The sequence below is a fragment of the Streptomyces sp. NPDC002742 genome, from assembly GCF_042888885.1.
Taxonomy (GTDB): domain Bacteria; phylum Actinomycetota; class Actinomycetes; order Streptomycetales; family Streptomycetaceae; genus Streptomyces.
The window spans coordinates 112577-227919 of sequence record NZ_JBIAQF010000015.1; the positions used below are offsets into that span (position 1 = coordinate 112577).

83 protein-coding genes, 1 tRNA gene and 3 pseudogenes (2 of these 87 running past the window's edge) are annotated in these 115343 nt (G+C 70.9%); 44 read left to right on the plus strand and 43 right to left on the minus strand.

Annotated elements, in window-relative coordinates:
* A protein-coding gene (locus tag ACFYW8_RS26690; protein WP_389081042.1) for a class I SAM-dependent methyltransferase crosses the window boundary here: on the plus strand, nucleotides 1-156 show its final stretch. The gene continues 558 nt to the left of window position 1, outside the view; only the last 156 of its 714 coding nucleotides appear in the window; the start codon falls outside the window, past its left edge; its stop codon occupies nucleotides 154-156.
* Between the two features lie 29 nt (nucleotides 157-185).
* On the opposite strand, the gene ACFYW8_RS26695 is transcribed toward ACFYW8_RS26690, so the two are convergent.
* Together ACFYW8_RS26695 and ACFYW8_RS26700 are read right to left on the minus strand one after the other, a co-directional pair.
* Complete coding sequence (locus ACFYW8_RS26695; RefSeq protein ID WP_389081047.1) at nucleotides 186-674, minus strand: hypothetical protein; 489 nt, start codon at nucleotides 672-674, stop codon at nucleotides 186-188.
* Nucleotides 671-1240, minus strand: a complete 570-nt coding sequence (locus tag ACFYW8_RS26700; RefSeq protein ID WP_389081051.1) for a hypothetical protein — start codon at nucleotides 1238-1240, stop codon at nucleotides 671-673. Before ACFYW8_RS26700 ends, ACFYW8_RS26695 begins: the two co-directional genes overlap by 4 nt.
* A 39-nt stretch (nucleotides 1241-1279) precedes the next feature.
* Here ACFYW8_RS26700 and ACFYW8_RS26705 point away from each other — a divergent pair, with 39 nt between their 5' ends.
* Together ACFYW8_RS26705 and ACFYW8_RS26710 are read left to right on the plus strand one after the other, a co-directional pair.
* The gene (locus tag ACFYW8_RS26705) at nucleotides 1280-2224 is read left to right on the plus strand and encodes a helix-turn-helix transcriptional regulator (RefSeq protein ID WP_389081054.1); all 945 of its coding nucleotides are present in this window, start codon (nucleotides 1280-1282) and stop codon (nucleotides 2222-2224) included.
* A gap of 87 nt (nucleotides 2225-2311) precedes the next feature.
* Nucleotides 2312-4183: a rhamnogalacturonan lyase gene (locus ACFYW8_RS26710; protein WP_389081060.1), complete on the plus strand. Its 1872-nt coding sequence runs from the start codon at nucleotides 2312-2314 to the stop codon at nucleotides 4181-4183.
* 131 nt (nucleotides 4184-4314) lie between these two features.
* Here the strand turns inward: ACFYW8_RS26710 and ACFYW8_RS26715 are convergent, their stop codons facing one another.
* From ACFYW8_RS26715 to ACFYW8_RS26730, 4 genes are all read right to left on the minus strand, one after another.
* Nucleotides 4315-4752 (minus strand): hypothetical protein, encoded by a 438-nt coding sequence (locus ACFYW8_RS26715; RefSeq protein ID WP_389081065.1) that lies wholly within the window; start codon nucleotides 4750-4752, stop codon nucleotides 4315-4317.
* Between the two features lie 62 nt (nucleotides 4753-4814).
* A complete protein-coding gene (locus ACFYW8_RS26720; protein WP_389081071.1) occupies nucleotides 4815-5381 on the minus strand; it encodes a hypothetical protein in 567 nt (188 codons plus the stop codon).
* 235 nt (nucleotides 5382-5616) lie between these two features.
* A complete protein-coding gene (locus ACFYW8_RS26725; protein ID WP_389081076.1) occupies nucleotides 5617-8277 on the minus strand; it encodes a cellulose binding domain-containing protein in 2661 nt (886 codons plus the stop codon).
* A gap of 163 nt (nucleotides 8278-8440) precedes the next feature.
* Nucleotides 8441-11365 carry a glycoside hydrolase family 48 protein gene (locus ACFYW8_RS26730; RefSeq protein ID WP_389081081.1) on the minus strand — a complete coding sequence of 975 codons (2925 nt, stop codon included), beginning with the start codon at nucleotides 11363-11365 and terminating at the stop codon, nucleotides 8441-8443.
* 255 nt (nucleotides 11366-11620) lie between these two features.
* Between ACFYW8_RS26730 and ACFYW8_RS26735 the strand changes: the two genes are divergently transcribed.
* Nucleotides 11621-13099, plus strand: a complete 1479-nt coding sequence (locus ACFYW8_RS26735) for a cellulase family glycosylhydrolase (RefSeq protein WP_389081086.1) — start codon at nucleotides 11621-11623, stop codon at nucleotides 13097-13099.
* Nucleotides 13100-13109: 10 nt separating this feature from the next.
* Nucleotides 13110-14828 carry a glycoside hydrolase family 6 protein gene (locus tag ACFYW8_RS26740; protein ID WP_389081089.1) on the plus strand — a complete coding sequence of 573 codons (1719 nt, stop codon included), beginning with the start codon at nucleotides 13110-13112 and terminating at the stop codon, nucleotides 14826-14828.
* 29 nt (nucleotides 14829-14857) lie between these two features.
* Here the strand turns inward: ACFYW8_RS26740 and ACFYW8_RS26745 are convergent, their stop codons facing one another.
* On the minus strand, nucleotides 14858-15628 hold the full coding sequence (locus ACFYW8_RS26745; RefSeq protein ID WP_389081094.1) for a phytanoyl-CoA dioxygenase family protein: 771 nt from the start codon (nucleotides 15626-15628) through the stop codon (nucleotides 14858-14860).
* Nucleotides 15629-15767: 139 nt separating this feature from the next.
* Between ACFYW8_RS26745 and ACFYW8_RS26750 the strand changes: the two genes are divergently transcribed.
* On the plus strand, nucleotides 15768-16727 hold the full coding sequence (locus tag ACFYW8_RS26750) for a methyltransferase domain-containing protein (protein ID WP_389081100.1): 960 nt from the start codon (nucleotides 15768-15770) through the stop codon (nucleotides 16725-16727).
* A gap of 89 nt (nucleotides 16728-16816) precedes the next feature.
* Nucleotides 16817-16945 (plus strand): annotated as a pseudogene (locus ACFYW8_RS26755) (short-chain dehydrogenase); the annotation flags it as partial.
* 66 nt (nucleotides 16946-17011) lie between these two features.
* Here the strand turns inward: ACFYW8_RS26755 and ACFYW8_RS26760 are convergent.
* The 4 genes from ACFYW8_RS26760 to ACFYW8_RS26775 all read right to left on the minus strand — a co-directional run bounded on the left by ACFYW8_RS26760 (nucleotide 17012) and on the right by ACFYW8_RS26775 (nucleotide 21923).
* A complete protein-coding gene (locus tag ACFYW8_RS26760; RefSeq protein WP_365872454.1) occupies nucleotides 17012-17707 on the minus strand; it encodes a glycoside hydrolase family 75 protein in 696 nt (231 codons plus the stop codon).
* A gap of 175 nt (nucleotides 17708-17882) precedes the next feature.
* Nucleotides 17883-18674, minus strand: coding sequence for an aldo/keto reductase (locus ACFYW8_RS26765; protein ID WP_365872615.1), 792 nt, complete (start codon nucleotides 18672-18674; stop codon nucleotides 17883-17885).
* Nucleotides 18675-18893: 219 nt separating this feature from the next.
* A complete protein-coding gene (locus ACFYW8_RS26770; RefSeq protein WP_365872456.1) occupies nucleotides 18894-20720 on the minus strand; it encodes an AMP-dependent synthetase/ligase in 1827 nt (608 codons plus the stop codon).
* A gap of 330 nt (nucleotides 20721-21050) precedes the next feature.
* On the minus strand, nucleotides 21051-21923 hold the full coding sequence (locus ACFYW8_RS26775; protein WP_389081113.1) for a LysR substrate-binding domain-containing protein: 873 nt from the start codon (nucleotides 21921-21923) through the stop codon (nucleotides 21051-21053).
* Between the two features lie 144 nt (nucleotides 21924-22067).
* Here ACFYW8_RS26775 and ACFYW8_RS26780 point away from each other — a divergent pair, with 144 nt between their 5' ends.
* Nucleotides 22068-23219, plus strand: a complete 1152-nt coding sequence (locus tag ACFYW8_RS26780) for a bile acid:sodium symporter family protein (protein WP_389081117.1) — start codon at nucleotides 22068-22070, stop codon at nucleotides 23217-23219.
* Between the two features lie 124 nt (nucleotides 23220-23343).
* On the opposite strand, the gene ACFYW8_RS26785 is transcribed toward ACFYW8_RS26780, so the two are convergent.
* Nucleotides 23344-25395, minus strand: coding sequence for an exo-alpha-sialidase (locus tag ACFYW8_RS26785; protein ID WP_389081123.1), 2052 nt, complete (start codon nucleotides 25393-25395; stop codon nucleotides 23344-23346).
* A 245-nt stretch (nucleotides 25396-25640) separates the two neighbouring features.
* On the opposite strand from ACFYW8_RS26785, the gene ACFYW8_RS26790 reads away from it, so the two are divergent.
* Nucleotides 25641-26183: an isochorismatase family protein gene (locus tag ACFYW8_RS26790; RefSeq protein WP_365872463.1), complete on the plus strand. Its 543-nt coding sequence runs from the start codon at nucleotides 25641-25643 to the stop codon at nucleotides 26181-26183.
* A 318-nt stretch (nucleotides 26184-26501) separates the two neighbouring features.
* Here ACFYW8_RS26790 and fdhD read toward each other — a convergent pair whose 3' ends face one another.
* The gene (gene fdhD / locus ACFYW8_RS26795) at nucleotides 26502-27365 is read right to left on the minus strand and encodes a formate dehydrogenase accessory sulfurtransferase FdhD (RefSeq protein WP_389081131.1); all 864 of its coding nucleotides are present in this window, start codon (nucleotides 27363-27365) and stop codon (nucleotides 26502-26504) included.
* Between the two features lie 168 nt (nucleotides 27366-27533).
* Nucleotides 27534-28505: a 2-dehydropantoate 2-reductase gene (locus ACFYW8_RS26800; RefSeq protein WP_365872467.1), complete on the minus strand. Its 972-nt coding sequence runs from the start codon at nucleotides 28503-28505 to the stop codon at nucleotides 27534-27536.
* Between the two features lie 255 nt (nucleotides 28506-28760).
* On the opposite strand from ACFYW8_RS26800, the gene ACFYW8_RS26805 reads away from it, so the two are divergent.
* The 4 genes from ACFYW8_RS26805 to ACFYW8_RS26820 all read left to right on the plus strand — a co-directional run bounded on the left by ACFYW8_RS26805 (nucleotide 28761) and on the right by ACFYW8_RS26820 (nucleotide 32130).
* Nucleotides 28761-30092 carry an OFA family MFS transporter gene (locus ACFYW8_RS26805; RefSeq protein WP_389081138.1) on the plus strand — a complete coding sequence of 444 codons (1332 nt, stop codon included), beginning with the start codon at nucleotides 28761-28763 and terminating at the stop codon, nucleotides 30090-30092.
* On the plus strand, nucleotides 30061-30195 hold the full coding sequence (locus tag ACFYW8_RS26810) for a hypothetical protein (protein ID WP_261704980.1): 135 nt from the start codon (nucleotides 30061-30063) through the stop codon (nucleotides 30193-30195). Before ACFYW8_RS26805 ends, ACFYW8_RS26810 begins: the two co-directional genes overlap by 32 nt.
* Before the next feature lie 136 nt (nucleotides 30196-30331).
* A complete protein-coding gene (locus ACFYW8_RS26815) occupies nucleotides 30332-31279 on the plus strand; it encodes a beta-ketoacyl-ACP synthase III (protein ID WP_365872473.1) in 948 nt (315 codons plus the stop codon).
* Nucleotides 31280-31455: 176 nt separating this feature from the next.
* Nucleotides 31456-32130, plus strand: a complete 675-nt coding sequence (locus ACFYW8_RS26820; RefSeq protein WP_389081149.1) for a GntR family transcriptional regulator — start codon at nucleotides 31456-31458, stop codon at nucleotides 32128-32130.
* A gap of 147 nt (nucleotides 32131-32277) precedes the next feature.
* Here ACFYW8_RS26820 and ACFYW8_RS26825 read toward each other — a convergent pair whose 3' ends face one another.
* From ACFYW8_RS26825 to frc (ACFYW8_RS26840), 4 genes and pseudogenes are all read right to left on the minus strand, one after another.
* Nucleotides 32278-33684 (minus strand): OFA family MFS transporter, encoded by a 1407-nt coding sequence (locus ACFYW8_RS26825; protein ID WP_389081155.1) that lies wholly within the window; start codon nucleotides 33682-33684, stop codon nucleotides 32278-32280.
* A complete protein-coding gene (locus ACFYW8_RS26830; protein ID WP_389081160.1) occupies nucleotides 33684-35072 on the minus strand; it encodes an OFA family MFS transporter in 1389 nt (462 codons plus the stop codon). The genes ACFYW8_RS26825 and ACFYW8_RS26830 overlap by 1 nt, the downstream gene beginning before the upstream one ends.
* 123 nt (nucleotides 35073-35195) lie before the next feature.
* Nucleotides 35196-35397 (minus strand): annotated as a pseudogene (locus tag ACFYW8_RS26835) (hypothetical protein); the annotation flags it as partial.
* 43 nt (nucleotides 35398-35440) lie between these two features.
* Nucleotides 35441-36673, minus strand: coding sequence for a formyl-CoA transferase (gene frc / locus ACFYW8_RS26840; RefSeq protein ID WP_389081165.1), 1233 nt, complete (start codon nucleotides 36671-36673; stop codon nucleotides 35441-35443).
* A 166-nt stretch (nucleotides 36674-36839) separates the two neighbouring features.
* Between frc (ACFYW8_RS26840) and sucC the strand changes: the two genes are divergently transcribed.
* The 3 genes from sucC to ACFYW8_RS26855 all read left to right on the plus strand — a co-directional run bounded on the left by sucC (nucleotide 36840) and on the right by ACFYW8_RS26855 (nucleotide 40665).
* Entirely contained in the window at nucleotides 36840-37970 is a 1131-nt protein-coding gene (sucC, locus tag ACFYW8_RS26845; protein WP_389081168.1) for an ADP-forming succinate--CoA ligase subunit beta, read from the plus strand.
* A gap of 11 nt (nucleotides 37971-37981) precedes the next feature.
* Complete coding sequence (gene sucD / locus ACFYW8_RS26850) at nucleotides 37982-38923, plus strand: succinate--CoA ligase subunit alpha (RefSeq protein WP_389081174.1); 942 nt, start codon at nucleotides 37982-37984, stop codon at nucleotides 38921-38923.
* 143 nt (nucleotides 38924-39066) lie between these two features.
* The gene (locus ACFYW8_RS26855) at nucleotides 39067-40665 is read left to right on the plus strand and encodes an aldehyde dehydrogenase family protein (RefSeq protein WP_365872488.1); all 1599 of its coding nucleotides are present in this window, start codon (nucleotides 39067-39069) and stop codon (nucleotides 40663-40665) included.
* A 252-nt stretch (nucleotides 40666-40917) separates the two neighbouring features.
* On the opposite strand, the gene ACFYW8_RS26860 is transcribed toward ACFYW8_RS26855, so the two are convergent.
* A complete protein-coding gene (locus ACFYW8_RS26860) occupies nucleotides 40918-42249 on the minus strand; it encodes a DUF2254 domain-containing protein (protein WP_389081183.1) in 1332 nt (443 codons plus the stop codon).
* 142 nt (nucleotides 42250-42391) lie between these two features.
* Here ACFYW8_RS26860 and ACFYW8_RS26865 point away from each other — a divergent pair.
* Together ACFYW8_RS26865 and ACFYW8_RS26870 are read left to right on the plus strand one after the other, a co-directional pair.
* Nucleotides 42392-42476 (plus strand) — tRNA-Leu (locus ACFYW8_RS26865).
* Between the two features lie 272 nt (nucleotides 42477-42748).
* On the plus strand, nucleotides 42749-43378 hold the full coding sequence (locus ACFYW8_RS26870) for an SMI1/KNR4 family protein (RefSeq protein ID WP_389081188.1): 630 nt from the start codon (nucleotides 42749-42751) through the stop codon (nucleotides 43376-43378).
* Nucleotides 43379-43676: 298 nt separating this feature from the next.
* Here ACFYW8_RS26870 and ACFYW8_RS26875 read toward each other — a convergent pair whose 3' ends face one another.
* Both ACFYW8_RS26875 and ACFYW8_RS26880 read right to left on the minus strand, forming a co-directional pair.
* Entirely contained in the window at nucleotides 43677-44897 is a 1221-nt protein-coding gene (locus ACFYW8_RS26875; protein ID WP_389081193.1) for an Ig-like domain-containing protein, read from the minus strand.
* A 387-nt stretch (nucleotides 44898-45284) separates the two neighbouring features.
* On the minus strand, nucleotides 45285-46046 hold the full coding sequence (locus ACFYW8_RS26880; RefSeq protein ID WP_389081198.1) for a 2'-5' RNA ligase family protein: 762 nt from the start codon (nucleotides 46044-46046) through the stop codon (nucleotides 45285-45287).
* Between the two features lie 228 nt (nucleotides 46047-46274).
* Between ACFYW8_RS26880 and ACFYW8_RS26885 the strand changes: the two genes are divergently transcribed.
* Nucleotides 46275-47069 (plus strand): SGNH/GDSL hydrolase family protein, encoded by a 795-nt coding sequence (locus tag ACFYW8_RS26885; RefSeq protein WP_389081203.1) that lies wholly within the window; start codon nucleotides 46275-46277, stop codon nucleotides 47067-47069.
* Between the two features lie 294 nt (nucleotides 47070-47363).
* On the plus strand, nucleotides 47364-50159 hold the full coding sequence (locus ACFYW8_RS26890) for a SpoIIE family protein phosphatase (protein WP_389081208.1): 2796 nt from the start codon (nucleotides 47364-47366) through the stop codon (nucleotides 50157-50159).
* A 52-nt stretch (nucleotides 50160-50211) separates the two neighbouring features.
* Here the strand turns inward: ACFYW8_RS26890 and ACFYW8_RS26895 are convergent, their stop codons facing one another.
* The 8 genes from ACFYW8_RS26895 to ACFYW8_RS26930 form a co-directional block, all read right to left on the minus strand.
* Nucleotides 50212-51087: an ABC transporter substrate-binding protein gene (locus tag ACFYW8_RS26895; RefSeq protein WP_389081213.1), complete on the minus strand. Its 876-nt coding sequence runs from the start codon at nucleotides 51085-51087 to the stop codon at nucleotides 50212-50214.
* Between the two features lie 193 nt (nucleotides 51088-51280).
* A complete protein-coding gene (locus tag ACFYW8_RS26900) occupies nucleotides 51281-52069 on the minus strand; it encodes a thioesterase II family protein (RefSeq protein WP_389081217.1) in 789 nt (262 codons plus the stop codon).
* Nucleotides 52066-55089: a type I polyketide synthase gene (locus ACFYW8_RS26905; protein WP_389081220.1), complete on the minus strand. Its 3024-nt coding sequence runs from the start codon at nucleotides 55087-55089 to the stop codon at nucleotides 52066-52068. Before ACFYW8_RS26905 ends, ACFYW8_RS26900 begins: the two co-directional genes overlap by 4 nt.
* 73 nt (nucleotides 55090-55162) lie before the next feature.
* A complete protein-coding gene (locus tag ACFYW8_RS26910) occupies nucleotides 55163-56512 on the minus strand; it encodes an MFS transporter (protein WP_389081226.1) in 1350 nt (449 codons plus the stop codon).
* A gap of 1 nt (nucleotide 56513) precedes the next feature.
* Nucleotides 56514-65942: an amino acid adenylation domain-containing protein gene (locus ACFYW8_RS26915; protein ID WP_389081232.1), complete on the minus strand. Its 9429-nt coding sequence runs from the start codon at nucleotides 65940-65942 to the stop codon at nucleotides 56514-56516.
* A complete protein-coding gene (locus ACFYW8_RS26920; RefSeq protein ID WP_389081237.1) occupies nucleotides 65939-67732 on the minus strand; it encodes an acyl-CoA dehydrogenase family protein in 1794 nt (597 codons plus the stop codon). The genes ACFYW8_RS26915 and ACFYW8_RS26920 overlap by 4 nt, the downstream gene beginning before the upstream one ends.
* 317 nt (nucleotides 67733-68049) lie before the next feature.
* Nucleotides 68050-69795, minus strand: coding sequence for an asparagine synthetase B family protein (locus tag ACFYW8_RS26925; protein WP_389081242.1), 1746 nt, complete (start codon nucleotides 69793-69795; stop codon nucleotides 68050-68052).
* A gap of 321 nt (nucleotides 69796-70116) precedes the next feature.
* Nucleotides 70117-70329 carry a hypothetical protein gene (locus ACFYW8_RS26930; protein ID WP_389081247.1) on the minus strand — a complete coding sequence of 71 codons (213 nt, stop codon included), beginning with the start codon at nucleotides 70327-70329 and terminating at the stop codon, nucleotides 70117-70119.
* 302 nt (nucleotides 70330-70631) lie between these two features.
* Between ACFYW8_RS26930 and ACFYW8_RS26935 the strand changes: the two genes are divergently transcribed.
* From ACFYW8_RS26935 to ACFYW8_RS26955, 5 genes are all read left to right on the plus strand, one after another.
* Nucleotides 70632-72950 carry a helix-turn-helix domain-containing protein gene (locus ACFYW8_RS26935; protein WP_389081253.1) on the plus strand — a complete coding sequence of 773 codons (2319 nt, stop codon included), beginning with the start codon at nucleotides 70632-70634 and terminating at the stop codon, nucleotides 72948-72950.
* Between the two features lie 366 nt (nucleotides 72951-73316).
* A complete protein-coding gene (locus ACFYW8_RS26940; protein ID WP_389081257.1) occupies nucleotides 73317-74618 on the plus strand; it encodes a DUF3500 domain-containing protein in 1302 nt (433 codons plus the stop codon).
* Entirely contained in the window at nucleotides 74615-76078 is a 1464-nt protein-coding gene (locus ACFYW8_RS26945) for a HupE/UreJ family protein (RefSeq protein ID WP_389081262.1), read from the plus strand. The genes ACFYW8_RS26940 and ACFYW8_RS26945 overlap by 4 nt, the downstream gene beginning before the upstream one ends.
* A gap of 503 nt (nucleotides 76079-76581) precedes the next feature.
* Nucleotides 76582-77133 carry a carbonic anhydrase gene (locus tag ACFYW8_RS26950; RefSeq protein ID WP_365872520.1) on the plus strand — a complete coding sequence of 184 codons (552 nt, stop codon included), beginning with the start codon at nucleotides 76582-76584 and terminating at the stop codon, nucleotides 77131-77133.
* A 247-nt stretch (nucleotides 77134-77380) separates the two neighbouring features.
* Nucleotides 77381-78367 (plus strand): acyl-CoA dehydrogenase family protein, encoded by a 987-nt coding sequence (locus tag ACFYW8_RS26955; RefSeq protein WP_389081269.1) that lies wholly within the window; start codon nucleotides 77381-77383, stop codon nucleotides 78365-78367.
* Between the two features lie 29 nt (nucleotides 78368-78396).
* Here the strand turns inward: ACFYW8_RS26955 and ACFYW8_RS26960 are convergent, their stop codons facing one another.
* The gene (locus ACFYW8_RS26960; protein WP_389081274.1) at nucleotides 78397-79086 is read right to left on the minus strand and encodes a GntR family transcriptional regulator; all 690 of its coding nucleotides are present in this window, start codon (nucleotides 79084-79086) and stop codon (nucleotides 78397-78399) included.
* Nucleotides 79087-79446: 360 nt separating this feature from the next.
* Here ACFYW8_RS26960 and ACFYW8_RS26965 point away from each other — a divergent pair, with 360 nt between their 5' ends.
* From ACFYW8_RS26965 to frc (ACFYW8_RS26995), 7 genes are all read left to right on the plus strand, one after another.
* A complete protein-coding gene (locus ACFYW8_RS26965; RefSeq protein WP_365872526.1) occupies nucleotides 79447-79926 on the plus strand; it encodes an NAD(P)H-dependent oxidoreductase subunit E in 480 nt (159 codons plus the stop codon).
* A complete protein-coding gene (locus tag ACFYW8_RS26970; protein ID WP_389081282.1) occupies nucleotides 79923-81536 on the plus strand; it encodes a formate dehydrogenase beta subunit in 1614 nt (537 codons plus the stop codon). The genes ACFYW8_RS26965 and ACFYW8_RS26970 overlap by 4 nt, the downstream gene beginning before the upstream one ends.
* The gene (gene fdhF / locus ACFYW8_RS26975) at nucleotides 81533-84433 is read left to right on the plus strand and encodes a formate dehydrogenase subunit alpha (protein WP_389081287.1); all 2901 of its coding nucleotides are present in this window, start codon (nucleotides 81533-81535) and stop codon (nucleotides 84431-84433) included. Before ACFYW8_RS26970 ends, fdhF begins: the two co-directional genes overlap by 4 nt.
* Complete coding sequence (locus ACFYW8_RS26980) at nucleotides 84430-84642, plus strand: formate dehydrogenase subunit delta (RefSeq protein WP_365872532.1); 213 nt, start codon at nucleotides 84430-84432, stop codon at nucleotides 84640-84642. The genes fdhF and ACFYW8_RS26980 overlap by 4 nt, the downstream gene beginning before the upstream one ends.
* 172 nt (nucleotides 84643-84814) lie before the next feature.
* Entirely contained in the window at nucleotides 84815-85747 is a 933-nt protein-coding gene (locus tag ACFYW8_RS26985; protein ID WP_365872534.1) for a LysR family transcriptional regulator, read from the plus strand.
* A gap of 374 nt (nucleotides 85748-86121) precedes the next feature.
* Nucleotides 86122-87873: an oxalyl-CoA decarboxylase gene (gene oxc, locus ACFYW8_RS26990; RefSeq protein WP_389081298.1), complete on the plus strand. Its 1752-nt coding sequence runs from the start codon at nucleotides 86122-86124 to the stop codon at nucleotides 87871-87873.
* Between the two features lie 109 nt (nucleotides 87874-87982).
* On the plus strand, nucleotides 87983-89239 hold the full coding sequence (gene frc / locus ACFYW8_RS26995; protein ID WP_389081303.1) for a formyl-CoA transferase: 1257 nt from the start codon (nucleotides 87983-87985) through the stop codon (nucleotides 89237-89239).
* Nucleotides 89240-89336: 97 nt separating this feature from the next.
* On the opposite strand, the gene ACFYW8_RS27000 is transcribed toward frc (ACFYW8_RS26995), so the two are convergent.
* From ACFYW8_RS27000 to ACFYW8_RS27010, 3 genes are all read right to left on the minus strand, one after another.
* Entirely contained in the window at nucleotides 89337-89777 is a 441-nt protein-coding gene (locus ACFYW8_RS27000) for a PAS domain S-box protein (RefSeq protein ID WP_389081308.1), read from the minus strand.
* A 471-nt stretch (nucleotides 89778-90248) separates the two neighbouring features.
* The gene (locus ACFYW8_RS27005) at nucleotides 90249-91859 is read right to left on the minus strand and encodes an aromatic amino acid ammonia-lyase (protein ID WP_389081313.1); all 1611 of its coding nucleotides are present in this window, start codon (nucleotides 91857-91859) and stop codon (nucleotides 90249-90251) included.
* A 100-nt stretch (nucleotides 91860-91959) separates the two neighbouring features.
* Nucleotides 91960-92910, minus strand: a complete 951-nt coding sequence (locus ACFYW8_RS27010; protein ID WP_389081319.1) for an ABC transporter substrate-binding protein — start codon at nucleotides 92908-92910, stop codon at nucleotides 91960-91962.
* A gap of 355 nt (nucleotides 92911-93265) precedes the next feature.
* Here ACFYW8_RS27010 and ACFYW8_RS27015 point away from each other — a divergent pair, with 355 nt between their 5' ends.
* From ACFYW8_RS27015 to ACFYW8_RS27030, 4 genes are read left to right on the plus strand one after another with little or no spacing between them, the layout of a single operon-like run.
* Complete coding sequence (locus tag ACFYW8_RS27015; protein WP_389081324.1) at nucleotides 93266-95854, plus strand: ATP-binding protein; 2589 nt, start codon at nucleotides 93266-93268, stop codon at nucleotides 95852-95854.
* A 2-nt stretch (nucleotides 95855-95856) separates the two neighbouring features.
* Entirely contained in the window at nucleotides 95857-96330 is a 474-nt protein-coding gene (locus tag ACFYW8_RS27020; RefSeq protein WP_389081481.1) for a roadblock/LC7 domain-containing protein, read from the plus strand.
* A 58-nt stretch (nucleotides 96331-96388) separates the two neighbouring features.
* Nucleotides 96389-96820, plus strand: coding sequence for a DUF742 domain-containing protein (locus tag ACFYW8_RS27025; protein WP_365872544.1), 432 nt, complete (start codon nucleotides 96389-96391; stop codon nucleotides 96818-96820).
* Nucleotides 96771-97382, plus strand: coding sequence for an ATP/GTP-binding protein (locus ACFYW8_RS27030; RefSeq protein ID WP_365872546.1), 612 nt, complete (start codon nucleotides 96771-96773; stop codon nucleotides 97380-97382). The genes ACFYW8_RS27025 and ACFYW8_RS27030 overlap by 50 nt, the downstream gene beginning before the upstream one ends.
* A gap of 58 nt (nucleotides 97383-97440) precedes the next feature.
* Here the strand turns inward: ACFYW8_RS27030 and ACFYW8_RS27035 are convergent, their stop codons facing one another.
* The 5 genes from ACFYW8_RS27035 to ACFYW8_RS27055 form a co-directional block, all read right to left on the minus strand.
* Nucleotides 97441-98115 carry an ABC transporter permease gene (locus tag ACFYW8_RS27035; protein ID WP_365872548.1) on the minus strand — a complete coding sequence of 225 codons (675 nt, stop codon included), beginning with the start codon at nucleotides 98113-98115 and terminating at the stop codon, nucleotides 97441-97443.
* A complete protein-coding gene (locus ACFYW8_RS27040) occupies nucleotides 98112-98825 on the minus strand; it encodes an ABC transporter permease (protein WP_389081338.1) in 714 nt (237 codons plus the stop codon). Before ACFYW8_RS27040 ends, ACFYW8_RS27035 begins: the two co-directional genes overlap by 4 nt.
* Entirely contained in the window at nucleotides 98822-99967 is a 1146-nt protein-coding gene (locus ACFYW8_RS27045; RefSeq protein ID WP_389081344.1) for an ABC transporter ATP-binding protein, read from the minus strand. Before ACFYW8_RS27045 ends, ACFYW8_RS27040 begins: the two co-directional genes overlap by 4 nt.
* 159 nt (nucleotides 99968-100126) lie before the next feature.
* Nucleotides 100127-101011 (minus strand): DNA-3-methyladenine glycosylase family protein, encoded by an 885-nt coding sequence (locus ACFYW8_RS27050; protein WP_389081349.1) that lies wholly within the window; start codon nucleotides 101009-101011, stop codon nucleotides 100127-100129.
* Between the two features lie 207 nt (nucleotides 101012-101218).
* A complete protein-coding gene (locus ACFYW8_RS27055) occupies nucleotides 101219-102019 on the minus strand; it encodes a CDP-alcohol phosphatidyltransferase family protein (RefSeq protein WP_389081353.1) in 801 nt (266 codons plus the stop codon).
* 108 nt (nucleotides 102020-102127) lie between these two features.
* Here ACFYW8_RS27055 and ACFYW8_RS27060 point away from each other — a divergent pair, with 108 nt between their 5' ends.
* From ACFYW8_RS27060 to ACFYW8_RS27080, 5 genes and pseudogenes are all read left to right on the plus strand, one after another.
* The gene (locus ACFYW8_RS27060) at nucleotides 102128-103108 is read left to right on the plus strand and encodes a zinc-binding alcohol dehydrogenase (protein ID WP_365872560.1); all 981 of its coding nucleotides are present in this window, start codon (nucleotides 102128-102130) and stop codon (nucleotides 103106-103108) included.
* 137 nt (nucleotides 103109-103245) lie between these two features.
* On the plus strand, nucleotides 103246-103644 hold the full coding sequence (locus tag ACFYW8_RS27065) for a 6-carboxytetrahydropterin synthase (protein WP_365872562.1): 399 nt from the start codon (nucleotides 103246-103248) through the stop codon (nucleotides 103642-103644).
* Nucleotides 103641-104864 (plus strand): glycosyltransferase family 4 protein, encoded by a 1224-nt coding sequence (locus ACFYW8_RS27070; protein WP_365872565.1) that lies wholly within the window; start codon nucleotides 103641-103643, stop codon nucleotides 104862-104864. The genes ACFYW8_RS27065 and ACFYW8_RS27070 overlap by 4 nt, the downstream gene beginning before the upstream one ends.
* A complete protein-coding gene (locus tag ACFYW8_RS27075) occupies nucleotides 104861-105799 on the plus strand; it encodes a class I SAM-dependent methyltransferase (RefSeq protein ID WP_389081364.1) in 939 nt (312 codons plus the stop codon). The genes ACFYW8_RS27070 and ACFYW8_RS27075 overlap by 4 nt, the downstream gene beginning before the upstream one ends.
* Before the next feature lie 299 nt (nucleotides 105800-106098).
* A pseudogene (locus tag ACFYW8_RS27080) lies at nucleotides 106099-106824 on the plus strand (YbhN family protein); the annotation flags it as partial.
* A 137-nt stretch (nucleotides 106825-106961) separates the two neighbouring features.
* Here the strand turns inward: ACFYW8_RS27080 and ACFYW8_RS27085 are convergent.
* Nucleotides 106962-107723, minus strand: a complete 762-nt coding sequence (locus ACFYW8_RS27085; protein ID WP_365872624.1) for a creatininase family protein — start codon at nucleotides 107721-107723, stop codon at nucleotides 106962-106964.
* Nucleotides 107724-107762: 39 nt separating this feature from the next.
* Here ACFYW8_RS27085 and ribA point away from each other — a divergent pair, with 39 nt between their 5' ends.
* Together ribA and ACFYW8_RS27095 are read left to right on the plus strand one after the other, a co-directional pair.
* Nucleotides 107763-108470 (plus strand): GTP cyclohydrolase II, encoded by a 708-nt coding sequence (gene ribA, locus ACFYW8_RS27090; protein WP_365872569.1) that lies wholly within the window; start codon nucleotides 107763-107765, stop codon nucleotides 108468-108470.
* Between the two features lie 134 nt (nucleotides 108471-108604).
* A complete protein-coding gene (locus ACFYW8_RS27095) occupies nucleotides 108605-109057 on the plus strand; it encodes a hypothetical protein (RefSeq protein ID WP_389081371.1) in 453 nt (150 codons plus the stop codon).
* On the opposite strand, the gene ACFYW8_RS27100 is transcribed toward ACFYW8_RS27095, so the two are convergent.
* The 3 genes from ACFYW8_RS27100 to ACFYW8_RS27110 form a co-directional block, all read right to left on the minus strand.
* A complete protein-coding gene (locus ACFYW8_RS27100) occupies nucleotides 109023-110249 on the minus strand; it encodes a serine hydrolase domain-containing protein (protein WP_389081376.1) in 1227 nt (408 codons plus the stop codon). The two genes, ACFYW8_RS27095 and ACFYW8_RS27100, sit on opposite strands and share 35 nt — an antisense overlap.
* Before the next feature lie 31 nt (nucleotides 110250-110280).
* On the minus strand, nucleotides 110281-111672 hold the full coding sequence (locus ACFYW8_RS27105) for an MFS transporter (protein ID WP_389081488.1): 1392 nt from the start codon (nucleotides 111670-111672) through the stop codon (nucleotides 110281-110283).
* A gap of 83 nt (nucleotides 111673-111755) precedes the next feature.
* On the minus strand, nucleotides 111756-112337 hold the full coding sequence (locus ACFYW8_RS27110) for a TetR/AcrR family transcriptional regulator (protein WP_389081381.1): 582 nt from the start codon (nucleotides 112335-112337) through the stop codon (nucleotides 111756-111758).
* A 115-nt stretch (nucleotides 112338-112452) separates the two neighbouring features.
* Here ACFYW8_RS27110 and ACFYW8_RS27115 point away from each other — a divergent pair, with 115 nt between their 5' ends.
* Nucleotides 112453-112902, plus strand: coding sequence for a PPOX class F420-dependent oxidoreductase (locus tag ACFYW8_RS27115; protein WP_365872577.1), 450 nt, complete (start codon nucleotides 112453-112455; stop codon nucleotides 112900-112902).
* 528 nt (nucleotides 112903-113430) lie between these two features.
* Here the strand turns inward: ACFYW8_RS27115 and ACFYW8_RS27120 are convergent.
* Nucleotides 113431-115343, minus strand: partial view of an alpha-L-rhamnosidase C-terminal domain-containing protein gene (locus ACFYW8_RS27120; RefSeq protein ID WP_389081388.1) — the 3' portion only. 787 nt of this gene lie beyond the right edge of the window; the window shows 1913 of its 2700 coding nt (coding positions 788-2700); its start codon lies off the right edge, out of view; its stop codon occupies nucleotides 113431-113433.

Consider the following 115343-nt stretch of genomic DNA (forward strand, 5'->3'; position numbering starts at 1 on the left):
GGCCGGACCCCCCGCCGCGTCGCCCACTTCATCCGGACCGGCGAGCTCTACGCGTCCGGCGGCCTCCAACTCGCGGACCGCATCGAGTCGTTGCCCGACCCGGATGTTCCGCGCCAGGAGCCCGAGTTCACCTTGCGGGCGTACCGCAAGGCCTGAACCCCGGCCCTGCGCCGGGCCGGACGGCGTCAGACGGCCGTCCTCCGGGTGAACTCCATGGTCCAGTTGGTCAGCCAGGTGTTCTCCCCCTCCAGAGAGAACGCCTGCTCCCACCGGGCCGTCGTCTCCGAGGTCCCCGACCACACGAACCGCACCCGCACGTCCTTCCCGTCGTGGGTGTCGTCGCCGTGGAACTCGCCCCGCCCGTCCGGCCCGAACCGCCCGAGCACCGGCGGGAACAGCTTCCCGCTGCGGCTGGAGGACCAGTTCAGCGACCACCGCTCGGTCTCCACGTCGAAGAGCCGCAGTGTCAGCCCGGTCCATCCCTGGCTCGGTACGTCGATCTCGTCGATGTTCGCCGCCCCGCCGAACAGGTTCCAGCAGCGGCTGACGGCCGGGAACTCCTCCCAGTCGCTCTCCGGGTCGAGGAAGTCGGTGCGGCGCCGGTTGAGGACGTCCCAGTCTCCGTGGAGGAAGTCGAAGTCGCGGGGGGCGGCGTTGTCGCGGGCGTCGCTCATGTGCGGTCCCCCGTGGTTCCTTCGGGCAGTGAGTCGGTCACGTAGGCCTCCAGGTCGGGCACTTCGGAGGCGAGCAGATGCCGCACCCAGGCGTCCCGCTCGTGCAGGATCGGCGGCAGCTCCCAGACGCAGCCGATCCACGGGAGGTCCACGGTGACGAAGTGCGCCGGGTCCCGGTCGGGGCAGCCCAGTACCGGCTGGCCCGCGGCGGCGCCCCGGAAGTGCAGGACGTTGTCCCACACCCAGCTGTACGCGTTGAAGTAGGCGCCGTCGTCACCGCCCCGGTGCAGGACGACGAAGGTGGCGGGCGGGGTGCCGTCCGGCTCGGGGAGCAGCCGCGGCAGCATCGCGTACGCCGCCCGCTCGACCTCGGGTTCGATACCGGCCGGGTCCGCGGTGACGTGGTACCGCTTGATCCACCGCCCCGCCACCTCGATGGCTGGCGGCACGGTCAGGAACTTCTCCCTGAAGGGCGCGGGTGGCGGGGAGCCCGGAGAGGCGATGGGCGGCGCGGAGGCCGTGGAAACGGTGGGCGGCGCGGAGGCCGTGGAGGTCCTCGAAGTCATGAGGAGACGCTAGGCCCGCTTCACTGACACCCTGTGTCAGTGAAGTCCAGCCGTCTCATCTCGATCCTGCTGCTGCTCCAGACCCGCGGCAGACTGACCGCCGCCCAGCTCGCCGAGGAACTGGAGGTGTCGGTCCGCACGGTGTACCGGGACGTCGAGGCGCTGAGTTCGGCGGGTGTGCCGCTGTACGGAGACGCGGGGCACGCGGGCGGCTACCGGCTGCTCGACGGCTACCGCACCCGCCTCACCGGCCTCACCACCGGGGAGGCCGAGGCGCTCTTCCTCGCCGGGGTACCCGGACCCGCCGCCGAACTCGGCCTCGGCCCGCTGCTCGCGGCCGCCCAGCTCAAGGTGCGCGCCGCCCTCCCGGCCGAACTGCGCGAGCACGCCGACCGGGTCGGCGGCCGCTTCCACCTGGACGCGCCGGGCTGGTACGCGGACGCCGACGAGACCCCGTACCTCGCCGCCGTCGCCGACGCCGTCTGGAACGGCCGGGGCCTGCGCATCCGCTACCGCCGCTGGCGCGAACCGACCGACGTGGAGCGCCGCCTGGAGCCGTACGGGCTCGTCCTGAAGGCGGGGCGCTGGTACGTCGTCGCCGGCCCGGGGCCGCGCACGTTCCGGGTGGACCAGATCCTCGAACTCGCCTCTTCCGGCGAGGAGTTCGCACGACCCGAAGGATTCGACCTCGCGGCGTACTGGACGGCGTACCAGCGGGACTTCCACGAGCGGCTGCACCGCGCGGAGGCGGTCGTCCGGATCGCGCCGGGAACCCGGCTGGGCGGTCCCGCCGGACTAGCGGTGACGGTCAACGGCCGTACGGAGAAGGACGGCTGGACGCGTGCCACCGTCCCCGTCGAGTCGGAGGACCAGGCCCATGACGACTTCCTGCGGCTCGGGACGGCGATCGAGGTCCTGGAGCCGCCCGGACTGCGCGCCCGCATCTCCGCCACGGTCGCCGAACTGGCCCGCAGATACGCGTAGAGAGCGCTTGCTGCGGAGCGGCAACTCCCGTACGGGCGGCGGCGACTGGGAGGGCAGAAGCAGTCCGTCCTCCCAGGAGGTACCACCGTGCAGCACCCGCAACGGCAGCACCACAGACGCGCGATCGGCTCGGCCCTGGCCGCCGCCGCCCTCATCGCCGCCGGACTCACCGCCCTCGGAGCCGGTCCGGCCCAGGCAGCCACGGCCAGGCAGGTCGAAGCGCTCGACCGGGGTGTCGTCAGTGTCCACACCGACAGCGGTAACCTCGTCAGCTGGCGCTGGCTGGGCACCGACCCGAACGACGTGTCGTTCAACGTCTACCGCGCCGGGACGCTGGTCAACTCCACCCCGATCAGCGGCTCCACGAACTTCTTCCACTCCGGCGCGCCCGCGCAGGCCGACTACACGGTCCGCGCGATCGTGAACGGCGTGGAGCAGGGCGACTCGGTGCACGCCGTCCAGTTCCGTACCGGCTACAAGGACGTTCCCATCACCCCGCCCGCCGGCGGTACCACCCCCGACGGGGTCGCGTACACCTACGAGGCCAACGACGCGTCCGTCGGTGACCTCGACGGCGACGGGCAGCTCGACTTCGTCCTCAAGTGGCAGCCGACGAACGCCAAGGACAACTCCCAGTCCGGCTACACCGGCGACACGATCGTCGACGGCGTCAAGCTCGACGGCACCCGCCTGTGGCGCGTCGACCTGGGCAGGAACATCCGCTCGGGCGCCCACTACACACAGTTCCAGGTGTACGACTACGACGGCGACGGCAAGGCCGAGGTCGCCATGAAGACGGCGGACGGTACGACGGACGGGAAGGGCACGGTGATCGGCAGTTCCTCCGCCGACTACCGGAACTCCAGCGGATACGTCCTGTCCGGGCCCGAGTACCTGACCATGTTCAACGGCCGGACGGGCGCGGCGATGGGCACCGTCGACTACGTCCCGGCGCGCGGCACGGTCTCCTCCTGGGGCGACTCCTACGGCAACCGGGTCGACCGGTTCCTCGCGGGAACGGCCTACTTGGACGGCTCCCGGCCTTCCCTGATCATGGCGCGCGGCTACTACACCCGTACCGTCATCGCGGCCTGGGACTGGCGGGGCGGCGCCTTCACCCGGCGCTGGACCTTCGACACCAACTCCTCGACCAACAGCGGCAGGGGATATGACGGGCAGGGCAACCACCAACTGTCCGTGGCCGATGTCGACGGTGACGGCAAGGACGAGATCGTCTACGGCTCCATGGCCGTGGACGACAACGGCTCCGGGCTGTGGACCACCAAGAACGGTCACGGCGACGCGATGCACGTCGGGGATCTCGACCCGTCCCGCGCGGGACTGGAGGAGTTCAAGGTCGACGAGGACTCCACCAAGCCGTCCTCGTGGATGGCGGACGCGAAGACCGGCGCGATCCTGTGGTCGACGGCCGCCAACGGCGACAACGGCCGGGGCGTGTCCGGCGACGTCTGGGCAGGCAGCGCGGGGGCCGAGTCCTGGTCCTCGCACGCCGACGGCGTCCGCGGTCCGCAGGGCACGGTGGTGGCCACCCGCAAGCCGGGCAGTGTCAACTTCCTGTCCTGGTGGGACGGGGACACCGTCCGCGAACTCCTCGACGACACCCACATCGACAAGTACGGCACGTCCGCCGACACCCGTCTGCTGACCGGCTCGGGCGTCCATTCCGACAACGGCACCAAGGCGACGCCATCCCTGTCCGGCGACATCCTCGGCGACTGGCGCGAGGAGGTCGTCTGGCCGACGACGGACAACACGGCCCTCAGGATCTACTCCACTCCGTACGAGACGACCACGAGGATCACCACCCTCCTCCACGACACCCAGTACCGCACAGCACTGGCCTGGCAGAACACGGCCTACAACCAGCCCCCGCACCCGAGCTTCTTCATCGGCAGCGGCATGGCGACGGCGCCTCGGCCGACGGTGTACACGCCGTGAACCGCGATATTCCTACTCCGAGGTGAACCGGTCAGGCCCCCTTCCGGACGCTCGGGACGGGGGCCTGACTCGTGGTCGTCGCGCCGGGGAGAACCCGGGGAAATCCAATCCGAGCAGTGTGGACCCCGTGTCTACTGGGCGTACCCCTGCTCGTCCATGCACTGCTGGAACGTCTTCTCGTGCATCGTGGCACTGTATGAGTCCGTGAGGGAATCCAGCGTTTCGTCGCCGCTGTCGGAAGAGTCTGGATAGGACTGTTGGGCAACGGTTTGGCAGTGAGCGCGTGCTTCGGCCTCGGTGAGCCGCGTGCTGGCGATGTCGTCCTGAAGGGGGACAACGGCGTTCTGCCCGTCCTTGCCGGCCGGGCCGGTCAGGCCGCGAGGACCGGGCAGTCCTTCCGGACCGGGCAGTCCTGCCGGGCCGGGTGTGCCGCTCTCGGACTTCAGGTCGCCGATCTGCACCTGTTGGACGATGAGTGCCGCCGACTGGGCGGCCAGGACGGCGATGAGGATGCTGCCGGCGACGAGGTTCCGCCGTGGTCTTCGCGGTGCTTCGATTTCGCTGTTCATGCGTCTCTCGGGACCTGGAGTGTGAAGTGCGGGTGGGCTGTCCGCGGCCGACGGCGCCACCGTCAGCTGTACGTCCAGCGCCACCCGCTGGACCGGTACGCGCACGTGATCCTGGTGCCGCCCGCGGTCGTCGTGCTGGCGCCGTGGTCGCTGTTGCGGCAGTACTGGCCGGCCGAGTAGCAGTTGCCCGCGTTGGAGGTGATCGAGCAGGTGCTGACGCTCGTGCCGCTGCCGCTGCCGCTGCCGCTGCCGCTGCCGCCACCGGAGCCGCCGCCGCTGCCGGAGGCGGCTTTTGCGGTGACGGTGACCTTCACCTTGACCGTCTCCGTCGCGGTGACCGTCGGTGCCGGTTTCGGCTTGGCCGTCGCGGTCTCGGTCGCCGTCGCCGTGATCGTGACGGTGGGCGCCGGTCGCACCTTGGCGGCCGCGGCCTTCGTGGTGTTGCTCTTCCGGCCGCTGTCGGCGCCGCTGTTGTCGCTGCTGCCGAGGCCGAGCGCGAAGGCGAAGAAGATCGCGGGCAACACGTACCGCTTCCGCGCCCAACGGGGTCTGGCCGGCTGCGGTGCGGGCTCGGGCGGCACGGGCGGCCGCCCGTATCCGAAGGATGGTGGCGGCTGGTTGTGCGACATGGTCCCCCCAAGGACGGTTCGTGGTGGGGTGACCGTATCGGGGGATGTGAAGAGAATGTGAGTGGCAGGTGAAAGAGTGGCGCAGTTGTGATCATCTCGGGTGGACCGAAGGAGTCGCGGACCGCGCGTCCCTGGCTGTCCTGCCGCGCGCCCGACCGGGAGACCGCGTGTGCCCCGGCCGCTCAGGGGCGCGTGCCTTTCGGGCACGGGCCCCTGAGGACGGCGGGCGGGAAGGTCAACTCACCGCGCAGGTCTGGTCCCCCAGCTTGAAGGACCCGGGTTTCGTGTTCGCCCCCGTCCAGCTCCCCGTGAAGCCGAAGCTCACCGTCGAACCCGGTGCCACGTTCGCGTTCCAGGTCAGGTTCTTCGCCGTGACCGTGGCGCCCGACTGTGTGTGGTCGGCGTTCCAGAGCTGGGTGATCTTCTGGCCGTCCGGGAAGGTCCAGCCCAGTGTCCAGCCGGTCCAGGCGGTGGAGCCGGTGTTGGCCAGTGACACGTCGGCCTGGAAGCCGCCCGACCACTGGTTCGTGATCTTGTACGTCACGGTGCAGGCCCCCGTCGGCGGGGGTGTCGGGTCCGTGCCGCCGCCCCCGCCGCCCCCGGTGTCCGAGCTGTCGCCGTAGACGATCCCGCGCCCGTTCGTCGCGACGTACACCCGCCCGTAGACCCGCGGGTCCCCGGTGATGGCCGCACCGGTCCAACCCCACTGGTGGGCGTCGTCGTTGATACGTGTCCAGGTCGCGCCCCTGTCCGTCGAGCGGAAGATCCCGCGGACGCCCCCGATCTTCGCGCTGGTGTAGAGCGTCTGGTAGGAGGCGCCGGTGGCCGCCTTGCCGAAGCCGATGGTGTCGGCCTGGTCGACGTTCGACAGTTTGGTGAAGGTCGTGCCGCCGTCAGTCGAGTGCCACAGTCCGTACGCGCCGCCGTCGCTCGCGCCGCCCGCGAGCCACACGTCGCCCTTGGTGCCGGGCAGCGCCTTGAAGCGCACGCTGTCCCCGCTCGGCAGACTGCCGGCCGAGGACGCGGTGAAGGTCGCGCCGCCGTCCGAACTGACGTAGAACTTGCCCGACTTGAAGCCGTAGAAGGTCTTCGCGTCGACCCGGTCCGACTCGACGACCGCCCCGGCGGGGATACCGCTCGACGCGGACCACGACGTACCGAACCCGGTGGTGTACTGCACCCCGGTGCCGGCCGGGCTCCACACGAAGCGGCTGCCGTCGGAGGCCGCGGCGACCGTTCCGCCCCCGGTGACTCCCGAAGGGTCGCTGCCCGCGAACCAGTTGGCGCCGTTGTCCGTCGAGAAGCCGATGTGCGGCCCGGAGTCGAGGTTGCCGACGCGGACCACGGTGTTCGGGTTGGACTCGGCGTAGTCGAGGCTGGTCGTGGTGGTGAGGTTCGGCGAGGTGTACATCATCGAGGGGACCTTGGTGAGATCCGTGTGGCGGAAGCCGCCGATGTCACCGAGCGCGCTGAGCAGGGGAGCGCCCGACGGGGGAGAGGCGAGGTCGTTGACGGCCGTCTCCTCCAGGCCCTGGACCATGGGCTTGACGGTGAACTGGCTCCCGGTGTCCCAGTCGGTGAGGTTCTCGGTGCCGTAGATCGTCGCGCCCGTCCCGTACATCATCCGGGCCGAGTCGAACGGGTCGATCTCCAGCCCCTCGGTCATCCAGCCGAGTTTGGGGGTCTGCTCGGGCGGCGAGGGATTCGCTCCGAAGGTCAGCCAGGGCACGGACGAGACGTCCATCGTGTAGCGGTTGGAACGGTTCGGGTACGACGTGTAGTCCCACGCCTTCGTCCAGGTGCCGCCGCTGTCCGTGGACCGGAAGATCTGGGTGTCGGGCCACCAGGAGCTGTACGCCGTCGCCATCACGGTGCCGGGGTGCTGCCGGTCGACGGTCAGCCCGCTGAAGCCGTAGTAGGTGTCGGCCTCCGCCACCGGGCTGATGTTCGTCCAGGTCCCGGTCCGGGTCGCGTACCGCCACAACTGGCCCTTGCCGCCGTCGTACGGGCCGCCCTTGTCGCTGTACGCGAGATAGAGGTAGCCGTTCACCGCGTCGAGAACGCCCTTGTGGGCGAGGTAGCCGGTCGGCTGGCCCGCGACCCTGGACCAGGTCGCACCGCCGTCCGTCGAGCGGTAGACCGCGTTGTCCTTGTCGGCGACCCCCACGTAGATCGTCTGCGTGGCGCTTCCCGAGGTGCCGGTCGACTCATCGAAGGTGACCCAGACGATGCCTTGGTTGTCGGAGGCGTAGCCGCTCGTGTCGGTCGCGTCCTGCACATAGTTTCCGACGTTGGGGAAGCCGGTGACCTGCGACCAACTGGCTCCGGAGTCCGTGGACTTCCACAGGCCCTTGCCGCTGGGCGCGCCGAGGTACAGCACGCTGTTCTTGTTGGGATCGACGGCCAGCCGCTCACCCATGCCGCGTCCGGGCATGTTGCCGCCCAGCTTGAAGGGCAGGTCGGCCTTCTGCCAGCTCGCGCCCCGGTCCGCGGAGCGCAGGACGGCCCCGTCGGTCGGGTCCCAGCTGTTGGTGTACGTGCCGACCGCCGCGTACACCTTGTTCGGGTCGGCGGAGTCGGAGGCCAGGCTGACGACGCCGGAGTGGCCCCACTCGTTCCAGCCGACCGAGTCGAGCAGCGGGGTCCAGCTCTTCGACGCCTGGACCCAGCGGTAGGCGCCGCCGATGTCCGTACGGGCGTAGGCGAGGTTCTTCTCGGAGCGGTTGAAGACGATGCCGGGGACGAAGCCGCCGCCGTCGATACGGGCGTTCTTCCAGGTGTACGTGTCGGCCGCGACGGCTGCCGTGGGGGTGCTCGCGGCCAGTGCGGGCGGGGTGCCGGCCAGCAGTCCGGCGGCGAGGGCGAGTACGGCCGTGAGGATGCGGGTTCTTCGCACGGTGGGGTCCTCTCCGGGAGCGATGGGGGGAAAGAGGGCGGAATGAGCGGGAGTCGGGGATGGAGAGCGTGATGGCCGGGCGGCCCTCAGTGCGGTGAGGGGCCGCCCGGCCGGTGGCCCTGCCGTCAGGGACAGGGCCGCGTACGCGGAGCCACAGCGGGGACTATTCGAGAAGCTCCGCGTACGAACCCATGGCGAGGGCGATGTCCGCCTGCGCCCAGAAGCGGTGGTACGTGAAGGAGGGCGCGGCGCCGCCCGCCAGATAGCTCTGGATCTTCGACCAGGCCGGGTCGTTCTTGTAGAAGGACCGCAGAGAGGCGAAGGTCGAGGACGAGTTGATCGCGTCTCCGTTCGGCATCGTGCCGGTGAAGGTGCTCGGCACGTACACGCTGTCGTCGAAGCGGTTGTAGTCGGCGCGGGTCTCCGGGACGGCTATGCCCAGACCGTCCTGGTAGTTGTTCCACATGCCGTCGAGGAGCGCCTTGGCCGTCGTCTTCGCCTGGGCGTTGCCGGACTTGGCGGCGTAGTACGACAGGGTCTTGGCGTACGCGGCGGCCACGCCGACGTCGTTCGTGTAGTCGGCGACGGTGACGTGAAGTCCGCTGTTGGCGCCGGGACTCGACGCGTTCCAGGTGTCCGGGGCGCCGGACCACTGGAGCGTGGAGGGGATCTGGTAGGTGCCGTCCGGGTTGATCGTGGTCTTGGACAGCGCCCACGCGACCCACTTGTCGAGGACCGCCTTGGCGCTCGCGTTCCCCGTCTGCTGGTAGTACTCGGCGACCCGCTCCATGGACCACGCCTGGAAGCCGAACCACTGGTTGGACGGCGGGTCGTGGTACACCGGCTGCTGGTCGTAGTACATGCCGTAGAAGGTCGGCGTGCCGGCGGGAGGCGTCGCGTAACGGCCTGCCCAGCTGTTGGTGGCGCCGCCCGCGATGGCGCCCTCGTTCGACTGGAGCCAGCGGTAGAACTCCAGTTGCCGGGTCAGCGAGGTGGCCCAGTCCGAGGCGCCGGTCGCGGACTTGGGCTTCAGGTCGGTGTTGGTGCTGAGCGCGTAGGCGGCCAGCGGGTTCTGGTAGCCGCCGTGGGTGTGGCTGGAGCCGATGCGCCAGGCCCAGCCGGCCGAGGTGTCGTTCGCGCCGCCCCAGGCGTAGTACCAGGAGAGCAGATAGTGCGAGGCGTCCTTGCCGGTGCCTGCCGGGCAGGTCGTCGGGCCGACGCAGTTGCCTATTTTCTTGAAGTACTTGTCGTACATGGCGTAGCGCAGGTAGTCGCCCATCTTCGCCGCCTTGCCGACCGTCGTCGAGACGTCGGCGCTCTTGCCCTGTGCCTTCGCCCACACGTCGGCCCAGTAAGCGGCCTGCACCGCACGCGCGTCGGCGTCCGGAGCGTCCGTGTACTTCCACTGCTTCGCGTACGAGGAGTCTCCCGTGAAGAGATCCAAGTACCCGTTCTTTCCGCCGTACTTGAAGGAGTCGCAGGTCGGCTGCGGCACCGTCTCCCACACCGACTCCTGCGCGCCGCGCTGGAAGGTGTTGATGTACGACGGACCGGTCGCGGTCGGACCCGCCTCGCACTTGCCGGGCTCATTGCCGTAGCCGTAGGTGTTGTCCACGTCCTGGAGCCAGTGCATGCCGTACACGTCGTCCGTGCCGTACGCGCTCTTCAGCTCGGCGGCGATCGGGTCGGAGCCGACCGAGACACCGGTGTCGAGCTTGGCCGGATACTCGTTCGGGGTGTCCAGCTCGGGCGCGTAGGTGGCCGGCTTGGAGGCGTTGTAGAAGGAGTTCGTCGGCTGGTCGGCGTGCGTGGGGATCATGTACGTCTCCATGGTCGTCCACGCGGCGTTGAACTTCGACCAGTCGCCGGTGACCTTCCCGTACATCGCCTGCAGCCAGATCAGATAGCTGTACGCCTCCGACGTCGTCTCATGACCCTGGTCCGGCGCCTCGACGATCAGCGTCTCCACCGAGTGATAGGGAATGCCCTCGGGGGAGAAGTAGCCGTTCGCCGGGTTGGTGATCTTGCCGTAGAGGTCCAGGAAGCGCGCGTCGTACGCCTTCGACGCGGCCAGTTCCGTCACCGTCACGGTGGCCTTGGCCTGACCGGTCGCCGAGGCGGTGAAGGTCGCGGCCCCGGTGCCCGAGGCGTCGGCGGTGATCGTCACCGTCTGGGCCGTGTTCCAGTTGGACGGGGTGAAGGTCAGACTCGAACCGCCGGTGACGGACAGTCCGGTGTTGCCGTCCGTACGGGCCACCGCCACGCTCACGTTGGCGCTCGGCTGGGTCGAGAGCTTCACGGTGAAGGTCCCCGACTTGCCCTGCTGGACTCCGAGTTGGGTCGGCGAGGCGACGATGGCGGGCCCCGAGGCGACCGTGATGCCGGCCGGTACGGACTCCGCCGACGCGCCCAGGCTGTCGTACGCCTTCGCGAGGACGGAATGACTGCCCACGGCCAGTCCGGACGCCGACAGCGTGTACGGCGAGCTGGTGTCGGTGCCGAGCAGGGTCGTGTCGTCGTAGAACTCGACCTTGGAGATGGTCGCCCCGTCGGCCGCCGCCGCGGTCGCGGCCAGCGGGACGGCGTCGCCCTGGGTGTAGACGGCGCCCGCCGCGGGGCTGGTCAGCACGGTGATCGGTGGCTGATGCGCGCCGGTGCAGGTGGTGCCGTTGACGGCGTAGGAGGCGGGGGCGGTGTTGGTGCCGCTGTAGGTGAACTGCGCGCCGGTGGTCACGGCGGTCCCGGCGCCGATCGTCCCGTTCCAGGAGGCGTTCTTCACGGTGACCGACTTGCCGGACTGGGACCAGGTGCCGTTCCAGCCGTTGGTGAGCGTCTGGTTGCCGGTGTAGGCGTAGGTCAGGGTCCAGCCGTTGATGGCGTCGGTGCCCCGGTTGGTGATCGTCAGATCCGCGGTGAAACCGGAACCCCAGTCGTTGGTCTTGTAGTCGACGCTGCACTGAACCGTGGCCGCGTGTGCGGGAGTCGTACCGGTCGCCAGCGTCGTGAGCGGGAGGGCGAGTGCCGCCACTACGGCGGTCCAAAGCCGTCTTGAACTGCGACGACGTCTCCATCGAGGGCTCGGATCCATGGTGCTGGTTCCTCCTTGCGGCTCGGAGAAGGGGGGGAGGAGCAACAAGCTTTGAACCAGTGGGAGCGCTCCCATATTGGAGAGAGGGGTGTGAGGGGTCAAGGTGCTTGAAGAGTCGAAATGATTCGATTGATCAACAGTGCAACTCCTCTGTCCAACAACGGAACTTGGCGCTAGCTTCATCGGCACCAGTGGGAGCGGTTCCATCAGTCGGCGCGTCGATCACGGCGCGCCAGAGCTGCAAGGAGTCGCTTCATGCGTCACCCCCCGCGTTTGTCTCTTTTAGTGATCGGCGCCGCGGTCGCCCTTGTGGGCACGGCCGTCGCGCCGGTCGTCACGGCTTCGGGAGCAACTCCCGCGTGCACGGTGGAGTACTCGGTCACCGGCCAGTGGGACACCGGCTTCCAGGGCGCCGTGAAGATCACCAACAACATGGCCGCGCTCAGCGGTTGGAGTCTCGGCTTCGACTTCCCGGGCGGCCAGAAGGTCACCCAGGGCTGGAGCGCCAAGTGGTCCCAGTCCGGTACGACGGTGACCGCGTCCAACGAGAGCTGGAACGGCTCGCTGGCGACCGGCGCGAGCGTCAGCGCCGGGTTCCTCGCCTCCTGGTCGGGAAGCAACGCGGTGCCGACGGCCTTCCGGCTCAACGGCACCACCTGCAATGTGGACGTCCAGCCGACGCCGACGCCCACCCCGACCGACCCGCCGCCGACCGGCGGTGAGCCGCCGAAACTGCACGTCTCGGGCAACAAGCTGGTCGACTCCGCGGGAGCCACCCGCAGGATGCTCGGCGTCAACCGCTCCGGCGGCGAGTTCATGTGCGTCCAGGGCTACGGCTTCTTCGACGGCCCCGTCGACGACGCCTCGGTCAAGGCGATCGCCGACTGGAAGGTCAACACGGTCCGCATCCCGCTGAACGAGGAGTGCTGGCTCGGCCTGTCCAACATCAAACCGGAGTACGCCGGCGCCAACTACATCGCCGCCGTCAAGGACCTGGTGGCCAAGGTCGAGGCGCACGGCATGACCCCGCTCGTCGAACTGCACTGGACGTACGGCCAGTACACCGGCAACTCGGCGGGCTGCTCCGACGTGCACGCCACCTGCCAGAAGCCGATGCCCGACGCGCAGTACACCCCGTCCTTCTGGGCCTCGGTGGCGAGCACCTTCAAGGACGACCCGGCCGTCGCGTTCGACCTGTTCAACGAGCCCTACCCGGACCGCGCGACCTCCACGACCACCCAGGCGTGGACCTGCTGGCGCGACGGCGGCACCTGCCCCGGCATCTCCTACCCGGTCGCCGGAACGCAGAGCCTGGTCGACGCGGTACGCGGCACCGGCGCCAAGAACCTGATCCTGGCCGGCGGTCTCGCGTACTCCAACGACCTGAGCCAGTGGCTGACGTACAAACCGAGTGATCCCACGGGCAATCTCGTCGCCGCGTACCACGTCTACAACTTCAACACCTGCGCGAGCGAGAGCTGCTGGAACTCGACTCTCGCCCCGGTGGCGGCCCAAGTCCCCCTCGTGGCGGGGGAGATCGGGGAGAACACCTGCTCCCACTCCTTCGTCGACACCGTCATGAAGTGGTTCGACGACCGGGGGCTCTCGTACCTCGGCTGGACCTGGAACACCTGGGACTGTTCCTCCGGTCCGTCGCTGATCTCGAACTACGACGGAACTCCGACCTCCTACGGCATCGGGCTGCGCGACCACCTGCGCGCCCTCAACGGATAGGAACCCGCACATGAGCCGCGCAAGAACAGCACTTCTCGGGGCACTCGCCCTGATCGCCGCGGGATCGGGCGCCGCTTCCGCGGTCCCCGCGGACGTCGGCACCAACGCCGTCGCCTCCATTCCCTGCACCGTCGACTACAAGGTGCAGAGCCAGTGGGACACCGGCTTCACCGCCGCCGTCACCGTCACCAACAACGGCGCCGCCAAGTCCAGTTGGTCGGTGAAGTGGGCCTACGCCGGCAACCAGAAGGTCACCAGCTACTGGAACACCAAGCTCACCCAGAGCGGCACCGCCGTCACCGCGAACAATGAGACGTACAACGGGGCGCTGGCCACGGGGAGTTCGGTCAGCTTCGGCTTCAACGGCTCCTACAGCGGCACCAACGCGCTGCCCACCGCCTTCACGCTCGACGGCGTGACCTGCAACGTCGACGACGGCAGCGGCGGCGGGGGAGGCGGAGGCGGCACCGACCCCTCCGGCAAGGTCGACAACCCGTACGCCGGCGCCAAGGTGTACGTGAACCCGGAGTGGTCGGCGAAGGCCGCCGCCGAGACCGGCGGCAGCCGCATCTCCAACCAGCCCACCGGCGTCTGGCTCGACCGGATCGCCGCGATCAACGGCGCGTCCGGCAGCATGGGTCTGCGCGCCCACCTCGACGCGGCGCTCGCCCAGAAGGGCACCGGCGAAGAGGTCGTCCAACTCGTCGTGTACGACCTGCCCGGACGTGACTGCGCCGCCCTCGCCTCCAACGGCGAACTCGGCCCGACGGACATCGACAAGTACAAGACGCAGTTCATCGACCCGATCGCGGCGATCCTCTCCGACAGCAAGTACGCCTCGCTGCGCATCGTCACCACCATCGAGATCGACTCGCTGCCGAACCTCGTCACCAACACCGGCAGCCGTGCCACCGCCACCGCGAACTGCGACACCATGCTCGCCAACGGCAACTACGTGAAGGGCGTCGGCTACGCGCTCGCCAAGCTCGGCGCGATCCCGAACGTCTACAACTACCTCGACGCCGGCCACCACGGATGGCTCGGCTGGGACGACAACTTCGCCCCCGCCGCCACCGTCTTCAAGCAGGCGGCGACCGCCGAGGGCGCGACGGTGAACGACGTCCAGGGCTTCATCACCAACACGGCGAACTACAGCGCCCTCAAGGAGAACAACTTCACCATCAACGACACGGTGAACGGCACCTCGGTGCGCCAGTCCAAGTGGGTCGACTGGAACCGCTATGTCGACGAGCTCTCCTTCGCGCAGGCGTTCCGCACCCAGCTCGTCTCGGTCGGCTTCAACTCCGGTATCGGCATGCTGATCGACACCTCCAGGAACGGCTGGGGCGGCACGGCACGGCCCGCCGGACCCGGCGCGACGACCAGCGTCGACACGTACGTCGACGGAGGGCGCTACGACCGCCGTATCCACATCGGCAACTGGTGCAACCAGTCGGGCGCGGGCCTCGGCGAGCGCCCCAAGGCGGCACCGGCGACCGGCATCGACGCCTATGTCTGGATGAAGCCTCCGGGCGAGTCCGACGGCTCCAGCACGGCGATCGCGAACGACGAGGGCAAGGGCTTCGACCGGATGTGCGACCCGACCTACACGGGCAACGCCCGCAACGGGAACAACCTCTCCGGCGCGCTGCCGAACGCCCCGCTCTCCGGGCACTGGTTCTCCGCCCAGTTCCAGGAGCTCATGAAGAACGCGTACCCGGCCCTGTGACCGGCTGAGCGCGTGCGGTCCGCCAGGGGTCAGCTCCCCTTCCCCAGCCCCTGGCGGATCGCGAACTCCACCGCCGAATAGTCCCCGTCGGCCCGCTCCAGCTCCAAGGGCGCCGCCGGGGACAGCGGCGGCTGCGCCATGAACCGGGGCCGGCTCCCGTGGTGCGGCTGTGCCGCGTGCACCAGGAACGGATGACACAGGTACACGTCGCCGGGCCGGCCGGTGGCGTACGCGACCGGCCGGTGCGCCGACGCCTCGACCAGGCGCGGCGCGATGTCCAGCCCCGACACACCCTCCTCCCCGTACGGCTCCAGGAGCGGTGGCACGTCCAGGTGCGAGCCGACGCGGATGCGGGTCGGCGCGTCCTCGGGGCCCACCTCGGTGAACAGGAACAGCATCAGCAGCGCGCGATCCCGGGACCTGAGATTGGCGTAGTACCAGGTCGCGCCTTCGGGCAGATAGCTTCCCTCGATGTGCCAGCCCGCGTCGTCCGGCTCCTGTTCGTGCGGGAAACGCAGCGGGAAACTGCCCAGCGAGTAGCGCGGCTCCCAACGGCCCTCGCCGAGCAGCAGGTCGAACGCGTCGTGCAGGGCGGGTGAGTTGACGGCGGCGGCGAAGGGGCCCTGGGCCATCCCGGGGATCCAGCGCACGGGCTCGGTCCAGGTGGCGGGATCGTCCGGGGAGCAGCCCGTCTCCTCCCACAGCAGCCGGACGCAGTCCGCGGCGACCCGCGCCGGAAAGGCGCCCTCGATCCGTACGAAGCCGTCCTCGAGGAATCGCTCCAGCATGACGTCGTCCATTCGGCCATGTTCGATGACGGGTCCCCGCGTGCGCATCCGGTTTTCCGGTGGCCCGCCTTTTGCCGTTCGAGCAACACGACTGGCTGTTTCCGGGAGTGGCGGCGCACGCTGTCCTCATCCCGAGAGAGAGGCTTGTGCCATGACGCAGGACCACAACCACGACCACGGCAGCGGTCACGGCCCGGCACACCAGCAGGGCTCGTCGCCGGACCACGGCCACCACCACGGTCCCGCGCGGAACCAGGGGCACGACCACACCCACATGGATTTCGCCCAGATGCTGCCCCTGCTGGTGGCGGAGGCGGAGCTGTTCACCCCGGCGTACACCGAGGCGGCCGAGTGGCTGCGGGAGCGGCGGCCCGATCCGGGGCTGATCGTGGACGCGGGCAGTGGCCCCGGGGTCATCTCCTGTCTGCTCGCTGAGAAGTTCCCGGGCGCGCGGGTCGTCGCCGTGGACGGCGTCGAGCCCCTCCTGGCGGCGGCCCGGGCCCGCGCCGAGCGGCTCGGCGTCGCCGACCGCTTCAGCACGGTCGAGGCCGAACTCTCCGATGGTGTGGGTGACTTGGAGTTCCCCGCGGACCTGTTGTGGGCGAGCAGGTCGCTGCACCATGTCGGCGACCAGCGGGCCGCGCTCGCCGGTTTCGTCCGGAGCCTGGCACCAGGCGGGACCCTCGCACTGCTGGAGGGCGGCCTTCCCACGCGCTTCCTCCCGCGCGACACCGGCATCGGCCGGCCCGGCCTTGAGTCCCGCATCGACGCGGTGCACGACGAGTGGTTCACCCGCATGCGGGCCGAACTGCCCGGTGCGGTGACGGAGACGGAGGACTGGCCCGCCCTGCTCACCGCTGTCGGCCTGCGCCACACGGCGACCCGCACCTTCCTTCTCGACCTCCCCGCCCCGCTCTCGGACGAGGCTCGCGCCTTCGTCGTCACCGTTCTCACCCGTAGGCGGGACGGCCTCGCCGAAGGGCTCGACCCGCAGGACCTCGCCACGCTCGACCGGCTCCTCGACCCGGACGACAAGGCGAGCGTGCACCACCGCCCGGACGCGTTCGTCCTGACGGCGATGACGGTGTACGTGGGGGTCAAGCCGGAGTAGCGGCGAGCGGCGGCCGAGTGACTTCGCCGCGGAACCGGGCGGCCCCGAGGGGTTGCCGACGGTCGTCGGGCACGCGGCCGGGCACGCCCCCTTTCCTGGACGGCTGCGGCGGCCTCCCGCCGGGGCGGCTGCTGCCGGCGGACCAGCTCGCGGACTCGATCGTCCGGGCGGTGGGACGGCCGACGGGCGTCGACGTGCACACGGTCGTCGTCCGCCCCGAGCGGCCGGCCGGCCCGTCCGATCCGGGCCCGGCGGGGCGAAGGGCGTCCCCGCCGGGCAGACGCTCAGTTGTTGGCCAGGAACTGCTTGGCCAGCGAGTCCCCGAGCGACACGGCCGCGCCGTGGCTCTCGATGGGTGACACCTGCGAGTTCTTGAACAGGATGTAGGTCACGCCGGAATCGGTCCCGCCCGTCTCGGGGTCGGGGTCGACGCCGAGCGCGTTCGCCGTGGCGTAGGACGCCTCGCCGATGATCTGCGTCGGTCCGGTGTCACCGACCACCGCGTACTCGACCTTGCCGTTGTATATGACGGCGACCACACCACCGCCCTTGATCCCCGAACTCGTGTACTTCCAGATGCCGCTGGTGCTCGGGACGACGACATAGGGCAGCGAGTCGGCACGCAGCGGCTGGCCGTTGGACTGGTGGAAGGCGGTGTCGTCCTGGAACCAGGGGTCGGTGTTCGCGTTGCACTTGCCGGTGACCTGGCCGTCGCAGTCGACGTCCATGTCGGCCTTCCAGAACACGGCGCCGTTCTTGCCGCAGACGGGGATCGTGGCCGAGGTCTCTTCGTCGGTCTTGTACTTCCCGCTCGATATCTGCGAGCAGGACGTCACCTTGGCGAGGAGGGCGGCCGCGCTGACCGAACCCTCCTGTGCCGAGCGGGGGCCGGCGGTGCCGGAGGCGCTCGCCGGGAGCGCGGCGACGGCGAGCAGCGCCGCGCCGACGGCCGCGGACAGGGTCAGTGTTCGAGTGCGCACTGTGGGGGACCCTTCTGTTAGGAAACTTTCCTTACCGGGTTGCCGTACAAGGTGGCCCTGCTTGCATGACCGCGTCAAGACCTGTCGCCGAGTTGGTCCGGTCCAAGGACGCGAAAAAGCCGCCGGCCCGGATGCGGCGAGCATCCGGGCCGGCGGCAGACCGCGGGCGGGTCGGTCAGCCGATGTCGAAGGTGGCCGGGTCCGGGCCGATGCGGCGGTCCTCGTTCAGGGCCGAGATCGCCGCGATGTCCTCGGCGTCCAGGGAGAAGTCGAAGACATCGATGTTCTCCTTGATCCGGGACGGGGTCACGGACTTCGGGATCACGACGTTGCCCAGCTGGAGGTGCCAGCGCAGCACGATCTGGGCCGGGGTGCGGCCGTGCTTCTGGGCGATGGCGACGATCGCCGGGACCTCCAGGAGGCCCTTGCCCTGGCCCAGTGGAGACCAGGCCTCGGTCGCGATGCCCTGCTCGGCGTGGAACTCGCGGGCCGCGCGCTGCTGGAGGTGCGGGTGCAGCTCGATCTGGTTGACGGCCGGGATGACGGACGTCGCGTCGATCAGCTTCGCCAGGTGCTCCGGGAGGAAGTTCGACGTGCCGATGGCCTTGGCGCGGCCGTCGGCGTAGATCTTCTCGAAGGCCTTGAACGTGTCGACGTACATGCCACGGGACGGCGTCGGCCAGTGGATCAGGTACAGGTCGACATAGTCCAGGCCGAGCTTGTCCAGCGAGGTGTCGAAGGCGCGCAGGGCGGAGTCGTACCCCTGGTCGCTGTTCCAGAGCTTGGTGGTGACGAACAGCTCCTCGCGGGCGATGCCGGAGCCGTTGACGGCCTTGCCGGTGCCCTCTTCGTTGCCGTAGATCGCCGCTGTGTCGATGCTGCGGTACCCGGACTCCAGCGCGGTGGCGACCGCTCGCTCCGCCTCGTCGTCCGGCACCTGCCAGACGCCGAAGCCCAGCTGCGGCATCTCGACGCCGTTGTTCAGGATGATCGGGGGGACCTTGCTCACGAGCTCTCGATCCTTCAGTCGTCGGGTGGTACTCGTATCGTGAACGATCACCGGCCGTGATGTGTTCCTGACCGGGCCTCCGGTCGGACGAATCAGAGATTGGCTGAAATGATCTGATCAATCGTGCCGGAACGCCGACGGTCCTCGTCCTGGGAGCGGGTCGGGCGCCCGCCCGGACTACGTCCGGTAGAGCGCCTCGACCTCCGCCGAGTACGCCTTCTCGATCGCCTTGCGCTTCAGCTTCAGCGACGGCGTCAGCAGGCCCTGTTCCTCGCTGAACTGGTTGGCCAGTATCCGGAACGTACGGATCGACTCGGCCTGCGAGACCAGTGTGTTCGCGGCGACCACCGCGCGCCGCACCTCGGTCTCCAGATCGGGGTCGCGCACCAGATCGCCGGCGGACAGCGGCGGCTTGCCGCGCATCTGGAGCCAGTGCTCGACGGCCTCGGAGTCGAGGGTGACGAGCGCGGCGATGTACGGCCGGTCGTTGCCGACCACTATGCACTGCGCGACCAGCGGATGATCGCGCACCCGCTCCTCCAGCACGCCCGGCGAGACGCTCTTGCCGCCTGAGGTCACCAGGATCTCCTTCTTGCGCCCGGTGATCGTGAGGTAGCCGTCCTCGTCCAGGGAGCCGAGGTCGCCGGTGGCGAGCCAGCCGTCGTGCAGCGTGGCGTCGGTGGCCTTGTCGTTGTTGAGGTAGCCCTGGAACACGTTGCCGCCGTTCAGCCAGATCTCCCCGTCGTCCGCGATGTGCACGGTGGTGCCGGGGATCGCCTGACCGACGGTGCCGAACCGGGTGAGCTCGGGCGGGTTGGCCGTGGCTGCCGCCGTGGACTCGGTGAGCCCGTATCCCTCGTAGATGGTCACGCCCGCGCCCGCGAAGAAGAGTCCGAGCCGCCGGTCCATCGCCGAGCCGCCCGACATCGCGTGCCTGACCCGGCCGCCCATCGCGGCCCGCACCTTGGAGTAGACGAGCTTGTCGAAGACCTGGTGCTGCATGCGCAGGCTCGCCGAGGGGCCCGGACCGATGCCCCAGGCCTTGGACTCGACGGCGTCCGCGTAGCGCACGGCGACGTCGACGGCCTTCTCGAAGGGGCCGGATTTGCCTTCTCTCTCGGCCTTGCGGCGGGCGGCGTTGTAGACCTTCTCGAAGATGTACGGCACGGCCAGGAAGAAGGTGGGCCGGAAGGCGGCGAGGTCCGGCAGCAGCGCGGAGGCGTTCAGCTGGGGCTGGTGCCCGAACTTGACCTTCCCGCGGAACGCGGCGATCTGCACCATCCGCCCGAACACGTGCGCGAGCGGCAGGAACAGCAGGGTGGACGCTTCGTCACCGCGCTTGGAGTGGAAGACGGGTTCCCAGCGTGTGATGACGGTGTCCGCCTCGAACATGAAGTTCGCGTGCGAGATGACACAGCCCTTCGGGCGCCCCGTGGTGCCCGAGGTGTAGATGATCGTCGCGGTCGAATCGGGCGTGACCGCGCGGCGGTGCCGGTGGACCACCTCGTCGTCCAGGTGCGCGCCCGCCTCGTACAGCTCGTGCACCGCGCCCACGTCGAGCTGCCACAGCTTGTGCAGCTGGGGCAGCCTGTCGACGACCGTGGCGACGGTCATCGCGTGGTCCTCGTGCTCCACCATGACCGCCGACACCTGTGCGTCGTGCAGCATCCAGAAGACCTGCTCGGCGGAGGACGTGGGGTAGATGGGCACGACCTGGGCGCCGATCGTCCACAAAGCGAAGTCGAACAGCGTCCACTCGTAGCGGGTGGGGCACATGATGGCGACCCGGTCGCCGAAGCGGATGCCCTGGGAGAGCATGCCCTTGGCGAGCGCCAGGACCTCGTCCCGGAACTCGGCCGAGGTGACGTCGCGCCACTCTCCCTGATCGTCCTTGCGGCCGAGCGCGATGTGGAGCGGGTCTTCCTGGGCATGGTCGAAGACGACGTCGGCCAGGCCGCCCACCGGCGGCGCCGACGCCAACGGGGGGTTGGTGAACTCGCGCAATACCGCTCCTCGTGGCGCTCCGCACAGCGCCGTGAAAGCTACCCCACCATGTGACCGGGCGGGAGGGGCCTCGAACCGCCGACGGGTACGGCGTCCGCACAGGTCAACCACGTAAATGCCCCCACAAGGGGAAGGGTAGGACAGAATTCCTTACGGTTCCGTAGGTTTCGGGTCCGTAATCTCCACGGAATCGCTACGACCCGGGGCCGGATCGCGAGGCCACGGGGAGCGGATTCGGAATATTCGATTCCGCCACCGGTGCGGACGCCCTGGCCCTCGTCGCGATGCCGTCGGACGCCGCCCGTCCCCTCCGTGATCGACGGACGCGTCCTAGCTCCGCTGCCCTCTGTGCAACCGGTCCCCGCCTGCGAGGATCGCTGTCGCGAGCGCGTCCGCGGCCCCCTGGGCGGACGGCCGGCGGTGGCCGTGCAGCAGCACGAAGTCGACCTCGCCGAGCTCCGGGAGCCCCGCTCTCTCCGGTACCCGGACCAGGCCGGGCGGTACGAGGCCCCGTGAGTGGGCCATCACGCCGAGACCCGCGCGGGCCGCCGCGATCAGGCCGTTGAGACTGCCGCTGGTGCAGGCGACGCGCCACGGCCGGCCCTGGCGTTCCAGCGCTTCGAGGGCGAGCGCGCGGGTGATGCCCGGGGGAGGGTAGACGATCAGCGGTACGGGGCGGTCCGGGTCCAGGCGCAGCCGCTGGGCGCCGATCCACACCAGACGGTCGTGCCGGACGAGCTCGCCGCGCGGGTCCTCGGGCCGCCGCTTCGCCAGCACCAGGTCCAGATGCCCGGCGGCGAGCTGTTCGTGGAGGGTGCCGGACAGCTCGACCGTCAGCTCCAGGTCCACCTCGGGATGGTCGGAGCGGAATCCCTCCAGGATCTCCGGCAGCCGGGTCAGCACGAAGTCCTCCGACGCGCCGAAACGCAGCCGGCCGCGCAGCCGTGTCCCGGTGAAGAAGGCCGTCGCCTGCTCCTGCACCTCCAGGATCCGCCGCGCGAACCCGAGCATCGCCTCGCCGTCCTCCGTGAGCTCGACGGAGTGCGTGTCGCGCGAGAAGAACTGCCTCCCGGCGGCGTCCTCCAGTCGGCGCACGTGCTGGCTGACCGTGGACTGGCGCACCCCCAGCCGCCGGGCGGCCTGCGTGAAGCTCAGCGTCTGGGCCACCGCCAGGAACGTACGCAGCTGGGAAGGGTCGTACACACCCCCACGTTATCGCGATACGTGATGACAGTCAGAGCGGTATGACGGATTCCCGATCGCGGCCCGTGAGAGGACGATGGAGAGGGCACGACCCGCCGACGACGATCAGAAGAACCGAACCGAGCAACCGAGCAGTGGAGCACCGTGAAACGCCTGCAGTGGCCGAGCTGGATGCCGGTCGACCCCTACATCCTGCTCCTGCTCGGGACGGTGGGCCTCGCCGCCCTGTTCCCGGCGAGCGGTACGGCCGCGGACGTGGCCTCGGGCGCGTCCACGGCCGCCATCGCCTTCCTCTTCTTCCTGTACGGCGCGCGCCTGTCCACCCGTGAGGCGGTGGACGGACTCAAACACTGGCGGCTGCACGGCACGGTGCTGATCTGCACCTTCGTGGCGTTCCCGCTGCTCGGCCTCGCCGCCCGCGGGCTGGAGCCGGCCTTCCTGACACACGACCTCTACACCGGCCTCCTCTTCCTCACGCTCGTCCCGTCGACCATCCAGTCGTCGATCGCCTTCACCTCGATCGCCCGCGGCAACGTGCCCGCCGCGATCTGCGCGGGCTCCTTCTCGTCGCTCGCCGGCATCGTCGTCACCCCGCTGCTCGCGGCGGTCCTGCTCGGCAACAGCGGCGGCGGGTTCTCCGCCGACTCGCTGGTCAGGATCGTGCTGCAGCTGCTGGTGCCGTTCGTGGCCGGGCAACTGCTGCGCCCCTGGATCGGCGCCTTCACCACCCGCCACAAGAAGGTCCTCGGCTACGTCGACCGCGGCTCGATCCTGCTCGTCGTGTACACCGCGTTCAGCGAGGGCATGGTGCAGGGCATCTGGCACCAGGTCAGCGCCGTCCGGCTGGCGGGACTCCTCGTCGTCGAGGCGCTGCTGCTCGGCGTGATGCTCCTCCTGACCTGGTACGGCGCGAAGGCCCTGCGCTTCGGCCGCGAGGACCGGATCGCCATCCAGTTCGCCGGGTCCAAGAAGTCGCTCGCCTCCGGGCTCCCCATGGCCGGCGTCCTGTTCGGCGCGCACGCCTCGCTCGCCGTGCTCCCGCTGATGCTCTTCCACCAGATGCAGCTCATGGTGTGCGCGGTCATCGCCAAGCGCCGCGCCCGCGACCCCGAGGTGACCGGCGGGTCGGGCGAGGCGGGCGGGTCCGCTTCGAAATGGTCGGCCGGCACCGGGGGGACGACGGGCACGGGCGGAACGGCCGGCGGTGCGGGCGGGTCCGGCGGGTCCGGCGGGTCCCAGGTCTCCCCATCCGCGACGTCACGAATCGCGGTCGGTACGGGGACACGTTCCGGCTGAGACTCGCCGCCGCCGGTGCGGTCGCCGCCGGTCCAGTCGCCGGCGCGGGTCCCGGCGTCGCCGTACCGGAACCCGGCCTTGCTCCGCCGCCCCGCTCGCGCGTCCTCGGGCACGGACGGGGACGCTAGTGTTCCCCGCTCACATGGTCCATGGGGAGCCACAGCACGGTGTCCCGGGTGACCTGCCGGGAGGGCGGCTCCGAGAGCTCGTCGTCGGTCAACCCCCGGTCGTAGACGCGCACATCGTCGATCGCGCCGGTGAAGTACGCCCGGCTGTCCATCCGTTGGCCGATGTGCACCCCGAACGGCGAGTTCCGGCTCGCCGATCCGGGCACGTCCGCCGTGCTGACGGTGGTCCCGTCGATGAACAGCGTGAGCTGCCCCCCGCCACGGCGCAGCGCCAGATGGTGCCACTGGCCGTCGTTGAACGCGCCGGTGGCGCGCACGAACCTGGTGGCCGGGGGCGACGCGCCGTCCCTGGTGGTGACGAGACCGGTGATCCGGTTGGACGCGGGCTCCGCGCGCAGCCACACCTGCGGCTGCGTCGTACCGATCCCGCCCATCCACAGCAGCGGCTGCTCACCGGTGGTGGCCGTGTAGCGGAACCACAGCGAGGCCGTGAAGTCCTTCGTCCCCAGCGTCAGCCGGTCCTGATACGGCAGTCGTACGGCGTCGTCGGTGCCGTCGAACTCCAGCGCGTTCCCCAGGACGCCCGCCGTCCGCCCCGCGCCGCCGAGGACCGCCGCCCGCCGGGTGAACGGAGCGAGGTCGGCCGTCGTCGGGTCCGGGCCCCGGCGCGGCTGGAGCCAGTCCTCGGCGAAGCGGGCGAAGCGGATCTCGTCGCGCGCGTCGACCGCGCCGCCCTCGTACAACAGGCCCACGGTGTCGCCGTCGACGCGCACCAGGTCGGAGTAGCCGGACCAGTCTGTGGTGACGACCGTTCCGCGGTCCACACTGTCCCACGTGCGTCCGCCGTCGTAGGAGGAGCGGATCATCATGGTCCGGCGGCGGTCGGGGTCGCCGGGGCAGGACAGCAGGATCCGGTCCCCGACACGCAGGGTCGAGCCCTGCACCTGGGGCGCGTAGAGGTCCGGGACGTCACGGAAGGAGGAGAGGAAACTGTCGCCGCCGTCCCTGCTGACCGCCTGGGTGCGGTGTCCGAGGTCGGTGCCGTCCTGCTCGCGACCGCTGACCAGGACCGATCCGTCGGTGCGCTCGGAGAGTGTCATCTCGGACGGCTTCTGCCGGAAGGTGCCGTCGTCGGCGATCGGCCAGGAGTCGGTCGCACCGATGTCCCAGTGATCGCCGCCGTCGTCGCTGGTGATGAGCGCGGCGTTGTTGGCGGTGATCCGACCGCCGTTCCAGGTCTCGGTGTTGACGGCGAAGACGAGTCGTCCCGCGTGCCGGCCGCGGGTGAGCTGGATGCCGTGCACCGGACCGGTGGCGTACCAGGAGTTCCAGTTCGCGGGCAGGATCTCGTCGCTCAGGTCGCGCGGCTGCGACCAGCTGAGACCGTCGTCGTCGCTGTACTGGAGATGCGGGGTGCGGTCGCACGGCGTCGAGCAGCTCGCGCTGTCCGTGCGGCCCGTGTTGTAGGTCTCCGCCAACACGATCCGACCGGTCTCACGGTCCACGATCGGGGTGGGATTGCCGTGGGTGTTCCCGCCCCCGTCGTTGACGACCTGGAGCGGGCTCCAGGTGCGCCCGCCGTCACTGGAGCGCTTCACCACGATGTCGATGTCCGCCGCGTCGCCGCAGTTGAGGACGCGTCCCTCGGCGAAGGCGAGGAGCGTGCCCTCGGTCGTCCGGACGACGGACGGGATGCGGAAGCAGGCGTAGCCAGGGTCCTGGGAGGCCTTGAACAGCACCTGCTGCTCGAACTCACCACCCGAAGCGGCCGGTTCGGCCCGAGCCGTTCCCGGGAGCGCGACCAGTGCGGCGATGCTGAGCGCGGCGGTCAGGGCGGCTTCGAGGCGAGCGCGCGAGCGGGATCCCGGCCGGGTGGCCGAGGCGGGTTCCGGGCGGCCGAGCGAGGCGGGTTCCGGGCGAGTGCCGGTGCGACCGCGGGAGCCGGGTCCTGGCCGGAGGGGAAGTACGGATCGCGGACGCCTGGGGGAGTGGCCCCCCGGGCGGGCGGCGAAGGCGGATCTGAGACGGGTGAGGAGGCGTGACGGCATGGTGCGACCTGCCCTTCGTACGGCGGCTGGGCAATCCGGATCCTCCGGACATCCCACGTCCAACGTTCGCGCCGCAGACGCTACTTGGGCCCTCACACACCCCACAAGAAGCATGTACCGGTCGTGTTCACGCCAGATTTCGACCGGTCGGGGCGCGTCCGGACGGCCGCACGGCGAAGAGCAGTTCACGGGCTTGTTGATCCGGATTTCCGGTACGGACGGCCGATGCGGGCTAACGTTCCGTCATGACCGCACCCGAAGCCGAACCCCGCCTCGCTCTCGACCCGACGCGCACCGCCCTTGTGCTCGTCGATCTCATGGAGCGCATCGTGGCGTTGCCCCTGGCGCCATACAAGGGGACCGAAGTCCTCGCCACCGCAGAGGAGTTGGCGACCTCATTCCGGAAGTCGGGCGCGCTCGTCGTGCTGATCCGGGTCGAGCGGTCCGGAGTCCCGGAGCAGCCGCCCGGCAGCGGACTGGTCGCCGGACTTGTCGCGGAGGGTGATCTGGAGATCGTGAAGCGGACCATCGGCGGGTTCCAGGGCACCGGTCTGGACGAACGGCTGCGCGAACACGGCATCTCCACCCTGGTGTTCGGCGGAATCGCCACCAACCTCGGCGTCGAGTCGACCGCGCGCGCCGCCGGGGACCTCGGCTACGACCTGGTCTTCGTGGAGGACGCGATGGCCGCGTTCACCGCCCCCGAGCACGACGCCTCCGTCCGCCTCGACTTCCCGCGCCTCGGCACGGTCGTGACCGCCGACGAGGTGCGTCTCATCGCGGACTGAGCCACCCCGCAGGCGGCTCTCACGCCAGTACGCCGCCTCCGCATGCCATGACGACCGAGCCGGCTGCCGCAGCCCCGCGCGTCGCCGGGGCGCCGTACTCGACGGCCGTGTACGCGCCCCGGAGCCCGGAGCCCGGAGCCCGGAGCCCGGAGCCCGGTGTCCGGGAAGTGCCGGGCCCGCGTCGGACCGGACTCGGCCGGACCCTGCGGCAGCAGCGACTTCCCGGGCGGGGGTTCCGGGCCGAGGCGGGGCCCCCTCCGGCGCAGGGGGCGCTCCCCGCCGTCCGGGGCCCCGCCGCCGTGTCGCGGGGAGCCGGTGTCAGCCCTGGGCGGCCGCGGCCCGCAGGGCGATCCGGTGCTCGCCCGCGTACACGTTCATGTTGGCGCCGCGCAGGAAGCCGACCAGGGTCAGGCCGGTCTCCGCCGCGAGGTCGACGGCCAGGGACGACGGAGCCGAGACCGCCGCCAGCAACGGGACGCCCGCCATCACCGCCTTCTGCGCCAGCTCGAAGGACGCCCGGCCGGAGACCAGCAGGACCGTCCGGGAGAGCGGGAGCGTGCCGTTCTGCAGGGCGCGGCCGACCAGCTTGTCGACCGCGTTGTGCCGGCCCACGTCCTCCCGTACGTCGACCAGCTCGCCGTCCTCGGTGAACAGCGCCGCCGCGTGCAGGCCCCCGGTCCGGTCGAAGACCCGCTGGGCCGCGCGCAGCCGGTCGGGGAGACTCGCGAGCAGGCCGGGTTCCAGCCGCACCGGGGGAGTGGTGCCGCCCGCCGTGTCGTCGATGGTCCAGCGGGCCGTCGTACGGACCGCGTCCAGGCTCGCCTTGCCGCACAGACCGCACGACGACGTCGTGTACACGTTGCGTTCGAGCGTGATGTCGGGGATGACGACACCGGGCGCCGTCCGCACGTCGACGACGTTGTACGAGTTGGAGCCGTCCACCGTGGCCCCCGCGCAGTAGACGATGTTCTGCAGCTCGTCGGCCCGGCCCAGCACCCCCTCGCTCACCAGGAAGCCCGCGGCCAGCGCGAAGTCGTCGCCCGGGGTGCGCATGGTGATCGCCAGAGGCTTGCCGTTGAGGCGGATCTCCAGCGGTTCCTCGGCGACCAGCGTGTCCGGACGGGTGTTCACGGCACCGTCCCGGATGCGGATCACCTTGCGTCGTTCCGTGACTCGTCCCATGGCCTGATCAGTCCCGCTTCCGTACGTGTGGCCGGCCGGATCGGCCCTTCCTGCGGCGGTTGCCGTGCGGGACACCCGGGGGCGTGGTGCGGGAGGTGACCCTTACGTTCTCATTGTCCTGCACCCGGGGAGCGGGCAGCACCGCCCCGGCCCGCGGCCCGCTCCGGTTCACGCCGCCGTCCGCAGCGCGAGCAGATCGGAGATGGCGTGCACCGTACGCAGCGTCGGCACCGGAACCCCGGTGATCTCCGAGAGTTCCACGACTGCGGCGAGCAGTACGTCGAGTTCCAGCGGCTTGCCGCGCTCCAGGTCCTGGAGCGTGGAGGTGCGGTGGTCGCCGACGCGCTCGGCCCCCGCGAGGCGCCGCTCTATGGACACGCCCACCTCGCAGCCGAGGGCCTGAGCGACGGTGAGCGTCTCGGTCATCATGATCTCGATGACCTTGCGCGTCCCGCCGTGCAGGCACATCTGCCGCATCGTGGCGCGGGCCAGCGCGCTGATCGGGTTGAAGGAGATGTTGCCGAGCAGCTTGAGCCAGATGTCGTTGCGCAGGTCCGGTTCGACCGGGCATTTCAGCCCGCCCTCCCGCATCGCGGCGCTGAACGCCCGGCAGCGTGCCGAGACGGACCGGTCCGGTTCCCCGATGGAGAACCGGGTGCCTTCGAGGTGGCGGACGACGCCCGGTCCCTCCAGTTCGGTCGCGGCGTACACGACGCACCCGATGGCCCGCTCAGGCGCCAGCACCGTACTGACGGCGCCGCCCGGGTCCACGCTCTCCACCCGGTGGCCGTCGTGGGGTCCGCCGTGCCGGTGGAAGTACCACCAGGGGATGCCGTTCTGGGCGGCGATCACCGCCGTGGTGTCGTGCAGCAGCGGCTCGATGAGCGGCCCGCACGCCGCGTACGAGTTGGCCTTCAGACCGAGGAAGACGTAGTCGACCGGACCGATGTCGGCCGGGTCGTCGGTGGCGTGGGCGCGTGCGGTGAAGTCCCCGCGCGGGCTGATGACTTGGACGCCGTGCTGCCTCATGGCCGCGAGATGCGGTCCACGGGCGACGAGATGCACGTCGGCGCCGGCGCGGTGCAGGGCGGCGCCGACGTAGGCGCCGATCGCACCGGCGCCGAGAACTGCGACTCTCACTGGGTGGCGCTCCGTTCGGTCGAGGGTACCGAGGAACTTCCGAACTGTGTCGACGAAATATTGTCTACAGGATGGAAGGGGTGCGGGCAAGGGGCGGGGCGACCCGATGCCCGGCCCGTACGACCGGCTCCGTGCCGTCGCCCGGCCGGCGGGGTGACCGTTCGTCGCGTCAGGGATACCGCTCATCGCATACGGTCGACGAGTTCTCGTCGCACCGCTTCACAGCCGCTCGGCCGCTTCCTATCGTCCCGGATCATGAGCCCTCCTGTCGCACCTCCCGGTTGGAGCCGCTGGCTCGTCCCGCCGGCCGCCCTGTCGGTCCATCTCTCCATCGGCCAGGCCTACGCCTGGAGCGTCTTCAAGCCGCCGCTCGAATCCGCGCTCGGTCTGAGCGGAACCCAGAGCGCGCTGCCCTTCCAGCTCGCCATCGTGATGCTCGGCCTGTCGGCGGCGTTCGGCGGCACGCTCGTCGAGCGCAACGGTCCGCGCTGGGCGATGACCGTCGCCCTCGTCTGCTTCTCCTCCGGCTTCCTCATCTCCGCGCTGGGCGCCGCCACCGAGCAGTACTGGCTGATCGTGTTCGGCTACGGCTTCGTCGGCGGGACCGGCCTCGGCATCGGCTACATCTCGCCCGTCTCCACGCTGATCAAGTGGTTCCCGGACCGGCCCGGGATGGCCACCGGCATCGCGATCATGGGTTTCGGCGGCGGTGCGCTGATCGCCTCGCCGTGGTCGGCCCAGATGCTGAAGTCCTTCGGTTCGGACTCCTCGGGGATCGCGCTCGCGTTCCTCGTGCACGGGCTGACGTATGCCGTGTTCATGACCCTCGGTGTGCTGCTTGTACGCGTGCCGCGCGGCGAGAAACCGGCCGTGTCCGGGCCCAGCGCGCTCGACGGGGTCCAGGTCTCCGCGCGGAACGCCGTCCGGACCCCGCAGTTCTGGTGTCTGTGGATCATTCTCTGCATGAACGTGACCGCCGGCATCGGCATCCTGGAGAAGGCCGCCCCGATGATCACGGACTTCTTCGGGGGCACCTCCACGCCGGTGTCCGTCTCGGCGGCCGCCGGATTCGTCGCCCTGCTGTCCGCGGCCAACATGGCGGGCCGCATCGGCTGGTCCTCGACCTCCGACCTGATCGGACGCAAGAACATCTACCGCGTCTACCTCGGGGCCGGCGCCCTGATGTACGCGCTCATCGCCTGGCTCGGGGACTCGTCCAAACCCCTGTTCATCCTGAGCGCGCTGGTGATCCTCTCCTTCTACGGCGGAGGCTTCGCCACGATCCCGGCATATCTGAAGGACCTGTTCGGCACGTACCAGGTCGGCGCCATCCACGGCAGGCTGCTCACCGCCTGGTCCACCGCCGGCGTCCTCGGCCCGCTGATCGTGAACTGGATCGCGGACCACCAGAAGGCGGCGGGCAAGCACGGCTCGTCCCTGTACGAACTGTCGTTCCTGATCATGATCGGGCTGCTCGCCGTCGGTTTCGTCGCGAACGAGTTCGTACGGCCGGTGCACGCCCGCCACCACATCCCCGCACCGAGGGAGGCCACCGATGTCGCACGACAGCAGCCCGAGTCCGCCTGACCGGCGAGCGCTGATCGTCTTCGCCTGGCTGTGGGTGGGCGCGCCCCTGTGCTACGGCCTCTACGAGCTCGTGCAGAAGGCGACGCAACTGTTCTCGGGGTAGGTGTTCGGGCTTCCGAGGGTCTGACAGAAGCCGACAAGCCTGGCGTCGCAATCCTGTGACTTCACCTGCCGTCGTACCCGTGAGTCACGGAACAGACTGGTGGATCCCGCTACCCGAAGCACGAGGGGGACCACTCATGAACGGCTCACGGATCGCCGCCGTCGGCCATTACCAGCCCGCCAAGGTACTCACCAACGAGGACCTGGCGGGCCTGGTCGACACCAGTGACGAGTGGATCAGGAGCCGCGTGGGCATCCGGACCCGCCACATCGCCGGGCCCGACGAGCCCGTCGACGAGCTGGCCGCGCACGCCGCCGCCAAGGCACTGGCCTCGGCCGGTCTGACGCCGGGCGACATCGACCTCGTCCTCGTCGCCACCTCCACGGCCGTCGACCGCTCCCCGAACATGGCCGCCCGGGTCTCCGCCCGTCTCGGCATCCCCTCCCCGGCCGCCATGGACGTCAACGTCGTCTGCGCCGGCTTCACGCACGCGCTCGCCACCGCCGATCACACCGTGCGCGCCGGTGCCGCGACCCGGGCGCTGGTCATCGGCGCCGACAAGATGGGCGACGTGGCGGACTGGACCGACCGCACCACGTGCGTCCTCGTCGGGGACGGTGCGGGGGCCGCCGTCGTCGAGGCCTGCGCCGACGGCGAGGAACCCGGCATCGGACCGGTGCTGTGGGGCTCGGTGCCCGAGATGGGGCACGCGGTACGCATCGAGGGCACCCCCTCGCGGTTCGCGCAGGAGGGGCAGAGCGTCTACCGCTGGGCCACCACGCAGCTCCCGCCGCTCGCCCGCAAGGCCTGCGAGCGGGCCGGGCTCACCCCCGAGGACCTCGCCGGAGTCGTCCTGCACCAGGCCAACCTGCGCATCATCGAACCCCTCGCCCTGAAGATCGGCGCGGTCAACGCCGTCGTCGCGCGGGATGTCGTCGAGTCCGGGAACACCTCCGCCGCGAGCATCCCGCTGGCCTTCTCCAAGCTCGTGGAGCGCGGCGAGATCTCCACCGGTGACCCCGTCCTGCTGTTCGGCTTCGGCGGCAACCTCTCCTACGCGGGACAGGTCGTCCGCTGCCCGTAAGACGGCCGAGCCGCTGGTGGGGCGGCCTGAGCCGCTCGTCCGGTCCTCGCGCCGCCGGGTGTGACAAGCCCGAATCCTGTGCCTGTCGGGCGTTTGTGCGCCGTAGACTGTAGGCGAAAGACAATTGACAATCGACTTTCCTATCGCGGCGACGGCGCTGCCCAGGAGGGACCGTGATGTTGTCGACAGGACTGCCCCAGGGAGCGGTACCCAAGCTGGAGCGGCCCGGACCGCTTCGTGACCGTGTCTACGAGGCGCTGCTCGAACTCATCACCACCCGCGCCCTCCAGCCTGGCCAGCACCTCGTCGAGAGCGAACTCGCCGGGCATCTCGGAGTGTCCCGGCAGCCCGTGCGGGAGGCCCTCCAGCGGCTGAGCACCGAGGGCTGGGTCGATCTGCGGCCCGCCCAGGGCGCGTTCGTGCACGAGCCGACCGAGGAGGAGGCCGACCAGCTCCTCACGGTCCGTACGCTCCTGGAGGCCGAAGCGGCCCGGCTCGCCGCCGCCAACGCGGGCACCGCCGCCGTCACCGCCCTCGAGGACCTGTGCGCACAGGGTGAGCGGGCGGTCGCCGACGACGACGTGGACGGCGCGGTCGCGATGAACGCGCGGCTGCACGCCAAGATCATGGAGCTCGCCGGCAACACGGTTCTCGCCGAGCTCGCCGCCCAGGTCGACCGCCGGGTCCGCTGGTACTACACGCCGGTGGCCCGCCAGCGCGGCCGGCAGTCCTGGATCGAACACCGCGAACTGATAGCCGCGATAGCGGAAGGCGACGAACAGCGGGCCACCGCGGTCATGCGGGCCCACACGGAGCACACGCGGAAGATGTACCACGACCGCGAGAAGTAGTCCCGCGAGCGGGCCCGCCTCACCCACCCCGGCCGGCGCTTCGCGCGTAGGGCGAGGACGCCGGCAGGGCCCGGCGCCGGCCGCACCCGAGGGTGGCCCTCTCCGCCAGGTCGCGGAGGGGGCCACCCTCGTGCGGAAGGACCGTACTCAGCCCACCGGTTGTGGCCGGGGTGCCGAGGTGTCCGCCGTGCTGCGCCCCGGCTGCCGCAGCAGCAGGGCGATCGCGGCCGCCGCCATGGAGACGCCGCCGGCCAGCGCGTAGGCGCCGTCGTATCCCCAGGCGGCGACGACCATCGAGCCGAGCCCGCCGCCGAACAGGCCGCTGATCAGCTTTCCGCTGTACACCAGCCCGTAGTTGGTGGCGTTGAAGTTCTCGCCGAAGTAGTCCGGGGTCAGGGCCGCGAACATCGGGTAGAAGGCCCCGCCGCCGAACCCGGAGAGGAAGGCGAAGAACAGGAAGAGCGCCTCGCTGTGGATGTCACCGGCCCAGATGACACCGAACTGCGCGAGTCCGAGGACCACGATGACGAACACCAGGGTCCGCTTGCGGCCGTAGGTGTCGGACAACCAGCCCACCACGCCCCGGCCGACGCCGTTGATGACCGCCATGACCCCCATGGACGACGCCGCCACCAGCGGGCCGAAGCCGACCTCCTTGGCGTAGTCGACCTGGAACGAGATCCCGAAGATCGACACTCCCGCGGTCATCACGAGCGCGATCCACATCAGCGGGAGCATGCCGGTCCTGATGGCCTCCTTGGGGGTGAACTGCTTCACGGCGGGAGGGTTCTTGGAGAGACTCGCCGCCCCCTTCGCCGAACCGCCGTACGTCAGCGGGTCGATGTCCGCGGGCCACCAGTTCTTCGGCGGGTCCTTGAAGAAGAACGCGGCGGACAGCACCACGATCATCACGTAGCAGCCGATGAGGTCCAGCACGCGGTGGTAATTGGCCGTGTCGAAGGCGTAGTTGAAGATGAAGATGAACGGCAGGGAGCCGTACGCGAATCCGCCGTTGACGAATCCCGTCCGCGCGCCACGGCGTTCGGGGAACCACTTCCCGACCATGTTGATGCAGGTCGCGTACACCAGACCGGACCCGATGCCGCCGATGACCCCGAAGCCCAGGATCGCCAGCAGGACATTGCTCAGGTGCGAGAGTGCGAGGAAGCCGGCCGCGCACATGACCGAGCCCGTGTACATGGCCTTGCGGGCCGTCAGGATGCCCTTCTCCCGAAGCCAGCCGGCGGGGAAGGCTATGCCCGCCTGGAAGAAGACCCAGATGCTCAGGATCCAGAAGGTGTTGCTCTGCGTCCAGCCGTGGGCGTGGGACAGGGTGTCCTCGGCCGAGCCGTACGCGTACTCGAAGACGCTGATGGCCATCATGGCGGCCCAGGGCAGGTACACCATGAACTTGCGTGAGTGGCCGAGGATGTCCCGGTCGCTCTCGCCGACCCGGTACACACGGCCCCGGGCGTCCGTGACCTCCCGGTACGCGCGCGCCGGGGTGCCGGGGCCGTCCGGCGCGTCCTTCTCCGCGATGGGTTCCGTCGTCATCAGGCCATCTCCTCGCCGAGCGGGTGCGGATTGGGAACGATGGACCGGGTCCGCGGCCGGCCCGGTGCCTTGAGGAACAGGGCCAGTACGGCGGACGCCAGACCGATCGACCCGGCGAGCACGAAGGCGCCGTGGTAGTCCCACGCGCCGACGACCACCGCGCCCATGCCTGAGCCGACCAGACCCGAGATCAGCTTCGAGCTGTAGACCATCCCGTAGTTGGAGGCGTTGTTGTTCTCACCGAAGTAGTCCGCCGTCATGGCCGCGAACAGCGGGAAGATCGCGCCGCCGCCGAAGCCGGAGACCATGGAGCAGAACAGGAAGAACGGCATGCTGCCCATCTGGCCGGAGACCAGGACACCGAACTGGGCGGAGCCCAGCACCAGACACACGATGATCAGCGTGTGGCGCCGTCCGAACCGGTCGGATATCCAGCCGATGACCCCGCGCCCGGTGCCGTTGACGATCGCCTTCAGGGACATCGCCGTGGCCACGATCCCGCCCGCGAAGCCCATGTCCTTGCCGAACGGCACCTGGAAGGCGATGCCGAAGATGTTGATCCCGGCCGTGCACAGCAGACAGAACCACATCATCCACAGAACAGGGGTACGCGCGGCCTCCCTCGGGGTGTACTGCTTCACCGCCGGCGGGTTCTTCTCCAGCGCCCGCCGGATCTTCGGGTCGTCCGGCACCTTCAGCGGGTCCACGTCCGCCGGCCACCAGCCCTTCGGCGGGTCCTCGAAGAACCACCCGGCCACCGCGACCAGCGCGCAGCAGAGCAGGCCGACGCCCACCAGGACGCCCCGGTAGTTGCCCAGATCCATGTACGAGGTGAACAGGAAGACGAAGGGCACGGACCCGTAGGCGAAACCGCCGTTGACGAAGCCCGTCTTGCCGCCCTTGCGCTCCGGGTACCACTTGCCGACCATGTTCACGCAGGTCGCGTAGACGAGACCCGCGCCGATGCCGCTGCACATGCCGAAGCCGAGATAGGCGACCGCCACATGGGGCGCGAACGCCAGGGACACATAGCCGAGCAGGGTGCCGAGCGCGCCCAGCAGCATCGCCGTCCGGGCGGGGAGCCTGCCGCTCTCGCGCAGTCGCCCGGCGGGGAAGGCCACCGCCGCCTGGAAGAAGATCCAGACGCCCATCAGCCAGAAGATGTGTCCGCTGCTCCACAGATGTGCCTCGTGGAGTGTGTCCTCCGCGGACGTGAACGCGTATTCGGCGGAGCTGATGCCCAGCATGCCCGCCCAGGGCAGGAAGACCATCCACGCGCGTCTGCGGCCCATGATGTCGAGGTCGGTCTCGCCGACGCGGTACACGCGTCCGTTGCGGTCCCTCACCTCTCGATAGGGGACGGGAGTCGAGTAGTCGGTGGTTGTCATGTCGATCGAGCACCCCTTGCGTCGAAAGATCTGGTCAGCGCCCCCTGCCAAATGCCTTTCGTGCGCTCACGGGTCCCGGGGGCGGCCGACGCGCACCGTCGGCCGCCCCCGCGCACACTCATGTCATGAACGACCCCCCAACACCCCTGCCGCGTGCGCCCATCGGTACTTCGCGCCGAGGACGGCCACCGGCAGCCACGCACCGCCCGCGGCGACGGCGAGCCGTCCCGGCGGGCTGAAGAGGACGAGCGATCTCGGTCGTGTACGGGGAGGCCACGACCACCCGCTCGTACGGGTGCCGGCAGCCCTCCGCGGCCTCGCCGTCGAGGAGCGTCCGCACCCTCGCCACCCGGTCCCGACCCGCCACCTCAGATCACCCCGCCCGACTTCAGCAGCCTCAGTTCCTCGTCGCCGAGGCCGAGTTCGCCGATGTAGATCTCCTCGTTGTGCTCACCGAGCAGCGGGGAGGCGGTGATGTCGACGGGGGAGTCGGAGAGTTTGAGCGGACTGCCGACGGTGACGTACGAGCCGCGCTCGGGGTGCTCGACCTCGACCACCATGCCGTTGGCGGCCAGCGACGCGTCCTCGATGATCTCCTTGGTGGACAGGATCGGTCCGCACGGGATGCTCTGGGCGTTGAGTCTCTCCAGCACCTCCCATTTGGGCAGGCTGCTGGTCCATTCCTCGATGAGCTGGAACATCTTGGCGAGCCTGGGCAGCCGGGCCTGCGGGGTGGCCCACTCGGCGTCGTCGGCGAGTTCGGGGCGGCCGATCAGCCGCGTGATCGGTTTCCAGCCGGTGGGCTGGACGATGACGTACACGTAGTCGTTCGGGCCGCCGGGCGCGCACTTGACGGCCGAGCCGGGCTGGCCGCCGCCGGAGGCGTTGCCGGAGCGCGGGACCTCGTCGCCGAAGTCCTCGTTGGGGTATTCCGCGAGCGGCCCGTGCGCGAGGCGCTGCTGGTCGCGCAGCTTCACCCGGCAGAGGTTGAGGACGGCGTGCTGCATGGCGACGTCGACACGCTGACCGCGTCCGGTGCGGGTGCGCTGCAGGAGCGCGGCGAGGATGGCGGCGACCGCGTGGACGCCGGTGCCGGAGTCGCCGATCTGGGCGCCGGTGGCCATCGGCGGCCCGTCCTCGAACCCGGTGGTGGCCATGGACCCGCCCATGGCCTGCGCGACCACCTCGTACGCCTTGAAGTCGGTGTACGGACCGTCGCCGAAGCCCTTGATGGAGGCGTAGACGATCCGCGGGTTGATCTCGCGGATCCGGTCCCAGGTGAAGCCCATGCGGTCGATCGCGCCGGGCCCGAAGTTCTCCACCATGACATCGGAGCGGCGGATCAGCTCGGTCAGGAGCTGCTTGCCGCGCTCCGTCTTGGTGTTGAGGGTGATGCTGCGCTTGTTGCTGTTGAGCATGGTGAAGTAGAGCGAGTCGGCGTCCGGGATGTCCCGCAACTGGGCGCGGGTGATGTCACCGGACGGCGCCTCCAGTTTGACCACGTCGGCGCCGAGCCATGCCATCAACTGGGTCGCCGACGGACCGGACTGAACGTGCGTCATGTCCAGCACGCGGATGCCTTCGAGAGCCTTGGTCGTCACAGGTCACCTCACTTGTCCGTTGCCTTGAGCCGCCCCGGTACGGCCGGCGGTGGGCCAGGTTCGGTACATTGCATACAGTCGACGAATACTGTATGAAGAGTGTTATCCCGCATCCGGTGGGTGATGTCCAGGGGTCGTGCACCACTTTCAGGACAGGAGCCGAATCGTGGATCTGTACGAGCACCAGGCGCGACAACTCTTCGAGGAGCACGGCATCCCGGTGCCACGCGCAGAGGTCACGGACTCGGCCCGGGAGGCGCACGTGATCGCCCGCAGGCTCGGCGGCCGGGTCGTCGTCAAGGCCCAGGTCAGGACCGGCGGGCGCGGCAGGGCGGGCGGTGTGCGGCTCGCCGAGGACCCCGCGGCGGCCGAGCGGACAGCACGTCGGATCCTCGGCATGGAGATCGGGGGCCATCCGGTCCGCTCGGTGATGCTGGCCCGACCCGTCGACATCGAGAGCGAGTTCTACGTCTCCTACGTGCTCGACCGCGCCGCCGGACGCTTCCTCGCGATCGCCTGCGCCGAGGGCGGCACGGAGATCGAGGAGGTGGCCGCGGCCAGGCCGGATGCGGTGGCCCGCATCCCCGTGGACCCGGCGGAGGGCGTCACCCCGGCGAAGGCGGCAGAGATCGTACGGGCTGCCGGGCTGCCACCGCGGACGGCGGACATCCTGATACGGCTCTGGCAGGTGCTGACGCGCGAGGACGCCCTCCTCGTAGAGGTGAACCCTCTCGTCCGCACCACCGGGGGTCGGATCGTCGCCCTCGACGGCAAGGTGACCCTCGACGGCAACGCCCGCTTCCGTCAGGCGCGTTGGGGTGAGCAGGAGGACCCGCACACCCACCCGCTGGAGGCGGCGGCCGCGGCCAGGGGCATCGACTACGTGAAGCTGGACGGCGAGGTCGGCGTCATCGGCAACGGCGCGGGACTCGTCATGGCGACCCTCGACGTGGTCGCCGGCTGCGGCGCCCGCCCCGCCAACTTCCTCGACATCGGCGGCGGCGCGTCCGCCCGGGTCATGTCCGACGGCCTCTCCGTCGTTCTCTCCGATCCCGGCGTCAGGTCCGTCCTCGTCAACGTGTTCGGCGGGATCACCGCCTGCGACACGGTCGCCGACGGGATCGTGCGGGCCCTGGACACCGTCCGGCCGAGGAAACCGCTGGTCGTCCGGCTCGACGGCAACAACGCCGCGCGGGGCCGCGCCGTCCTCGGCGACCGGGCGCACCCGCTGGTGCGGCAGGCCGCGACCATGGACGAGGCCGCCCGCCTCGCCGTCCGACTGGCCAACGCCACCTGAAGGAGCGGGACATGGCCATCTTTCTCACCAAGGAGTCCAAGGTCCTCGTCCAGGGCATGACCGGCGCCGAGGGCATGAGACACACCCGGCGCATGCTCGTGGCCGGCACGAACGTCGTCGGCGGCGTCAACCCGCGCAAGGCGGGCCGGACCGTCGAGTTCGACGTGCCCCGGCACCCCGAGGGCCCGGGAAGCGCATCCCGGAGCGTCCCCGTCTTCGGGTCGGTGCGCGAGGGGATCGAGGCGACCGGCGCGGACGTCAGCGTCGTGTTCGTGCCGCCCGCCTTCGCCCGCGCGGCCGTGCTGGAGGCCGCCGACGCCGGGATCGCTCTCGCCGTCGTCATCACCGAGGGCATCCCCGTCCACGACTCCGTCGCCTTCTGCGCGCATGCCGCCACCCGGGGCACCCGCGTCATCGGCCCCAACTGTTCGGGCCTCATCACCCCCGGACAGTCCAACGCGGGCATCATCCCCGCCGACATCACCAAGCCGGGACGCGTCGGCCTGGTCTCCAAGTCCGGCACCCTCACCTACCAGCTCATGCACGAACTGAGGGACATCGGCTTCTCGACCTGTGTCGGCATCGGCGGAGACCCCGTCGTCGGCACCTCTCACATCGACTGTCTGGCGGCCTTCCAGGACGACCCCGGCACCGAGCTGATCGTTCTCATCGGGGAGATCGGCGGCGACGCCGAGGAACGGGCCGCCACCTACATCCGTGATCACATCACCAAGCCGGTCGTCGGCTACATCGCCGGATTCACCGCCCCCGAGGGCCGCACCATGGGACACGCCGGCGCCATCGTCTCCGGCTCCTCGGGCACCGCCCAGGCGAAGAAGAAGGCCCTGGAGGCGGCCGGAGCGGACGTGGGCGACACCCCGACCGGGACGGCACGGCTGGTCCTCGCACGGCTGGAGGAGCGGGCGAGCCGCAGTGATGTCACTCATAGTTGACGTGAGGTGACTGCCGGAAGTCCTGCGGCCTCACTACCGTCCCCTTACCTACGCGACGACTGTTCGCGCGGGCCCGTAAGACCTGCCGCTCGGCAGAAGCCGGGCCCCCCGCCCCCGACTGTGCACCGAGAGCGGAGACATCCATGACCACCCTCGACACGAATCCCCGCGAACGCGATCCCCTCGATCCCACCCCTCTCGATCCCGCCCCGCTCGTCCTCAAGGCCGGGACGTCCTGGACCGACGCCTGGCGGCGGTGCCTCGCCGTAGCCCCCGAGGCGTTCCGCGACGACCGGGTCCTCAACCTCTGGAACTCGGGCTGGCAGGCGGACGGCCGGGCCCTGCCCGCCACCAGCCCCGTGGACGGCGGCCCCATCGCGGGGCCGCCACGGCTCGACGGCGCCACCGCCCGGCAGGCCGTCCGTGCCTCGCTCGACCAGCACCGGGCCTGGCGTCATGTGCCCCTCGCGGAACGCCGGGCCCGAGTGGCGGCGACCCTCGACGCCCTCACCGAACACCGCGAACTGCTCGCCCTCCTGCTGGTCTGGGAGATCGGCAAGCCCTGGCGGCTGGCCCAGGCCGACGTGGACCGGGCGATCGACGGGGTGCGCTGGTACGTCGACGGCGTCGAGCCCATGCTCCACGGCCGGGCCCCGCTCGACGGACCCGTCTCCAACATCGCCAGCTGGAACTACCCGATGAGCGTGCTCGTCCACGCGATGCTGGTCCAGGCCCTGGCGGGCAACGCCGTCATCGCCAAGACGCCGACCGACGGCGGCGTCGCCTGTCTCACCCTGGCCTGCGCGCTCGCCGTGCGCGAAGGCATCCCCGCCACCCTGGTCAGCGGCAGCGGGGGCGAACTGTCGGAGGCGCTCGTGCGCGCGCCCGAGATCGGCTGTGTCTCCTTCGTCGGCGGCCGGGACACCGGCGCCGCGGTGGCGACCGCCGTCGCCGACCTCGGCAAGCGCCATGTCCTCGAACAGGAGGGACTCAACACCTGGGGCATCTGGAACCACACGGACTGGGACGCGCTGACGGCGGTCGTCCCCAAGCTCTTCGACTACGGAAAGCAGCGCTGCACGGCCTACCCGCGCTTCGTCGTCCAGCGCGCCCTGTTCGACGACTTCCTCAGCGCGTACCTGCCCGCCGTCCGCACCCTGCGGACCGGCCACCCTCTCGCCGTCGAGCACCCCGACGACCCCTACCCCTCGCTGGACTTCGGCCCGGTCATCAACGCGGCCAAGGCGAAGGAACTGCACGACCAGGTCGCCGAGGCCATCGACCGGGGCGCCGTCCCGCTGCACCGCGGCAGGCTGTCCGACACCCGCTTCCTGCCCGGTCAGGACACGTCGGCGTACGTCCAGCCCGTCACCCTCCTCAACCCGCCGCCCTCCTCACCGCTGCACCACGCGGAACCCTTCGGCCCGGTCGACACCATCGTCCTGGTCGACACCGAGGCCGAACTGCTCGCCGCGATGAACGCCTCGAACGGCGCACTGGTCGCCACGCTGTCCACGGACGACGAGTCGACGTACACCCGACTGGCCCCGCAGATCCGCGCGTTCAAGGTCGGCCACGGAAAGCCCCGCTCCCGGGGCGACCGCGACGAACTCTTCGGCGGCTTCGGAGCGTCGTGGCGCGGCGCGTTCGTGGGCGGAGAACTGCTGGTACGCGCGGTGACCCAGGGTCCGGCGGGGGAGCGGTTGCCGGGGAACTTCCCGGACTACCACTTGATGCCGTGAGCGCCGTGAGCGCCGTGAGCGCCGTGAGCGCCGCGGGATTCGCGGGTCAGGCGCGTTTGGTGGGGTGAGGGCGGGCGGCGTCCGTGGCGGGCGCCGCCCGACCGGGCCGGTGACGGCGCGCGCCCTGCCGAGGTGCTCCGGTGCGCCGCGCCCGACCGGCACGGCCCGGCGTGCCGTGCTGTGCCGGGCCGTACCGGGGTGCCCCGGTGTGCGGCGCCCTGCGGGGGTGGGCGTCCCGGCGTACCGGACCGGCTATCCGATGCCCTGCCGGTCGGGCCGCAGCGCGAAGGCAAGGTCCGACGCCTCCAGGCCCGATCGCTCCACGGCCTCGACGAGCAGCGCGCGGTGCCGGAGCAGCGGCTCACGGCGTTCCGCCGGAGCGATCACGGCCAGATCGTCGAGCCCGGCGATGATGCGCCGGGTGACCTGCGGACTGCCCACCGCGCACCCCCGGATCTCGGCGAACCCGAGATCGACCAGCTCCGTCCAGCCCGGCACGGGCTGCACGAGCCGCACGTCGCCGCGCCGGTCGCGATGGAGCGCCGCGTCGAGGGGCCGGCCGGCGACGGCGGCCAGGAACTGCACGATGCGGTCGATCGCCTGCACGGCCGTGGTCGGATCGTTCACCGCGGCCGACAGAGCCCGCAGCCCGATGTCGGACAACTGGCGCAGCCCGAACGCGAAGTCCTGGTGGAAGGTGCGCTCCACCCCGACGGAAACGGTGTAGCTCAGCGACCGCCCTGCCGGAGCGGAACCTCGGTGCACCGCGAGCAACGGCGTACCCGGTACGACGAAATCCCCCATCCGCGGGATCAGCCGCAGGACGACATCCTGCCGCCGGGCCGCCTTCACCAGCCGGGCGATGTTCACGTCGCGCAGGACGCCGGCCCGCCCGTGGTGGGCGACCCGGGCGGTCTCGGGCCCGAGAGCGTTCTCCTCGCCGGACGAGCGGGCCACCGGCATCCGCGTGATGACCTTGAACGCCTCGCGGGTGATGCGGTCGATGACGTGGCTGATGCGCATGAGACGCAGGGTCTGGTTCACGTACAGCACGAAGAGCAGGAGGCTGAGCCCCAGCATCAGGAGTGTCAGAACCGACTGGACCAGCGGGACCGAGGTCACCTGCCGCGCTTCGGCCTGCCCCTCGTACGAGGTCAGCACGAGGAGCGACAGCAGAAAGGTCGCGAGGAAGACGGCGAACGTGGCCTTGGTGATCCGGCTCCGCACGAAGAGCCGCACCACGCGGGGACTGAACTGCCCGCTCGCCATCTGGACGGCGACCAGCGAGATGCTGAAGACCACACCGATGAAGGTCATCATCGCCGAGCTGACCACGGTCACCACGGTCTTCGCGTCGTCGGCCAGACGCAGCAGATCGTCGAGGGTGTCGTAGTCGCGTGCCTTCTGAAGTGAATCGACGATCGCGGTGTCGAGCGCGTTCGCCACGGCCCACACCACGAAGACCAGCACCATGGCCGCGGTGGGCGCGAACCAGAACGTGTCCCGCAGATGCTCCCGCAACGGCGACAACGCCCTCGGCCGCCGCCCCTCCCGCAAACCCCCGGTAGTCATCCAGTCACCCATGGTGCGACTGTAGGCGCACCCCTACCTTGTCCTGCGGACCCGCTCCGAGGGCCCGGATATGCAGGTGAAACGCACTCCGAAACCTTGGTATTGTTGTCCATGTCGCCGCGGGGAACACCCTCGGCCAGGCGGCAGACACCTTGTCCGGGTGGCGGAATGGCAGACGCGCTAGCTTGAGGTGCTAGTGCCCTTTATCGGGCGTGGGGGTTCAAGTCCCCCCTCGGACACTCACTCTTGGGACGTTCACGAGATCGTCTCTAGCGCTCGCTGTAGCGATACGCAGATGAGGGCCGCGACCAGATGGTCGCGGCCCTCATCTGCGTATTCGTGACCGATCGTGATCCCGAGAGCTTCGGGGAGCGGGCTCTCCTTCCACGCGCTACTGCGCGGTGGCCGTCTTTGCTCACGCTTGACGTCCTCCATGCCTCGCACCCGGCCGTCTCTTCATAGGGTCCTGAGGTTGGCATGTGCACAGAGTGAAGTACGGGGGAGGGGCTGCATGTCGGACATGAAGAAAGAAGCCGCGTCGCTGCACAAGGCGGTGTCCGGGTTGCGCGCGCTGGATCACCATACGGCGAAAGGGGAAAGCCGAATGAGTCCGGAACTGAGTCAGCTCGCCGAGCTCCTGCGCGGGCCCGCGGCGCTGGAGCGCTCCTGGGACTGGGAGGTCGTCGAAGCCGAGCTGCGCACGGCGCTCCCCACGGACTACCGGGAGCTCGTCGAAGCCTACGGCGGCGGACTCCTGGACGAGTACCTGCTCCTGCTGGAGCCAGGCTGTCCCAATGACGTCTACGACCTGGTCAAGATCAGTGCCGAACGCGAAGAAGCGAACGATTCCCTGTGGCAGTTCGAGGACAGGCCGGCGGAAATGGAATCCGGGGGCAACCGCCTGATCTGCTGGGCGACCACGGACAACGGCGAGTACCTGTACTGGCTCGTCCGGCCGGCCGACAACCCCGACTCTCGTCCTACCTTGATCAACAGCGAGTCGGGAGAGGACTGGGAGCGCTACGACATGACCGCGACCCAGTTCCTCACCGCAGTGCTCACCGGTGAGATCCGGTCGGAGATTCTGTGGGACCGGTTTCCGCTGCCCGCGCATGAATTCCGCCCTGCGCGGGAGATGTGACGAGCTCCGGCCGCGTACGTGCCTGTTCACCTGCACGGTGGGTCGCTCGCGGTCCGACTGCCGGTGATCTCTTTCCCGTCAAGCGGTGTGCCGGGCCGACTCGTCCTCGCCCCGGACGACGGGCTCTTGAGAGGCGGGCTCGGCGGACCGGCCGGCGCCGGGCAGGCGTGTCGTCAAGGGCTGTGTCCCGGTACTGACTTCCCGTCCTCCCCTCACGCGCCGTCAGGCGGCGGGCGGCGGTGTGTCGGCCGCCGCCTGACGGCAGGGATCCAGGCTCACCTGGGTGAGTGGCGTGGCGTCAGTTGGATGCGCTGCCCGAGACCCACTGGCTCCACGGCATGTTCCAGTCGCTGAGACCGTTGTCCGGGGCCACCATGGACTTGTCCCCGGAGTTCTTGACGATCACGACGTCACCGATCATCGAGTTGTCGAAGAACCACGCGGCGGGCTGCTTGCCGTCGCCGGCGTTCCTGACGTCCTTCAGGCCCACGCAGCCGTGGCTGGTGTTGACCTTGCCGAAGACCGAGTCGGCGCCCCAGTAGTTGCCGTGGATGAACGTGCCCGAGGCGGTCAGGCGCATGGCGTGCGGTACGGCCTTGATGTCGTACGAGGGCTTGCCGTCCTTCTCCGTGAGGCCGACGGTCGCACCGTTCATGTGGATCTGACGGTACTTCTCGGAGATGACCATCCGACCGTTGTACGTCGGGTGCTCCGCGCTGCCGGACGAGATCGGGATGGTCTTGATCGTCTTGCCGTCCCGTACGACGGACATCTGCTTCGTCTTCGCGTCGACGGTGCTGATCTGGCTCCGGCCGATCTTGAACGTGACCGTCTTCTGGACGCCGTCGAGGCTCATCTTGACGGTGACGGTGGAGCCGGGCTTCCAGTAGTGCTCGGGGCGGAAGTCCAGGCGGTTGCTGTTGAGCCAGTGACCGACGATCTGCTCGCCGCTGCTGGAGCCGACCTGGATCTTCGACTCCACGGCGGCCTTGTCGCCGATCGCCTTGCCGAAGTCGAAGGTCACCGGCATGCCCACACCGACGGTCGAGCCGTTCTCGGGGGAGAGGTGCCCGAGGAAGTCGTTGGCCGGGGAGACCGTGGAGATCGCGGCGTTCTCGGTGGCGGAGCGGCCCTTCGCGTCCTCGGCCTCCGCGGCGACCTGATATCGGGTGGCCTGCTTCAGTGGGCCGATCGACTTCCAGGACGTGCCGTCCGCGGACAGGGTGCCCGGAACCTCGGTGCCGGTCGCGACGGCGGTCATGGTCACCTTGGTGAGCCTGCCGTCGCTGACGGTGACGTTCACGGGGTCGTTGATCCCGAGGCCGTGGGCTTGGCCGGGCGTGATCCTTATTCGGGCGTCGGAAGTGTCCTGGGTGTCCGCCTGATTCGCCTGTGCCTGCGTTTCCGGGTGAGCCCCGGTGTCGTTGGTGGCGGCGTAGCTGGTGCCGCCCAGCGCCGTGAGTGCGAGTGCGCCGGCCGTAGCCATCAGCCCGGTGCGTCGCTTGCGTGCGGTGATCAAACGCTTCTCCCATGCCGCTGGTCGTTGAATCCCTCGGCTGATTGCCGGAGGGGTAATCAGCTCCAAAGAAGCATTTTTGCTCATTAGTCCGTTTTAGTGGGTGGATTGTGGTGGGTTTCACGCGTTGCGCGTCGGTCGCCGGGGCTCCGCCCGACGGCCGGATGGCGCGTGATCGATTCGCTCTCGCCGATCGGTGCGGGCCGTACGGCGATACGGAGGCGAGGGGCCCGGTGTGACCGGCGCCCGGTCCGCTGCCCGGCCGCTGACCCGCGCCCGGTCCGCTGCCCGGCCGCCTCGACGTCGGAGCGGACTGGAACCGAGGTCGTGGCGCAGGCTTCGGGCCGGCTGGTGGCGATCACTTCCCTTTCGCCGCACCCGGCCGTGGCCTCACCTGTCGGAGATCCCGGAGAGCCATGCCGTGTCCTCCGGGCCGGGTGCTTCGAGGCCGGGTGCGGGGAGCCGGCGGACCTCGCCCGTGCGCAGGGCGATCGTGGCGCGCGGCTGCATCGGCCCGTGACCCCTGCGTGAGACCAGGACGAGTTCCCAGACCGTCGCGGTCATGGCGTCGAGCCGGGTGGCGCAGTCGGCGCTGACGCGCCGCGGATCCCGGGTCCGGCCCAGGGACAGATGCGGAGTGAAGTTCTTGGACCGCCCACGGCAGAGCGGAAACCGCTGCTGCAGCACGTGGTGCAGGTCCTCCCACGGTGCCTTGCCGGCTGCCGCCGGATCGAGCCACACGGTGGCGTACGACCTGTGCCGGAAGGTCCGCACCCCGTCCAGCAGGGCGGCGAAGACCGGCGCCTCGGCCGTCGCCGCGGCGAGCAGCGGGGCGGCCCGCTCGAAGTCGGACTCGGGCACGAAGGGGAAGAGCACATTGACGTGCGGCGGCCAGCGGTGGATCTGCGGATCGTGATCCCGGCGGATGTCCTGGATCGGCGGCCACAGCTCGGCGGGCGGGATCCAGGCCACCGCTGTGCGCGCCGTCGGGGGCGGCCCGAGGGCGCCGACGCGTTCTCCCCGGCCGAAGTCCGGATCCGCTCGCGGGTTCCGCGTCCGGTCGGCGTGCGATGCGCCGATGTGGTCCACCCCCGCTGCCCGGTCCCGCGGGTCCCGGCGGCCCGGGTGGCCGATCTCGTCGTTGGTTCGCATCACGCGTCCTCTCCCGCTGTCACTCCTTCTCCTCCTCCTCAAGGGTGCCGTTGGTCCTGTCCTTCGGTCCTGTCCCTCGGTCCTGATCCCTTGGTCCGGTGCCCGTGCGTGTTTCCGTGACGTTAAACGTGATGTTGAATACGGAAGCAGTTTTGACATGAACACTTCCGTTAAGTGGTTGCCCGCTGTACCAAATGAGGGCCAGCTTTTCCCGCTCAGGGAGGTCCTGTGAGACGCGTCAAATTGCGATCCACCCTTGTCGTCTTCGGTCTCGCGATGATGTTCGGCCTGGTGCTGACCGGTCCGGCGGATGCCGCCGGACCGGCCTATGTCGCGCTGGGGGACTCGTACTCGGCCGGCAACGGCGCAGGGAACTACGACAGTTCGAGCGGAGACTGCCACCGCAGCCTCAGTGCCTACCCCTACCTGTGGAAAAACGCCCACGCACCGTCCTCGTTCGCCGACACTTCCTGCTCCGGCGCGATCACCACGGACGTGACGAGCGGTCAGCTCGCCCCGCTGAACTCCTCCACCGGCCTCGTCTCTCTCACCATCGGCGGCAACGACGCCGGCTTCTCGGACGTCATGACCACCTGCGTGACCGGCTCGGACACCGACTGTGTCAACCGGGTGAACACGGCCGAGAGCTACGCCCGGAACACCCTCCCCGCCCGCCTGGACGCCACCTACGACGCCATCCGCGCGAAGGCGCCCAACGCCAAGGTGGTCGTCCTGGGCTACCCGCACATGTATACGCTCAACGTCTTCTGCGTCGGCCTCAGCACCACCAAGCACAGCAAGATCGACGAGGCTTCGGACGTCATCGACGGTGTCATCGCCGGCCGTGCCGCCGCCCACGGTTTCGTCTTCGGGGACGTCCGCACCGCGTTCGGCGGCCATGAGCTGTGCTCCAGCAACGGCTGGCTGCACTCCCTGGTGGTCTCGCCGAGCTGGGAGTCGTACCACCCCACCGCCACCGGCCACGCCAGTGGCTACTACCCCGTCCTCAACGCCAACAGCTGACCTCCCCCGGGGCGAGTCGGCCTGGCTCGCCCCGCCGGACCTCCGTCGTCGAACGGCGGGCCGGACCCGCTCGGCCGTTTCGGCGGCCGACCTCCGCAAGAAGCCCGAATCGGTACTCGGACGAGTCCAGGCGGGGCGCGATCGAGATCGTGCGGTCGTCGGGCCGGGACGGTGACGACGGCGCCAGGGAACCCGGGATCGCCCTCGGGCCGGGACGGTGGCGACGGCGCCCGGGGACCCGGGATCCTCCCATCCTGAGCCGCGCCCGCCGGGCCCGTCACTGATACTGGGAAAATGGGCAAACTTGGGCGATACGTCCCAGCGAGCCGACGGGGCGGCCGCGTGCCACCGAAGGGCGGTCTCCCGGAAGGCGGGCCGCCGGAAGCCGGCCCGAAGGCCGGTCACCATTCGGCCGGCCGACGTTTGCTGTCGTTGCGGAAGCCGCGCAGCGTCGCCGGTCAGGTCTTCCTGCTTCAACTGGTGGTCGTCCTGCTGCTCATCGCCACGGCCGTGGTGGTGCTCGTGATCCAGGACCGAAACCGCGCGATCCATGAAGCCGCCGACCGGTCACTGGTGGCGGCCGAGTCGTTCGCGAACGCCCCGGGCACCGCGGACGCGATGAAGAGCGATGACCCGACAGCGGCGCTCCAGCCGCATGCCGAGGCGGTGCGCAAGAAGACCGGTGTCGACTACGTCGTGGCGCTGAGCCCGTACGGCTTCCGGTGGACCCACCCGGACCCGGACCAGATCGGGAAGCACGTCTCCACCTCCTACGGCCAGGCACTCCAGGGCGAACCCCACCAGACCACGTTCGACAGCAGTCTGGGGAAGGCGGTCGACTCGACGGTGGCCGTCTTCGACGAGAAGGGGACCGCGGTCGGCCTGGTCACCGTGGGCGTCACGGTGGACAAGGTGACCAGTGTGGTGAAGAACCAGCTGCCGGTGCTCTTCGCCGCGGGTGGCGTCGCGCTGCTGCTGGCCGCGGGCGGGTCGGCACTGGTCAGCGGGCGTTTGCGGCGCCAGACCCGGGGCCTGGGGCCGGTGGAGATGACCCGCATGTACGAGCACAACGACGCGGTGCTCCACGCGGTCCGTGAAGGCGTGATCATCCTGGACGGTGACGGACGGCTGCTGCTGGTCAACGACGAGGCGCGCCGGCTGCTCGCACTGCCGCCGGAGGTGGAGGGCAGGCCGGTCACCGGACTCGGGCTGAGCCCGGCCCTGGCCGGACTGCTGGGATCGGGCCGGCCGGCCACGGACAAGGTCTTCCTTGCCGGGGACGTCCTGCTCGCGGTCAACGTGCGGCCGGTGGGCCCGAAGGGGGGCAGTGTGGCCACCCTGCGGGACACCACGGAGCTGCGCGCCCTCGCGGGCCGGGCGGACGTGGCGGGCGGACGCCTGCGACTCCTCTACGAGGCCAGTACGCGGATCGGTACCACCCTCGACATGAGGCGCACCGCCGAGGAGCTGACCGAGGTGGCGGTCCCACGCTTCGCCGACTTCGCCACCGTCGAGCTGCTGGAGCCCGTGCTGCAAGGCGGTGAACCGACGGGGGCGAGTATGGAAATGCGCCGTATCGCAGCCGCCGGCATCCGGGAGGACGCGCCCCTCCACCCTGTCGGGACGCTCAAGCGCTATGTGCCAGGCAACCCCGTGGCCATCGGCATATCCACCGGCCGGCCGATCCTGGTGGCGCGGCTCGCCGACGCCGACGGATGGCGGGCACAGGACCCGGAGCGGGCGCAGAAGGTCATCGAATCCGGTATCCACTCCATGATCTCGGTTCCGCTCCGGGCCCGGGGCCAGTTGCTGGGAGTCGTGGAGTTCTGGCGTTCGGAGCAGGACCCTTTCGAGCCGGACGACCTGTCCCCCGCCGAGGAACTCGCCGCACGGGCGGCCGTGTGCATCGACAACGCGCGCCGATACACCCGCGAGCACACCACGGCCGTCACCCTCCAGCGCAGCCTGCTGCCCGGCGTACTCCCCGAGCTGTCCGCCCTGGAGGTCGGGCACCGGTACCTGCCCGCCCAGGCGGGGGTGGGCGGCGACTGGTACGACGTCATCCCGCTGCCGGGGGCCCGGGTGGCCCTGGTGGTCGGCGACGTCGTCGGACACGGTCTGCACGCCGCCGCGACGATGGGCCGGCTGAGGACCGCGGTGCACAACTTCGCCGCCCTGGACCTGCCTCCGGACGAGCTTCTCGCGCACCTGGACGACCTGATCACCCGGATCGACCAGGACGCGGCGGCCGAGGGCAACACCGAGGCCGTCACCGGTGCCACCTGCCTGTACGCGGTCTACGATCCGGTCTCCGGGCGGTGTGTTCTCGCCCGGGCCGGTCATCCGGGTCCGGCGCTGGTCTCGCCCGACGGCTCCGTGACCTTCCCCGACATCCCCGTCGCCCCGCCGCTCGGCGTGGGAGGAGGCCTGCCGGTCGAGACGGCCGTACTCCGGCTGGCGGCCGACAGCCGGCTGGTCCTCTACACCGACGGCCTGGTCGAGGCCCGCGGCCGTGACATCGACGTCGGGCTCGGCATGCTGAAGGAGGCGCTCGCCGGTACGGACGGCGCCACCCCGGACGACACCTGCCGGGCGGTGCTCGACGCGATGCTGCGCACCAAGGCGAGTGACGATGTCGCCCTGCTCGTCGCACGCACCCGGCTGCTCGACCCGGAGCAGGTCGCGGAGTGGGACGTGCCCGCCGACCCCGCGGCCGTCCCCCGGATCCGCGCCGAGGGCACCCGCAGGCTGGAATCCTGGGGCCTCGGCGAGGCCGCCTTCACGACCGAGCTGATCCTCAGCGAACTGGTGACGAACGCCATCCGGTACGGAGGGAGCCCCATCAGTCTGCGGCTGCTGCGCGACCGCGACAGCCTGATCTGCGAGGTCGCCGACGGCACCAGCACCTCCCCGCACCTGCGCCGCGCGGCCTTCACGGACGAGGGGGGCCGTGGTCTGTTCCTCGTCGCGCAGATGTCCAGCCGCTGGGGGACCCGGTACACCGACCGAGGGAAGATCATCTGGGCTGAGCAGGCGCTCGACGCCGGAGCCGTCGGGGATCTGAGCGGTCTGTGGATGGCGGACCTGTGAAGCGGGACGGAGACCGGACCGCCGCCCCGGGGCGCGCGCACGCCCGGAGCGTTCAGGAACCGCCGACCGTGAAGTAGGGGATCTTGGCCGGGTCCTGGCCGAAAGCGGCCCCGAGGTAGACAGCCGACAGTTTGGTGAGCGTTCCGTCGTCGATCAGCTGCCTGATGACCCGGTCCAGCTGGTCCCTGTTGGCCGACCCCTCCGGGTACAGGGCGCCGTAACCCTGGTCGGTCCTGTACTGGCCCACGAGGCGCACCCTGCCCTCCCGCTTCTGGGGATACGCCAGCAGGATCGTCGTGTCGTGGACGACCGCGTCGATCTGTCCCTTCTCCAGCGCCGTGACCATCGCCGGGTCGTTGGGGAAGGCGGTGACGGGCTTGGTCGGCTTGAGGCGGTTCTTGACGAACTCCTCGCCCGTGGTGCCCTCGGCCACTCCGATGCGGACGTCACGGATGTTGTCCTCGTTGATCTTCTCACCGTCCCTGATCAGCACTCCCAGGGTCGAGGAGAGATAGGGCGGGGAGAACTCGGCGACCTTGCTCCGTTCCGGGGTGATCGTGATCTGTGCCAGGGCCAGGTCGAAGTCCTTCGTCCGGCCGGACACGACCTCCGGAAAGGGGGCGTTCTCGACCTTCACCCGGTCGAGTCCGGACCGGTAGGCGATGTTGGCGGCCATGCAGTACTCGTAGCCGCTCTTGATGGAGTCCGGCGTGTCGCCGTTCCACCAGCCGGGCGCGGGCAGGGTCGTTTTGACGGTGAGCGCGCCCGCCGTCAAGGGTGACAGGTGAAACTCCCCGTGGTGTCCCGAGACCGGGCACTCGCCGTAGTGCGCCTTCGGCGCCGTTGAGCCGCCCTGGTCACAAGCCGATGTCGCGACGATGAGCGCCACGCTGACAGCCAGAGAGACGATCGCTGCCGCGGCGCGCATCATTGCACCTCCGGTAGGGGCATACTCCTTGAGTCACCATAAATCACCCCGAGCCATACGACTGCCCGAGCCACGTGTGAGGACTCCGGGGCGCGGGTCGGGCCGCCCGTCTTCATCCGGGGTTCCTGCGTTCTGGTCCCGGGGGCCGGGACCCTCTCCCGTGACGGGCGGCCGGTCGGTCGGCGCGCGGTGGTCAGAGGAGAGCGTCGAGGGCGGACAGGAGAGGTTCGGAGTCGTCCCGGAAGTAGAAATGGCCGCCGCGGAAGAGGCGCAGCCGGGTGGAGACACTGCTGTGCCGGCTCCACAGCCGGAGCTGGTCGGCGGTGACGACGTCGGTGTCCCCGCCGAAGACCTCGATGGGCACGGGCACCGGAGCCCCGGGGCGGTGGACGTAGTTCTCCAGCAGGGTCAGGTCCGCCCGGAACGCCGGAAGGAACAGGGCCATCAGCTCGGGATCCCGTGCCACCTGCCGCGGAATCCCGCCGTACCGGTCGATGAGCGCGGCAGCCAGTTCCGCGTCCGGCCGCTCGTGCAGCCGGGGCGCGTCGCGGGGCAGGTGCGGGGCGGCGAAGGCGGAGACGACGAGCCGTTCGGGCAGCGGCCGGCCGCGGGCGGCCAGCTCACGGGTGACCTCGTAGGCCACCAGCGCGCCGAGGCTGTGCCCGAACAGCACGTAGGGCGCGGCGAACGAGGTGGCGTCGAGCAGCGCGTTCACCAGGTCGTCCAGACGGGTCAGGGCCGGTTCGGCGGCGCGGCCCGCCCGGCCCGGCAGCCCGATGCCGTACACCTGGGTGCCCGGCAGATCGCGCCCCCAGCGGACGTATTCGCCCGCCGACCCGCCCGAGTGCGGGAAGCAGTACAGGTTTCGGCCGGGAGCCACCGGCAGCGGCCTGCCCACCAGCCAGGGACCGGGCCGGCCGGGGGCCGCGGCGGGCCCGTCGGCCGGGGCGGTCGGTGTGGAGGAAGGACCGGAGGCGGTCATGAGGTGAGGGCTTTCCCGGAGGTCGAGGTGGCTGCCCCACGCTCTTCCAGCCATGCGGCGAGGGCCGCGGCGGACTGGCAGCGCAGGATGTCGGCGGTCGTGACGTTCACCGAGAAGGCGGACGCGGCCCATGAGGCGAGCTTGGTGGCGGTGAGGGAGTCCCCACCCAGGTCGAAGAGACTGTCGGCGGGCTCGACGTCGTCGAACCCCAGGGCCTGTCCGAAGGACGTGAGTACCGCTGCCAGGACCGCCGACCGCTCCTGCCCGGCGGCCGGCCCGGTTCCGGCGGTGCGCCCGGTCCCTGCGGCCTCCGGAGGTTCCACCGGGGGGTACCCCGGGACGGTGTCCGCCAGGAGGGTGTCCCCTCCGGCGGCCGCGGGCCGGGGCGTGGCCGGGAGCACCGGCGGCACCAGGTAGGTGCGGCGCTCGAACGGATAGGTGGGCAGCACGACCCGGCGCCGCGGCCGCCCCCCGTGCAGGGCGTCGAAATCCACCGCCGCGCCCCGGGCCCACAGCGCGCCCACCCCGGACAGCAGGGTGGCCGCCCCGGACGCCTCCTCGGCGGGATGCGGGGTGAGGTGGACGACCGACTGCTTCGCGTCGTAGCCGGGGTGCTGGCGGGCCAGCGTCGAAAGGGTCCGCCCCGGCCCCACGTCCACCAGGATCCGGTCGGGCGTGCCGAACAGCGCGCTGAGCACCTCGCCGAACCGCACCGGACGGCGCAGGTGGCGGACCCAGTAGTCCACCGACCGCACCTGGTCGGGGGAGGCCCAGTCGCCGGTGGTGTCCGACAGCACGGGCAGCACGGGCCGCTCCCGGTGCAGCCGGCCGACGAAGTCGGCGAACTCGTCGATGATGGGCTCGACGAGGGGAGAGTGGCCCGCGGTGGCGATGCGCAGCAGCCTGGCCTCGAACCCGCGGCCGGTGAGTTCCTCGGCGAACCGGGCGACGGCGCCGGCCGGTCCGGTGACGGTGCACTGCCCCGGCCCGTTGACCGCGCCGACGGTCACCTCCGGCGGCAGCAGCGGAAGCAGTTCCTCCTCCGGCAGACGAACCGCGGCCATGGCGCCGGCCGGTACCGTGCCGAGCAGCCGGCCCCGTTCGACGACCAGCCGCGCGGCGTCCCCGGGGGCGAAGACCCCGGCCACGCAGGCCGCGGCGTAGGCGCCCAGACTGTGCCCGGTGACCGCGCTCGGCCGCAGCCCCCACGACTCCATCAGTCTCGCGGTGGCGTACTGGACCGCGAAGACAGCCGGCTGGGAGACCGCGATGGTGCCCAACCGCTCGGCGGCGGTGGCCCGTTCGGCGTCGGTGTCCGGGCAGAGCACCTCACGCAGGTCCATCCCGAGCGGCGCGGCGGCGGCCTCCGCGACCTCGTCCAGATACCGGCGGAACTCCGGTTCACCCTCGTACAGTTCGGCCGCCATCCCGACGTGCTGCCCGCCCTGTCCGGCGAAAAGCAGGACCAGTTCGGTGCCGGAGTCCGCCGGGGACCCCGCGGTGCCGGTGGCCGCGCGCAGCGCCGCCGCTGCCCCCGCTCCGTCGCGGGCCACCACGAACCTGCGGTGCGCGTGGTGGGTACGCCCGCTCCGCAGCGTCCACGCGGCGTCGGCCAGCCGGGTGTCCGGCCGGGCGTCGAGATGGTCACCGAGCCGGATGGCCGCCTCGTCCGCGGCCCGCGCGGTGCGGCCGGAGACCACCAGCAGCTGGGGACCGGCGGCGGTCCGCGGGGCTTGGCGGTCCGGGGCCTGTTCCACTACGACGTGAGCGTTCGTGCCGCCCACCCCCAGCGCGCTGACCCCGGCGATGCGCGGGCCGGAGGCCTCCCACGGCGCTGTCTGCGCGTTGACCACGAAGGGCGAGGACGCGAAGGCGATGGCGGGATTGGGCCGTTGGAAGTGCAGGCTGGCGGGGATGACGCCGTGCTCCACCGCCAGAACGGTCTTGATCAGGCCGACGACGCCGGCCGCCGAGTCGGCGTGGCCGATGTTGCTCTTCACCGAACCGATCCGGCAGTAGCCACGCCGGTCGGTGCTCTCCCGGAACGCCTTGGTCAGCGCCGCCACCTCGATGGGATCCCCGAGCGCGGTGGCGGTGCCGTGCGCCTCCACGTACCCGATGTCGCCGGCGTCGACACCGGCCACCAGATGCGCGGCCCGCACCACTTCGGCCTGCCCGGTGACACTGGGGGCGGTGAAGCCGATCTTCTGGCGGCCGTCGTTGTTCACCGCCGAGCCGCGGATGACGGCATGCACATGGTCGCCGTCCTCCAGGGCGTCCAGCAGCGGGCGCAGCACCACCAGGCCCACCGCGCTGGCGCCGACGGTTCCGGAGCTGTCGGCGTCGAAGGTACGGCAGTGCCCGTCCGCTGCGACGATGCCGCCGGGCGTGTAGCGCATCCGGGGAAGGTGCGGCAGCACACTGGCGCCGCCCGCCAGTGCCATGTCGCACTCACCGTTCAGCAGGGCCTGCACCGCCACGTGCACCGCGACGAGCGAGGTGGAGCAGGCGGTCTGGACGGTCAGCGCGGGGCCCGTCAGGTTCAGGTGGTAGGCGATCCGGGTGCTGAGGAAGTCGGGAGCGGTGGCCTGCCGCAACCGCCACTCGTCGACGAACGGCAGCTCGTCGATGCGGGCCCGTACCGTCTCGGCGTACCCGTTGCCCGAAGCGCCCACGAACACTCCGGTCACCGGGCGGTCGTCGGAGCCGTGTCCGGCGCGTTCCATCGCCTCGTACGCGCACTCCAGCAGCAGGCGCTGCTGCGGGTCGGTGATGAGCGCGTCGTTGGGGGACAGGCCGAAGAAGGCCGGGTCGAAGTCACCGGCACCGTCCAGCACACCGTAGGCCGGTACGTACTCGGGATGATCCGGGTCCGACCGGTCGGTCAGGACGCGGACCGTCTCCCGGCCCGCCAGCAGGTTCTCCCAGAAGCTCTCCAGGTCCTGGGCGCCGGGGAACCGGCCGGCCATGGCGACCACCGCGACCAGGTCTTCCTGCGCGTTCGGTTCGTCGGGTGTCATCGGGTGTCCTCCAGAAAGTACGGTCGGGGGTGGATCGGCGACCAGGGGCGGGGCCGAGGGGGCTGACGGCCGGTCAACCGCGCGCCGTTTCACCGCTCGCCGCAGGCGGTTCCCCAGGGGCTTCCCCGGCGGCATCCTCAGCGGCTTGACCGCCGGCGGTGGCCAGGCCCGGGGAGGCGGAGGCGGCGGGCGCCGGAGCGGTGCCGATGCCGCCGACGACGAACAGCACCGCCGCCACCAGCTGAAGTGCCACCAGCCCCGCGAAGGCGTGCGGCAGCCCCGACCGCTCCGCGGTCGTGCCGGCCAGCACCCATCCCATCGTGCCGCCGAGCAGTGCCAGGGCCGTGGCGACGGTGAGCGCCTCGGGGCGCTGCTCCGCGGGTATCCGCAGCACCCGGACGGTGGCGACCGGGGCGCTGGAGACGCCGTTCAGGAATCCGACACCCAGAAGCAGCCCTGTCAGGCCGGGCATGTTCAGGGGCAGCAGCAGCCCGGTGAAGGCGATACCCAGCGCGATCCGTCCGCCCAGCGCCAGCCGTCGGGCGGGCAGCCGACGCATGAGCCGCCCGGCCAGCAGGGTGCCGGCCAGCGCGCCACCGCCGAAGGCGGTGAGCAGCGAACCGGCGACCACGGACGAGCCGCCTTCCCGGGTCACCGCGATGACCGGCAGCAGCGCGAAGAGCGCCTGCCAGGCCATCTCCCCCAGCGCGAGCGCGACCGACCAGTTGCCCAGCAGCCGGTCCGACAGCAGCAGGCGCAGTCCGGCCGCGGGAGAGCGCCGCGCCGACGAGGGCGACGGCCAGCCGGTCCGCGGCAGGTAACGGCGCAGCAGAACGGCGGACAACAGGAAGCTCAACGCGTCCAACAGCAGTACCCGGGGCGCTCCCAGCAGGGAGATGAGCAGGCCGCCGAGGACCGGGCCCAGCAGCACGCTCAGCCGGGTGGCACTCTGCAGCGCGGCGTTGGCGCGGCCGAGCAACTGCTCGTTCTCACCCACCACGGTGGGCAGGATCGACTGCTGGCTCGCCGTGTACGGAGCGTAGAACGCGCCGATCACGAACATCACGGCGACGAAGACGGCGGTGTTCAGCTGCCCGAGGAAATACAGCACGGGCAGCAGCGCCACCAGCGGGCCGCGCAGCGCGTCACCGACGAGCATGACGCGGCGCGCCCCGATCCGGCCGGTCCACCTGGCCCCGAAGAACCCGAACACGGCGATCGCCGCGACCTGGGCCCCCATGACGAGGCCCATGTCGGTGGCGGATCCGGTCAGTTGAAGTACCAGCCAGGGCATGGCGACCGCGCTGATCTGGGTGCCGAGCATCGACACCGTCTCGGCCACCATGATCACCCGGAGGGTGCGGTGGTGCCGGATCCCGGCGGGCGGGTCCACCGCTGTCTGTGCGGGGTTGCTGATGGTCATGTCACGCGCCTTCCGTGCCGTTGCCGCGTCGCCTGTCGCGCCGTGCCTGCCGTCCGGCCGCCCTGGACCGCCGGGACGCACCGGGCTGCGACGCCGGCCCGTTCTCCGGGCTGAGCGCGCGGGCCAGCGAGGAGACCGTGGTGTGCTCGAACAACAGCGTGATCGGAATGTCCCGGCCGAAGGCCACGACGAGCCTGCTGTGCAGCTTGGCCAGGACCAGCGAGTTGCCGCCCAGGTCGAAGAAGTTGTCGTGCACGCCGACCTCGGGCAGACCGAGGACGTCCGACCACAGCGCGGCCACCCGACGTTCGGTGCCGTTGCCGGGCGCGGTGAATCCGGCCGCGCCGACCAGATCGGTCCGGCCGGGCTCCGGCAGCGCCGCGTGGTCCACCTTGCCGCTGGTGGTCAGCGGCAGCGTGGGCAGTACGACGACGGCCTCCGGGACCATGAACGCGGGCAGTTCGGCGCGGGCCCGCTCCAACAGGCCGCCGGTGTCGGGCCGTTGGCCGACGGCGGGCACCACGTAGGCGACGAGCGACGGGGTGCGCCGCGGGTCGCCCGTGACGGCGGCCAGTTCGACCTCCGGCTGTCGCAGCAGGAAGTGCTCGATCTCGCCGGGCTCGACGCGGTAGCCGCGGATCTTCAGCTGCCTGTCGGCGCGGCCCAGGTACTCCACACGGCCGTCGGCGAGCCGGCGTCCAAGGTCACCACTGCGGTAGACGCGCAGCGGAGCGCCGTCCAGTTCGACGGTGGTGAACCGCTCGGCGGTCAGTTCCGGCCTGCGCAGGTATTCCGCGGCGAGACTGGCGCCGGCCAGGTGGATCTCTCCGTCGACGCCCACCGGGCAGCGGCGGCCGAGCGCGTCGAGCACCAGCATCCGCACGCCCGCGATGGGCCGGCCGATGCAGTTGAGCGGCGCGTCGTCCCGCGCTGTCATCACCTGTTCGGACGAGGCGACCGTGTTCTCGGTCGGACCGTAGGAGTTGAGCAGCCGGTAGGGCAGGTCCGCCGGCGGGCGCTGGGAGAGCGCGGCGCCGCCGATGCCCATCCAGCGCAGCCCGCGCGGGGCGCTGCCCGCGCTCCACACCGCCTCCGCCAGCGAGGTGGTGAGGAAGGCCACGGTCGCCCGCCGTCCGTCGATCCAGTCGCCGAGGGTGGAGGCGGACACCGTCTCCTCGTGCGGGACGAGGCACGCCCCGTTCACCAGCGCCTGCCAGACCTCCATCTGAGAGGAGTCGAAGCCGACAGAGAGCAGATGGGTGCACCGGTCGTCGGGACCGATGCCCTGGGTGGCCCCGGTGGAGCGGGCCAGGTTGGCGATACCGCCGTGCCTGACCACCACGCCCTTGGGACGGCCGGTCGTGCCGGAGGTGTAGATGACGTACGCGGTCGCTTCGGGGGACCAGTCCGAAGCGGTGCCCGACTCGATGCTCTCCGGGTCCTCCGGAAGGTCCGTCACCTCGACGACGACGGCGCCGGAGGCGGCCGGTCGGGGCAGCCCCGGGGCGGTCAGCAGCACGGCGGCCCGCACGTCCTCCAGTACGAACTCCTGCCTGGCGGTGGGCCAGGACGGGTCGAGCGGACAGAACGCGGCCCCGGCGAACCAGGCGGCCAGCATGCCGACGACGAAGTCCTCGCCGCGTTCCAGCAGCAGGGCCACCACCGGCTCGGACTCCGGCAGCAGCGGCCGTACTGCGGCGGCCACCCGGCGGGCCCGTTCGACCAGGGCGCGGTACCCGAGCGTGCCGCGTCCCGATTCGATCGCGGGGGCGTCGGGGCGGATCCGGGCCTGCTCCAGGAGGAGTGCCGGCACGGTCGCGACAGCCGCCGGCTCGGGGCCGGTCTCCCAGGCCCGGATCCGGGCGGACTCCTCGGGCGTCAGCAGGTCGAACCGGTCCACCTCGACGTCCAGGCTGTCCGGGATCCGGCCCAGCAGGGTGCCCAGGGTGTGCGCCGTCTGCTCGATGTCGGAGCGGCGGAAACGGCCTCCGTGGTAGGCGATCCGGCCGTGCAGCCGAGAACCGTCGAGCGTGAGGGCCACGGTCATGCCGAGCTTGCCGGTGAACGCGGCGCCCTCGCCGTCGATCTCGACCGCCCGCAGTGTGCGGCCGCCGAGCGTCGCCGGGCGGGACGCGGCGGTGGCGAAGGCGAGCGAGACGTCGGCGTACGGGGTGCGGCCCGGCCGGCGCTGCGGGTTGAGCCTTGCGACAACGTCCTCGAAGGGTGTCTCGCCGTGGGCGAACGCCTCCAGGGTGGCATCCCGGGTAGCCGTCAGAGCGTCGCGGACCGTCATGCCGGGGACGAACCGGGAGCGGAGCGTGACGGTGTTGAGCAGCGGACCGAACACCTCGGCCAGGCCGGGCCGTCCCCGGTTGGTCAGCGGTGTGCTGACCACGGTGTCGTCGCCGTGGGTACGCCGGTGCAGCACGATGGCGAGCGCGGTCGCCACCGTCATGAACGGGGAGACGCCGCACTGAACCTGCAGGGCGCGCAGCCGGTCACCTGTCCCGGCCGGGACGACCACGTCGACCACGCCGTGCGGAGCCTCCCGCTCCGGCACCGGGAAGTCGGTGTAGACGGGGGCACCGGCGAGCTGTTCCTGCCAGTAGGACAGGTCGGCCTCGTGCCCGGGTCCGTTCCGGAAGGCTTCCTGCGCCGCGACGAAGTCCCGGTACTGGGCGGGGCGCGCGCCGGCCGCCAGGCCGGTGAGCGACGTGGCGACGGCCGCGGCCAGCGCCTCGGCGTCGGCGGGGGCGACCCGGTCGCCCTGGTAGGACAGGACGGCGCTCAGTTCGCCGTCCTCCTCGGCGACGGTCAGCGTCAGGCCGAACTTCGCCTCGTGCTTCCACAGCGACTCGGCGAACAGGGGCCGCAGTTCGGCGTCGCCGAGCAGCGTCCGGCGGTCGCCGCGCAGGTTCATGTTGAGGACGACGTCCGTGTACGGGGCCCGGCCGGGCACGTGGTCGGGCTTGAGCCGCTCCAGTACCTCGTCGAAGGGGGTTCCGGCGTGTTCGAAGGCATCCAGGACCTCGGTGCGCATGGCGTCCAGCGCGTCCCGGACGGTGCCGCCCGGGGCCTGCCGGGAACGCAGCACCACCGTGTTGAGGCACGGCCCGAGCAGACCGGCGAACTCGGGCCCCCGGACGGCGGCCGGTACCCCGAAGGTCAGCGTGGACCGGCCGGTCCACGTGTGCAGCTCCACCGACAGCGCCGCGGCGACCAGCGTGAACCAGGTGGCGCCGTGCTCGGCCATCACCGGGCGCAGCCTGCCGAGCAGGCCGGCCGGCAACGGTACCCGTACGGCCCCGTTCTCACCGGCTCGCACGGGAGCGGGCAGGTCGAGCCGGGCGGGCAGTCCGGCCAGCCGGTCCTGCCAGAAGTCCAGTTCGACGGCGCGGCGCGCCGGGTCTGCGGCCTCCAGCGCGGCGGTGTAGGCGCGGTACTGCGAGGAGGGCGGCGCGGAGGGGACCCCGGCGAGAGCGTCCTCGTAGCAGCGACGCAGTTCGCGCAGGAGTACCGGTATCGACTCCCCGTCGATCACGAGGTGGTGCAGGCACAGCATCACCGCCTGGCCGCGGGGGCCGAGGTCGGCCACGGCGGCGCGCAGCAGGCGGCCGGAACCCAGGTCGAACGGCTGCCCGGCGGCGGCGTCCAGCCAGCGGGTGGCCGCTTCCCCGGCGCTGTCCGCGTCCTGCGGCGCGAACGCCTCCACGCCGGGCCGCCATGGTTCCAGGACGACCTGCCGGATGGTGCCGGCGCGGGGCCGGAAGGCGGTCCGCAGGATCTCGTGGCCGGCGACGACCCGGGCCAGCGCCTCCTCCAGGACGGCCGGGTCGACGCGCCCGGTGACGGTCCAGCCCAGGAAGACGTTGCCGCCCGAGCCACCGCCGGCCTGTTCCGCCAGCCACATCCGCCGCTGGAAGGCACTGGCCGGACCGGCTTCGCCGGCCGCGACCGGTGCCCCCGCGGCGGACGGGGAAAGGACGGGCGCGGCCGCGGTCACCGGCGCCGGGAGTGTGGTCGGTGCCGGTTCCGGGGTGGTCCTGAGGCCGGCCGGCCGGCGGTCGGTACGGTGTCCGGTCACCGCGTCGATCAGCGCGGCCAGGTCGCCGAGCCGAGGTGTCTCGAAGAGCGTCTTGATCGGCAGGTCGGCGCCGAACCGTTCGGCGATCTCGCCGACCAGCCGCACCGCCAGCATGGAGTGGCCGCCCAGCGCGAAGAACGAGTCCTCGTCGCCCACCGACGGTACGCCGAGAACCTCGCACCACACCGAGGCCAGCGCGACGGCGGTGGCCGACCTCGGCGCGGTCCGGCCGGCGTCACCGAGCCCGGCGGTCTCGGCCCGCAGCGCCGTCAGGTCCACCTTGCCGTTGGCGGTCAGCGGGATGCGCGGCACGACGTGGAAGAGCGACGGCAGCATGTACGACGGCAGCCGCCCGGCCAGGACGCCGCGCAGTTCGCGGACGGTCATCTCACGGGCGCTCTGGACCACGGCGACCAGCCGGTCGTCCTCGACGAAGACCACCGCGTCGGCGACGTCCGGGTGCTCGGTCAGACAGGTCTGCACCTCGCCCGGCTCGATGCGGTAACCGCGCAACTGCACCTGGGAGTCGGCCCGTCCGATGAACCGCAGGTTCCCGTCCGGCAGGTAGGCGGCCAGGTCACCGCTGCGGAAGAGGGTGCCGTCCGCGAAGGGCGAGGGGACGAAGCGCTCGGCGGTCAGTTCCGGGCGGTGCAGATAGCCGCCCGCCACGCCGGCACCACCGACGTAGATCTCGCCGACCGCGCCGACGGGGAGCAGCCGCCTGCCTGTGTGCCGGTCCAGCAACAGCAGCCGGGTGGTGGGGATCGGTACTCCGACCACACTGGTGTCGGCTGCCATGTCGGTCCGGGTCACGGTCCGCACGCTGGCGTGCACGGTCGTCTCGGTGATGCCGTACATGTTGACCAACCGCACCTGCGGGTGGCGCTCCGACCAGGCGGAGAGCATGGCCGGCTGCAATGCCTCGCCACCGAAGACGACGTACCGCAGGGCGCTGAGCCCGTCCGGCGACGACGGCTCCAGTCGCAGCAGCCTGCGGAAGGCGCTCGGTGTCTGGTTGAGCACCGTGACCCGCTCGCGCTGCACCAGCTCGAAGAAGAGCCGGGGGTCGCGGGTCTCGTCCTCGGAGACGAGCACCACGCGGCCGCCGTGCACCAGAGCGCCGAACAGCTCCCACACCGAGAAGTCGAAGGCATAGGAGTGGAACATCGTCCACACGTCCGAGGGCCCGAACGAGAACGGCATCCGGTCGTTGTCGAGCAGCCGCGCCAGGTTGCGGTGGGTGATCACCACACCCTTGGGGCGGCCGGTGGTGCCGGAGGTGTAGATGCAGTACGCCGCCGAGTCCAGCGTCACGGACGGCAGCGTCACGGAATCCGCCGGCCGCTCCCCGTCCAGCAGGCCGGCCAGCGGCAGCACCCGCCCGGAGAACTCGCTGCCGCCCGGCAGCGCTCCGGCGTCCCGCCCCGGCACCACCGCCAGCCGCACTCCGGAGTCGGCGAGGATGAACTCCCGGCGCTGCGCCGGGACCGCCGGGTCGACCGGCAGGTAGGCGGCTCCGGCCAGCAGCGTGCCGAGGATCGCGCGAACCTGGTCGGCCCCCCGGGGGAACAGCAGCGCGACCAGCTCGCCGGGACGCACACCGGCCTCCACCAGTCCGCGGGCCACCGCTTCGGCGTCGGCCAGGAGCTCCGCGTAGCCGATCCGGGTACCGCCGTCCGTGAGCGCCACCGCGCCGGGACGGGCCAGTGCCTGGCGCCGGATCAGTTCGTGGACCGGCGTCTCCTCGTACCCGGCGCCGGTGGAGTTCCACCGGACGAGCTGGGTGGTCCGCTCGTCCGGGGTCAGCGGGTCGGTGTCGGACACCTCGCGGTCGGGACGCTCGGTGAGCTGCCGCAGCATCGCCTCGTAGTGGACGGCCATGGCGCTGATCTGGTCGGGGCCGAAGTACAGGCCGTTGTAGACCAGGTGGCCCCGGTGGCCGCCGTCCCGCGGCTGGAGGCACAGGTGCAGGTCGTACTTGCCCCGGCCTCCCGCGGTGTCCACCGGCTGCGCGGTGATGCCGTCCCGGCCGGAGACCGGCGAGGCCGCGGGCAGGTAGCTGTAGAGGACGTCGAACAGTGCGGTGCGGCTCATGTCCTTCGCCGGGTTGACCAGCCGCACCAGTTCGTCGAAGGGCGCCCGGTCGTGTTCCCGGGCGTGCGCGGTCTCCGCCGCCGTGTCCGCGACCAGTTCCGCGAAGCTGCGGCGCGCCCGCGGACGCAGCCGGACCGGCAGCAGGTTGCCGAGCGGGCCGACCACGTCCTGGTCAGCGTCTGTCCGCCCCGGGTGGGACAGACCCAGGACCATGTCCTCCTGGCCGGTGTACCAGTGCAGCAGGGCGGCGAAGGCGGCGAGCGTCACCTCCGGCACGCCCGTGCCGAGCCGCTCGGCGGTCTCCCGCAGCGCCAGGCCGGCCGGCAGATCGAAGGAGACCGACCGCTCCTCGTACACGTGGATGGCGGCACGGGTACGGCGCTCGGGCAGCCGGACCGGGTCCGGAACCGGCTCCAGCACCGCGCCACGCTCCGTCAGGTCCCTCTTACGGACGTCCGGGTCGCCCGCCTCCAGCCACTCCCGGTAACTGGAGGGCCGGGGAGCCGTGCCGGACAGGCCGGCCAGCACTTGTTCACCGATGAGCCGCAGCGACGTGATGTCCACGACCGCCTGGTGTCCGCAGAGCGCCAGCCAGCCGCCGGCCGTGCCGTCCTGCGGCAGCACGGCCAGCCGCAGCAGCGGCCCGTCGCCCAGCTCGAACGGGGCCGCGGCCCACTCCGCCAGGGCGGGCGGCACCTCGGCGCCGTCCTGCGCGGCGACGGCCGGCAGCCACTGCGGGACGGCCGTGACCTCCGGCCGGATCCGCTGGGCGGCGCGCCCGTTCACGTCGGCCAGTTCGGTGCGCAGCGCCTCGTGGGCGCCGACCACCGCGTGCAGCGACCGGGTCAGCAGGCCGTGGTCCGGCAGGCGGTCCAGCCGGAGGTAGAGCGGCAGGTTGTGGTAGGTCGGTGAACCGGGGTAGAGGTGCCCGGACTCGAACCGGTCGACGAACCACATGCGTTCCTGGTGCGCGGAGGCCGGGTGCGACCGCCGGCCGGAGCCGGAGGGCGAGGTGGAACCCGTCGCGGAGGAGGGCGCCTCCGCGTAGTTGGTGTCCAGCTCGCGCAGCAGCAGGGTCTCGCACTCTCCGTCCCACAGCAGGTGGTGCAGACAGACGAACAACACCTGCCCGCCCGCGCCGAGTTCGACGAGTGCCGCGGTCAGCAGCCGGCCGGAGGCGAGGTCGAACCGCTCGTGCGACGCGCTCCGCAGCCAGTCGCGCAACGCCTGTTCGGGGTCGGGCCGGTCACTGAGATCGACCTGCGTGACCTCGGGGGCCCACGGCTCCCGCACGGTCTGCATCAGCTCGCCGTCCACCTCGTGGAACGCTGTGCGCAGCATCTCGTGGCGTGCCACGGCGGCGGCCAGGGCCGCACGCACGGAGGTGGCGTCCAACGGGGTGTCGGTGCGCCAGGCCAGTGGCACGTTGTAGGCGGCCGGGTCCTCGGCCACCCGCTCGGCCAGCCAGATCCGGCGCTGGAAGCTGGAGGCCGGGAACGTGTCGATCGGCCGCGCGACGTGTTTGTCGGTGCCGGTGCCGGTGCCGGTGCCGGTGCCGGTATCGGGGGCGGTATCGGGGGCGGGGGCCACCGCCGGGACGGTGGCCGCTGTCGTGGGGCCGGCTTCGGCGGCGGGGACGGCTTGTGCGGTGAAGTCGGCGAGCCGGGGGTGTTCGAAGAGCATGCGAATGGAGGCGGGGCCACCGAAGCGGCGGGTGACGGCGAGCACCAGTGTCTCCGCCAGGAGGGAGTGCCCGCCGAGTTCGAAGAACGAGTCCTGGGCGTGGACCGGTCCGCTGCCGAGGACGTCCTGCCAGACCTCGGCCATCCGGGCGACCCGCTCGTCGCCGTCCGGGAGTCCGGAGGCCGCGAGGGACGCACCGGCGGATTCATGAGTGGATTCGTCGGCCGCCGGCCCGGTGGACGGGTGCGCGGCAGACACTCCGGCGCCCCGGACGACCCCGGAGAGCCTGGCATCGGGATCGTCGGCGATGGCCCTCAGCACCCGCAGGTAGTCGGCGGCCATGGCCCGCACGTTGGCCGGGCCCACAGCGCCGACCGGGTCCTTCCACAGCAGATGGGTACCGGCGCTGTCCTCGCGGACCATCAGGGCGAGGGCGAAGCCGGCGCTGCTCTCCATGTCGAGCAGCGCCAACGACGCTTCGTCGCCGTCGGCCCGCAGCCGCAGGTCCTGCACGTCCACGCCGTCACGCAGCCCGGCGTGCCAGAACTGGAAAACGGTCTGGTGGGTGCGGCGCCGGGCGTCCGGCCCGGTCAGCCCGGCCGCGCGCATGATGGCCGGCAGCGGCAGCTCGCCGTGGCCGAGTACGTCCTTGACCCGTCCGCGCACCCGGTCCAGCAGGTCGCGGAAGCTGTCGTCGGCGCGCACCTCGGCCCGTACCGGCAGCGCGTTGACGAAGTAGCCCACGCGGTCGCCCAGTTCCGGCAGGGTACGACCGTGGTACGGCAGGAAGGCCAGCACGTCCTCGGCCCCGCCGTACTCTCCCAGCAGGGCGAAGTACCCGCCCAGCAGCACGGTGACGTAGGAGATCCCCAGCCCGGCGGCGCGCTCCCGCAGCGCCACGGCGAGCTCGGCCGGCAACCGCTCACTGAACACCGTGTACTGCGGCTCCTCATGGCTTGCCGGCAGCGAGAAGGCGGTGGTCCCACCGGACAGCGCTGTCTTCCAGTAGGCACGGTGCTCCTCGCCGGCCGGTCCGTCGGCCAGCTCCCTGGAGCGCTCGGCGAAGGCGGCGAGTGCCGGAGCCTGGTCGTGGAAGGGCAGTTCCTCACCGGCGTAGGCGGCGCGCAGCGAGTCGAGCAGCAGCAGGACCGAGGCGCCGTCGTAGACCAGATGGTGCGCCGCGATCAGGAGCACCGTGTAGTCCGGCCCGTGCAGCAGGTCGACCCGGGCCAGCGGTCCCTCGCGCAGGTCGAACGGGACCTGCCAGCACTGTCGTACGGCGGTGTCCCGGTCCAGCGTGGTGTGTGTCTCCCGGACGGGGATCTCCGGCGCGTCGGACCAGTCGAGGGTCAGGCCGCCGTCCGACTCGGAGCTCACCCGCCCCCGCAGCTGCGGGTGGGCGCGGCCGATCTCCGCCACCGCCCGGCGGAGCCGCCCGAGGTCGAGGGTGCCGCGGACCTGGAACGGAGTGGGGATGATGTGGCTCCACTGGCCGGGATCCACCTTCCAGGCGATCCACATCGCCTCCTGCCCGACGGACAGCGGTATGGATGCGGTCGTCGTGCTCATGCGTGGTTCTCCTCGGGACGGGCAGTGGGCTCGGGGCTCGCGGGGGACGGGGGATCGAGGAAGCCGAACTCCGTACCCGCCATCCAGCCGGCGGAGACGGCGGCGAAGTCCGGGCCGGGCGGAGCGTCGAGTCGACGGCGCAGGTCGTCCACGCGGTGCCGGGCGGCGGAGCAGAAGACGTCGGCGAGCGGCTGGGCGCTCTCGTCACCGGAGCCCGACATGGCCGACGCGCGGGCCAGTACCAGGGACATGCCGAGGATCTCCCGGGCGATCCCGGCCAGCAGGATCAACACCCGCTCACGTGACGCCAGTTCCTCCCGGTCGGGGTGGCTGCGCGCCAGCTGGAGACAGGTACGCCCGAAGCGACGGGTCTCAGCCGCCGCGTACCGCAGGTGGTCCAGGTTGCGCGGGTCGAGGACGGCGCCGGTCAGGTCGGGCTCGGCCCCGTCCTCGGACAGCAGCGCGTCCGCGTCCTCCGGCTCGGGGTAGTAGTACGAAAGGATCGACAGCTTGCCGATCCAGTTGTCGATCTGGAAGTCGACTCCGCCGGAGATCCGCAGGTTGCGCAGGTCCCTGGTGAACCGCTCCAGCGGCACCGGTGGCGCACCACGCCTCCGCTTGCTCGCGGCGGTCTCGTACCCCTCGCCGGCCAGCAGCGACATGGCCCGGTCGGCGATGCCCCAGCTCAGCAGCGAGCTCGCGTTCTTCACCGCGTTCTGCTCGAACCGCAGGTTGAGTGTCCCGCTCCCGTCGTCGGGGAGCAGGCACCACTGGGCCATGGTCTCCACAGCGAACGTGTCGGCCAGCGAGTCGGCCAACTGCCGCTGCACCTCCTCGTACTGTGCGAGCGGCCGTCCGTCGATGATCCGGCGCGCGGCGAAGTCGCGCATCCACCCCACGCACAGCCGGGCCACCGCGAGGGAGGGCGCGGCTATCAGATGCATCCGGCCGCGCCCGACCAGCCGGGCCGTGGCCGGGGTGGTGCGGACGGCATGCCCGGCATCGCGCTCCACCAGCATCAGCTCGCCGGGCACCCGCACGTCCCGGAACTCCAGCCAGCCGTTGGGGAATCCCTTGATACCCATGTACTCGTGCCAGACGCCGCAGGTCACCCCGGGGCTGTCGGTACGGACGAAGAACATCCGCACCCGGTCCGCGCCGTCCTCGCGCACCGTCGCCGAGACACTGACCACTTCGGCCACGGGCGCGTGCCCCACGAAGACCTTCCGCCCGTTGAGCAGGTAGTCCTCGGTGCCGACGATCCGGGTGGCGGTGGTGGACCGGCGCTGGTTGGCCGCCCCTTCCGGTTCGCTGTCCGCGCTGGCGGACCGGCCTCCGCGCCGCACCACATCGGTGAGCAGGTCGCGCAGCGGGCCCTTCGGCACCACCGACAGGAAGGCGCTCGCACCCAGGGCGTTCTCGATGGCCAGGGAGAGCGCCACCGGGGTGGAGACGGAGGCGGCGGCCGCCACCATCCGGAAGGTGTTGTAGTGCGAGAGTCCGTGGCCGCCCAGGGAGGGGGCGGCCTGGAGGGCGAAGTAGCCGCGCCGTCCCAGTTCGTCGAGGAGGCCGTCGGGCAGCCTGCGGCGACTGTCGGTCTCGTCGGGATCGACCCGGTCACGCAGCAGTGCGGTCAGCTCGCCGATGAGGTGGTCGCCGGTCCGGGCGTCCTCGGGATCCTGGACCGGGAAGCCGCGGACGAGGTCCCATCGGAAGCGGCCCTGGTAGACCTCCTCCAGGAAGCTGGGACGGTCCGGGTCGCTGGTGGCGTTGCGTGTGGGGGGTGCCAAAGCAAGTCCTCAGGTGTAGCGGGGGTACAGGGCGGACGGAGGCCTGCGGCGCCGACGGCGGCGCGCGAAGCGGGGCAGTGGGAACTGCCCGGGGGCACAGCGGCAGGCCCGGGTGTCCGGGTGGGCGTGGAACGGACGGACAACGAAGCGCGAACAGGGAACGACGGCCCGGTGGGCGACATCGATCGGCACGCAAGAACCGGGAACGGAACTGCCGACGGGACCGGGAACGTGCCCGTTCATGCCGTTGACCAGGACGGCTTGAACCGAGATCGCCCGGTGGATCCCGTTGGCCGGCACGGCAGGCAGGGACGGGCTCAGAGGCGCAGGCGCACCTGCAGGCGTCTCATCCAGTCGTCGAGCTGAAGGACCATCTCGGCGTCGGCCCGGCCGAGCCAGCCGCCACGGTCGAGCAGTGCGGGGTCGTCGGCCATCCGCCGGACGCCGGCCAGGTCCACCAGCGGACGCACCGGCGCCGCGCCGTCCTCCAGCAGCGTCCGGAGCCGGCGGACCAGGCCTGCCTTGTAGAGCGGGTCGTAGGTGATCGGGTACGGAACCTTGGCCCGGGTGAGCACCGACTGCGGCACCAACTCCCGCCCGACGGCTCGCAGCAGGCTCTTCTCCCGGCCGTCGAACGACTTCATGGCGGCCGGCACGTTGTAGAGGAAGGACAGCAGCCGGTGGTCCGTGAACGGGAATCGCACCTGGAGCCCGGCGCTGGTGCTCAACCGCTCGGAGTGCAGCACTGTCTGTTCCAGCAGCCGGGTCACCGTCAGGTAGTCCACCTGACGCGCCAGCCGGTCGACGCCGTCACCCCCGGGCAGGTGGGGAACCTCGTCCATCGCCTCGCGGAACATCCGGTCGAGGTGGCCGTCGATGTCGGTGGCCCGCAGCAGCGCCTGGTCGAACAGGCCGGTGCCGATGCCGTGCGGCATCCCGAAGCGCCGGGAGCGTTCTGTCCAGGGGAACGAGGAGAGACGGCGACCGGCGTCGATCGAACCGCCCAGTCCGCCGAAGAGCGCGTCCGCTCCCTCACCGCTCAGGGCCACCGGGACATCGTGTGCGACGCGTCGGCTGAAGACGTACGGGGTGATGTTCTTGTCGCCGAACGGTGTGGGCTGGTCCTTCGCGGAGAGGACCTCGGCCAGCGTCACCGGATCCAGCAGGTCCTCCGGACGGACGGCGATCTCACGGTGGTCGCACTTCCACATCCGGACCACCTCCTCGGCGAAGGGACGGTCCGGCACCGCGGCGGCGCTGTCGCCGAAAAGCACGGTGAACGTACGCGGCGCACGGCCGGCGGAAGCGGTCAGGCCGGTCAGCACGCTGGAGTCCAGGCCACCGGACAGCAGGACCCCGGCCTCGGCCCCGTCCGTCACCCGGCCGATCGACTCCTCCAGCAACGCACGCACCCGGGCGATCGTGGCGTCGCGGTCGAGTTCGTGCGGCCGGGCCTCAAGTCCCCAGTAACGTTCCTCGGTTCGCCGGTCCGGGGCGAAGCACACGGTGTGGCCGGGGCGCACCTCGCGCATCCCACGCAGCACCCCGTGGCCGGGACCGCGCAACTGGCTGACCAGCGCGTTGAGTCCGGTGGCGTCCAGATCTGCCGACACCAGCGGGTGCCCGGTCACCGTGGCGACGTCCGAGGCGAACACGACCCCGGAGCGGGTGGGGAAGTAGCTGAGCGGTTTCACCCCGAGCCGGTCCCGGCCGAGCCGGAGTTCCCCGCGGCGCGCATCCCACACGGCGAAGGCGAACTCGCCGTCCAACCGGGCCGCCGCCGCCGGTCCTCGGCGCAGAAAGGCGCGCAGCACGGCCTGGGAAGAACTGCCGCCGCCTGCGACGGTGAAGCCGTCAGCACCACCGCGGGCGGTGAACTCGCCCGCGTTGTAGAGGTGTCCGTCGCACACCGCGACCGCGAGCACCTCGCCGTCGGGGCCGGAAGCCACAGCCGGCACCTCGTCCGTGGCCAACGCGCGTCGTACCAGTGCGATGTGCTCGCGCTGCCAGATGCCCGGGCCACCCTGTGCGCGGGTGACGAGGGAGGAACCCAGGTGGGCCACGGTCAGTCGGGACTCCCGAAGGTCGCGTTCCCAATCAAGCCAACCAGCAATACCGGACACTTGCCATCCTGATCTCAGTACAGATGTGGGCATCGGAGCCAGAGCAATGCCCGCTTACGTTTCCGTGAGTCCCCATAAGGCGGAATCAGACAAGGGGAATCCACGGCGAGCAGCCCGTCGAGGGGGCCTGCCACGAAACCGGCCGGACCGGAGAACGGCCTCAACCGAGCCGATCGCGGGGAGAGTTCACCCGCGTATTGCAAAGAGTCGGGGCGGTCACGGAGATATTCGCCGCCCGTCTTCTCGACCGTGGCGCTTCGTTCATGAGCACGCAACCCCGCTGGAGTAGGCGATCACACTCGCGTCGTCCAACGGCCACGACAGAGGGGGGTGGACGACGGCCGACGTCGTCGTGGTCGCCGAAGCCCCGGTCGCCCACGCGGTGTTCCGCGTCGGCGCGGTCGCCGCGGTGCACGCCCAGGTGGCGAGAACCCGGCGCCTCGGCACATCGACCCGGCCCTCGTGCATACCCATGTCTTCTCCCCTGGTCTTCCGATGCCCGGCCGTGCGCTTGCCGGCACCTCGTGGCGAAGGCCACCCCGTACCCGCACGGACGAGCGGAAGGCGCGGTGTCCCGGGAAAACGGTCGCCAGCCGTGGACACCCGTGCCTTGACGCAACAACGCCCCCGAGGAGAAATCCCCGCGGACTCGAATCCCAGTCGACCATGGCCGCGCACCTCTTACCAGGCGGTTCCACCGGCGGAAATACCGTCCGCCATACTTCTGCCGGAAGATCGAATCCGTTCTATATCAGGCCGATCGAGAGACATGCACCATGGAAACCGGTATACCGACCGCGGGAGACCTCGGGCAGCAGTTGCGTGAACTGCGCGCCCGCGCCGGGCTCAGCCAGGAGAGCCTCTCCCACGCGGCAGGAGTGAGCGTCCGCGCGCTGGCGGATCTGGAACGCGGCCGGGCCCGGGGGCCGCAGCGCCGCACCGTGGAGGCCCTCGCCGACGCTCTCGGGCTGGATTCCGCCGCCACCGCCCGGCTGGAGCGGGCCGCCAGCCTCGGACGGCCCCGCCCCCGTTCGAGCACAGGGGGCGATTCCCACCACGCCCTGGCCCTGCCGCGTGACCTCCAGGACTTCACCGCCCGGGGCGCCGCTCTCGACCGGTTGCTCGCCCTGGTACGGGAAACCGACCCCGCCCACCCGCCGGTCGTCCTGGTCTCGGGGCAACCCGGCCTCGGCAAGACCTCCTTCGCCGTGCGCGCCGCGCACCGCCTCAAACCGCACTTCCCGGACGGGCAGTTCGCCCTCGACCTGCACGGAATGGACCCGGAGCCCACCACGGCACGCGACGCGCTCGCCCGCCTCCTGCGCGCGGTGGGCGTGGCCGACAGCGCGATCCCGGCCGGAACCGACGACCGGTCAGGACTTCTCCGGTCCGTGATCCGCGACCGACGCCTGCTGCTCCTGCTGGACAACGTCTCGGACGAGGAACAGGTCCGCCCCCTGCTACCCGGAACCGGCCCCTCGCTGACGATCGTCACCAGCCGCCACACGCTGGCCGGTCTCGAATCCGTCCACCGAACCGAACTGGGGCTGCTGCGCCGGGAGGAGGCGATCGAACTGCTGACCAGGGTCGTCGGCGCCCGACGGGTCCAGCAGGAACCCCAGGCCGCCCGCGACATCGCCGACCTGTGCGGCTATCTCCCGCTGTCACTGCGTATCGCCGGGCAGCGTCTCGTCGGCAGACCCCATGAACACCTCGGGCGGCTGGCCGCGCAGCTCGCTCAGGAAGGGCGCCGCCTGGACGCACTCAAGGCCGGCGGCCTTCAGGTGCGGGCCGCCTTCGCGTTGTCGTACCGGCAACTGTCCCCGGCACACAGGCGAGTTCTGCGCCGCGCCACACTGGCTGCGGGGCCCGACTTCAGCCCCGAGACCGCCGCCCTGCTGGCCGAGATACCCCTCGTCCAGGCGGCCCGATACGCGGAGGACCTGGCCGACGCCGGGCTCCTGCACTCCGACGCCGCCACCGAGCGCTACCGATTACACGACCTTCTCAAGCTGTTCGCCGCCGAACGGTCGACCGCCGAGGACGGCACCGCCGCGTGCGACGCGGTCCAGGACAGGGCCGCACGGTGGATGCTGCGCCGCGCGACCGCGGCCGCGCTCCACTTCGATGTCGACCACCGTGGCGACAGTCCCGAAGGCGATCCCGACCCCGCCGGCGCGCCCGCCGACCGTGAGGGGGCCCGCGTGTGGCTGGAGGCCGAGCGCCCCCAATGGCTCGCCGCGTTGCGCCGTGCCCACGCCGCCGGATGGCACCGGCAGGTCGTGGACGCGGCCGAGGCCATGCACTGGTTCTCCGACGTGAACCAGCACTGGGAGCTGTGGGTGGAAGTCTTCCAGCGCGCCGTCGACTCGGCCCGTGCGCTGGGGGACCGGCGGGCCGAAGCCGTCCACCTGAACTACCTGGCCTGGTCCTACAACCTCTGCGTCTACGACCACCACGCGGCTCTGGCGGCCGCCGACGCCGCCTTGGAGGTGGCTCGGGCGATCGAGGACAGGGTCCTGGTGGGCTGGGCGCTGGGCTACGGAGCGGGGGCGCTGAACCGGCTCGGCCGGATCAGCGAGGCCCTCGACCGGCTCCGCGAGGCGGCCGCCTGCCTCGGTGCCGAGGCATCCCTGCCGGGTCGCCTCGGCAGGCTGACGGTTCTGAACACCCTGGGCACCTATCTGCGCCAGTACGGCCAGGCCGAGGAGGCGCTGGCCATACACCGGCGTTGCGAGGCCATCTGCAACGCCGGGACGCCGGGGCAGCCGACGGAACTGATCGCGATGTACCGGGCGACATCCCGGCAGGAGATCGGCAACGACCTCGCGGCCCTGGGCCGCTGGAGCGAGGCCGAACCACCGCTCCGGGAGGCCCTTGCCTGCTTCGAGGCCACGACGATGCCTGCCTGGAGCGAACCGGCCCGGCTCGATCTCGGGCTGGTGCTGCGCCGGCTGGCCCGATATCAGGAGGCCCGCGAGACCCTGCTCGCCGCCCGCACGGGACTCGGTGAGCTGAACAGCCCCCGGGAGGCGGAGGCCGCCGCCGAAATCCGTGAGCTCGACGGTCTCGCGGACCGGCTGGAAACCGGGTGACCTCGGGACCTCGCCGAGTGCGTGTTCGGTCGCGATAACAGGAAACCCTATTCGCGCGATAAGAGAAGCCTGTCAAATACATAAGCAAATTCTTCGAATTCACGCCATTCTGTGCGTGACTCAAGAATGCCCTGTCCATCTGACAGTGCATTGAGATTTCAGTAAGAACGTTGATAATGTTGTCAACAATTGCACGGAGGCGGCCGGATGCCTGTCGTGCTTTTCGGTCCTGCCCTCAACCGCTGACGAGCGGTCCGTAGGTGTGGGTAATTGTCCGGTATTCATGCGGACACAGCGATCTCGAAGTCGGCCGATGGGCGCTGCCCGTTCGGCCGGGACGTCATTCCAGGTTCGAAGGAGTGGTTCGTGAGTAGAGAAAGAACCCGTCGAGTGCGCACGCTGCGGACTTGGCGAGGTATAGGCGGAGCCGTCGCGGCGATCGTGCTGGTCGGCGGCGGTTTTGCTGTGGCAAATGCCTCGACGGATGTGCCGACCGGTAAATCGGCCGCGGGCTTCAAGCGTCCGGTCGACGCGCACGCCACCGGTGCGAAAGCCGTGGTCAGTGCCGCCAATGCGTTCCTGAACACGCTGGACGCCGACCAGCAGGCGGAGGTGCTGCTGGACTTCTCCGAGGCGAACGCGACGGCGTGGTCGAACCTGCCGTGCGGCTCGTCCTGTCGGCCCGGGATTGGGCTCGGTTCGCTGACGGACACTCAACTAGCCGCCGCCATGAAGGTGTTGAAGGTGGCGACCGGCAGCGGCAAGGGATCCGGGTACGACCAGGTCACGCAGATCATCAAGGCCGACGACGTACTCGACGCGGCGCAGAACTCCAGCTCCGCCTCCGCGCCGGCGCCCACCAGCGGCGCGTCGGGCACGCCCTCGACCGACCCGTCCGCTTCCGCGGACCCGAGCTCGTCGCCCACCGACGCCCCGTCGGCCACGGACGTGCCGACGGGCACCCCGCCGTCCGGTGGCCCCGGCGGTCCTGGCGGCGGAGGCGGCGCGTTCGGGTACGGCAGCGGCGTCTACTTCATGGCGTTCCTGGGCACTCCCTCGGCGGACGGGGCCTGGCAGTTGCACTTCGGCGGTCACCACCTCGCCGTGAACCTCACCTACCGGGACGGCAAGCCGGTGAGCGGCAGCCCGTTCTTCATCGGGGTCGAGCCGAGCACGTGGACCGCGGACGACGGCACCACGTACACCCCACTGGCGAAGCAGCGGAACGGACTGCTCGCCCTGACCGGCAGCCTGAACGCGGAGCAGCTGACCAAGGCCGAGCTGTCCGAGTCGTTCAGCGACGTGCTCCTCGGCCCGGGCAAGGACGGCCAGTTCCCGGAGACCAAGGAAGGCATCCCGGTCAGCTCGCTCACACCCAAGCAGAAGCAACTGGTGCTCAAGGCGATCCACCCCTGGGTCGCCAACGTGGACGACGCCACCGCGAAGCAGCTCATGAAGACGTACGAGCACGAGCTGAACCAGACCTACGTCGGCTACTCCGGCGGTACCGGCCTTGACGCCCGGGGTGACTACGTGCGGATCGACGGCCCCGGCGTCTGGATCGAGTTCGTCTGCCAGGGCGGCGTCGTCTTCCGGGACCAGATCCACTACCACACGGTGTACCGGGACCACACCCGCGACTACGGAAGCGAGTTCACCTTCTCATGACCCGATCGCGGAACTGGCTGACCACAGCGCTACGCCTGGTGGCCGGGATCGCGATCGCGGTACCGGCGGCGCTCCTGCTCGGGGCGCCGCCGGCCGCCGCGCACCCGATGCCGCACTCGGTGGTCCGGCTCGACGTCCACCAGGCGTCGGTCACCGCGCGGCTGGAACTGCCGGTCGACGACCTCTCCCGGGCGAGCGGGATCGATCTGAACAGCGTCGAACCTGCCGGCCCGCCCGCCAGGGCGACCGCCGTCCGTGCCTACCTCCGCCGGCACATCCGCCCGGTCACCCTCCACGGCGAGACATGGCAGGTCGGTATCGGCTCGCTGAGTCTCGGCCGCACCGAGCAGACCTCCACCGGCCCCTACCGTGAGCTGGTCGCCGAAGCCGTGCTCACCCCTCCACCCGGCGGGGACGTGCGGCACTTCACCCTGAACTACGACGTGATCGTCCATCAGGTCGTCACCCACGTGACGCTCGTGTCGGTGCGGCAGGACTGGGCCGCCGGCCGGGTCGGCGGCGGAGCCACCCAGGTCGGCACGGTCGGTCTCGACATCCGGCACATGAAGGTCCCGCCCCTGACCGTCGACCTGGGGAACGGCAGTGCCTGGCGCGGCTTTCTCGCCATGACCGAACTCGGCGGCGAGCACATCCTCACCGGCACCGACCACCTGTTGTTCCTGCTCATCCTGCTCCTGCCCGCACCGCTGCGGGCCGTCGGGCGACGCTGGCACGGCCTGGTCGGCGCCCGCGTCGCGCTCGGGCGCGTCGGCCGCATCACGATCGCCTTCACCGTCGGCCACTCCGTCGCCCTGGCCGCCACCGCCCTCGGTCGTCTGGAGATCCCCGGCCGGCCGGTCGAGGCGTTCATCGCCGCCAGCATCCTCGTCGGCGCCGTACACGCGATCCGCCCGCTGTTCCCGGGCCGGGAAGCTTTGGTGGCGGGTGTCTTCGGCCTCGGCCACGGGATGGCGTTCTCCTTCGTGCTCGCCGAGATGCATCTGTCCACCGGACAGCTCGTGTCCAGCCTCTTCGGCTTCAACCTGGGCATCGAACTGGTCCAGCTCCTGCTGGTCTGCCTGGCTCTGCCCGCACTGCTGGTCGTCGCGCGGCTGCGGGCACAGCCCGCGCTCCGGGTGGGCGGCGCGCTGCTCACCGCCACGGCGGCCGTCGGCTGGCTGGCCGACCGGCTCGGCGTCCCCAATCCGGTCGCCCGGACGGCGGACAGCGCCGGATCCCACACGACGTTGATGCTGGCGGCCCTGGCCTCGTCCGCGGTCGCCGCCACCGGCTGGGCGCTGTCCGCCCGGTGGCGCTCGGTGGGTGATCCGGACGACGGTGTCCGCCTCCGGGCGGGGTCGCGGCCGGAGGCGGAGCCCGATCCCGGAGCGAAGCTCCCGGCAGGCCTTCGTGAGCGCGCTGCTCATGCGCCGGCCGATTCGGCATCCGGCGGCGGATAGGCCTGCTTCGCTCGCTCCGGCCGCCGACGGGGCGCTCCAAGCCCAGCATGTCGAACGCCCTGAGCGCCCTGCCCCGGGTGGCGGGTGCCACGACCGAACCGCCGTTGGCCACCCGGCGAACAGTGACCTCGCTGACGCCCGCGATGTCGAGGCTGTACGGATCTCGCGGCCACCGGCGGTCCTTGACGGTTCTGGCGCGCTCTGGACAGGGAGTGGCGGCGTTCGAGAGCATCGACCACTGCATACCGTATGCACAATGTGGGAGGACTCCTCCGCGGTTCTCCCGGTCCCCGGGGTGACCCGATCCGCGAAAGGTGCCTGAGCAGGCATCCCCTGGGAATGCTCACCGATGCGGTCGTGTCCACGGCGTTCCTGCCGTGGGCGCGACCGTATGTCCGCGACCGTATGCCCGTGATCACGTGTCCGCGATCATGTGTCCGCGATCATGTGTTCGCGACGTGATGAGTGGTCTTTTCGATATCGACCGGAGTGAGGTAGCCACCATGTCGACTCCAGCACCCCGTCTCGCCCAGTCCGCCGACCGTGTTCCGGGCGACGGGACGGTCATCGACCGGCTCGTGACGGCCAACCGTGCTTATGCCGCCGGGTTCGTGGATCCCGGAATGGGTGCCCGCCCCGTCCAGCGGGTTGCCGTCGTGGCCTGCATGGACGCCCGGATCGACCTCCATGCCGCGCTCGGTCTCGAACTGGGCGACTGCCACACCGTCCGCAACGCGGGTGGCGTCGTGACCGATGACACGATCCGCTCCCTGACGATCAGTCAACGCGCGCTCGGCACCCGCAGCGTCATACTCATCCACCACACCGGATGCGGCCTGCAGAGTCTCACCGAGGATTTCCGGCACGAGCTGGAGATGGAGGTCGGGCAGCGGCCCCCCTGGGCGGTGGAGGCCTTCCGTGACGTCGATCAGGACGTACGGCAGTCGATGCAGCGAGTGCGCACCTCTCCCTTCCTGCCGCACACCGACGATGTGCGCGGGTTCGTCTTCGACGTGACGACGGGGTTGCTCCGGGAGATCGACCCGAGAAGCTGAGCCGTCGTGCCCCTTGCCGCCGGGCCCGTCGCCGGGAGGGCGTCCGCGGCGAGGGGCCACACCCGCGTCCGGCGGGCCGGGCGGGCAGTCCCTGTCAGGTCGTCCACGCGTCCGTGCGGTGGGGTCGGAGGCGGGTGGGTGTCGCCGCCCCGGGGATTCGTCCCCGCGTGCTATGGCGCACCCTGACGACAGTCGGCATACTGTATGCAATTCCCGTGAGGGCGTTCCTGAGGAGAGGGTCACCCCCGTGTCCTACCGCACTTCTCTCGCCGCGGTCCTGGCCGAAGTCGTCGCGCCCTCCGCCCAAGTGACCGCCCGGGAAGGAAGATTCCCCCGTGCCGCCGTGACGGCGCTCGGCCGCTCCGGGCTGCTCGGCCTCACCGTCTCTGAGCAGTTCGGTGGCGGCGGCCTCGGACTGCCGGAGGCCGCGGACGTGGTCGAGCGGGCGGCGCGGGTGTGCCGTGCGACCGCCGTCGTGCTCGCGTCCCACTTCGCCGCGGTCGCCGCCGTCGAGGCCTGCGGTGGTTCCTGGGTGCGCGGCGAGATCGTCGCCGGGCGTCACCTCGTCGGCCTCGCCCTGGACGAGGGCGGCCCCGGTGAGCCGGGGGCGGAGGCCGTGTCCGGGACGTCGTGCTCGGTCGCGGGCCGGTTCGCCGATGTGGTCGCCCTGCGGGGTCGCAAGCGGCGGGTGGTCGCGGCGGGCGAGGCCGACAGCTACCTCTGGTCCTCGCGGCCGCTCGCCGGGCCGGACGGCCTGACGCTGTGGGTGGTTCCGGCGCAGGCCCCCGATCTGTTCGTGCCGGCCAGGCCCGGCGGGGGAGGGCCCGGTGGCAGCGCGACTTCCACTCTGTGCGCGGATCCGGTACTGGTGCCCGCCGACGTGATGCTCGGACGGGACGGCGGAGGGCTCGGCACCCTGTCGCGCGCGGTGCGGCCGTGGCTGCTGGAGCTGAGGGCCGTCATCGGCGATGACGTCCTGGGGCTCGGTGATGACGTCCTTGGGTCCGACGTCGGTGTCATCGGGTCCGGCGCCCACGTCCAGGGGTCCGGCGCCCGCGGGTCCGGCGTCGGCGTCCACGGATCCGGCGCCCGCGTCCACGGATCCGGTGTCGACACCCCTCGGCCCCGAGCCGAGGAACTTCCTCCCGGCTCCGGCCGGGCGTCCCGCCGGCTCCCTCGCGTGGATGTGAACCCGGGCCCGCCCGACGAGGTGACCCGGCGGACGGCGCGATGAGCCCTGTGCCTGCGCGAGGGCCCGTTCGGTCAGTCCTGGTTCGTCCCGGCGGCGAGCTGCTTGCGATAGAAGCCGGTGGTGCGCTCGGTGTGCTTGCGCATGACCTCGCCGGCCCGGTCCGCGTCCCCCTTGGCGATGGCTCTGATGAGCTGGGCGTGCTCGTTCCAGGCCTCCTTGCCGCGGGGCCGGGCGATCGGCGTGTAGTACCAGCGCACCTTCTGGCTGACGCCCACGATCAGTTCGGCGAGTACGGCGTTGTCGGCGATGGAGGTGATGAAGGCGTGCAGGGCGGTGTTGGCCGAGACCAGTCGCTCGACATCGCTCGCGGCGAGGGCGTCGACGCCTTCCTGGTGCAACTCCCAGAGTCGTTCGACGTCCTCGGGCTTGGCCTGCTGGGCGGCGAGTTGGGCCGAGTAGGTCTCGAGGACCGCGCGGACACCCAGGAGTTGGGCGGCCTCCTGCTCGGTGGGAGAGTGGACGAAGGCGCCCTGGGCCGGGCGCAGATCGACCCAGCCGTCGGTCTGCAGTCGTTGCAGCGCCTCGCGTACGGGCTGGCGGCTGACCCCGAGATGCTCCGCGAGTTCGGCCTCGACGAGGTGCTGGCCGGGCTTGAGGGAGCCGCTGACGATCAGCTCGGTCAGGGCGTCGTACACGGCCTGCCGCAGTGGCGCCGGGCGGGTGACGCGCCGGGACGCGGCGGCCGTGAGTGCCTCACGCATGGGAGCCCCGTTCTGCCACCGGGCCCGCGGGGCCGACGGCTCTGCCAAGAGGTGGCCGCCGAGAGGGTCGCCGACGGCTGCGTCAGCATACAGGTTTTGGTATGCAGGATGGCGGGAGCTTCGGTCCGGTCCCCGGTCGGCGGGGATGCCATCCGCGTCGCCCGCCGTCGGCCTTCGAGCAGGTCGCAGGCGTACGCTGCCCGGTCGCCCGCCGACCCGTCGGTGATCCCGCTCGGGCAAGTCCCGTGCCCGTGACCGCGATTGAGCTGGATTGAGTTCTGTATACAGAAGCCTGTATGGGGTAGTGTCAGTCTCCCGCGAGCAGCGTCGGGGACCCGCGTGACGGAAGGCGGAGTGATCATGACGACCAGCGCGAGTGACGTGACGGTCGAGAGCGTGGTCCGGAGCGCGGCGGCCGGTCATCGGGGTCAGCGCGGTGCGCTGCTGCCCGTACTCCATGCCGTACAGGACGAGTTGGGTCATGTGCCGCAAGAGGCGATTCCGGTACTCGCGGACGAGTTCAACCTCTCCCGGGCGGACGTCCACGGAGTGGTGACCTTCTATCACGACTTCCGCCGCGAGCCCGCCGGGCGCACCACCGTGCGCATCTGCCGGGCCGAGGCCTGCCAGGCGCTCGGCGCCGACGGCCTGGTCGCCTACGCCCGCGAGTCCGGACTGACGCTCGGGGAGACGACCGCGGACGGTGCCGTGACCGTCGAGCAGGTCTTCTGTCTCGGCAACTGCGCGCTCGGCCCCTCCGTCGAGGTGAACGGCCGGCTGTACGGACGGGTCGGCCCGGCCCGGCTGGGCTCGCTCCTCGACGGGACGGCCTCGTCATGAACGACACCGCGCACCCCGTGGCCACGGTCTACGTCCCCCGGGACTCGGCCGCCCGGTCCGTCGGCGCGGACGACGTCGCGGACGCCCTGCGACAGGCGGCCGCCCGCGGGGACTTCGCCCTCGACGTCGTACGCAACGGATCACGCGGGATGCTCTGGCTGGAACCCCTCGTCGAGGTGGTGACCCCGCACGGCCGTGTCGGATACGGCCCCGTCGCCCCGTCCGACGTCGAGGACCTGCTCGCCGCGGGCATGCTCGACGGCGCCGGCCATCCACTGCGGCTCGGCGTCGTGGACGAACTCCCCTGGCTGGCACGGCAGAACCGGGTCACCTTCGCCCGGGTCGGCGTCACCGACCCGCTGTCCACGGACGACTACCTGGCGCACGGCGGACTCGCGGGGCTGCGCGCCGCGCTGCACCGCCCGCCCGCGGACGTGGTCGCCGAGGTCACCGCGTCCGGACTGCGCGGCAGGGGCGGCGCGGGGTTCCCGGCCGGCGTCAAATGGAAGACCGTGCTCGACTGCGCGGACGACCTGAAGTTCGTCTGCTGCAACGCCGACGAGGGCGACAGCGGCACCTTCGCCGACCGGATGGTCATGGAGGGCGACCCGTTCATGCTCATCGAGGGCATGACGATCGCCGCGCACGCGGTCGGCGCGAGCGAGGGCTACCTCTACATCCGCTCGGAGTACCCGGACGCGGTCGCCACCATGCGGGCGGCCATCGACATCGCGCGCGAGCACGACTGGCTCGGCAAGGGCGTCCTCGGCTCCGCGCTCGACTTCGAGCTGCACGTCCGCGTCGGCGGCGGCGCGTACATCTGCGGCGAGGAGACCTCCATGCTGGAGAGCCTGGAGGGCAAGCGCGGCACCGTACGCGCCAAGCCTCCGATCCCCGCGATCGAGGGCCTGTTCGGCAGACCGACGGTGGTGAACAACGTCCTCACCCTCGCGACGGTCCCCGTCGTGCTCGCCTCCGGCGCGCGGGCGTACCAGGAACTCGGCGTCGAACGCTCACGCGGCACCCAGGTCTTCCAGCTCGGCGGCAACATCGCGCACGGCGGCATCGTCGAGACCGCGTTCGGCGTCACGCTGCGCGAACTCGTCGAGGACTACGGCGGCGGCACGTTCACCGGGCGCCCGGTGCGCACGGTGCAGGTCGGCGGGCCGCTCGGCGCCTATCTGCCGACGTCGATGTTCGACCTGCCGATGGACTACGAGGCCTTCGCGGCGGCCGGGGCGATGGTCGGCCACGGCGGGGTCGTCGTCTTCGACGACACCGTCGACATGGCCGCCCAGGCGCGGTTCGCGATGGAGTTCTGCGCGGCGGAGTCGTGCGGCAAGTGCACGCCGTGCAGGGTCGGTTCGGTACGCGGCGTCGAGGTCATCGACAAGATCGTGGCCGGCCGGTACCGGGACGAGAACCTGGCGCTCCTCGGGGATCTGTGCGACCTGATGACCGACGGTTCGCTCTGCGCGATGGGCGGGCTGACACCGATGCCCGTACGCAGCGCCCTCACCCACTTTCCCGACGACTTCCTCGCCCGGGAACCGGGGCAGGGGGCCGACTCCCGGCAGCCGAGCGGCACAAGGACGGAGGGCACGGCATGACACTGCTCAAGGAACCCGACTTCGGAACCCCGGAACGGCCCGGCGAGGCCACGGCCTCGGTCGAGGTGGACGGGCTGGCGGTGGCCGTCCCCGAGGGCACGTCCGTGATGCGGGCCGCCGCGCTGGCCGGCGTCGACATACCCAGACTGTGCGCCACCGACAGCCTGGAGCCGTTCGGCTCCTGCCGGTTGTGCGTCGTGGAGATCGACGGCAGGCGGGGCACCCCGGCCTCCTGCACCACCCCGGTGGCGGACGGGATGACGGTACGCACCCAGACTCCGAAGGTGGAGAAGCTCCGCCAGGGAGTCATGGAGCTGTACATCTCCGACCATCCGCTCGACTGTCTGACCTGTCCGGCCAACGGCGACTGCGAACTGCAGGACATGGCGGGCGTGGTGGGCCTGCGGCAGGTGCGCTACGGGTACGAGGGGGAGAACCACCTCGACGCCGAGAAGGACACGTCCAACCCGTACTTCGACTTCGACCCCTCCAAGTGCATCGCCTGCTCCCGCTGCGTGCGCGCCTGCGGCGAGGTACAGGGCACGTTCGCCCTCACCATCGAGGGGCGTGGCTTCGACTCCAAGGTCTCGCCCGGCGCCGCCGAGACGTTCATGGACTCGGAGTGCGTCTCCTGCGGGGCCTGCGTCCAGGCCTGCCCGACCTCCACGCTCCAGGAGAAGTCGGTGGTCGAACTCGGCATGCCGACCCGGTCGGTGGTCACCACCTGTGCCTACTGCGGGGTCGGCTGCTCCTTCAAGGCCGAGCTGCGCGGCGACGAACTCGTGCGGATGGTGCCGTACAAGGACGGCGGAGCGAACGAGGGCCACTCCTGCGTGAAGGGCCGCTTCGCCTTCGGTTACGCCACCCACCCCGACCGGGTGCTCAAGCCCATGGTCCGCGAAAGGATCACCGATCCCTGGCGCGAGGTCGAGTGGGACGAGGCGATCGGCACCGTCGCCCGGCGGATGCGGGACATCCAGCGCCGGTACGGGCCGAGTTCGATCGGCGCGATCTCCTCGTCGCGGTGCACCAACGAAGAGGTCTACGTCGTCCAGAAGATGGTGCGCGCGGCGTTCGGCAACAACAACGTGGACACCTGCGCCCGCGTCTGCCACTCCCCGACGGGATACGGACTCAAGCAGACCTTCGGCGAGTCGGCCGGCACCCAGGACTTCCGTTCCGTGGCGGAGGCCGACGTCATCATGGTGATCGGCGCCAACCCCACCGACGGGCACCCGGTGTTCGCCTCGCGGATGAAGCGGCGCCTGCGCGAGGGCGCGGAGCTGATCGTCGTCGACCCCCGCCGCATCGACCTGGTGCGCTCCCCGCACATCGAGGCCGCGCACCACCTCCAGCTCAGGCCCAGCACCAACGTCGCCGTCGTCAACGCCATGGCACATGTCGTCGTCACCGAGGGCCTGGTCGACCGCTCCTTCGTGGACCGCAGGTGCGAAGGGTTCGACGAGTGGGCCCAGTTCATCGCCCGGCCCGAGAACAGCCCGGAGGCCACCGAGGAGATCAGTGGCGTCCCCGCCGCCCAACTGCGGTCCGCCGCACGGCTGTACGCGACCGCACCGAACGGAGCCATCTACTACGGCCTCGGCGTCACCGAGCACAGCCAGGGTTCGAGCATGGTCATGGGAATGGCCAACCTGGCCATGGCGTGCGGCAACATCGGCCGCGACGGCGTCGGGGTCAACCCGCTGCGCGGGCAGAACAACGTGCAGGGCTCCTGCGACATGGGCTCCTTCCCGCACGAACTGCCGGGCTACCGCCATGTGTCCGACGACGCCGTGCGCGAGGTGTTCGAGAACCTGTGGGGCGGCACCCTCCTCGCCGAACCGGGACTGCGCATCCCCAACATGTTCGACGCCGCGATCGACGGCACCTTCCGCGGACTGTTCGTGCACGGCGAGGACATCGCCCAGTCCGACCCCAACCTCCAGCACGTCACCGCCGCGCTCGAAGCGATGGAACTCGTCGTCGTCCAGGACCTGTTCCTCAACGAGACCGCCAAGTTCGCGCATGTCTTCCTGCCCGGCGCGTCCTTCCTGGAGAAGGACGGCACGTTCACCAACGCCGAGCGCCGGATCAACCGGGTGCGCGCCGTGATGAAGCCGAAGACGGGCAAGCACGAGTGGCAGATCGTGTGCGAGATCGCCACCGCCATGGGCTACCCGATGACGTACGACCATCCGAGCCGGATCATGGAGGAGATCGCCTCCGTCACCCCGACGTTCACCGGCGTCTCCTTCGACGTGCTCGACAAGCTGGGCAGCGTGCAGTGGCCGTGCAACGCCTCCGCTCCTGAGGGGACACCGGTGATGCATGTGGACGAATTCGTGCGCGGCAGAGGCAGGTTCGTCGTCACCGCGTATGTGCCGACCAACGAACGCAGCACCCGGCGCTTCCCGCTGGTGCTCACCACCGGGCGCATCCTCAGCCAGTACAACGTCGGCGCGCAGACCCGGCGCACCGGCAACGTCGCCTGGCATCCCGAGGACATTCTGGAACTGCACCCGCACGACGCCGAGGTGCGTGGCATCACCGACGGCTCGCTGGTGACGCTGGCCAGCCGGGTGGGGCGGACGACACTGCGCGCGGCGATCTCCGACCGGATGCCGGCCGGCGTCGTCTACACCACGTTCCACCACCCCGTGACCGGTGCCAACGTGGTGACCACCGAGAACTCGGACTGGGCGACCAACTGCCCCGAGTACAAGGTGACCGCCGTACAGGTCGGGCTCGTCCATCCGCTCGGGCAGGGCGACCGGACGCCGGATCGGGCCCACGGCGAGACGCCGGAGCGGGCGGGGGACGAGACGCCGGAGCCGGCGGGGGACGAGACGTCGGAGGGGGCCGTGGACGACGTACTCACGGGCGGTGGACCGAGATGACCGCGAGCGGTCCGCCGGAACGCCGGATGGCGAACGACATAGCCGTGAATCTCGGCCATCTGCCGGGGGCGTCGGCCGCCGAGGCGATCGCGGGCCACATCGCCCGGTTCTGGGACCCACGTATGCGCTCCCGGCTCCTCGCGCACGCCGACGCCGGAGCCGACGGGCTGCATCCGCTGGTGATCGCGGCGGTTCGGCTCCTGCGCTGAGCGCGGCCGCGCGCGGCGGGTGGCGTGACGGGACCGCTGGGTAGGCTCGGGACGATCACTGGGCCGGCGGGCCGGCCGGCGAGCCTGCCAGCCGGGCCGATCGGCCGGGCCGGTCGGTGCCGAAGCGCGGGGCGCGGTGCGGGGCGCGGCGCGGGCGGGAGAGGAGTCGTTCATGCTGTTCCGGCAGCTCGAGTACTTCGTGGCGGTGGCCAGGGAGCGGCACTTCGCGCGGGCCGCGGAATCCTGCTACGTCTCGCAGCCCGCGCTCTCGGCGGCGATCGCCAAGCTGGAGCGGGAGTTGAACGTCACACTCATCAACCGCGGGCACAACTACCAGGGACTCACCCCCGAAGGCGAACGGCTCGTCGTATGGGCCAAGCGGATCCTCGCCGAGCAGGACGCGTTCAAGGCCGAGGTGGCCGCCGTGCAGTCGGGCATCACCGGGACGCTCCGCCTCGGGACGGACCCCACGGCCTCCACGACGCTGGCGATGCCGGTGGCCGCGTTCTGCGCGGCGCATCCGCTGGCCAAGGTGCAGGTCCGCTCGCGCCTGTCGACGAAGGAACTCCACCGCCAGCTGCGCGACTTCGAGCTGGACGTGGCCATCGCCCATTTCGACCCGGGCGACCAGGAAGGCCTTCAGGTGGTCCCGCTGTACCAGGAGAGGTACATGCTGCTGGTCTCGGACGACCAGCTCATGTCCCAGACCTCCACCATGACATGGGCGGACGCGGCCCAACTGCCGCTCGCACTGCTGACCCCCGACATGCGCATCCGCCAGATCATCGACAGGGTCTTCGCGGACAAGGGCTTCGTGGTGACGCCCCAGGTGGAGACGGACTCCATCGCGGCGCTCTACGCGCATGTCGGCGGCGGCGACTGGGCCAGCATCGTTCCGCACACCTGGCTGCGCGCGATGCCGGTGGTCGGCAGGACGCGAGCGCTGCCGCTGGTCGACCCGGAGGCGGGCGCCCAGGTCTCGGTGGCGATCCACGCGGCGACCCCCGGTTCGGTCGCCGCGCGGGCCTTCGTCAGCGCGGCGACGGGCCTGGCGCTGGACGACTTCTTCGGGCAGCCCCTGTCGCACGAGCGCCGCGTGCGCTGAGCCGGCGGCACGAGCGCCGCGTGCGCTGAGCCGGCGGCCGGCGCGGGACCAGGCGTCCCGTCGATGAACGTACCGGGCCGCCACCGCGTGCCGGTCGAGCACCGCCCTCGCCGGTGTGCGGCAGCTCGGCGTCGAGCTCAAGCCGCGCGGGCCCTCGATCCTGCGGCGGCGCGCGCCGCATGTCGCATGTCGCATGTGTACTGGCGAACGGCCGACAGCGGTTGCCCGTCAAGGGAGTTGTGAGGCCGGACCCGCCGTCGATAAGCGTTGTCTATCGGCTGGTCGTCGATCGGTCTTGGACGCGGGCGAGCGGGCTGCGCAAGGTGGGAGGAGCAGCCGCGCCGACAGGACCCGCCCAAGGAGGACCTCGGACCATGACCGCCCCCTCGACACCGGAGACCGTGGCGAACGCCGACGTGCAGACCGAGCTCACCGACGGGTACCACCTGGTCGTCGACGCGCTGAGGATGAACGACGTCGACACCGTGTACGGGGTCGTCGGCATTCCGATCACCGACCTGGCCCGCCTCGCGCAGGCGCGCGGCATCCGCTACATCGGCTTCCGGCACGAGAGCAACGCGGGCCATGCCGCCGCGGCCGCCGGCTACCTCACCAAGCGGCCCGGCATCTGCCTGACCGTGTCCGCGCCGGGCTTCCTCAACGGTCTGGTCGCGCTGGCCAACGCCACCACCAACTGCTTCCCCATGGTCCAGATCTCCGGCTCCAGCGAGCGGCACCTGGTCGACCTCAGACAGGGCGACTACGAGGAGATGGACCAGCTCGCCGCGGCGCAGCCGTTCTGCAAGGCCGCCTACCGGGTGGGCCGCGTGGAGGACATCGGCCGGGGCATCGCCCGCGCGCTGCGCACCGCGGTCTCAGGACGTCCGGGCGGTGTGTATCTGGACATCCCCGCCGCGGTGCTCGGTTCCGTCATGGACGCGCAGGCCGGAGCGAGGACGCTGAGCCGGCTCGTCGACCCCGCGCCGCGCCAACTGCCGGCACCCGAGGCGGTCGACCGCGCGATCGAGCTTCTCGCGGGCGCCGAAAGGCCGTTGGTGGTGCTCGGCAAGGGTGCCGCGTACGCGCAGGCCGACGACCGCGTCCGCGAGTTCGTCGAGTCCACGGGCATTCCCTACATCCCGATGTCGATGGCCAAGGGCCTGCTGCCCGACGACCACCCGCAGTCGGCGGCCACCGCCCGTTCGCTGGCCCTGAAGAGGGCCGATGTCGTGATGCTCGTCGGCGCCCGCCTCAACTGGCTGCTGAACCACGGCGAGGCGCCGCAGTGGAACCCGAACGCCCGGTTCATCCAGGTGGACATCGAGGCCAGGGAGATGGACAGCAACCAGCCCATCGCGGCCCCGCTCGTCGGAGACATCGAGTCGGTGCTCGACGCGATAGCCGAGCGGGCCAAGCCCGGCCGGATCGCGTCGCCCGCCGCCTGGCGCGAGGAACTGGCCGCGCGTTCGGCGCGGAACGTGGCGAAGATGGCCGAGCGGCTGAAGGCGGATCCGCGGCCCATGCAGTTCATGGGCGCTCTGAAGGCCGTACGCGATGTCGTGCACGAGCGCCCGGAGACGTACATCGTCAACGAGGGCGCGAACGCGCTGGACATCGCGCGCAACGTCATCGACATGCACGTGCCGCGGCACCGCCTCGACAGCGGCACCTGGGGTGTCATGGGCATCGGCATGGGCTACGCGATCGCCGCCGCCGTCGAGAGCGGTGCCCCGGTCGTGGCCGTCGAGGGCGACAGCGCCTTCGGGTTCAGCGGCATGGAACTGGAGACGATCTGCCGCTACAAACTGCCCGTCGTCACGGTCGTCATGAACAACGGCGGCGTGTACCGCGGTGACGACGTCAACCCCCTCGACGACGCCCCCTCGCCGACCACCCTCATGCTCGCGGCGCGGCACGACCGGATGATCGAGGCGTTCGGCGGCAAGGGCTACCGCGCCACCACCCCCGCCGAGGTCACCGCGGCCCTCACCGAGGCACTCGCCTCCGGCGGCCCGGCGCTCATCGACTGCGTGATCGACCCCTCCGCCGGGACGGAGAGCGGCCACATCGCGCACCTGAACCCGAAGGGCATCACGGTCGGCAACATCGCGCCGGCCGGCAAGTGAGCCCGAACTCCCGGCTCACATAACCGACTTGCATACAGCCGACCTGCATGCAGCCGACGTGCGCACGGCCGACTTCCGCACCGAGATCATTCACGAGAAGGAATCCACCATGAGTGAAAAGCCGCTCGCCGGAATCAAGGTGATCGACTTCACCGGCGTCCAGGCCGGCCCCGCGTGCACACAGCTGCTCGCCTGGTTCGGCGCCGATGTCATCAAGGTCGAGCGCGTCGGCGGAGGAGATGTGACGCGCCGTCAACTCCGTGACATCCCCGACCTCGACGCCCTCTACTTCACCATGCTGAACAGCAACAAGCGGTCCCTCGCCATCGACACCAAGTCCCCCGAGGGCAAGGAGGTCATGGAGAAACTGATCCGCGAGGCCGACCTCCTGGTGGAGAACTTCGCGCCGGGTGCCATGGACCGGATGGGCCTCGGCTGGGACCACATCCACGCGCTCAACCCGCGGCTGATCTTCGGCTCCGTCAAGGGGTTCAACGACGACTCGAAGTGGAACGACCTCAAGGTCTACGAGAACGTCGCCCAGGCCGCCGGCGGCGCCGCGTCCACCACCGGGTTCTGGGACGGGCCGCCCACCATCAGCGGCTCGGCGCTCGGTGACAGCAACAGCGGTATGCACCTGATGATCGGCCTGCTGACCGCGATCATCCAGCGCAACGCGACCGGGGTCGGCCAGAAGGTCTCGGTGTCCATGCAGGACGCCGTGCTCAATCTGACCCGGGTCAAGCTGCGCGACCAGCAGCGCCTGGAGCGCGTCGGCTACCTGGAGGAGTACCCGCAGTACCCGAACGGCGAGTTCGGCGACGCGGTGCCGCGCGGGGGCAACGCCGGTGGCGGCGGACAGCCCGGCTGGGTCCTGAAGTGCAAGGGCTGGCAGACCGACCCCAACGCCTACATCTACTTCACCGTCCAGGAGCAGAACTGGGTCCGCACCTGCGAGGCCATCGGCCGCCCGGAGTGGGCCGAGGACCCGGAGTACGACACCGCCCTGGCGCGCCAGCCGCACATCATGGACATCTTCGGCGAGATCGAGAAGTGGCTGGCGGACAAGACCAAGTACGAGGCCGTCGACATCCTGCGCACCTTCGAGGTGCCGTGCGCGCCGGTGCTCAGCATGAAGGAGCTCGCCGAGGACCCGGACATGCGCAGGAGCGGCACGATCGTCGAGGTCGAGCAGAAGGAGCGCGGCACCTATCTGACGGTGGGCAGCCCGATCAAGTTCTCCGGCTTCAAGCCCGAGATCACCGGCGCGCCACTGCTCGGCGAGCACACCGACGAGGTGCTCGCGGACCTCGGCTACGACGCGGACGCCATCCGCAGGCTGCACGAGGGCAAGGTCGTCGCCTGACCCCGCACGCCCACACCCGAGTGCCCTGCGAACGGCGTCCGTCCGCAGGGCACTCGGGCGTCGAGCGGGCGACAGGCACCCCCGATTCTGCCGACGATCAGACGATCGCGCGGTCCGCGCCGGTCTCGGGGCGTCGCCGCATCGACTCCCGCTCCCTGGCGCGCCGTGCGGTGACGTCGCGGATGACCGCCCCCACGTAGGAGGCGGTGTCGTTCCCGGCCAGCAGCACCACGCTGAACTCGATGGAGAGGGTCCTGCCGTCCGCCGCCAGCGCGGGAACCGTGAGGAGGTCCGCCTCGCCGTACTTGGTGGCGCCCTTCTCCACGGCGGTGCGGAAGCCGTCCCAATGACGACGACGATGCTTCTCCGGGATGATGACGTCCAGGCTCCGGCCGTCCACCTCGGCCGCCGAGAAACCGAAGATACGCTCGGCCCCCCGGTTCCAGTAGCGGATCAGCCCTTCACTGTCGATGATCACTACACCGTCGGGCGCCTGGGCGGCCATGCCCAGCACCACCTCGGGATCGAGCTCGTCCATGTCGCCTCCGAACCGGGGCCATTGGTGGGCGACAGTATACAGAATGCAGTTCGAAGTTCTCTTGCCGCGGCGGCACTTGGCGACGGAGCGGTGAGTTCGCGGTGTTCGAGGTCCACCTGCCTCCCGCAAGCCGGGGGCTCGCCGCCGCACCGGCCGCACTCCTCGTCCCCAGCAGGCGCGGCACGACCGTCCGGCGCTCCCCGGGCCTCGGGGGCGGACCGTGAGCGGCGGTGCCGATGCCGATGTCGATACCGCCGCCGGTTCCGCCGCGACGGCCGACGCGGGGGCCGCCCCTCCGGGCGCGCGGAACTGACGGGACCCACCAGGGGGCACGGGGGCACCGGGACGGGGCCGCCGCCGGCCTGGATGGTCCGCACCGGCACCGGTGTCGGCTCCGTGCCGGCGCCGGACTGGGTGGTCCGGGTCCGGCGCCGCTCCGGGTCCGGAGCGGCTTCGCCGGTCGGAGGCCTCTCAGCCGTCGCCGGTGAGTTCCGCGAACTCGTCGAGCAGGGCCGCCGCCCTCGTCACATCGTCCGTGAGGGGGCGGTCCCGCGTGTCCGGGTCCAGGACCGCCGCCGCGCGCACGTAACCGCGACCCGCCGCCGTGTCCGGAGTCGGCGGCGTGCCCCGCAGCCGCAACGCCCGTACGGCGGCCACGAGTTCGCAGGCCAGGACCAGACGGTAGGCCTGCGCAAGGCGCAACGACTTGCGGGCCGCCTGGGTCGCGAAGGTCGCCGCCTCCTCCATGCCCTGGGACAGCACCACGTGCCCGAGCACGGCCGGAGCGGCGCACGCCTGTATCTCGGAGAGGGCGGAGGCGGCGCTGTATTCCAGGATCATCATTCCCGACCCGGCCGAGGAGGAGTCGGCCAAGTAGGAGCGCAGCCCGGTCAGTTCGGGGCGGCCGAGGCCGGACAGCCGGGCCGCCGACAGCCGGGCCGTGCCGAGCACGGCGAGGCCCAGTTGGTCGAGCGCGAGAGCCAGCGGCGCCGTGAAGAAGCCTCCGTGATGCCGTGCGACGGGAGCGCCCGTGGTCTCGTCCCAGCCGATGAGCGGGTTCTCGGCGGCGGAGTTGAGATCGATCGACAGCACTCGCTCCAGTCCGGTCCACGACTGCGTCGCGGGGCCGTGGGCCTGCGGGAAGCAGCGGAAGCCGAAGGGGTCCTGTACGCGCGACGGCCTTCCGCTCGACAGCCCCGGTACGGCCGTACCGCTCCCCGCCGCCACACCGAGCAGTCCCCGGACACGGGCCGCCACCCCGGCGATCGCCGGGTGCGGGTGGGCTGCGTGGACCTCGGGCGCGTACGGTTCGAGGGAGCCGCCCACCGCGTGCAGGGAGAGGGCGGCCACCAGGTGTGCGGCGCGGAGCGGGACGCCGAGGTCGTGACAGGCGAGCGCGGACTGTCCGAGGGTGAGCGCGTTGCTGCTCAACAGGGCCAGCGCGTCCCCGCGTCGAATGGGCGGACTTCCGGGGAGCGGCCTTCCGGGAAGCAGAGTTTCGGGGAGCGGACTCTCGCGGAACGGGCTCTCGGAGCCCGCCCGGTCCCGTACCCAGGTGCCGTGGCCGAAGAGGGCGAGCCCCAGCTGGGCCAGCGCCGTCAGATCACCGGTGCCCACCGACCCGAACTCGGGGACCCGGGGATGCACTCCCGCGCGGAGCGCCTCCGTGACCGCCACCGCGATCTCGGGGCCCAACCCCGACCCTCCGCACAGGAGTTGGTTGGCCCGGACCACCATCATGGCGCGGACCTGGCGTGCGGGCAGAGCCTCGCCCACGCCGCCCGCGTGACTGCGCAACAGCCGCAGGTCGTGGCCCGCGCCGTCATGCTCCTCGACGGTGAGGCCCCGGTGCGCTCCCACGCCGGTACTGCGCCCGTAGACCCGGGCGCCCTCGACCGTCAGCCGGTGCGCGGCGCGCCGGGTGTCCTCCATGGCCGCGAGATCCGCCGGACGCAACGGGGCCGGCGTCGCTCCGTCGGCGATCCGGGCCACCGTGGCCGCGTCGAGGCCTTGGCCCCGCAGGGCCGCAACGGGCGGTGCGGTGCCGCCGGCCGGGCCGCCGGTGGCCGTGTGGTCGAGCATGACGGACGTTCACTCCTTGGCCGTACGGCGTCGCGAGGCCGGGCCGGGGGACGGTCCCCCGGCCCGCGGGCACCCGTCGATCGGCTGCCGGCTCCCGACGTCAGCCGAGCTTCGCCGAGGACAGCCAGTTCTTCGCCACGTCCAGCGGGTCCTTGCCGCCGGCCTGCACTTCGCTGTTGAGCTTCACCAGCGTTTCCGTGTCGAGCTTCGCCGAGAGGTCGTCGAGAACCGCCACTCCGGCGGCCGGCAGATCGCTCTTGTATGTCAGCGGAGTCACGTTCTCGAATCCGAAGAAATTCTTGGGATCCTGCAGCACGACAAACTTGTTCTTGCTGATTCCGGGGTCCGTCGTGAAGATATCCGCGACCTGGATGTTGTTGCCCTTGAGAGCCGCCACCGTGAGCGGACCGCCCGCGTCCAGTGCCTTGAAGCCCTTGAAGTCGAGACCGTATACGGACTTCAGGCCCTTCAGGCCCTGCTGCCGGGTCTGGAACTCCGGGGACCCGCCGATGACCAGGTCCTTCGCCACGTCGGCGAGGTCCGTGATGGACGACTTGCCCGTGAGGTTGTACTTCTTGGCCGTGGCCTCGTTGACGGCGACCGCGTCCTTGTCCTCGGCCTTCGAAGCGGTCAGCAGGGAGAGCTTCGGGTCGAGTTTGGCCGAAATGGCCTGGCTGGTCTCGTCGACCGACGTCGGAGCGGCCTTGGCGTCCAGGTACGCGAGCAGTGCGCCGTTGTATTCCGGCAGGACCGTGATCGTCCCGTTCTTGATCAGGCCGTACGTGGTCTCGCGACTGCCGATGTTCAGCTTGTAACTGACTTTGATGCCCTTGGACTTGAGCGCCTCGCCGTAGATGTCGGCGAGCAGGATGCTCTCGGGGAAGTTGTTGGAACCGACAACGACCGTACCGCCCTTGGCGGCGTCACCCTGCAACGGGTCCTTGTTGGCCGAGTCGTTGGAGGAGCCGCAGCCCGTCAGCGCGGCCGCGGCCACAACCAGCAGGGAAACAGCGTAAGTTGCGGAGGTTCGAGTGCTTCTGGTGATGGTCACGTTGTTTCATCCAGACTTGGCAATCGGTGGGGCGGTGGTGGCCGGTGGGCACGGGTGGTGACAGGTCCTGACGATCCAACCGAGCCGCCTCAACTACCGTCAAGACACGAATAGATCACTGATGGGGACCGTACAGCTTCAGCCCGTAGGCGCAACGGGACCGAAATGCGAGCGAACCCGGCGTCCGGGCGTGCCACTTTTCGGTTGATCATGGCCGTACTCTTACGGCAGCCGCTAGTGTTGGCCGGGTCGAGGGCCCCCTTCCGCTTGCCGGCCCGATCGCGCCGTTCGTGACCTTTGATCCATGCAGGTCTGCCCATGGGCTTCCAACGGGGGCTGAAGTCAAGGAGGTTGGGTGCCCGCGCACAGAAAAGCCGCCTCGGAGCAGCCGTCCACGGTCCTTCGGTCCGGCCGGACGCCATCTCTGCTGGACCGTTGGCCTTTCCGCCGGAAACTCAATGTTCTGGTGATCGTGCCGCTCGCCGTCATCTCCGCGATGCTCGCCTATGTCGTCTCCGGTGAAACGGAACGGGCCCGGTCCGCCGCCGACACCGCCCAACTCGTGCGGGACAGCGGGCAGGTGACCAAGCTCATCGACGCCGTGCAGACGGAACACCGGCAGGCACTGCTGGTCTCCCTGCGCTACGAGGCGGCACGCTCGGGGGAGAGCCCGCCCGACACCGCCGCCTATCTGGCCGCGCAGGAGAAGGTCGGCACACGCATCGAAGCCGTGCGGGCCGCCTACGGTGACCGGCTGCCCGACGGCGAGGCCCAGGCGCTGAAGGAACTGGAGGGCCTGGACAGCCTCCGCGAGACCGTCGAGCAGGGGCCGATGCCCCCCGACAACATCGACCCGGCGTACGGATCCGTGATCGAGGGTCTCATCGACGGCCTCGGTCTGGGCCGGTCGGGCGGTGAGTCCTCCGCGGTCGCGGGCGATCTGCTCGACGCGCTGCTGCGCGCCGACAGCGCCCACGCCTCCTTCGAGACCAGTGTGTTCGCAGCCCGGACCCGCGACGCCAACGCGCTCATCGAGTTCACCTCCGCCGTCGGCGACTTCGATCAGTACACCTACCAGGCCGAGAGGTTCACCCGGCTCGCCGACCCGGAACAGGGCACCGACCTCGCCGAGATCGAGCACAGCCCGTACCAGAACGTCATCACCCAGCACTGGGCCGCGCTCCAGGTCGACACCGGCGCGCTGGTCGCGGAGAACGCGACGCAGCTGCGTACCGCTCTCGACGACGCGCTGCGCGCCGGTCCCACCTATGAACGGCAGGCCGACAACCGGCTGAAGGTCGTCCAGTCGCTGATCGGCGAGATCGCCGCGGACGCCCAGTCCGCGTCGAACACCGCATGGTGGCGGGTGGCCTGGCTGATCGTCGGCAGCCTCCTCGCCTTCGCCGCGTGGCTGCTCTTCTCGGTGCTGACCCGGCGGTCCGTGGTGCGGACCGTACGCACCCTCACGTCGGCGGCCCAGCATGTGGCCGGCGCCGCCGAGAGCGAGCTCGCCCGCGTCGCGGACGACGACGCCGACGACGCGAGCCCGCCTCGGCTGGAAGCCGTCCCCGTGCCGGTGCGCGACGAGATCGGCGAACTGGCCGAAGCCTTCAACCAGGTTCAGGTCACCGCGAGCGCCCTGCTGGAACGCCAGGTCGTCAGCCGGCGCAACATCGCCGAGATGTTCGGCAACGTCGGCCGCCGGGTCAGTAACCTCACGGCCCGTCAACTCGCCCTGATCGACTCGGTGGAGCGCGGCGAGACCGACCCCGAGGTGCTGGACCGGCTGTACCGCATCGACCACATCGCCGTCCGTCTGCAGCGCAACGCCGACAGCCTCATGCTGCTTGCCGGCATCAGTGAGACCGGGCTCAACACCGGACCCATGCGGCTCAGCAACATCGTCCGTGCCGCGCTCGGCCAGATCGAGGGCTACCAGCGCGTCACCCCGCACGCCGAGGGCGATGTCACCGTCGTCCCCGACATCGTCGGCGACCTTACGCTGATGCTCGCCGAACTCCTGGAGAACGCCGTGATGTTCTCTCCGGCGACCAGCGGGGTCGAAGTCGTCCTGCGGCCCCGGCACGGAGGGGGCGGAGCCCTCGTCGAGATCATCGACCACGGCCTCGGCATGAGCCCCGAGCGGCTGGAACAGGAGAACGCCCGGCTGATCCGGCGCGAACGCCTCGACCTGGCGCCCACCGAGGTCCTCGGTCTCTTCGTGGTCGGCGGCCTGTCCCGGCGCTGGGGCATCGAGGTCGTCCTGTCCCGCACTCCGGGCGGTGGTGTCACCGCCACCGTCGCGATCCCCGTGTCCCACCTCGTGCTCGGCGACCCGGGCCCCGCCGCGGCGCGCGCCCCGAGCATCCAGCAGCCCGCGCGCCGCCCCGGCCCGAGAGAGCCGCGCCCGGCGCGCGTCGAGGCGCCTCCCGGACCCGCGGGCCTGCCCCGCCGGGTGCCGGAGTGGTCCCAATCAGCCCGATCCGCCCAGTCCGACCAGCTCACCGAGTCCCCGGGCCACGCCCGCCGTTCCGAGGCGGCGACGGACGCCGGCGCCGAGCGCGCGACGACGCACGGTGGCGCCCGGCCCGGCACCGGATCCGACCCGGCGCCCACGGGCCCGGGCCGGTCCGGCGACGCCGGACCGCTGCGCCGCCGGGTGCGCGGGGCGACCCTGTCGGCCGGCACGGCGTCGAGCCGGCTGCCGAGGCCCAAGGAGCCCCCGACCCACCGCAGGCCACCCTCCTGGCAGCCCACGGACGCCGAGGCGGCGCGCTCCGAGCTCGACGAGTTCGAGGCCGCCGTCCTGCGGGCCGAGCGCGAGAGCGCGGCCGGGGACCACCCGACCCGGGTGACCCGGCCGGGCGGCGGGCCCGACGGCCGACCGGCCGAACCCGACACCCAGAACAGAAGATCCTCTTCCCCGGAAGGCATGAGCACGTGACCATGTGGACAGGCGAGCCGGAGTCCCGAACAGCGGAACCCGCGGCCGACGTGAAGACCGCCGCCGCCGACTTCAACTGGCTGCTCAATCGATTCGCCAGCGAGACAGCCGGGGTCGTCGACGTCATCGGAGTGTCCTCCGACGGACTGCTCATCGCGGTCTCCCAACTGCGCGGCCAGGCCGACTCCGAGCGGCTCGCGGCGATCGTCTCCGGTATCACCAGCCTCGCCATGGGCGCCTCCGGCAACTACGGCCTCGGCAGTCTGAACAAGGTCATCATCGATCTGGAGGAAGGGCACGTCCTGGTGTCCGCCCTCGGCGCGGGGGCGGTGCTCGGTGTGGTCGCCTCGAAGGAGGCGAAGCTCGGCAACATCGCGTACGAGATGACCCTCTTCGCCAACCGGGCCGGCGCGGTCCTGAGCCCGCAGCTCGTGATGGAGCTGAAGAACACCGTGGGCATCGCACCGACCGGTTGACGTCCGACGGCGCGTCACATGACCGGTGGCGCCCGGCGAGGTGAAGGGGGAGGACGTGATGACGTCCGGCGAGCCACTGGCCGGCGGCGACGCCGAATGGGGAGTGGAACGCCCCGCCTCGGTCGTCCGGCCGTTCCTGCTGACCGCGGGGCGGATCGCCGGGGGAGACAGTCTCGTACCGCCGATCCCGATCGAGACTCAGGTGGTGGCCACCGACGTGGGGCTGGCGGCGCTGGACGCCTTCGTCTTCGACCAGCACCGCGACATCATCACGGTCTGCCGTGAGCCGCAGTCGCTCGCGGAGATCGCGGCGAAACTCCGGATGCATTTGAATGTGATCCGGGTACTCGCCGACGATCTGCGCGCCGACGGCCAACTGGCCCTGTACGCACCGCAGGTCCACTCCAACCGCGATGTCACCGTTCTGCGAAGGGTTATCGATGGTCTCCGAGCTATCCCCGACTCCCGGGGCGCGATCCGTGAGCGCTGACGACGCGCGGCCCCGGCCTCCGCTGCCGGTGAAGATGGTGATCGCGGGCGGCTTCGGCGTGGGCAAGACCACGACGGTGGGGGCCATTTCGGAGATCGAGCCGCTGACCACCGAGGCGTCCATCACCTCGGTCGCCGCCGGCGTCGACGACCTCACCCACACCCCGGAGAAGGTGACGACGACCGTCGCCATGGACTTCGGGTGTGTCACCCTCGACCCGACCCTGAAGCTCTACCTGTTCGGCACCCCCGGCCAGGAGCGGTTCGGGTTCATGTGGGACGACCTCGTCGAGGGCGCGCTCGGCGGCCTCGTCATCGTCGACACCCGACGCCTCGACGACTGCTACGCGGCGGTCGACTACTTCGAGCACCGCGACATCCCCTTCGCCGTGGCCGTCAACGCCTTCGACGGCAAACTCGAACACGATCTGGACGACGTCCGGTGGGCCCTCGACGTCGCCGAACACGTCCCGCTGACCGTGTTCGACGCCCGCGACCGCGGTTCCGTACGCGACGCGCTGCTCGTCGTCCTCGAACACGCCCTGGCCAGGGCCGAACGCTGAAACGGGGACGGCCCCGAGGCCGTCCCCGTCATGGTGGCAGCGCCACTCGGTGGGGTCGCTACGCGGCCCGGCGTCTGCGGACGCCGGGGGAGACCGCCACCTTGCCTACGCCCCAGAACAGCAGGAGGACGAGCAGCGCGAGGAGCGCCGTGAGGGCCGCTCCGCCGGCCACCTTCTCGTAGTTGTGCTGGTAGAGGCCGTCCAGGATGTACCGGCCGACCCCGCCGAGGGACACATAGGCCGCGATCGTCGCCGTCGAGACGATCTGGATCGTCGCCGAGCGCAGCCCGCTGAGGATCAGCGGCAGGGCGGCCGGGACCTCGACCTGGAACAGGACCTGCGCCTCGGGCATGCCCATGCCGCGGGCGGCATCGACGGGGGCGGGGTCCACGGTGCGGATCGCCTCGTAGGTGGTGATGAGGACCGGCGGGATGGCCAGCACCACGAGCGGGATCATCACGGGCACGATGCCCAGGCCCAGCCAGACGAACATCAGGACCAGCAGCCCGAAGGTCGGCAGCGCGCGGGCGCCGGCCGACACGAAGGCCAGCGCGTTGCCGCCGCGCCCGGTGTGCCCGGTGAGCAGCCCGATCGGCAGACCGATGGCCGCGGCGATCGCGAGGGCCCCGGCCGTGTACTGGACGTGCTCCCACACGCGCTGCGGGATGCCGTCGTAGCCGTGCCAGTGGGAGCCGTCGCTGAAGAAGGACTGCATGAAGTTGAGTACGTTCACGAGGCGCCCTCCGGGGTGCGGGTGACGGCATCCGCGGTCGTCGCGGCCCCGGATCGCCGGGCCGCGCCGCCTGACTGCGGCTCCCAGGGAGTGAGGACTCGCCGAAGCAGGACCAGCAGGGCGTCGATCACGATCGCGAGGGCGGCGGTGGTGACCACCGCGGTCACCGCGAGCCGGGGGAGGCCGTACAACTGCGCGTAGATCAGCAGATTTCCGAACGCCCCTTGGTTGCCGATCAGCCCGCCGACGCTCACCAGGCTGATGCTCGAGGCGACGGCCACCCGCAGCCCGGCCATGATCGCCGGTACCGCGATGGGCAGTTGGACCTGGAGGTAGCGGCGCACGAGGCCGATGCCCATGGCCGTGGCGGCGGCGTTCGTCTCCTCGGAGACCGAGCGGACCCCGTCGACCACCGCCGGGACGAGCACGACGAGGCTGTACAGGCAGAGCGGGATCATCACCGTCAGCCGGCTCAGCCCGGTGTAGTCGATGAGCACCACGAAGAAGGCGATGGAGGGGATCGCGTAGAGCACCGTCGAGGTCCACAGCACCGGCGCGTAGAGCCAGTCGTAGTGGACGCACAGCAGTCCGATCGGCAGGGCCAGCAGCAGACCGGCCAGCACGGGGACGAGCGCCTCCTGCAGATGGAGGAGGATCAGGCCGGTATAGCTGTGCTGGATGGCGCTCGGCATGTGGAAGTACTCGTTCATCGCCCGGCCTTCGCCGAAGCCGACGCCGTCTCCTGCGGGGCGTCCGCCGACCGCCGCTGCCGGGCCGCCCGGATCGCCGCGGCGACCGTCTCCTGTCCGGCGACCCCGAGCACCTGCCCGGAGGCGTCTACGGCGACCGCCCGGCCGGTCGGCGACAGCACGGCCCGGTCCAGGGCGACCCGCAGCGAGTCGCGGCCCACCTCGAAGCTCGGGCCGTAGGGTTCGAGGTCCGCGAGGTCTCCGTCCCAGGCGCCGGGGTCGGTCCAGCCGAGCGGCTTGCCGTCGGCGTCCGTCACCAGCACGGGCGTCCCTTCCGGGTCGCGTCCGGCGATCTCCCGCCAGTCGGAGCCGACGGGGAAGACCCGGGAGCGGTCGAGTTCGAGATCGCGGGTGGAGAGGAACGACAGACCGCGGATGCCCCGGTCGGCGCCGAGGAACTGCTCGACGAACGGATCGGCCGGTGACGAGAGGATCTCGTCGGGGGTGGCGAACTGGGCGAGCTTGCCGCCGGTGCGCAGCACGGCGATGCGGTCGCCGATGGTGATCGCCTCGTCCATGTCGTGGGTGACGAACACGATGGCCTTGCCGAGTTCGCCCTGGATGCGCAGCAACTCCTCCTGCAGGCCCCGGCGGACGACGGGGTCGACCGCCGAGAACGGCTCGTCCATGAGCAGAATGGGCGGGTCCGCCGCCAACGCGCGGGCGACGCCCACCCGTTGCTGCTGGCCGCCGGAGAGCTGGTACGGGTAGCGGCGGGCCATGGCCGGGTCGAGGCCGACCCGTTCCATCAGTTCCGCCGCGCGCTCCCGGGCGCGCTGCTTGGACCAGCCGAGCAGCCGGGGCACCGTGGCGATGTTGTCGAGGATCGTCCGGTGCTGGAAGAGACCGGCGTTCTGGATGACGTAACCCATGGAGCGGCGAAGGGCGTTGACCGGCTTGCTCCGGATGTCCTCGCCGTCGACCCGGATGGTGCCGCTGCTCGGCTCGACCATGCGGTTGATCATGCGGAGCGTGGTGGTCTTGCCGCAGCCCGAAGGTCCGACGAGAACGGTGATGGAGTGGTTCGGTATCTGGAGAGACAGGCGATCGACGGCCACCGTGCCGTCGGCGTATCGCTTGCTGACATCTTCGATGGCTATCAAGCGTCGAAACCCTTCGGAACGGCCTTGCTCGCGCGTGGCGCGATCACGTGCACGAGGGTGCGTAGTCTAGCCAGTTGATGTTCGCTACCGGTCGGGACAGGTCGTGAATGTCGGGCGGACATCCGAATTCCCTCGATGCGCCGGGTGGGTGGACGACCGTCATCCCCCGGACGCCCGCGCAGCGCCCGTCCCCTCGGCGCCACCCAGGCGTTCGCCGCGCAGAACCCGCAGATGGAGCGCGGCCCAGGTGCGGAACGGCCGCCAGTTCTCCGAGACCTCGGCCGGTCCGCGTTCCGGCCCGTACTGCTCGGCGATCTCCGCGGCGAGCCGGTGTTCCTGGGCCGGCAGGACATCGGGGCTGTTCGCGCCGCGGACGACGACCAGTTCGGCGGCGAACGCGCCCAGGCCCTTCACCTGTTGGACCCGCCGCATCGCGTCCCGCGGTTCCAGGGAACGCAGTTGGGCGCCGTCGAGCACTCCGTCCAGAGCGGCCCGCGCGACGGCGTGCAGGTATTCGGTCTTGCGCCAGGGCAGTTCGGTGTCCAGTCGGCGCAGGGCCTCGGGTGCCGGGAACGCGCCGCCGGTGCCGTAGCGGGAGACGATGTCGTCGCGCATGCCGCGGGCGGCGCTCATCCCGGTGCGCTGGGTCAGCACCGCCCAGCAGGCGGCCTCGTACGGGGAATGGAAGCCGCACGGGCGAAGTCCCGGCCGGCGGGCCTGGATCCGGCCGATCACCGGGTCGCGGTCGCCCACGGCGGACCAGCCGCGGGCGTCGACGTCCAGGGACAGGAAGCGGCGCACCTGCTCGGCGGCGGCGTCCAGATCGCCGTCCCCGGTGACCGCGACGCGAGCGGCGGACCCGCTCTGTGTCACCTCCGCCGCGACCTGGTGCCAGTCGGCGTCGGCGTGGAAGACCGTGCGCAGCGCCGCGCCCTCACCCCCGGCCTCGGCCGGTGGCACGGGTGCCATCTCCTCCCAGAACTCCCGGCCGCTCTCCAGGGACCAGGGACCCGCCACCTCGAACTCGACCATGTGCCGTGCCATGTCCGACCTCCCGCTCGGGACCCGCCCACCGGGTCCGTGCGCACCACTGTGGAGGCGATACCTGACAATTTCCGTCAGCTATTCCGACGGTTCTGTGTCCGGGCGACCGGCGAGGAGGGGGGAACGGGACGACCGCGTGACGCGGGGCGTCGGGAGCACTTGCTGAGTCTCACCCCGCCGAGGCGGGGAATCCGTACGGGCGGGTGATCAGCCCTCGGAACCAGCGGGGGCCGAGCCCGCGCCGACCAGTTCCCGCGTCCGCTCGATCTCCGGGGTCCGCGCCACGGGCTCCTGTCCGCCCTGCCGCCACAGCCACGCGATGTCGCGGCCGAACGACCACACGAGGAGCGCGAGGGCCGTCAGCACGGTCGTCAGCTGCGCGTCGTACGGCAGGATCCCGGCGCCGGCGACCAGGAGGATGATCCCCTGCATGGCCGCCACCGTCTTGCGCGCCATGCTCGGCGGCAGCTCGCCGTTCAGCCACGGCAGCACCCGGGCCGCCGCGACGAAGGCGTACCGCATGGTGCCGATCAGCAGCACCCACGGACCGAGCGACATCCCGACGTACACGCTCAGCACGAGGATCAGGAACGCGTCGACTTCCATGTCGAAGCGCGCGCCCAGAGCGGAGGACGTGCCGGTCCGCCGGGCGACCTTGCCGTCGACGCCGTCCAGGATCAGGGCGACCGCCGTCAGGCCGACCAGCAGACTCACCGGCGGCGAGCTCTGGAAGGAGTCCGCGACCAGCGCGGTGACGCCGCCCACCAGGATCGCGCGGCCGAGCGTGACCCGATTGGCGGGTCCGAAGGAACGGGGCTGCGAGCGCCGCAGGGCGCGGGTGAGCACCGCCCACGTGGCGATCGCGAACGCCAGCCCGCAGAGCCAGCCCGCGGGCCCCATCCCGATCGCCGTGCCCAGCAGGGCCAGCAGCAGGAGCTGCACGCCGGCTCCCACCATGGTCTCCTGCTGGGGGAGCCTCGTCGCGCCGTACATGTTGTTCAGGGCCACCGCAGATCCTCCGGCCGAATGACAGATTCGATCAACGCCGCGTACCGTGTGCGCGACTTGTCACTGCTCCGTACGTGAAGATCTGCGGAATCGTTCAGGGGGACGCTCATGGAACTCACAGCTCGCGCCTTCTGGCTCGCGTCGCCGGGCCACGGCGAGATCCGGGATCTCACCCTGTCGGCGCCCACGGAGGGCGAGGTGCTGGTCCGTACGCTGTACTCGGGAGTCAGCAGAGGCACCGAGACCCTCGTGTTCCGCGGGGGAGTCCCGGAGAACCAGCACGCCTCGATGCGCGCGCCGTTCCAGGACGGGGATTTCCCGGCGCCCGTGAAATACGGCTACCTGAACGTCGGCCGGGTGGAGGAAGGGCCCGGGCATCTGCTCGGGCGCACGGTCTTCTGCCTCTACCCGCACCAGACGCGCTACGTCGTCCCGGCGAGTGCCGTGACGGTCGTACCCGAGTCGGTGCCCGCCTCCCGCGCCATCCTCGCCGGCACAGTCGAGACCGCCGTGAACGCCCTGTGGGACGCCGCCCCGCTGATCGGCGACCGCGTCGCCGTGGTCGGCGGCGGCATGGTCGGCTGCTCGGTGGCCGCGCTGCTCGCCCGCTTCCCCGGAGTACGGGTCCAGCTCGTCGACGCCGACCCGGCACGCGGCGACGTCGCCCGCGCGCTCGGCGTCGGCTTCGCGCTCCCCGAGGAAGCCGAAGGCGAACTCGACCTCGTCGTGCACGCCAGTGCCACCGAGGCCGGACTCACCCGCTCCCTGGACCTGCTCGCCCGCGAGGGGACCGTCATCGAGCTGAGCTGGTACGGAGACCGCCGGGTCAGCCTGCCGCTCGGGGAGGCCTTCCATTCCCGCCGGCTGACCCTGCGCAGCAGTCAGGTGGGTTCCGTCTCCCCCTCGGGCCGGGCCGGACGGACGTACGCCGACCGCCTGGCGCTCGCCCTGGAACTCCTCGCCGAACCGGCCTTCGACGCCCTGATCACGGGCGAGTCCGCCTTCGGGGAACTCCCCGACGTGATGGGGAAACTCGCCTCCGGATCGATACCCGCCCTGTGTCACCGTGTCGCCTACGAAGACGTTTGAGCCGTCGAGAACCGGCCTGACCTCAGCGGACGCCGAAGAAAGGCCGACAGGCGGCTGAACAAGGTGAACAGGACAGCCGTACTACACGACGTGATCCCGGCAGAGGATCAGACGTACCGCACCTGGAGGGTCGTCCGTTGTTCAGCATCACCGTCCGCGATCACCTGATGATCGCCCACAGCTTCCGTGGCGAGGTCTTCGGACCCGCGCAGCGTCTGCACGGGGCGACGTTCCTGGTGGACGCCACCTTCCGCCGCCCCGAGCTGGACGACGACAACATCGTCGTCGACATCGGACTGGCCACGCAGGAGCTCGGCGCCGTCGTGAGCGAGTTGAACTATCGCAATCTCGACAGCGAGCCGGACTTCAAGGACACCAACACCTCGACCGAGTTCCTGGCCAAGGTCATCGCCGACCGGCTCGCCGACCGGGTGCACGCCGGAGGCCTCGGCGAAGGCGCCCGCGGCCTCACCGGCATCACCGTCACCTTGCACGAGTCGCACATCGCCTGGGCGAGTTACGAGCGTGCGCTGTGACCGATGTGACCCTGGACCAGGCCTCCCCGCCGTCCGGCCGTGCCGCCGCGACCGACGGACCGGGTGCCCTGAACTACGTGCCCGTGCAGAACGCGGCTCTCAAGAACGCCGAGATCATCCCCATGTCCCTGCGCTCCGTGCACTTCGTCATGCCGGGCGGCGTCGACGACCCGGCCACGCCGAGCGGCGGCAACGCCTACGACCGCCGGCTCTGCCTGGACCTCCCCGGCTTCGGCTGGCAGGTCGAGCGGCACATCGTCGCCGGTGAGTGGCCCCGCCCCGGTGCCGCCGCCCGTACGGAACTCGCCCGGACCCTGGCCGACCTGCCCGACGGCACGGTCGTCCTCCTGGACGGGATCGTCGCCTGCGGAGTCCCCGAGATCGTCGCCCCCGAGGCCGACCGGCTGCGTCTCGTGGTCCTCGTCCACCTGCCGCTCGGCGACGAGACCGGACTCGAGCCCGCCGTGGCCGCCGAACTGGACGCCCTGGAACGTACGACCCTGCGGGCCGTGTCCGCCGTCGTCGCCACCAGCGAATGGGCCGTCCGCCGGCTCGTCGCCCACCACGGCCTCGCCCCCGACCGCGTCCATGCCGCCGCGCCCGGCGCCGACATCGCACCGCTCGCCTCCGGCACCGACGGCGTCTCAAGGCTGCTGTGCGTCGCCGCCGTGACCCCGCGCAAGGGCCAGCACCGGCTCATCGAGGCCCTCGCCACCGTCACCGACCTGCCCTGGAGCTGCGTCTGCGTCGGCGGTCTCGGCCAGGACCCGGCCTACGTCGACCACCTGCGCGCCCTGATCGCGAAATACGGCCTCGGCGACCGGCTGCACCTCGCCGGACCGCAGGCCGGCGCCGAACTCGACGCCAGCTACGCGGCCGCCGACCTCATGGTCCTCACCTCGTACGCGGAGACCTACGGCATGGCCGTCACCGAGGCCCTGGCCCGCGGCATCCCGGTGCTCGCCACCGACGTCGGCGGTCTGCCCGAGGCGGTCGGACGCGCCCCCGACGGTGGAGTGCCCGGCATCCTCGTCCCCCCGGAGGACCCGGCGGCGCTCGCCGCGGAGCTGCGCGGCTGGTTCGGCGAGGCCGACGTGCGCCGCCGGCTGAAGGCCGCCGCCCGCGGACGGCGCGCCGCGCTCGACGGCTGGGCGACCACGGCGCGCAGCCTGGCCGGTGTGCTCGGCCGACTGCCCCAGGAACCCCGGAGGGCGGCATGAGTACCGCGACGACTCCCGCGAGCGGGCCGGACTCCGGCATCCCCGAGGAGAAGGTGAGGACGGGCGTGCCCGGTCAGCGAGTCGGGGATCCGGACGCCGACGAGGTGCGCTACGCGCCCCAGTGGCTCCAGCTGCGGGAACCCGCCGACGCCGCCGCGCGGGCGGCCGACCTGCTCGACCCGCTGCGCATCCGGCTGGCCAACCGGCCGGGGCGCGGCGGCGACGACCTGGTCGTCCACGACCTCGGGTGCGGCACCGGCTCCATGGGCCGCTGGCTGGCTCCCCGGCTCGACGGCGCCCAGCACTGGATCCTGCACGACCGGGACCCGTACCTGCTGCACTTCGCCACCGTCGGGGCGCCCAAGGCGGCGGCCGACGGCAGCCATGTCAGCGTCACCACCCAGCGCGGCGACATCGGCCGGCTGACCGCGGACGCCCTGTCCGGGGCCTCCCTGGTGACCGCGTCGGCGCTGCTCGACGTGCTCACCGTCGAGGAGATCGACCGGCTCGCGGCGGCCTGCGCGGGCGCCGGTGTGCCGGCCCTGCTGACACTGTCCGTCGCAGGCCGGGTCGAGCTCACCCCGGCCGATCCGCTGGACGCCGAGATCGCCGAGGCGTTCAACACCCACCAGCGGCGCGGCGAACTGCTCGGCCCGGACGCCATCACGGCCGCCTGCGAGGCGTTCGCCCGCTACGACGCGACGGTACGGGTGCACCCGAGCCCCTGGCGGCTCGGCCCCGACGAGGCCGCCCTCACCGCGGAGTGGCTGCGCGGCTGGGTCGGCGCGGCGGTGGAACAGCGCCCCGAGCTGGCGGAACGAGCGGAGGCGTACCTCGACTCCCGCCTGACGGCGTGTGCCGCTGGTGAGCTGCGCGTGGTCGTCGACCACAGCGATGTGCTGGCGATGCCCCACCCGGCCGGGGGTGCGGTGTGAGCGCGGGCCTGGAGACGCTGGGCGCGGCCGCCGTACCGACAGCCGCGGCCCAGGGCCTCGACGGCCCGCCCCTGAACACCCCCGCGGAGTCCGGTGCACCTGCTCCGAGGGCCTCCGGCCCGACGGACACCGGGCCGGAGGCCGCACCGGCCGGGGACTTCGCGGGTCCCGCGGCCGACGCGGCACCCGTGGACTCCCGGGCCAAGCTCGCGTTCCGTCGTGCGCGCAAGCACCTCGGCACCGTCGCCGGTGTCCTCATCATCGGTGTCCTGCTCTGGCGGCTGGGTACCGGGGTGTTCGTGGACGGGCTGCGGCGGATCGACGGGACCACACTGGCGGCGGCCATCGGGATCGGGCTGATCACCACGGTGTTCAGCGCCTGGCGGTGGTGCCTGGTCGCACGCGAGCTGCGCATCCGGCTCCCGCTGGGCGCGGCCGTCGCGGACTACTACCGCGCGCTGTTCCTGAACGCCGCACTGCCCGGCGGAGTCCTCGGCGATGTGCACCGGGCCGTGCGGCACGGGCAGAGCGCCGGTGACATCGGCCGGGCAGTGCGCGCGGTGGTGCTCGAACGCACCGCGGGACAGGCCGTGTTGGTCGCCGTCGGCGCGGCGGTGCTGCTCACTCAGCCGTCACCGGCGCTCGCACAGTCCCGCGAGGTGGCGCTGATCCTCGCGATCGTCTCGGTGGTCGGCGCGGTGGCCTTCGGCGTCGTCCGCAGGCGTCGTACCCCCTCGCGCGACGGCCGCTACGGAGCCGTCCGCGGCGCGCTCGTCGAGGCGCGGGGGGCCCTGCTGGCCCGGCGCAGCTGGCCCGGTGTGACGCTCGCGTCGGTCATGGTGCTCGCCGGTCACCTGGCGATGTTCGTGCTCGCCGCACGGGCCGCCGGATCGACCGCGTCCGTCGTCCGGTTGATGCCGCTGGCGCTGCTCGCCCTGCTCGCCATGGGCCTGCCTCTGAACGTCGGCGGCTGGGGCCCCCGTGAGGGCGCCACCGCCTGGGCGTTCGGCGCCGCCGGGCTCGGCGCCGGCACGGGCCTCACCGTCGCTGTGATCTACGGAGTGCTCAGCTTCGCGGCGAGTCTGCCCGGCGCCGTCGTCCTGGTCGTCCGGTGGGGTGCCGCGCTCCGGCGCCCCCGCGAGGAGAGCGCGGGAGGGACCGATCAGTGCAGCGTCTCGGACGTCACCAAGGAGAAATACGCTCCGAAGGCCTCGGTCAGCCCGGCGAGGAGTTCCTTCCCCTTCTCGGCGGCGGCCATCGAGGGACGGCCGATGACCCCGGACTCGGTATAGGCCGACATGCCGAGGGTGAGCAGATGCCGACGGTCGTCGGCGACGAAATCGGAGGTCTCATAACCGTCTTTGACGTATTCCGGATGGGCATGCAGGAGAATGGACGTCTCGATTTCTCCCGCGTGCATATCAGTGAGCAACGACGTCTGCACACCGGCCCGTTCACACGCGCCTTCCCAGTCCTCCACGGCCGGGAAAAGCGCCATGCGCGTACCGGTGCCCGCGGATTCCTGGACCACATTGCCCAGTACGTAATTCCCTCCGTGCCCGTTGACCACCACCAGGGTGTCGACGCCCGATCGCCGCAACGAAGCGGCGATGTCCCGGACCACGGCGTACAGCGTCACGGAGGAAATGCTGACGGTGCCGGGCCAGGCGGCGTGCTCGTGCGAGCAGGAGATCGTCACCGGAGGAAGAAGATGCACCGGATAGGCGTCCGCGATCTCCCGCGCGATGGCGCACGCCACGAGTGTGTCGGTCGTCAGGGGCAGGTAGGCGCCATGCTGTTCGAGGCTTCCGACGGGAAGGACGGCGACCTGGCGGGCGACACCGGACCCCCGCTCGCGGACATCCTCCGTGGTGTCCAGTGACAGCACACCGGACGCCGTCGCGCGCGTTCCCGAACTACTCATGTTTTCACGGCCCTTTCGACTCTGCTTAGGAACCAGATCATGACAGATAACTTTGGCGTACTCGGCGGGAATGCCCACCTCACAGGTGTCGAACGAGTCGTGATTGCCCCGCTGCCCACCGTGTACGGCGATTTCCATGCCGTCGGCTACCTCGACCACGATCTCGGCGAGGAACAAGTCGTCCTCGTGTACGGCGACTTGGACACCCTTCGGGAAGGGGACGTCCTCACCCGGCTGCATTCCGAATGCCTGACCGGCGACTCCTTCGGGTCGCAGCACTGCGAGTGCGGCCCCCAACTCACCGCGTCGCTGCGCGCCATCGTGGCCGAGGGCCGTGGGGTACTCGTCTACCTCCGGGGTCACGAGGGCCGGGGCATCGGCCTGCTCGCCAAGCTGAAGGCGATGAAGCTCCAGGCGGAGGGTCTCGACACCGTCGAGGCGAACCTCGCCCTCGGCCTGCCGGTGGACGCCCGCGACTACCAGGTGGCGGCCCGGATGCTGCACGACCTCGGCGTACGGTCCGTGCGGCTGCTGTCGAACAACCCGCGCAAGCGGGAGTCGCTGCTGCGCCACGGCATCAAGGTCGCCGAGCAGGTGCCGCTCCTCATACCGCCGTGCGAGGACAACCTCACCTACCTGCTGACCAAGCGGGAGCGCCTCGACCACTACCTGCCCCACCTGGACAGCGAGGAGTGGGCCAAGGCCATCTTCTGCGAATCGGAGAAGACGGTCATCACCGAGGAGTGACGGAAGGCGACCGGGGATCCCGGCAACGCGGCGGCCTGGGTGCCGTCCGTCCACGCGGTGATCAACGCGCTCGACCCGGTCGCCGGGCAGCTCGTGGCCGTCATGGACGGCACGGCGGTGACGAGACCCTGCCCATGGCCGCCGCCGGCGCGGTCGCCCTCGACGCGCAGGCCCGCGCCGACAGCACGGAACCGGGCCTGCTCGGCTCCGGCACCCGGGCGCTCGCCCACGCGCGGGCCGTCGCCCGGGTGCGCGAGCTGCGGTCCGTACGGCCGCGGAACGCGCACCCCGGCGGGCACGGGCGGCGCGGCACCTCACGGCCGGGCTCTTCCAGGACGCCGCGGCCGCGTGGGCCGGTTCCGCTCGGCTACCTGCTCGCCGCCCTGGCCGCGGGCGCCTGGTCCGACCGTGACGTGCTCCTGGTGTGCGCGGGCCTGATCGTGGCCACCACGGTGCTCAACCTGTGCGTACGGGACGTGTACCGCGTCAACCGGACGACGGAGAAGCCGACCCGGCAGCGCGCAAGCCGAGTCGGTCCTTCCGCGCCGGTCATCAGGCCCGTACCGCCTCGTGCACCAGCCGCTTGAGCTCGGGGAAGACCGAGTTGGAGGCCGTCGGGCGCAGTTGGCTCAGGAACTGCACGGTCAGGTCGCGCCGGGGGTCGACCCAGAAGGTCGTGGTGGCCACTCCGCTCCAGCCGAAGGCACCCTGGCTGGAAGGGGCCCGGGTGATCGCCGGGTCCACCACGACGGAGACGCCCAGGCCGAAACCGAGGCCCGCGTTGCCGGGTTCCTGGTGGACGGGGCTGCCGAAGGAGCGGCGGTCGGCGTTGCCGGGCAGGTGGTTGGACGCCATGAGGTCGACGGTCTCGGGGCGGAGCAGGCGGGTTCCGTCGAGTTCGCCGCGGCGGCGGAGCATCTCCATGAAGCGGTGGTAGTCGTGGGCCGTGGCGACCATCCCTCCGCTGCCGGACAGGAAGCGGGGGCGGCCGCGCAGCGGGAGACCGGCGATCGGAGTGAGCTTCCCTTCGCCGTCCTCCCCGTACAACTCGGCCAGCCTGCCCGCCTGTTCGTCCGTGACCTGGAAACCGGCGTCCGTCATCCCGAGCGGGCCGAGGATCCGCTGGTGGAGGAAGTCGTCGAGGTCCTGGCCGGACACCACCTCGATGACCCGGCCGAGGACATTGGTGGCGACCGAGTAGTTCCACCGGGTGCCCGGCTCGAACTGGAGCGGCAGCCGGGCGTAGACCTCGCAGGTCCCGGCCAGGTCGGCGCCCGGTGCCACGGAGGACTCCAGACCGGCGTCCCGGTAGAGCTCGTCGACGGGATGCGCGTGGTAGAAGCCGAAGGTCAGGCCCGCGGTGTGGGTCAGCAAGTGGCGGACCAGGAGGGGCTGTTCGGCCGGCCGCGTCCTCGTGCCGGGCCCCGCCCCGCCGACGTACACCCGCGGCTCGGCGAAGGCCGGAAGGAAGTCGGCCACGCGGTCGTCGAGGCCGAGGCGGCCCTCTTCGAGGAGCATCAGCGCGGCGACCGACGTGACCGGCTTGGTCATGGAGTAGATCCGCCACAACGTGTCGCTCCGCACCGGGAGTCCGGCCGCACGGTCGCGCCGGCCGTACGTGGTGAGGTGGGCGACCTGTCCGTGCCGGGAGACGGCGACCAGGTAGCCGGGCAGCCGGCCGTCGTCGACCAGCCGGGCGAAGTGCCGGTCGAGTCGGTCCAGCGCCTCGGCGTCCAGGCCGACCGATCCCGGTTCGACTTCCTGTCGCAGATGTCCCATGGCTCTCCTCCGGGCTGCGGCTCGTGACCCTCTATCGTCCCGCACGGGCCGACGACACGTCGTCCGGGCTCCCCTGGACGGTGCTCACGGTGCCCTTGTGCCCCGGAAGTCGCAGGGCGAGCAGTATTCCCGTCGCGGAGAAGGCCGCGAGCGCGACCAGCGGGGGACCGATGGCGGCGCCGGGCGTCACCGCCATCAGCGTGGCCGCCACCGTGATCCCCAGCGTGGGTCCGATGTTCATCGCCGTCTGCTGCAATCCGCCCGCCACACCGGCCGACGCGGCGGACACGTGCCGTACGACGACCGCCGTCGCGGTCACCATCACCGTGGCGAAACCGGCCCCCAGCAGCAGGAAGCCCGCCGCGACGGGCAGGGCCGTCGACGTCTCGTCGAGCCGGGCCAGGAGCAGGACACCGAGCGTGAGGGCGAGCGTTCCGGCAACGGTCGTCCGCCGCGGGCCGAGCCTGCGCAGAAGGACGGCGGCGACGGGAGCGCCGAGCACCATCATCACGCCGCCCGGCAGGGCCCGCAGGCCGGTCTCCAGCGGGTCGAGGCCCAGGGTCCCCTGGAGGAAGTAGCTGGCGGCGAAGAGCGTGCCGAGCATGGCGGCGGAGGCGGCCACCAGAATTCCGAGCGCCGCGCCGATGGTCGCCGAGCCGAGGACCTCGGCGGGCACCAGGGGGCTCGCGGCACGGCGTTCCCGGTGGACGAACGCGGCGCCCGAGGCGGCCACCACGGCCAGTCCGGCCATCGTCGCCGGCCGGCCGGTGTCGGGTGCGGCGACCAGCGTGTGCACCAGGGCGGCCAGGGCCACCGTGAGCAGACAGGCACCCGGCACGTCGAGGCCGTCGGCCGGCTCGGGGCGGACGGTCCCGGTCTCCGGGTCGGCCGGCGCCCGGACGGTGAGCGCCGCCACGCCCATCACCAGCGCGGGCAGCACATTGAGGAAGAAGACGGACCGCCATCCGAAGTGGCTGACCAGCACGCCGCCGACCAGCGGACCGGCGACCGCGGCGAGACCGATGGCACTCGTCCGCAGTGCGATGGGCATCCCGAGCCGGTCGGGCGGGTACGCGGCACGCAGCATGCCGAGCGTGGCCGGTTGCAGCAGTGCGCCGAAGACGCCCTGGGCGACCCGCAGCGCGATCACCCAGCCGATCCCGGGCGCGAGGCCGATCCCCGCCGAAGCCGCCCCGAAGCCCAGGATCCCGAGGGCGAAGACCCGTTGATGCCCGTAGCGGTCACCGAGGCGTCCCGCGAAGACCAACAGGCCCGCCACAGCTATGAGATATGCGGTGCTGGTCCACTGGACCTGCGCGAACGAGGTGTTCAGACCGCGTTGCAGCGTGGGCTGCGCGACGGTGAGGACCGTGCCGTCGAGGGCGACGATCACGGCACCGACGACGCTGCTCGCGAGGGTGATCCGGCGGTGCGCGACCGCGGGGGCGGGTTGCCGCGCGGCCGTCGTGACGGGACGGCGGGCGGTGCTGCCCGAGCCGGGTGTGTTCACCGTTCCTCCGGTCCGAGGTGCGCGTCGAGCGTCGCGTGCAGCAGCGGTTCGTAGTCGTCGGCGCCCGTCGTGAGCTTCAGGGCTCCCCAGCACCACAGTTGGGCGATGCCGTGCAGGTTCGCCCACAGGGCACCGGCGAGGATCCGGGCGTCGGCCTCCGGGCGCACCCGGCCGACGAGGTCCACCAGCACACCGAACATCGGCAGGCTGGTCTCCCGGAGTCCCAACCGGTTGCTCTCCAACAGATCGTGACGGAACATCAGCTCGTACATTCCGCGCCGGGTCAGCGCGAAGTCCAGGTAGACCTTCGCCAGGGCGGTGAGCTGGGCGCGGGGGCCGGTCCCGCCGTCGCCGACGGCCCTTGCCGCCCGGTCCTGGAGGTCGGCGAAGCCGCGGCGGGCGATGGCGGACAGCAGCTCCAGATGGGTCGGGAAGTAGCGGCGCGGGGCACCGTGCGAGACGCCGGTCCGGCGGGCGATCTCCCGCAGTGTCAGCGCCTGCGCGCCCTCCGTCGTCACGAGATCGACTCCGACGTCGATCAGGCGTGTTCGCAGGTCGGTGGTCTCCAGCTCGTCCATAGACACTGTCTACCAGCCCGAGTAGACGCTGTCTACTCGCAAATCGGGTGGCGGACGGAGTCAAAGAGACCGTCGGTACGGGATGACGTGCCGGAGCCGGAGCGTTGACACCGATATGACTGAGGAAGCGACCCAGGACGCGACGCAGGACGCACTGCTCAAGCTGCTCGGCGAATACAAGGGCGGGGTGCTCGTCACCCTCAAGAAGGACGGCCGGCCCCAGCTGTCGAACGTCAGCCATTTCTACTACCCCGACGAGGGGGTCATCCGCGTATCGCTCACCGACGACCGCGCCAAGACCCGCAACCTGCGCCGGGACCCGCGGGCCTCGTACCACGTGACCAGCGCCGACCGGTGGGCGTACACGGTGGTCGAGGGCACGGCCGACCTGACGCCCGTCGCCGGGGATCCGCACGACGACACGGTCGAGGAGCTCATCCGGGTCTACCGGGACGTCCTCGGCGAGCACCCCGACTGGGACGAATACCGTGCCGCCATGGTCCGCGACGGCCGGCTCGTGCTGCGGCTGCACGTGGAGCGGGCGTACGGGATCCCCGGACGCTGATACGAAATCCCCCGGAGCCGGAGCCGGAGCCGGAGCCGGAGCCGGAGCCGGAGCCGGAGCCGGAGCCGGAGCCGGAGCCGGAGCCGGAGCCGGAGCGGATCCCGAGCCGTATCGCGAGCCGGGGTCGGGGACGTGACGCGCCCCGTCGGCCCGCCGGTCGGCATGCCCGGCGCTCCGGCGGCGGTGGTCGGTGAGGGCTCCGCGCACACCGGCCGTCCCTGAATTCGGCCGGGGTGCGCGGAGTCACCACTCAAGGGTGCCGCAGACGCGACCCTTTCGGGGGGCGGTGATCGTCGGATCCGGTGTGACGGCGTGCCAAATGCCCCACAGGGTGCGGTTGTTCCGGTCGGACCGGGGAGCCGATGTACCACCGGCGCCGGTTCTTGCGCGTGAACGGTTCGAACGCCTCTGCCGCGATCGTCTCCAACTCGCCACGCACCACGGCAATCCTGTCCGGCGTCGCACACCATCAGCGCCACGCCGGACCGGCCGGACACACGTCACCACAACCGACCTGGCCAAGCCCTATTACTGTGAGGTGACCTTGTAGCTGCCGTGCTGCTTCACCTTCAGGTAGACGTAGCCGGATTCGAAGTGGCCACCAGTGACTCCAGCCGCAGCGGTGAAGGCCCCGTGGCGCCACACCACCCTGCCGTTGACGGCGACGGTGCGGGCCTGGCCGGAGACCGGGATCGCGATGGTGCCACCGGTGGCCTTGGGGGCATCGACGGTCAGACTGAACCGGTCAGTGCCGGTCCCGGCAGTCCAGCGGACGTCGATGTCGCCGTGCGGGGTGGGAACACTTCCTCGCGTCCAGGTGAGGTCTCCGGGGTGGGGCTGGACCGTCCAGCTGGTGTATCCCGCCGTATCCGGACGAACGCCCAGGACGTAGCTCGACAACGCGGATGTCGGGGCTGTGGACCACCCGTGGGACAGGCTCGTCCCCGACCCCAGGCCAGGTGTCCCGTCGCGGCCGGAGATGTTCTCCCACATGGTCCCGGTCTGGTTCGGGCCCGGAGCGATCATGTGACCCCACACATCGTGCAGGAGCTCCTGCGCGTTCGCGGTGTCGCCGGCCGCCAGGCGTGCCTGGAGTTCGAACCCGCTGACGAAGGGGCTGACCAGGTCTCTGTTGCCCGCGTCGGAAGAGAAGGGGAGCGGTCCGTAAGGGGAGCTCCACAGGGCCGACTTGAGCTTGGCCAGGATCTCCTCGTGCTTCGAGGACGGCGCGACTCCGTACAGGACGGCCAGGGCGTTGGCGTCCTGCGCGACTCCTGACTGAGTGTCACTGATCTTGTAGAGGCCGCTCGTCGAGTCGTAGAGACGCTCGTTGATCCGCGTCCTCAGCGTCTCGGCGTCCGCCCTGTAGGCGGCGGCCTGTGAGGCCTCTCCTGCGGCGGTCGCCAGTGCCGCACCGTCGAGCAGTGTCTTGTAGTAGAGGATGTTGTAGGCGGAGACCTCACCGCCCTTGTCGCTGTCGTAGAAGTTCCAGTCCGCGCCGTCGACTCCGGCTCTGGTCGAGAACAAGCCGTTCCCGTCGAGCCGCGTCGCGTTCCAGGCGAGTTCACGCTTGACGACGGGCCATTGCCTGGTGACGAAGTCCTTGTCGCCGGTGTGGAGGTAGTAGCTCGCCAGGCCCGCGACGAAGTACATGGAGTACGTGGCCGAGTAGGTGGTCGTGTCGCCCGGGGTGAGCGGTCCGAGGTGCGGCACGGTCGCCGGGTGAAGGGCGCCGGGAACGAACCCGCTGGAAAGCTGCCGGCTGCCCAGCAGGTTCAGGGACTGCTTGATGTACTCCGGGTTGTTCACGGAGTAGTAGTCGGTGAGGCCCTCGACCAGGATGTCGCCGCTCCAGATCGCACGGTCGCGCCTGGCTCCGTCGAGGACCGACGCCAGCGCGTTGGCCCCCGGTTGGGTGAAGTCGGCGAGCGCTGTGGGAGTGGTCAGAGGGGTGCTGTAGAGCGTCGTGCCCGTACCGCTGACGACAGTGAGGTCCTTGAAGGCCGCCTTCTCGTCGCCGAACTCACGAAACCCTATGGTCCCAGCGGGACTGGCGACGGCGCCGGAGGGCAGAGCCGACGTGTCGACGCGGTCGATCTGCCTGCCGTCCAGCGAGATGGTGACGCTGGTTCCGGACGCCGTGGTGGCCACTGTGTGCCAGGCCCCCTCGTCCATGGAGGACGGCAGTGCCACGGAGCCGAGACTGGTGTAGGCCCCGTCATGGACGTTGAACTTCTGCAGCGTGTTCGGGGCACCGCCGGTGTCGGTGCTGTCGTCGAGAATGAACAGGTAGCCGTTCTGAGAGTTCTGGGCGCGGACCATCCACCCGGCCTGGTTGTGGAGAATCCTCGTCCGGAAGGTCGTCGTGTAGTCGCTCCAGGAGGTTCCACGATTCAGGACCCCGGCACCGTCATTGATCTTCGAACCGCCGGCGTTCAGAG

Coding starts and splice junctions, on each gene's coding strand:
- ACFYW8_RS27110 (WP_389081381.1), bottom strand. CDS start 112,337: ATGGACGAGCTGGAGACCACCGACCTGCGAACACGCCTGATCGACGTC.
- ACFYW8_RS26715 (WP_389081065.1), bottom strand. CDS start 4,752: ATGAACAGCGAAATCGAAGCACCGCGAAGACCACGGCGGAACCTCGTC.
- ACFYW8_RS27040 (WP_389081338.1), bottom strand. CDS start 98,825: ATGAACGAGTACTTCCACATGCCGAGCGCCATCCAGCACAGCTATACC.
- ACFYW8_RS26935 (WP_389081253.1), top strand. CDS start 70,632: ATGGAAACCGGTATACCGACCGCGGGAGACCTCGGGCAGCAGTTGCGT.
- ACFYW8_RS26785 (WP_389081123.1), bottom strand. CDS start 25,395: ATGCCGTCACGCCTCCTCACCCGTCTCAGATCCGCCTTCGCCGCCCGC.
- ACFYW8_RS26700 (WP_389081051.1), bottom strand. CDS start 1,240: ATGACTTCGAGGACCTCCACGGCCTCCGCGCCGCCCACCGTTTCCACG.
- ACFYW8_RS26815 (WP_365872473.1), top strand. CDS start 30,332: ATGAACGGCTCACGGATCGCCGCCGTCGGCCATTACCAGCCCGCCAAG.
- ACFYW8_RS27050 (WP_389081349.1), bottom strand. CDS start 101,011: ATGGCACGGCACATGGTCGAGTTCGAGGTGGCGGGTCCCTGGTCCCTG.
- ACFYW8_RS26695 (WP_389081047.1), bottom strand. CDS start 674: ATGAGCGACGCCCGCGACAACGCCGCCCCCCGCGACTTCGACTTCCTC.
- ACFYW8_RS26985 (WP_365872534.1), top strand. CDS start 84,815: ATGCTGTTCCGGCAGCTCGAGTACTTCGTGGCGGTGGCCAGGGAGCGG.
- ACFYW8_RS26880 (WP_389081198.1), bottom strand. CDS start 46,046: ATGCGAACCAACGACGAGATCGGCCACCCGGGCCGCCGGGACCCGCGG.
- ACFYW8_RS27075 (WP_389081364.1), top strand. CDS start 104,861: ATGAGTACCGCGACGACTCCCGCGAGCGGGCCGGACTCCGGCATCCCC.
- ACFYW8_RS26735 (WP_389081086.1), top strand. CDS start 11,621: ATGCGTCACCCCCCGCGTTTGTCTCTTTTAGTGATCGGCGCCGCGGTC.
- ACFYW8_RS26915 (WP_389081232.1), bottom strand. CDS start 65,942: ATGAGCACGACGACCGCATCCATACCGCTGTCCGTCGGGCAGGAGGCG.
- fdhD (WP_389081131.1), bottom strand. CDS start 27,365: ATGGGACGAGTCACGGAACGACGCAAGGTGATCCGCATCCGGGACGGT.
- ACFYW8_RS26950 (WP_365872520.1), top strand. CDS start 76,582: ATGTCGACTCCAGCACCCCGTCTCGCCCAGTCCGCCGACCGTGTTCCG.
- ribA (WP_365872569.1), top strand. CDS start 107,763: ATGACAGATAACTTTGGCGTACTCGGCGGGAATGCCCACCTCACAGGT.
- ACFYW8_RS26960 (WP_389081274.1), bottom strand. CDS start 79,086: ATGCGTGAGGCACTCACGGCCGCCGCGTCCCGGCGCGTCACCCGCCCG.
- ACFYW8_RS26890 (WP_389081208.1), top strand. CDS start 47,364: ATGGGCAAACTTGGGCGATACGTCCCAGCGAGCCGACGGGGCGGCCGC.
- ACFYW8_RS26980 (WP_365872532.1), top strand. CDS start 84,430: ATGACCGCGAGCGGTCCGCCGGAACGCCGGATGGCGAACGACATAGCC.
- ACFYW8_RS27100 (WP_389081376.1), bottom strand. CDS start 110,249: ATGGGACATCTGCGACAGGAAGTCGAACCGGGATCGGTCGGCCTGGAC.
- ACFYW8_RS26860 (WP_389081183.1), bottom strand. CDS start 42,249: ATGGGTGACTGGATGACTACCGGGGGTTTGCGGGAGGGGCGGCGGCCG.
- ACFYW8_RS26905 (WP_389081220.1), bottom strand. CDS start 55,089: ATGACACCCGACGAACCGAACGCGCAGGAAGACCTGGTCGCGGTGGTC.
- ACFYW8_RS27025 (WP_365872544.1), top strand. CDS start 96,389: ATGACGTCCGGCGAGCCACTGGCCGGCGGCGACGCCGAATGGGGAGTG.
- ACFYW8_RS26895 (WP_389081213.1), bottom strand. CDS start 51,087: ATGCGCGCCGCGGCAGCGATCGTCTCTCTGGCTGTCAGCGTGGCGCTC.
- ACFYW8_RS26970 (WP_389081282.1), top strand. CDS start 79,923: ATGAACGACACCGCGCACCCCGTGGCCACGGTCTACGTCCCCCGGGAC.
- ACFYW8_RS27005 (WP_389081313.1), bottom strand. CDS start 91,859: ATGCTCGACCACACGGCCACCGGCGGCCCGGCCGGCGGCACCGCACCG.
- ACFYW8_RS27020 (WP_389081481.1), top strand. CDS start 95,857: ATGTGGACAGGCGAGCCGGAGTCCCGAACAGCGGAACCCGCGGCCGAC.
- ACFYW8_RS26740 (WP_389081089.1), top strand. CDS start 13,110: ATGAGCCGCGCAAGAACAGCACTTCTCGGGGCACTCGCCCTGATCGCC.
- ACFYW8_RS26765 (WP_365872615.1), bottom strand. CDS start 18,674: ATGCCGCAGCTGGGCTTCGGCGTCTGGCAGGTGCCGGACGACGAGGCG.
- ACFYW8_RS26825 (WP_389081155.1), bottom strand. CDS start 33,684: ATGACGACGGAACCCATCGCGGAGAAGGACGCGCCGGACGGCCCCGGC.
- ACFYW8_RS27095 (WP_389081371.1), top strand. CDS start 108,605: ATGGCCGCCGCCGGCGCGGTCGCCCTCGACGCGCAGGCCCGCGCCGAC.
- ACFYW8_RS26870 (WP_389081188.1), top strand. CDS start 42,749: ATGTCGGACATGAAGAAAGAAGCCGCGTCGCTGCACAAGGCGGTGTCC.
- ACFYW8_RS26855 (WP_365872488.1), top strand. CDS start 39,067: ATGACCACCCTCGACACGAATCCCCGCGAACGCGATCCCCTCGATCCC.
- oxc (WP_389081298.1), top strand. CDS start 86,122: ATGACCGCCCCCTCGACACCGGAGACCGTGGCGAACGCCGACGTGCAG.
- ACFYW8_RS27060 (WP_365872560.1), top strand. CDS start 102,128: ATGGAACTCACAGCTCGCGCCTTCTGGCTCGCGTCGCCGGGCCACGGC.
- ACFYW8_RS26965 (WP_365872526.1), top strand. CDS start 79,447: ATGACGACCAGCGCGAGTGACGTGACGGTCGAGAGCGTGGTCCGGAGC.
- ACFYW8_RS26820 (WP_389081149.1), top strand. CDS start 31,456: ATGTTGTCGACAGGACTGCCCCAGGGAGCGGTACCCAAGCTGGAGCGG.
- ACFYW8_RS26910 (WP_389081226.1), bottom strand. CDS start 56,512: ATGACCATCAGCAACCCCGCACAGACAGCGGTGGACCCGCCCGCCGGG.
- ACFYW8_RS26745 (WP_389081094.1), bottom strand. CDS start 15,628: ATGGACGACGTCATGCTGGAGCGATTCCTCGAGGACGGCTTCGTACGG.
- ACFYW8_RS26750 (WP_389081100.1), top strand. CDS start 15,768: ATGACGCAGGACCACAACCACGACCACGGCAGCGGTCACGGCCCGGCA.
- ACFYW8_RS26730 (WP_389081081.1), bottom strand. CDS start 11,365: ATGGATCCGAGCCCTCGATGGAGACGTCGTCGCAGTTCAAGACGGCTT.
- ACFYW8_RS26720 (WP_389081071.1), bottom strand. CDS start 5,381: ATGTCGCACAACCAGCCGCCACCATCCTTCGGATACGGGCGGCCGCCC.
- frc (WP_389081303.1), top strand. CDS start 87,983: ATGAGTGAAAAGCCGCTCGCCGGAATCAAGGTGATCGACTTCACCGGC.
- ACFYW8_RS27085 (WP_365872624.1), bottom strand. CDS start 107,723: ATGAGTAGTTCGGGAACGCGCGCGACGGCGTCCGGTGTGCTGTCACTG.
- fdhF (WP_389081287.1), top strand. CDS start 81,533: ATGACACTGCTCAAGGAACCCGACTTCGGAACCCCGGAACGGCCCGGC.
- ACFYW8_RS27115 (WP_365872577.1), top strand. CDS start 112,453: ATGACTGAGGAAGCGACCCAGGACGCGACGCAGGACGCACTGCTCAAG.
- ACFYW8_RS26805 (WP_389081138.1), top strand. CDS start 28,761: ATGAGCCCTCCTGTCGCACCTCCCGGTTGGAGCCGCTGGCTCGTCCCG.
- ACFYW8_RS26930 (WP_389081247.1), bottom strand. CDS start 70,329: ATGGGTATGCACGAGGGCCGGGTCGATGTGCCGAGGCGCCGGGTTCTC.
- ACFYW8_RS26830 (WP_389081160.1), bottom strand. CDS start 35,072: ATGACAACCACCGACTACTCGACTCCCGTCCCCTATCGAGAGGTGAGG.
- ACFYW8_RS26810 (WP_261704980.1), top strand. CDS start 30,061: ATGTCGCACGACAGCAGCCCGAGTCCGCCTGACCGGCGAGCGCTGATC.
- ACFYW8_RS27000 (WP_389081308.1), bottom strand. CDS start 89,777: ATGGACGAGCTCGATCCCGAGGTGGTGCTGGGCATGGCCGCCCAGGCG.
- ACFYW8_RS27030 (WP_365872546.1), top strand. CDS start 96,771: ATGGTCTCCGAGCTATCCCCGACTCCCGGGGCGCGATCCGTGAGCGCT.
- ACFYW8_RS26790 (WP_365872463.1), top strand. CDS start 25,641: ATGACCGCACCCGAAGCCGAACCCCGCCTCGCTCTCGACCCGACGCGC.
- ACFYW8_RS26900 (WP_389081217.1), bottom strand. CDS start 52,069: ATGACCGCCTCCGGTCCTTCCTCCACACCGACCGCCCCGGCCGACGGG.
- ACFYW8_RS26945 (WP_389081262.1), top strand. CDS start 74,615: ATGACCCGATCGCGGAACTGGCTGACCACAGCGCTACGCCTGGTGGCC.
- sucD (WP_389081174.1), top strand. CDS start 37,982: ATGGCCATCTTTCTCACCAAGGAGTCCAAGGTCCTCGTCCAGGGCATG.